Origin of the sequence: Vibrio crassostreae 9ZC13, from assembly GCF_000272045.2 — a bacterium.
In the GTDB taxonomy this organism is placed as follows: domain Bacteria; phylum Pseudomonadota; class Gammaproteobacteria; order Enterobacterales; family Vibrionaceae; genus Vibrio; species Vibrio crassostreae_C.
On sequence record NZ_AJYZ02000041.1, the window covers coordinates 265,038 to 380,380 of the forward strand.

Below are 115,343 nucleotides of genomic sequence, written 5' to 3' on the forward strand. Positions count from 1 at the left end.
AGTAGAACTGGTCTACCCATACACGTCCACGCCAGTAAATATCTGGGCCAAATGCTGGGCTAGAAAGCGCTGCTGTGCCCAGTGGAACGTAGGTGTTGAACTCTGAGGTATCTTTCATCACAGAGACCACGGCATCAGCGTGAGCTTGTGTTGCTGCACCGTTGAACAGTGGTGACCAACCCTCAGGGCCTTTACCACGCTCGACAATCGGTTTGCCTGCGCAGCCATTGGCTAAAGGCTTGTCTTCAATACGAATGTCATAGAAGAAGTTAGTGCCTTCGTCGAACATACAGGTGTTGATGTAGTTCGATAGGTGCTCTGCTTTTTCACGGAACTCTTTCGCTTCTGCGTCTTTACCTAGAATGTCAGCCATTTCTGCTAGGTACTTGTTATCGCTGTACATGTAGCTTGCTTGGTCAACGGACTCTTGCAGCAATGAATAGCCAAGCAAAGTGCCGTCTTCAGCGCGGTTTTGAGCGAACTCAACATCCCAATCGCTGCGCTTACCACCGTTTGCAACGTATGCGTCTAGCTGGTCTTTATCAATGAAGCCAAATGCGGCTGCATCGTCACGGCCTGATTCCCAAGATGCAGCCGTTTGTGCGGGGCTCTCGATGTAATCGTAGTTGCCTTCTGCTACCACTTTATCCAGTGCTGCTTGTCCTACGACTGTTTCGTGCTTATCGCCACGAACCACGGTGAAGTACATTTCACCTTCAGGTGTGTTGTGTGCTTTGTCACGAGCAGCGCCATACTCTGGAACGCCATTGCCGTTGTTGTCACGGTTGCGTAGCCACCAATCATGGTATGCCACTAGTTTTGGATACATCTCTTGTAGCCAAGCTTCGTCGCTGGTGGTTTTGTAGACTTCCATTACTGCCCATGCTGCTAGGCTTGGTTTGGTATTACGTTCATTCCAGTTACCGCCATCGCCGCCACGTTCTGGACTTAGGTTGTAAGCGAGTAGATCGGGCACGTAACCTTCATCCCAAGGACGAACGGCATCGTCAGCCTGAATTTGGTAAGCGAACATCGCGCGGATGTTATCTTTCGCTACATCTGGGTTGAAGTGAGCCATTGCGTAGGCTTGCTTCCATGTGTCCCAAGGCCAAGTTTGGTTGCCCGAGAACCAACGCGCCGTCACGGATGGTGTCACAGAGTCAAACTCCATCGCACCTGCAGCGCCACGCCAGTTACCGTTTAGGGTTTCCATCGCTTTAACCGCAACACGCTCTTGCTCTGGTGTCGCGTTCGGGTTGGTTAAACCCATCTCAAGATAGCCTTCCCAACGTTCTGCTGATGCGGCTAAGAAGTCGGTAGGGTTTGCCATGATCTTTTTGATTTCAGGCTGTTCCGCTTGCGCTTCTTCTGCCGTTAGAACATGCGAGTATGTGGTGTAGATAGTCGTCGATGCTTCAATGTTTGCCGTTGAAGTAAACGCTAAACCATCAACCGTGGTTTTCGTTGGAATCGACTTGTGAACTTGGTATTCAGACTCACCAGAAGTCAGTAGATCCCATGTCGAACGAACCTTACCGAAGGTCACCTTTAGGCCATCGTCGGTTGCGACGATTTGACGGTCATACTCAGGGTAAGTTTCAGCGATTGTTTTGTCGGTTTGTGCCACGCCTTCTTTGGCGTGCGTCTTTTCTAGCAGTTCACCATCCCACACTAATTCAACCGGTGAGTCGGTAGTGATTTTTGTTTCTAGCAGAGAGGTACGGTTTGAAGCAAAACGCATCGTCATTTCTACGGTCACATCGTCAGATTTTAGCGTCTGAACCAATGCGCCCGGTAGGCTATAAGCTTCCATAGTGAAAGCCACTTTTTTGCCGTCTTTGAACACGCTTAGGCGGTCGAAGTTATCAGCCATGAAGTTGATATATTCTTCGGTAAGCAGTGCTGTACCTGGGAATCCGCCCATGCCTTCTGCACTGTCTGGCAGCAGATGACCGTGCCATGCACCTAGGTCGAAGAATGGGTTAAAGCGTTGGTGGTCATCGAAGTCGTAGTCACGCATGTATTCAGGTGAGCCAGTACGGTCGATAACGTTCTTAAATTCGTTGGCTTGCAGTTGCTCTGTGTCAGAGCCTGAGCCAGAGATTGAGTTTGAAGCACAACCAGTAACGACAAGGGCTGCACCGATAGCGAGAGCTGCGAATGATTTATTCAGTTTCATGATCAATTCCTGTTATTACCAGTAGAAGTATTGCATTGCGAACACCTGAGCGTCGCCGATTTCAGTGTCGCTGCCTACGCCAAAGCGGCTATCGAAAGCAGTCGCAAACGCGCCGTTGCCGTATTCATACCAAACGCCAGCATTGATGTAAGAGGTGATTTCTTTGTCGCCATTGTCACCGTCAAAGTTTGCGTAGTTGTAGGCTGCAGATAGGTAAACGCCTTGTGCCGCTTCGTACCATGCACTGGTTTGAATACCAGACTCGCTACCGAAAGACTCTTGGTTGCCTTTATCTGTATCGTGCCAAACACGAGTGGCGAAGTTTTTGTACTCAGCACCCAATAGCAATAGTTCACCACCATCGTTGTTACGAACTTCACCACCACCCATTAGGGTTAAGTCGTCGGTCAGATCGTATTGAAGGTAACCATTGACCATGGCGTTCTTATCTTTCCATTGGTCTGCGAAGCTGTCGTATTTACCGAAGTGAACAAGAGCATCGTCTTCCGAGAAGTCAGACTCTGGCGCGAAAGAAACGCTGTAGCGAAGCTTGCCTTTTAGGTTTTGAATCTTCACACCAAGGTGCACGTCTCGCGTGTTTGAGATCGCGTAGCCGTATTCAACCGTAGGGTCACCCCACCATTGAACGTCATCTAATGAAGAGTCCATACGACCAATCATGAATTCTGTTTTGTTATCTGTGCGGTAGCCAGCGTAAAAGCGGTTGAAACCACCTTCAAAACCGCCCCAGCCGTGGCCCGTTGCCCAAGCATTGCCTTCGTCATCGGCTTGTACTGTCCAGCCCTCCATATAAGCAAGACCAAACCAATTACCGTGCTCGATAGCCAAGCCAGCTTCAATGTAAGTACCGTCTGCGTAGCGGCCTTTATCATCACCTTCGAGTGCCACGTGACCACCAAGGCCAAGCTCACCATAAAAGTTAAATAGGGTTTCAGTTTCTGTCTGAGGAGGCTGAGTATCACTGTGGTTTGCTGCGGACTCTTCCGCGTGGGCAGTGGTACTTAAGGCAGCAAGAATACAGCTTGTAATAAGAGTGTTTTTAGTAAAACTACTTTTCATTTTAATCACTTCTGTGTCGGGGTTATAAATGAAGGTTCGCAAGCAGTTCTGACTTCTAATATGGGGTGCTCTTCAAGGCGTATTGGTCAGGTTACTTACGATCGCAAAACCAATATTAATGATAATTTTGATGTTTAAAATTAATTAAGTTTAAAAGTGTGATCTATTTTTAGTAAATATTTACCTTGTTTTTATTTTGACTTTCAGTTGAATTTGCAGAGGTATGGCTAGGGTTGTAAGTATTCGGGAGGTGAATTGTTTGATGGGTGGTTAGATTGTTGGTTCGAATGTTTTGATTCTTGAATGGCTTTGATTTAATCGAGATGGTTAGTGGAAATGTACCGACAAATAAAAAGGCACTCACCAAATGTGAGTGCCTGAAGTTTAAGTCAGAGTGCCCGAAGTTTAAGTCAGAGTGCCCGAAGTTTAAATCAGAGTGCAGGGAAAACTAAGCGTTCGCCGGTTCAGGTTTTGCTTCTAGTTTTTTCTCTTCTGGAGATAAGCTTTTTTCATATTTGCCGTACTTCCACCACGCGTAGCCAAGGAAGATAACAATCCCGCCCACGTTGTAGAAGATGATGGTCATGATGTCAGCACCTGTTGGGAAGGTTGACGCAAAGAAGCCAACAGTGAAAATGCCGATCAGAATCGAGACCACGGTAACGCCTGTCATACGTGAGCCCATTCTGAAATCACGAGGTAAGTGATCCAACTTCAAACGTAAATTAAGGTACGCGATCATGATGAATAGCGGTGGCAACATCGATGCTGCAGCTGTCATGTTGATAATGGTACTCATCAGATCTTGAACCGTATCGGACGCCAGTGTCGGAATGAACATCAGTGGAATCACAATCAAGAACTGAATCCAAGCCGCACGCTCTGGAACGCCTTGCTTGTTAAGCGCGACGGTTTTCTCACCGAAGATACCTTTAGGGATTTCAGAGAAGAAAATCTTAACGGGTGTTGCTGTCCACATTAGTAGCGAGCCCAGCATCGCCGTGAATGAAACCACACCAACGAAACGGTTCATCAAGATTTCAGATAGGCCAAAGTGTCTTGCTAGCCCTTCAAATACCTGAACTGAACCACCAGTAAACTTCAACTCTTCACGAGCAACAAACACGTTAGCAAGTACAGACCCTACCGAGTAAAGTGCACCGATGAAGATACCCGCGATGATGATCACTTTAACGAAAGACTTGTGACCGCCTTTGATGTCGTTAACGTAAACCGCGACCGATTCTGCACCGCCTGCCGCCATGAAGATCCAAGTGATTACCCCAAGGAATGCCCAGTTGAAGCTTGGTGTCATGGCTTCAATGGTGATTGGGTCAGCTGGCTCGATACCGCCTACCAAAGCACCGCCAGATAGCAAGATGTAAGACATCGTTAGCAGCAGCATCAGTGATGATGTTAGTGAGGTGATAGGACCCAGTAACTTCGCACCGTTGTTAGAGATATGAGTCGCGACCGCAAACAAAATCGTACTCAGAATTGCGGTGGTCATTGGCGTGAATATGTACTCAAAACCTAAGAACGCATACGACGCGTAAGCGATGATTCTAGGCAGCAGAGAGGTGAAGAAGAACAGGTTAACAAACCAGTAGGTGTAAGCTGAAATAAACGCCCAGCGGCCGCCTAGAGAGCTTTTAACCCAAGAGTAAACACCCGCTTCAGAGTCTTTATTCAGTGACACAAACTCTGCAACGATCAAACAAAATGGCACAAAGTAAAAGATGGTTGCTAGAAAGAACATCGGAGCCGAGGAAAGGCCGATCTCGATGTTGTTATTAATGATGTTATTGAAGCTGTATACCGCCGCGAAGGTCATAGACAGTAGGGCAAATTTGCCTATCGTACTGCGTTTATTTTCGGACATGATGTTCTCCGGTGAATCACGTTGATGATCGTTATAACTTGGTCCTAGAGAGGGAAGCTCTAGGACGCACTTTTATTGTTATGTTGGTTTGGCAAACACCCGCTTTGTTTTGTCAGGGTTGGCTCATTGTTGTTTTTATAGATTTACGATCGGACTTCTTTGGGCTTTTTTCTTTGGTGTTTCAGTAAAGTTATTACCAAAACAAAGAGTTAAAGATTAAGAAGTTCATTGAAGAGATTGCTTGTTTAATGGGCGACGATTTATAAGGCTTGTAGGGGTTTTTGTCGCTTTCTTTATATGAATCAGTTTGTCTCTTCAGCAAGAAGATTAAAGATTAAGCGGCGGGAAGTTAATCGAAATTGATCAAATATGTGACCTTGAGTAAATAAATTTAGTTAATGTTTTACCTTGGTTTTTATTTGAGTTTTATTACCTATTAATTGGTGTTTTTCGTGAACTGAAACCTTGACGGAACGCCGTTTTTATTTCTCGGGCTTTCTTTTAATTGTCTGATTTAAAACAAAAAAAGCACCTTAGTAGGCGCTTTTATAGTTGGGGGATGCAGAGTGCTACGATTGCTTAGCCGTTTCTAGCTTTGCTTCTTTACCTGCTTGCTTCTTTTCAAAGCGAGAGATCCACCACCATGCAATACCAGAGAATACCGCTGTCATGAAGACGTTGATGAAGAAGGCTTGAACAAGGTCAACACCTGTCGGGAATGCCGATGCTGTCATGCTCACAATGAAGATACCAATCAGTACCGAAACCACTGCCATACCTTGAACTCGAGTACCCATGCGGAAATCACGTGGTGTGTCGTCATGCTTCAAACGGAATACAAAGTACGCCACCATGATGAAGATAGGCGGAAGCATTGCGGTACCAGCGGTTAGGTTGATTGCTGTGTTCATCATGTCTTGTACTGATTCAGAGCCGAAGCCGTTAACCACAAGCATCACGAATACAAACGCGAACTGCCACCAAGCTGCACGTACTGGCACGCCGTGTTCGTTAAGCTCTGTTGTTTTCTCGCCGTAAACACCTTTAGGAATTTCAGAGAAGTGAATTTTTACTGGAGCTGCTGTCCACATCATCATCGAACCGAACATGGCAACGAATAGGATAATACCGACGAAGCGACCCGTTAGAGATTGTGAGATGTCGAAGTAGTTTGCCATACCTGTGAAGATTTCAACCATGCCGCCAGCGTAGGTCAGTTCATCACGAGCAACGAATACGTTAACAAGTAGAGAGCCAACTGCGTACATTGCGCCGATTGCGATACCTGCACCAATGATAACCTTGATGAAAGACTTGTGACCGCCCTTAACATCGTTTAGGTAAGCGGCTGCGGTTTCTGCACCACCGGCTGCTTGGAAGATCCAACACATGATACCTAGCGTTGCCCAGTTGATGGTCGGTGTCATTGCTTCAAGCGTGATTGGTTCTACTGGCTCATGGTTGCCGCCCAGTGCCATTAGTGCACCGATAACGTAGATTGCAAACAGAGCGAATACACCGTAGGCCACGATCTCGGCAATCTTACCTAGCCAGCTCGCGCCTTTGGTTGAGATGTGAGTTGCTGCCGCAAATAGAGCAATCGAGATAGCCGATGTGACGACTGGCGAGAAGGCGTATTCATAGCCCAACATCGCGTAAGACGCATAGGCGATTACGTTTGGTAGCAGGGATACAAACCAGAAAAGGTTTACGAACCAGTATAGGAACGAACCTAGGTAGGCTGCTTTTGAGCCTAGTGGTTTTTTTAGCCAGTCATACATGCCTGACTCAGAATTTTTATTTGCTGATACGAATTCAGCAATGATGAACACGAACGGAATGAAGTAAATAAGGGTCGCGAGCAAAAAGATAGGGGCTGAACTCAATCCCAATTCGATGTTGTTGTTTACAATGTTGCGAACGTTAAATACCGCTGCAAATGTCATGGAGAGTAGGGCAAATTTGCCTAACTTACCGCGTACAGATTCAGACATAGTGTCCTCCGAGGAATCACGTAATTATAGTCGTTATTTCTCAATGCTTCCTTGTAGGGAGGAAGCATTGAGGCTTTGTTCAGCATGTTGGAGCCTTTAACGGCAAGGCTCGATACATACTGTGAATAGATAGCGTTATTGTTTATTTATTGAGGAAGTAACCGTCTTCAATGGTCACTTTCAGTACCACTTTTCGAACTCGGTTATCACCGTGGAAACGGTAAGCCTGATTGTTGTCAAAGATCGCCACTTGGCCTTCAGCTAGCTCACGAGTTTCACCGTTCCCCATTAGGTGTTCGCGGTCGGTTTCATCGCTATAAGCTTGGATCTGCTCTAGCTCTGATTTCGCTGCGAATTCAACCGTTTCACGGCCTTCTAGGTAGTAGTGCACGTCGAAGTAACGACGATTACCGGTGAAGTTTTCTGTGTTACGAGCCACACCGTCTTCAATCATGTAAGCCAGTGAATCACCAATTGAATACATCACGCCATCTTTGATGTTTCCGATGTTTTCAATCGCTTCTACACAGCGTTGCCATTTACGACCGTCGCGGTAAACGACTTTAAATTGCTCTAGGTTGTCTAAAACGATCATCGCTTATGCCTCGTTCTGTTGTGGTTGAGCTTTCGGTGGATTCGCCGTAAAAAACTCATCGCCAAAGTTGTGATTGATTAGGTGCTGCGCGTCGCAATCGCCTGCTTGGAATGGAATCAGAGTTAAGCCGTAGCGGAACTCGTCCATGTAAACTCGGTAAGAGTCGAGCACTTCGCTGCCCCAAGAATTTGAGCCTAAGCCCATCACTTGGTGGTCTAGGTTTAGCGTGATGTAACCGCTCTTCTCTAGCTCAATGGTGTGTTGTGCTTGGTGAAGGTTTTGGCTGGTGTAGAACCATGCGCTGAAGTTGATTTCTTGCTGTGGTTTTACTGCAATACCATTACCCGCGCGGCTTGAAAGCGCAGCCCAGCGAACGTGTTGGCGGTTGCCGTTGTTTTGTGGGAACGGGTAGTTCTCGAACATGTCAGCCACGGTTGATTGGTAAACATCAATCATGTTGGCTTGCTTGCTGTCTTGGTAGTTCTCTTCAGGACCGCGGCCGTAGTATTGAACTTGGTCGAAGTCACCGTTAATGCCCATGTCGAAACCAATCACTGGAATCACGTGAGGGTAATCACCGTAACGTTCGCCACTTAGCTCAACGTTCAGTTGACCTTCAGCACTGATTTGGTAGCGATACTCACAACGCATGCCGAAATCAAATACTGGTGGAGCAACGATGCTGGTGGTGGTGATCTCTACCTTGCCGTTAACTTGCTCAACGTTTAGCGTGCGGAAGTGCTCTTGCATGATCTGTAGGTGTGCAGGCTCCCAGTAACCATCGTGCTCTTGCTTATGGTTATCAATCATTGGCTTGAAGAAGTTCAGCTTAGGCTCAGACTTAATCAGTTCCTCGCCATTCACTAACCATGACGTCAGTTTGCCGTTCACTTTCGAGAAGTTCAGAGCAAAGTTGTGTCCTTTGATTAGGTAGGCTAAGCGAGATTCTTCAACATTCAGTGCTGTCGCATTATTGTTAGTGAAGGCGTCAAGTTGTGCAGTGTTCTCTTTCACTTGGAACTGATAAACCGCAATGTCGTGGTTCGCTTCGCTGTATGAAGTACGAGAATCCTTACGAACTGTAAAGTTCACAAACACTTCACGCTCATCAAGCTCTGGCAAATTAAGCGTCAGTTCACGGCTAGAGTTCTCAGCCAGCTCTTCAACCTTGATATGCTGTACCGCAATGGTTTTACCCTCAGCACGGATTTCCGCAGTGATGGTGTAGTCATCGATGTTTGAGAACCAAAGCTTGTTGTCTACTGTGAAGGTGCCCGTTTGTGCATCGAAATCGCGAAGCTTCACTGGGGCAATCACTTGTTTGTACTCTTTCAAGCCAGGGCCTGGTGTTTGGTCTGGGTAGATCAAGCCGTCCATGCAGAAGTTGTAGTTGTTCGGGTAGTCACCGTAGTCACCGCCGTACTTGTAGAACTCTGTGCCTGCTTCATCACGCGCCAGAATACCGTGATCACACCATTCCCAAACGTAGTGACCTTGAATGGCATCATGCTTGTAGAACACGTTTTGGTATTCGGTTAAACCGCCTGGGCCGTTACCCATTGCGTGTGCGTATTCACAGATGATGCGTGGTTTTTCGTGCGGGAATTCACCGAAGGCATTCATCAGTTGAGCACGTGAGTACATGGTCGAAATGATGTCGACCACTTCAGCATCGCGGTCTTCTTCATAGTGAACTAGACGGGTGTCATCAATCGCTTTTGCTGCATCGTACATAGAACGGATGTTGCAACCGTAGCCAGACTCGTTACCCAGTGACCACATGATGATAGAAGGGTGGTTCTTTTGAGCGTGAATATGACGTTCGATACGTTCAACAAACACCGCTTCCCATGCAGCATCGTTAGTGATGCGGCTTAGGTCGCCAACGTTGGCAAAACCGTGTGTTTCGACATCAGTTTCGCCCATCACGAATAGGCCGTAGATATCACACAGTTCGTAGAAGCGTGGGTCGTTCGGGTAGTGCGCTGTACGTACTGAGTTGATGTTGTGTTGCTTCATCAGTACTAAGTCTTTCTCGACGCGATCCATGCCAACAGCACGACCTTTCAGGTGGTCGTTGTCGTGACGGTTCACACCGTGCAGCATCACGTACTTGTTGTTGATGTAGAACAGACCATCACGAACTTTAATATCACGGAAACCAACGCGTTGTGGAATCACTTCCAGCACCTTGCCGTCAGCGTCTTTCAGCGTAAGCAACAGTTGGTATAGGTAAGGGTTTTCAGCGTTCCATTGAACAGGGTTAACCACATCAATAGAGAATTGAGTATTCGCATTGCCGCCAGTCAATGTATTAGGAATGGCTAAGCTATCTACAGAGCCTTGCGAGATAACTTGGCTGCCATCAAGCAATGCGTACTCAAGGGTTGCGTTTACCGCTGCTGCTAGGTTTTCTAGTTCCACTTTGCACGACAGAGTAGCGCTTTGGTAAGCGTCGTCGAAGTCAGTACGAACGGTAACGTCTTGAACGTGCGCCTGTTCTTTGCCCACTAGGTAAACGTCACGGAAGATACCGCCCGTCCACCACATGTCTTGGTCTTCAATGTAGGTTGAATCGGCCCACTGCATCACACGAATAGAAAGTAGGTTGTTGCCTGCTTTTACATGGTTAGAGATATCGAATTCAGCGGTGAGGCGGCTGCCTTTGCTGAAACCGACGTATTCGCCGTTTACGTAAACTTCGAAATAAGTTTCAACGCCATCAAATTTGATGATGGTTTGTTTCTCGTCCCAGCTTTCGCCAAGGAAGAAAGAGCGTTGGTATGCACCGGTTGGGTTGTCTGATGGTACGAAAGGCACATCAATTGGGAATGGGAAACCTTCATCTGTGTATTGAAGATCGCCGTGGCCTTCCATTTGCCACATGTTTGGAACCGTAATGTGGCCCCAGTCTTTCATTTCTTGAGAGTAGAACTCTTCAGGAACCAATAGTGGATTGGTGAAATAGCTGAAATTCCATTGGCCACTCAATAGTTGGAAGTGGCTGCTAAGTTCACGCTGAAACGTTTTTGCATTCTTTTCTGATGCGTATGAGAAGAAATATGCACGCGGTGCCATACGATTCTCATGTAAGTTCAGGAAGTTTTCCCAGTTGTTCACGTTGCCTCTCTCTCGGCCTAGATGCAATTTGCTGACCGACGTTCTTATGCGTAATTGGGTCGTAGTGAATACGAGTATTTTTGGACTGAGGTAATTATTAGTAAAACTTTTACTTAAATGAAATTAGTGAAAACGTTTTACTTTAACTTCATCACGTTTTTTATGGTCTTTTTACAGTGCTGTGTGATCCACTTAAAAGAATGCTATTGGCTGTTTTATGAAGCAGGCTAAAGAGGCATGTATGTGTATATAGGCGTATGTGATGGGTACAAAAAAGGCCACCTTAAGTAAAGGTAGCCTTGATTTATCTATTTGATATTTATAACTATTTTGTCGTGTCACGCAGCTTTAATTTGCTTGGTACATAGACACGTAGTGGGATAGTACGGCCGTCGCGTACTTTCTCAATCAACAGGTTAACGCCTTGAATTCCCATTAGTTCAGAGTGAATACGAACAGTCGATAAAGATGGGAAGGTAAATTTAGCTGTTGGGATGTCATTTACACTAATCAGCGCAATATCTTCAGGAATGTTTAATCCGTGCTCATGAACGGCTCGTAAAACACCAATTGCGATGGAATCTGACGCAATAAACATGGCTTTAGGGTAGTCGCCAGTCGCTAGCATCTGTTTTGCAAGCGTATAACCTGAAGAGCTAGAGAAGTCTCCACGATAGATGTCTTGCTCGCTGACAACATTCTTAAGGCTACCGTATTCAGCAAAGGCGACTTCGCGAATATCAGGAGTGTTGACGTTATCTTGTCCGCCAATAAAACCAATGCGTTGATAGCCTTGGTTGATAAAGAAGTTGGTGATCTCTTTGCTGATCAAAGCCAGGTCGATATCGACAGAGTCATAAGGTTCAGAGTGATCAGTGAAATCGACATAACAGATATTATCGCTTAGCTTTTTGGCTTGTTCGATAACCTCCGGTGTCATTCTTCCCACCAACAATACACCAGTGATAGGCGCTGAATTTACGTGTATTTTACTTTCATAACAGTTGGTTAGTTTAACTTCCATCTTGTCACATTGGGTTTCAATCCCGTGGCGAATCGATAGATAGTAAGGGTCATTCACTTCAGCTTCTTGCTTGTAGTTATACAGAGCAAGGAAGTGATGATTTTGTTTTTTACTGCTAACGGCTTTTCGTGAGCTGCTGGTTTTGTATTCCAACTTCTCTGCAATTTCAAAGATACGCCTTTTGGTCTCTTCCTTGACGCTTAATGTTGGATCTTCATTGAGAACCCTTGAAACTGTAGCCAATGAAACATGTGCTTCAGTCGCGATATCTTTTAACGTTGCCATACTCACTTCCTGTTATTGGAACATTGCGCTGCTTTGAAATTGGTATTTAGTAAAAAAGCAATGCACCTCTTTATTCTACAGACCTATTGTAATCAAACTGGACGTCATTGCATTAACTTTTAGTAAAATAAATGCTCAACTCCTCTATGATGTCTCAAATCTAACTATCTATAATTATCTTATTAGAATTCAATGAATTAGATGTGTTTGTTTATAGGTTCTCCCTATGTCACGTTCAGTAACAATGATATGAGTTAGTGTAAACGTTTACACTTCGTGGTTTTGATCACAGAATTATAGTCAAAATGGCTGCTACTATTTCTGGCATACGGTGCTACTGAGCTGAATGTCAGTTCGAGTTAGTCCAAGAATGACGACAAAGAGAGGTTGATTGTGAAAGTACTGGTTACGGGCGGCATGGGTTACATCGGAAGTCATACATGTATTCAAATGATACAGGCGGGTATGGAGCCAATCATTGTTGATAACCTTTGCAATAGCAAAGAGCTAGTACTGGAGCGAATCGAATCATTGACCGGTAAGCGACCAACTTTTTATCTTGGCGACATTCGTGATCAATCTTTTCTAGATAGTGTGTTTTCAGAAAACGATATCCAAGCCGTGATTCACTTTGCTGGCCTGAAAGCGGTTGGGGAGTCGGTGTCTAAGCCTTTGGAGTACTACGATAACAACGTTAATGGTTCACTAGTGTTAGCTCGAAGCATGAAGAAAGCGGGCGTGAAAAGCATCGTATTTAGTTCTTCGGCTACCGTTTACGGTGATCCAGAAGTAGTGCCGATTACTGAAACTTCACCAACTGGCGCGACAACTAACCCTTATGGTCGCAGCAAATATATGGTGGAAGAGTGCTTGAGCGATCTGTTCAACGCGGAGAACGACTGGAGCGTCACTTTACTGCGTTACTTCAATCCAGTTGGCGCACATCCATCGGGCACTATGGGTGAAGACCCACAAGGTATCCCAAATAATTTAATGCCGTTTATTGCTCAAGTAGCCGTCGGTCGCCGTGAAAAACTGGCTGTTTTTGGAAACGATTACCCAACAGTCGATGGCACAGGCGTTCGTGACTATATTCATGTAATGGATTTAGCCGACGGTCACGTCGCAGCACTAAAAGTGGTTGGCGAGAAAGCGGGCTTACACATTTACAACCTAGGTACGGGCAAAGGCTCAAGTGTACTCGAGATGGTTGAAGCCTTCGCACAAGCATCGGGCAAACCGGTTCCTTATGAACTTTGCCCACGCCGCGCAGGTGACATTGCCGAATGTTGGGCAAGCACTGAAAAAGCAGAGCGCGAGCTTGGCTGGAAGGCGACGCGTAGCGTGATGGAGATGACGGCGGATACATGGAAGTGGCAGTCGAACAATCCTAACGGTTATTCCCCTTCGTAATTGAAGCCGCAGCGTTGTTAGCTGCGCTCACCAATTCCAATCACATAGAAGATCTATGCTCATGGATATTGGAAAGCTTGCTGCCTAGCTGCAACTCCAATTTCATTGGGGAATGCAGAGATAAGAAAAGAGAGATTCCAGATATCTCGTACCTCGATTCTGGAATGACGGATGAGCATAAGGATATGAAGCGATAGCCGTTGTATCACTAGCACATGAGATTACACGTCATTCCCTACAGCGAGGCACGAGCGTGATAGGGAATCTCCTTGTAGAAGAATTATTCATCTTGGTGAATTGACCAAGACACAAAATTTGAGAGCAATCTAAACATGTCAAAAGTTGAATTTAACCCAGTAGACCACCCGCATCGTCGTTATAACCCATTAACGGGTCAGTGGATCTTAGTATCACCGCACCGAGCAAAACGTCCTTGGAGTGGCCAAGATGAAAAACCATCGACTGCGCAGCTTCCTGCGTATGAGAAAGAGTGTTTCTTGTGCCCAACCAATACGCGTATCTCGGGCGACGAAAACCCAGATTACGACGGCACTTATGTATTCAGTAATGACTTCGCAGCGTTGATGCCTGATTCACCTGACGCTCCAGAGTCTGATAACCCTCTATTCAAGACTCAAGGTGTTCGCGGGTTGAGCCGCGTGATCTGTTTTTCTCCGGACCACAGCAAAACGCTGCCAGAGTTACCAGTAAACAAGATTCGCGGTGTTATCGACACATGGAATGAACAGATTGAAGAGCTAGGTAAAGACTACCTATGGGTTCAAGCGTTTGAAAACAAAGGCGAGACCATGGGCTGTTCTCAGCCTCATCCGCACGGTCAGATATGGGCAAACAGCTTTTTGCCCAACGAGATTGAACGCAAAGAGAAATTGTTAAAAGAGTACTTCGAACAACAAGGTTCGAATCTTTTAGTGGATTACGTTGAAGCTGAAATGAAAGACGGCTCTCGCACTGTGGTTGAAACTGAACATTGGATTGCGGTGGTGCCTTACTGGGCGGCGTGGCCATTTGAAACCATGTTGCTACCAAAAACACACATTCGCCGTATGAGCGAACTGACTGACGAGCAGCGTGATGATTTAGCGCTTGCGATTAAGAAGCTGACCAGTCGTTACGACAACTTGTTCCAGTGTTCATTCCCTTACTCAATGGGCTGGCACTATGCACCGTTCTTCGAAGAAGGTACGGACATCGATCACTGGCAACTGCATGCGTTGTTCTACCCGCCGCTACTACGCAGCGCATCGGTTCGTAAGTTCATGGTGGGCTACGAAATGTTGGCTGAGTCTCAGCGTGATTTAACTGCAGAACAAGCCGCGCAACGTCTGCGTGATTTGAGTGACGTTCACTATAAAGAGCAGGAATAGCCTACTTCGTAGATAACGAGCGAGATTCCTGATATCTCGTCCCTCGATTCTGGAATGACGGCAGGTGAAAGGCTGATGTTGTCATTCCCTACCGTGAGAGACGAATGAGATAGGGAATCTAAAAGAATTAAAGTGGTGCCGTGAAGGGGCCATAACCAATTGAACAAAGAGTTTAACCAGAGAGTTTACTTATGTCTGACCTAATCCAAAACGTGAAAGCATCTTTTGAGCAAGTCCTTGGTTACCAAGCGACTCATATTATCCAAGCACCAGGTCGTGTGAACCTGATCGGCGAGCACACTGACTACAACGATGGTTTTGTTCTACCGTGTGCCATTAACTACCAAACGGTAGTCGCCGCGGCTAAGCGTGACGACAACATTGTTCGCGTAGTATCAGTGGACTACGGTAATGCAGTCGATGAGTTCGATTTAACTCAAGAGATCACATTCCAACAAGACAAGATGTGGGCGAACTACATTCGTGGTGTGGTGAAGTGCTTAAAAGGTCGCGGCTTTGAATTTACAGGTGCAGACATCTCTGTAACGGGCAACGTGCCTCAAGGTGCAGGTTTAAGTTCTTCTGCGGCGCTGGAAGTGGTGATTGGTCAAACATTCAAGGTGCTTTATAACCTAGAGATCAGCCAAGCTGAAGTGGCGCTAAATGGTCAGCAGGCCGAAAACGAATTTGTGGGCTGTAACTGCGGCATCATGGACCAAATGATCTCTGCAGAAGGTCGCGCAAACCACGCGATGCTTTTGGATTGTCGTAGCCTAGAGACTCAAGCGGTTTCAATGCCAGAAGATATGGCTGTGGTTATCATTAACTCAAACAAGAAACGCGGCTTAGTCGACAGCGAATACAACACACGTCGTGAACAGTGTGAAGAAGCGGCGCGCATCTTTGGTGTTCCGGCACTTCGTGATGTGACCATTGAGCAATTCAAAGCGAAAGAGTCTGAATTGGATGAAATGGTCGCGAAACGTGCTCGTCACGTGATTACTGAAAATGACCGTACTGTTGAAGCGGCTCAAGCTCTACGCACTCATGATATGAAGCGTATGGGCGAGTTGATGGCTGAATCGCATGCATCAATGCGTGATGATTTTGAAATCACGGTGAAAGAGATTGATGCGCTGGTTGATATGGTCAAAGAAGTGATCGGTGAACAAGGTGGCGTGCGTATGACTGGCGGTGGTTTCGGTGGTTGTATTGTGGCATTGGTTCCACCTGCATTGGTTGATGAAATCAAAACAACCGTTGAACAGAAATATCAAGCGGCGACGGGGCTAAAAGAATCTATTTATGTGTGCCAAGCGAAAGACGGAGCGGGCTTAGTTGAAGTAATCTAACGGCTTCGAGACTTAATATAGAGCTTACCAAGTAAAAAGATCATGGTAGGCCAAATGCTAAAGCCTTTACTTCAGGTAGAGGCTTTTTACTGGCACTAGAAGGAATTTAGAATGACACAAGAGCAAAACCTGCATCAATCCATGGCGCAGACTCCAGCCTATGATGGCCAACCCGCTCAGTTAGTGACGCTATCAAATACGCATGGCATTCAAGTGACATTCATGGATATTGGTGCAACATGGTTGAGCTGTATCCTGCCAGTAAAGGGAAACAAAAGAGAAGTGTTGTTGGGTGTTAACTCAATGGAGAACTTCGATAAACAAGCCAGCTATATGGGCACAACCGTTGGCCGTTATGCTAACCGCATTGCTAATGGTCGTTTCAAAATTGATGGTCAGAATTACAAGCTGGAAACCAACCAAGCGGGCAATACCTTACATGGTGGCCCGAACGGATTTGATAAACGCCGTTGGAATATTGCCGAGCAAACCGAAACGTCAGTGGTGTTCAGTCTAGAGTCTGCTGATGGCGACCAAGGATTCCCGGGGAATTTGAATGTGTCGGTACGTTATGACATCACCGAAGACAATCGAGTGTCCATTAATTACTCTGCAACCACAGACAAGCCGACTGTAGTCAACCTAACGAATCATGCGTACTTCAATCTACTTGGCGCTGAAGCTGGACACGATTGTTTGTCACACATTGTCAGTATCAATGCTAATCAGTTCTTACCGACCAATTCGGTGGGTATTCCGTTAGGTAACCTTAAATCAGTGAAATCGACCAGCTTTGACTTCAATCAGCCTATGATGATCTCAGAGCGTTTGTTGGGCGATGAACAGCAGAAAGCAGCAAAGGGTTACGACCACTCTTTCTTATTGGCTGATGGCTGCAAACGCACTCAATGCGCCGCGACCGTAACCTCACCGGATGCGCTCGTCACACTAAAAGTATTTTCAACCAAACCTGCGATGCAGCTATACACCGGAAACTGGCTTGGTGGCACACCAAACCGAAGTGGTGGCAGCTATGAAGACTACGCTGGTTTGGCGCTAGAAACTCAGTTCTTACCTGACTCTCCTAACCACCCAGAGTGGAAGCAGGACAGTTGTATTCTCAAGCCTGAACAAGAATATAACTACAGTACCTGTTACCAGTTTGAATTTTCGGGGGATTCTTCAAACTAGTACGCTCTAGCTCAAAGCGGTTACGTCAATATCTTTTGTTTGTGAATAGGACGATGTGAATTATCGCGTTGTTCTTGGGGGATGAGCAAAAGTGGCGCTCAACAAGAGTGCGGTTTATTAAGCGCGATTGTTGAGTATCTGAGTAAGGTAGGAAAGCCCTAACAGAAGCGATTCTGTTAGGGCTTTTTTTTGTTTATTGCTTGATGAGTCGACCAGAACCTAGACTTTCTCTACCGAATTACGGCGTACCAGAGTTGGAGAGAACATCATTGGTTCAGTTGAGGTGTTTTCACCTTTGGCTAAGTGCAACGCGAGTCGTGTCGCTTTCTCTGCCATCATCTGAATCGGGTAGCGAATAGTGGTGAGCTTTGGATGAACATAGCGGGCAATCAAACCATCATCGAAACCGATGATCGACATTTTGTCTGGCGCTTGAATACCGTTTTCATCAAGGACAGACAAAGCACCAGCTGCCATGTAATCGTTGTACGCCACAATGCCAGTGATTGGCAGTGACTTAGTCAGAAGGTTAGTCATGGCGTATTCGCCACCGTCACTGGTCGGCGCTGAGTATTCAATATAGCTGTCAGAGAGCGCTATTTTGTAATCTGAGAGTGCCGCTAAGTAACCTTGGATACGCTCATCGGCATCTTCAATGCTATGCGATGAGGCGATACAGGCAATGTTCTTATGGCCATGGCGGATCAGATATTCCGTCGCAAGATACGCACCTTTTTTGTTGTCTAAGAAAATACAGTGGTTGGCAATCTCAGCAATATAACGGTTGATCAGTACTAAGCCTTTGACCTCTTTTGCATAGGCAATCAGTTCTTCGTCGGTGAGGCCTTTAGAGTGGATCACCAGGGCGTCACAACGGCTGTTAATCAGCAATTCAATCGCTTGTCTCTCTTCTTCACGATCGTGCGAGCCATTACCGACAAGGATATGTTTTCCGTTCTCACGAGCGACATTGTCGACAGCCTTAACCAGCGTGCCAAAAAAGGGATCGGAGATGTCACCGACCAATACACCAACAGTGTTCGTGCTTTGGCTTACCAGCGCTCGAGCATTGGCATTCGGTCGATAGCCAAGTTCAGACATCGCTTTAGTTACAGACTCTACCGAGCTTGCACTCGCCTTGGGAGACTTGTTGATCACTCGAGATACGGTTGCAACAGAAACACCAGCTTCCTTTGCTACATCTTTAATTGTTGCCATTTTTAACCTCTATACATTGCTTCATCTATTTAACACCGACAATGATAGTAAGGCAACGAAACTCTCATTTTACTTCCAGTAATGAGATCTTTACCGCTTGTAATTATTAGGCTTAATGCTAGTGTAAACATTTACATTTTACTTAATTTTAGTAAATGATTTAATGGGTGAAAATAAACCAATATAGGAAGTGAGAAATGGATACTGTCTCTTATGGTGACTTTGCTAAGTTAGAAATGCGTGTGGGTAAGATCATTGAGGTTGTGCGTCATGAAAACGCCGACAAGCTTTACATAGTGCAAGTGGATGTTGGTGACAAGACACTGCAAACGGTGACCAGCCTAGTCCCTTACTACACAGAAGAAGAGTTGATGGGTAAGCAGGTTGTTGTTTTGTGCAATCTAGCGAAGGCGAAGATGAGAGGCCACACTTCTGAGTGCATGTTGCTTTGTGCAGAAACGGAAGATGAATCTGAAAGTGTATTGCTAACACCTGAACGTGCGATGCCAGCAGGTATTCGTGTCGTTTAAGCTCACTTTAGGTTGGTGAGTCAATGTGTTCACCAACCTAAATCAACTAGCTGCGTACAGTTAGTATCAAGCCATCAATCACACTGTGATGGTGATCGGAAACCCCAGCAAGGTTGCCGTATTTAGGCTGGTGGCGATCATTTTCTAATGGGTGATGCCAACCTTGTGTGTGTTTAACGAAGTGCGCCGCAAAGCTTTCAGACACCTCTAAACATCCTGCCAATACCGTATCGACATAGGTTTGGACGATAGGGCTGTTTTCGCAAGGTGCTTCAATCTCGTCTTTGATGTAAACCCAGATAGATTGATCCTGTTTGAACTCATCTTGGCTTTCTATCTGAGAGGCCTTTAACTCGATTCGGTGATAACCACGCTCACGGCGATCAAACTCAGCCAGTGCAATATCATCCACCTCAAGCAACACACCATTCACTTGTCCCTCGCCGAGATTGACGATCAAAGGTGATAACACATAGCTGTCATCGATCTTGCTCCAATGGCGAATTAAGCCATGAACAATCGCAGGGATCGCTTGCCCTGTCTGACCGGTAAGCTGGCGTGAAGATGAGTTGATTAAACTGCCATAACCAAAAATATACATCGCATTCCTTGTCTGAGTTGTTCCATTTAAGTCTAGTCTTACTATATGTGGCGAGATACCAAAAGTCAGTAAGTTTCTATTTATACATCTATATGTCCTTATGACTCTTTTGGTTGTGTTTTTTTGACTTATTTATTGGCTATTGAATCTCGTGAGTCGCTGTTTTTACTGGTTTTATCTAATTGGCGCGTTTCATGCAATGTGATCTGCATATTGCATCGGATTTGATGCACACAAAATTTGGTTTAGGTAATACCTTGGCCGCTTATCTGAGAATTAGGAGCGAGTTTGTTAAATATCACAGATAAAAGTGTAGAAGACGCGATTCCAGCCTACCTGCGTTTAGGCTTTCGACCTTTCTTCTTTTTAGGCAGTCTCTATGCCGTGATCGCGATTGTCGCTTGGGTCATCATGTTCCAAAACGGTCAGCCTGAAATGCTAAAAGTACCGGCGCTTTGGTGGCACGTACATGAAATGCTGTTTGGTTTCTCAATGGCGATAGTGGTTGGTTTTGTGTTAACGGCGGTACAAACGTGGACGGGTGTCAACGGCACCAAGCACTATCGATTGGCAGCCTTGGTTGGTTTATGGATCGCACCTCGTATTCTGTTTTGGACCCCCGCGCCGTTATGGCTGATTTCGTCGGTTGAGGCGCTGTTCTTAATCTTCGCCGCCTACGAAATTGGTTTCCGAGTCGTGAAGTCGAAAGGCTGGAAGAATCTGTTTTTTGTGCCGCTGTTTATATTGGCTATCGTGGCGAACTTTGCTAGTTACGCGACCATAAAGGGCATGCCTCCATTCCCATCATCTGCAGTTTGGCAGGCTATGTTGTGGTGGTTTACCTTGCTGTTATCAGTGATGGGTGGGCGAGTGATCCCATTCTTCACAGCACGTCGTTTTGATTTTGAAAAAGCTCAACCCTTGGTTTGGTTGGAATGGTTAGCCAATCTGCCTTTGGTTGGTTTATTTGTGTTGAGCTTCTTCCCATTGACCTTTGCTCAAGTAGGTAATGAGTTAATGGTGTTTGCTGGCGTGACTCAGTTAGTTCGCTTTATCCGTTGGAAGCCTTGGACAACCTTGTCTGAGCCTTTGGTGTGGTCGCTGCATGCGGCTTACCTATGTATCCCTCTCAGTTTGCTGTTACGTGGTCTGTTAGACAACCCGTTCGCGAGCCACAACATGCTGCACTTGTTTGCGATTGGTGGCTTGAGTGGGTTAATTCTGGCGATGATTACGCGCGTGACAATGGGACATACTGGTCGTGCTATCTATAAAGGGCCAAGTATGGCTTTGGCGTTCTCGGCTATTTTTATCGCGGCACTCGTTCGTAGTTTAGGTGTGACATTCTTCCCTGCGTATTTATTTGAGATGGTCAACATCAGCGCCGGTTTATGGACGTTAGCGTTCGGGCTGTTTATCTGGAAGTTCGGCATGATGCTGTTAACGCCAAGAGTGGATGGTCACCCGGGCTAAGCCAATTAATTATCAATTGATACAGAAAGGGAAGCTCAGAGCTTCCCTTTTTGATCTTGATAACTCATTAAGTATTCGCAGCAAGATATTGACGTACCTGTGTGATGAGATCTTCCTTGGCGTGAGGCGAGATGAAACTGGCTTCGATGGCATTAATACTGAATTGTGCTAATTCGTTTTTCGTTAGTGGATGAGCATTGGCGACGGCGAGGAAGTTATCATTCATATAGCCGCCGAAGTAAGCCGGATCATCGGAATTGATGGTGACGCACAGCCCTTTTCTCAGCAACTCGACGATGTTGTGCTCTTGCATGGTCTCAAACACCTTGAGCTTGGTATTCGATAGCGGGCAGACTGTTAGAGGTGTGCGTTTTGCTATTAGCTGTTCCATCAGATCCTCATCTTCTACACAGCGAACGCCATGATCAATTCGGGTAATGCCTAACAAGCTCACTGCGTCGCTAATATTTTGTGCTGGGCCTTCTTCTCCGGCGTGCGCGACAGTCAGAAAGCCTTGGTTGATCGCTTCTTGGAATACATGTTTAAACTTCTCTGGCGGATTGCCTTGTTCTGATGAATCTAACCCAACGGCAATGATCTTATCTTTATAGGGAAGGGCTTGTTTGAGCGTTTCAAAAGCGCTGTCTTCATCAAGGTGACGCAGAAAACACATGATCAGTTGACTGCTGATACCAAGCTCTTGCTCCGCTTGATTCAAAGCTCGAGTGATCCCGCTTACGATGACTTCAAAGGCAATGCCGCGTTCAGTGTGAGTTTGAGGGTCAAAAAAGATCTCAGTATGAACCACATTATCTTGCTGGCACTGGAGTAGATAAGCCCACGTCAGGTCGTAGAAATCCTGTTCATGAATCAGTACGTTAGCACCTTGATAATAGATATCGAGAAAGGATTGAAGATTGTGGAACTGGTACGCGTCTCGAACTTGGTCAGGGGTCTCAAAGGGAATCAAAACGTCATTACGCTTGGCGAGTTGGAACATCAGCTCTGGTTCTAGTGTGCCTTCTATATGTAAGTGCAGCTCAACTTTAGGTAAATTTTTGATGAAGCTATCCATAGCAACTCCTTAGCTATTTTAATTATGAGCGGAGTAGGTGAGACAGTAGAGTCTATAAACCTGAGCAAGCAGGTATCTCTTTCATTTATCTCTGTTTGAGCATAGTTCATTTCATTGTTGTCGATAAAATAGGACAGAAGGTTGATGGTGAACCGAGAGTTATGAACCTATTGAAATCAGTCGCAAACGATTTGCAGCATTGGAGTGTGATCCGCTGCAAATATTTGCAGCAATATGTGTTGATTTGTGCTCTAATACCGCGCTTACCAAGGGATGGTGTTAAAAGATACCCACTTAGATGGAGTTATCAAAGTTGACCGATCCCGTAATGATCTCCCTTAGGAAAAAATAGAACATGTCTAAGAACAAAAAATTTGATATCCGCCTTACAGAAAAACGCAACGGTTGGTGTGCAGAGATTACTCGTCAAGTAACATCTCGCAGTACTACAGTATCTAAGCGTGAGTCTGGTTTCGAAACTGAAGCTCTAGCACAAGAGTGGGCAGAGAAAGAACTAGCATCTTTCATCGCAAACCAAGCAGAACGTAACGAGCGTAAATCAGAGCAGCGTAAAGAGCGTGACGAACTACGTCACACTAAAGAGCTTAAAGCTGAGCAAGCTCGTGAAGCACGCGCTAAAGCTCGTGCAGAAGAGGAAGACGCTGAGTAATTCGGTGCACGATTAACTTATAGGTCCCTTAATTTTAAGATAAGGGACTTATAAAAAAAGCCCCAATATAGGTGACTATATTGGGGCTTTTTCGTTTGTGGAGTTCGTTTCTATTTTGCCTAAGAGCGACGGTTTTTATTTATCGCTTTTAACGTCGCTCTATCAAGCTTTAATCAGTTGTTCAGTGTGGTTAGCCAATCGTCTTCTGCTACTTCTTCAATGTAGCTTTCTACTGATTGGCCTACTTCTTCATCGTCTTGTTTGAAGTAAGCAATGTGGAATACTGCATCACCTTCGTTGACAAGAGGCAGCGTTTGCTGGCCAATCACAATACCACCTTTGGTTGTGATCACTTGGCCTTCTTCGTGGCCCAAAGGAGAGCTGATGTAAGCTAGAGTTTGCCCAGCCTCAACTTGCTCACCAAGTCTTACCATATTACGCAAGATGCCGTCTGATTCAGCGCGGATCCAGCTGGTGGATTTGCTCAATACTGGCTCTGGCAACTTCTTACGGTTAGGGCGCAACATGCCTATTTCTTTCATCACTTGATGAACGCCTAGATAGCCTGCACGAATCGCTAAAGGATCAAAACGCAGCGCTTCACCACCTTCATAAGTCAGTACCGGGATGCCCAGTTTTTCAGCTTCGCTACGCAGTGAACCATCACGCAAAGGTGAATCAATGATTACTGGCGTTGCGAACGCTTTCGCAATTCGTAATGTTTCTGGATTTGATAGGTTTGCACGAATCTGTGGCAGGTTAGTACGGTGAATAGCACCTGTATGTAGATCCAAAATGTAATCACAGTGCTTCGCTACGTTTTCGAAGAAGGTGTAAGCGATGCGTGATGTCAATGAGCCTTTCTCACTACCTGGGAAGCAACGGTTTAGGTCGCGACGGTCTGGTAAGTAACGAGATTTATGAATGAAGCCAAATACGTTTACGATCGGCACAACAATTAATGTACCTTTCAGTTTATTAGGTTCTATTGCGTTAGTTAACTGTCGTGCAATCTCAACACCGTTTAGCTCATCACCGTGAATAGCAGCGTTTACCATTAGTGTTGGGCCTGCTTGGCGACCGTGGATGATCTCAATCGGGATCGAAAGTGGAGAGTGCGTGTAAAGCTGAGCTGCCTGTAGTTCAATCTCTTTTCGTTGTCCTGGCTGAACAGTATAACCAAGTAATTCGAATGGTTGATTAGGTTTTAGTCTTGCCATTTAGGTTGTTCTCAACATGGTGATAATTCGTTAACACGGAATGTAGCAATCGTTGATTTTTAGTACGAATCAATCGCTTTACGGTGACGACAAAACTTTTTTATGGAGGGGTTTCTTAATTGGTTTCTGTTTTTGATTTAGCTAGTTAGAAGGGGGATAGAATTGTGAATTTCCTGACAATACATTGATTTAACGCTGATATTTATTGTTCGGTTGGTTGGTATTATTCACCGCCATTTTTTGGCGGCCAAATTCAAATATCGAGATCAAAATGAAAAAAACAATTTCAAAAGTTGTAGCACTAGCGGTGGTATCTGTTGCTTTATCTGGCTGTGTTGGTAGCAACGCAGTAACGGGTTACCTTATGAAGTTCAACATCAAGGCTGTTGATAACCGTTACGCTCGTGGTGGTTTGAACATGCTACTTGCACCTGCATACGGTCTAACAGTTGCTGCCGATTACCTAGTATTCAACTCACTAGAGTTCTGGACTGGTAGCAACCCACTAACAGGTGCTCCGCACATCTTTGATACTAAGACTGATACTTACCTAGACATCAACCACCAACTTGATCCGTCTCTAACGGAAGCGCCAGTGGGTCCTATCACGAGTGCAGATGTGATCGAAAAAGGTCAAATGCAGCAGATTGATGAAAACACTATCCAAATGGACATCACTTACCAATCTGGTGAGCGTGCGACGTTAATCGGTGTTCGTGAAGGCGAGATGGTAACGTACTTCATCGACGGCGAAGTAGTGGCACAAACTTCAATTGATGAGCTAGAAAGCTACGCGGCTTCACGCGCTTAATTATTTAGTCACAAGTAGCAGTGACAAAGATTAGATACAAAAACAGGTACTCATTGAGTACCTGTTTTATTTTGTTCTTAATAAACGGTGTTTACTGAAAAGTGCTATTTATTGAAGAGCCCATTTATTGGAAACACCATTTACTGAAAACACTAGCGAATCGATTTATGCTTTTTCTGGGATCGCAGCAAGTAATGCAACCATTTGGTTCCAGAACAGCTCAACTGTGTCGATCTTCACTTTCTCATCAGGAGAGTGTGGGAACTTGATCGTTGGGCCGAAAGAAACCATATCCATGTTCGGGTAAGGTTCTTTGAACAGACCACACTCAAGGCCAGCATGGATAACCATGATGTTTGGCTTGTGACCGTAGATACCTTCGTACATGTCGCGGAAGATATGCATGATCTCTGAATCTGCGTCTGGTTTCCAACCTGGGTAAGCACCAGAGAACGCGATGTTAGCGCCTGCTAGTTCAGCAACAGAGTGAAGCATACTTTCTACTTGGCTACGACCAGAGTCGATAAGAGAACGGATCAAGCAAAGTACTGTGATTGAGTTCTCTTCTGTTGTGATAACACCTACGTTTAGAGACGTTTCCACAACACCTTCAATCTCGTCACTCATACGAATCACGCCGTTTGGACATGCGTTAAGTGCCGCGATAAAGCGAGCTTGGTCTGCTGACGCAAGTGCACCCATTTCTACAGAAGCTTCTTCATTGAAAGTCACGATGCTGTCTTCTACTTTACCTAGCTCTGTTGAAAGCAGCTCAGTGTAGTAGTTGTATAGTGAAGCCAGTTTTTCTTGGTTTGCCGCAGGAACAGCAACCGTTACGAAACCTTCACGAGGGATCGCGTTACGAAGGCTACCACCTTTGAATTCGACGATGCGAAGGTCTAGCTCTTTTGCGTGACCCGCTAGGAAGCGAGCAAGCAGTTTGTTTGCGTTTGCACGACCTGTGTGGATGTCACAACCAGAGTGACCGCCTTTTAGGCCTTTTAGCGTTAGCTTACGTGTTACGAAGTCAGCTGGAATCGCATTACGAGCAATTTCAAATGTCATTGCGCCGTCGATACCGCCAGCACAACCCATGTACACTTCGCCTTCTTGCTCTGAATCGGTGTTAAGAAGGATATCGCCTTCTAACCAACCCGCTTCAAGACCGAAAGCACCAGTCATGCCTGCTTCTTCATCTACTGTTAGTAGAACTTCGATAGGGCCGTGCTGGATTTCGTTTGAAGCAAGAACCGCTAGGCAAGAAGCCATGCCCATGCCGTTATCAGCGCCAAGCGTTGTGCCTTTAGCTGTAACCCACTCACCATCAATGTATGGTTGAATTGGATCTTTAGCAAAGTCATGAACTGTGTCTTCGTTCTTTTGTGGAACCATATCGATGTGAGCTTGTAGCACTACACCTTTTTTGTTTTCCATACCCGCCGTTGCTGGCTTTTTGATGAATACGTTACCCGTTGGGTCACGACGTACATCTAGGCCTTGCTCTGTTGCCCAAGCAATAATGTATTGAGCAAGCTCTTCTTCATGCTTAGAAGGGTGTGGGATTGAGCAAATCTTATCGAAGAACTGCCAGATAGGGGCAGGGGATAATTTACTGATCTCAGAATGGAATTCAGACACGGATGACTCCTTTTTTATTTAATAACCATATATTTAGGTTTTGTATGGGGAAAAACCTAGAACAAAAATCTAAAATATGGGTCTGTTTTGATGGCAACAGCATACCACTTGAGCCTTTTGACGAGTAGCGGTTCTAAACCTCAAATAGCTCAAATTTTGAAAGCGATCTTGTCCATCTGATCACAGATAAGCTCCTTGATGCTTATAAATGGAGCAGGCAAACGTTTGTTTAATTCTATTTTGTAGTTTTATTACAAAATAAGTTTGTAAAATAACCGCAAATGGCCAAAAATGTGACGTATAGCAAAAAATACTTGTAATCTTTTTTCTTTAGGGTATATTAATAACCAACTTCTGAGATGAAGAGTAAATGCTCAAAGGATGAGTCCGTTTTATCGCCTCCAAGGAACCGAGAAATCAAATTCGTTTTTTATTGATTTATTAAGGTGATAGTTATGAAAGGTTTACCATCTGCAATGTTCTGGATTAACAGCTCTGTTTACACTAGCAACTTTGCATACCCTACAAGCTTTGGTTACTAATACCGTAAGCATGTAACTCGAACAGTTTTGTTCACCCCTATATATTGGAATTCTTTTACAGCCCTTTTGGTTGACAGATTCTACCGCCACTCAGTTTTGAGTGGCGTTTTTTTTTGCCTGCTACTTTTCCAAACCGCTTTCGCTTGTCACTTTCCTTGCTGTTCTGCGTGGTTGTTTTTTAAACGCCGAAATATCAATTTGCGCCTTATTACTGATCCTGTTGAAAAATACATAACTATTGTGAGTTTGAATTCAGAATTTACTGGCTAGATTATCAATGAAAATAACCGATGGTAGAAAAAACAACCAACTAGTTTTAGTGAGTCTATTGTTGTTAATTGTTTGTTTTTAATGGTTATTTATCGATGATATCTTCATTTTTAATCGCTTTGTTTCATACGGCATTCTGATAAATATCGATTAGAGCCTTAATTCTATCTGGAATTTGTTATTTGATAACTTTATAATCCACAGCCAATCGATTACGCAACCGTTTACTTTTTACCCTTATAGGATTCGATAATGTTCGAAAAGCTATTCAAACTCAGTGAAAATGGCACCAATGTGCGCACTGAAATCATCGCAGGTCTAACAACCTTCCTAACAATGGCTTACATCATTTTTGTAAACCCAATGATTCTAGCTGATGCTGGTATGGACCATGGCGCTGTATTTGTAGCAACCTGTTTAGCGGCTGCTATTGGCTGTTTCATCATGGGCTTTGTTGCTAACTACCCAATTGCTCAAGCTCCAGGCATGGGTTTGAACGCATTCTTTACCTACGCTGTTGTAATGGGTATGGGTTATACGTGGCAAGTTGCTCTGGCAGCGGTTTTCGTATCAGGCGTAATCTTCATCTTCTTAAGCATCTTTAAGATCCGTGAATGGATTATCAACTCGATCCCTATGTCTCTGCGTGTTGGTATCTCTGCAGGTATCGGTCTTTTCCTAGCGTTTATTGCGCTTAGCAATGCAGGCATCGTTGTTTCTAACCCAGCAACTAAAGTTTCACTGGGCGACATTACCGCGATTGCTCCTATCCTAGGCTCACTTGGTTTCTTCCTAACGATTGCTCTTGTTCACCGTGGCGTGAAAGGGGCAGTAATGATTGCGATTCTAGCTATCACAGCTCTTGGCATTGTTATTGGTGACGTTCAATACGGCGGCATCATGTCTACACCACCAAGCCTTGCTCCTACATTCATGCAGCTTGATTTCTCTGCTGTATTTGAAATCGGTATGATTTCAGTGGTATTCGCGTTCTTGTTCGTCGATTTGTTCGATACAGCGGGTACTCTGGTTGGTGTTGCAACGAAAGCAAACCTAATCAAAGAAGACGGCAAACTACCTCGCTTGAACAAAGCACTGCTTGCTGACTCTACAGCAACATCTATTGGTGCACTGCTAGGTACATCAAATACTACTTCTTATGTTGAGAGTGTTGCGGGTGTTGCTGAAGGCGGCCGTACCGGTCTAACGGCTGTTGTTGTTGGTATCTTATTCCTACTGGCTCTTTTCTTCTCGCCACTTGCAGGTATGATTCCGGCTTACGCAACATCAGGTGCACTTTTCTATGTAGCAATTCTGATGATGTCTGGCCTAGTTGGCATTGATTGGCGTGATCTTACGGAAGCAGCACCAGTCGTGGTAACATGTCTGCTTATGCCGCTGACGTACTCTATCGCTGAGGGTATCTCACTAGGTTTCATCGCTTACGCTGCAATTAAGCTGCTAAGTGGTAAAGGTCGCGACGTTTCACCTGCTGTGTGGGTAATGTCGGCTATCTTTATTCTTAAATACATTTTCGCTTAATCGTCTAGATTTCTGCTTAATCGCTGAAGAGGCTATGTTTGAAATAGCCTCTAATAACATGACAAAATTATTAGGTTTTATACTATGAGCAACAAATTCGTTATCACTTGGGACAACATGCAGACTTACTGCCGTCAACTTGCTGAAAAGCAAATGCCAGCAGAGCAGTGGAAAGGCATCTGGGCAGTAAGCCGTGGTGGTTTGGTTCCTGGTGCAATCTTGGCTCGTGAGCTAGGTATTCGTCACGTAGATACGATTTGTATTTCTAGCTACGACCACGATCACCAACGTGATATGACAGTAGTTAAAGCACCTGAAGGTGACGGCGAAGGCTTCCTAATCGTTGAAGACTTGGTTGATAGTGGTGACACTGCACGTAAGCTTCGCGAAATGTACCCTAAAGCGAAACTGATCGCTGTATGTGCAAAACCATCTGGCGCTGATTTGCTAGACGAGTACATTGTTGATATCGCTCAAGACACATGGATTGAGCAACCTTGGGATACTAGCCTAAGCTACGTAGAGCCAGTAAATCGCAAGTCAAAATAAGCGTAAACTTAGTTTTTTGAGAAATGACCCTTTATAGGGTCATTTTTTTTTATATTATTAGTGACAACCATTTCTTATTAAGTATCCCAATGTCTGAACCAGAAGAAACGAGCTCGAACCTTTCGGAAACTTTGTTTGTAAAGCACAAGCAAGCGAAAGAGACCTCAATGTTGACACAATACATGCCAAGCTCTGAAGCGCTATTGGATGAGAAACGTGAACAGCAAAACTCATCATGGTATCGAAACCTAAGACGTCTTCAGTGGGTATGGCAAGGCGTTAATCCAATAGAGCAGGAAGCGGTATTGGCTCGCATCGCGTCATCAGATAACTCTCGTACAACCGATGAGTGGCTTGATACGGTCATGGGTTACCGAAGTGGTAACTGGGCATACGAATGGACCAAGCTGGGTATGCAGCATCAAAATCGTTCTAATGAGAAGAATGGTGAAGAGATGGCTGAAGAGCTATTTTCCGCATCGTTGTGCTTCAGTATTGCGGGTTACCCACACCTCAAGAACGACAACTTGGCAGCTCAGGCTCAAGTGTTGGCCAACGCAGCGTATTCTGAAGCGATCAAGCACACTAAGTTGATCGTCAAGCAGATTGATATTCCATACCAAAACAAGAAGATCAAAGCGAACTTGCATCTAACCAAGACAGATAAACCACAACCGGTTGTGATTGTCAGCGCGGGTCTAGATAGCTTGCAAACCGATATGTGGCGCCTGTTTAGGGATTATTTAGCACCTAAGAACATTGCTATGTTAACGGTAGACATGCCATCAATAGGGCACAGTGCACATTGGCCGTTAACAGAAGACTCATCTTGTCTTCACCAAGCAGTGCTGAATGAATTGCCTAACATCCCATGGGTTGATCACCACAAAGTCGGCTTGTTTGGTTTCCGCTTCGGTGGCAATGCGATGGTGAGATTATCTTTCCTCGAGCAACATAAGATTAAAGCGTGTATTTCTTTAGGCGCGCCAATTCACGATATCTTTGTTCATGCAGACAAACTTAAGCAGATGCCTAAAATGCATCTAGATGTGTTGGCTTCGCGCCTTGGTAAAGGGGCGGTCGATATCAATAGCCTTTCTGGGCAGTTGATGGCGTGGTCACTCAAGGTACAAGGTTTGCTGTCAAACAGTAAAACCAGTGTTCCTATCTTGGCATTGGCTCTGGAAGGCGACCCGGTTTCACCGCCAATGGATAATCAACTGGTTGCTATTTACAGTGATTACGGAAAAGCGAAGAAAATCAAAGCTAAGTCAATTACACAAGGTTATGAGCAATCCCTCGAATTGGCGATAAAGTGGCTTGAGGATGAATTATTTAGATGACATTTCTCCAAAATTAGTTAAGCATGAAAAATGTACAAACTAAGTACCTGATACTCAGAGGTCATTTATAAAATCCAAATGCGTAGTTTCTACGTATAACAGTCTGAGTAACGTCATTCTTAACATTGAAAATGGAGATTCAATATGTCAGAAGTGACACAACAACCTACGCATTACCGCTTGTTGAATGTTTTAAAGGCGATCGGGCCTTACTTAAGGGAACCGCAATCAGAAGAAGGCCACTATATCTTTGATTGCTTGTCTGTATGTGTGAACGATAAAAAATCACCAGAAGAACGCGAGTTCTGGGGCTGGTGGCTGGAATTGGATAAGTCGGAAGAGGGATATTCGGCGAAGTACAATATCGGCAAGTACAACATCGATGGTAACTGGGATTCTTTGCCGTTACCTAAAAAGGCGGTCGCTGAGGTCTCTCGAACTCAAGAAGCCTTCCACAAGAAACTGGTTGATGAACTTCAAAGTAAGTTTGAAATCAGTATCCAATTAGACGAAGAGTCTGTCGAATTCGTCTAATTTTAAAGGTTACTCTTCTATATAAAGCAAAAAGGTGCGATTTCGCACCTTTTCTGCTTGTGAATTCCCCTTTTGATTGCTAAAACATCACCTCTTATTTGTTTTATCCATAAAAGACTTCATGACAACAAATCATCAAAGCGGGACAACAACACAGCGTAAAACTGTCGTTGTTAAACTGGGTACCAGTGTCTTAACTGGTGGAACATTGGCATTAGACCGCGCTCATATGGTTGAGCTGGTTCGTCAATGTGCTGAATTAAAAAAACAAGGCCACTCTGTGGTTATGGTTTCGTCTGGTGCAATTGCAGCAGGACGTGAGCACCTTGGTTACCCCGCACTTCCCAACTCAATGGCGAGCAAACAGTTGCTTGCGGCAGTTGGGCAAAGTCAGTTGATTCAAGTTTGGGAGTCTTTGTTTGCTATCTATGGCCTTAAGATTGGCCAGATGCTACTGACTCGTGCTGATCTCGATGATCGCGAGCGTTTTCTTAATGCACGTGACACGATCAACGCACTGGTTGAGCACGATATTATTCCGGTAGTAAACGAAAACGACGCAGTAGCAACCAACGAAATTAAAGTGGGCGACAATGATAACTTGTCGGCCTTAGTGGGTATTTTGTGCGGTGCTGATAAGCTTTTGCTACTAACAGACCAAAAAGGCCTGTTTACGGCTGACCCTCGTAAAGATCCAAATGCTGAGCTCATCAAAGAAGTGAAAACCATTGATGACACGCTGCGTAAGATCGCAGGTGGCAGCGGTACTACGTTGGGTACTGGCGGCATGGCGACAAAACTGCAGGCGGCTGACATTGCTCGTCGCGCAGGTATCGAAGTGATTATTGCTGCGGGCAGTGCTGAAAATGTGGTGTTTGATTCACTGAGTGATAACCCACAAGGCACACGTTTCTTGCCTTTAGCGGAAGCGCTTGAAAACCGTAAACGCTGGATTTTAGCGGGCCCTGCTTCAGCAGGTGACATCGTGGTTGACGACGGCGCAGTAAACGCAGTCAACACCAAAGGCAGCAGCTTGTTGGCGAAAGGGGTTGTTCGAGTTAAAGGCGAATTCTCTCGTGGTGAAGTTACCCAAGTCACAGACAGCAAAGGCAAAGTAATTGCGCGTGGTATCGCCAGTTATTCAAGCCAAGACCTAGCAAAAATTGCAGGCAAGCACAGTAAAGATATTGGCGACATCCTTGGATACGATTATGGGTCAGAAGTCATTCACCGTGACGACCTAGTTGTAATCCAAGAGTAGCTCGTGATGATAAGGTGAATCACCTTTTTGCATCCAAAGACAGACAGAATTTAGGGAGAGTTAAACGTGGATTTAACTAACATGGGTATCGCAGCAAAAGACGCTGCTTTCCACCTAGCGACCGCATCTACGGCGCAAAAGAATAAAGCATTGGCGATTATCGCTGATGAGCTAGAAGCAAACGCAACAACGATTTTAGAAGCGAACGCGAAAGACATCGAACTGGGTCGTGAAGCGGGTTTAACTGACGCACTGCTCGATCGTCTACTTCTTAACGAAGAGCGCTTAACCGGTATCGCTAACGATGTTCGTAACGTGATTAGCCTGAATGACCCAGTTGGCAGCGAAATTGACAGCAAAGTACTAGAAAACGGTATGTCACTGTCTCGCCGCCGCGTGCCACTTGGTGTGGTGGGTGTTATCTATGAAGCGCGTCCGAACGTAACCATCGATATTGCAGCTCTGTGTCTGAAGACAGGTAACGCAAGCATTCTACGTGGTGGTAAAGAGACGTTTTTCTCGAACATGGAACTGGTTAAGGTTATCCAGTCTGCATTAGAGAAAGCGGAGCTTCCAGCCGCTTCTGTTCAGTACATCGAGAAGCCTGATCGTGAACTCGTTTCTCAACTGCTTAAACTGGACGACTACGTGGATATGATCATTCCTCGTGGCGGCGCTGGTCTGCACAAGATGTGTAAAGAGAACAGCACCATCCCAGTAATCATCGGCGGCTTTGGTATCAGTCATATCTTCGTTGATGAAAGCGCTGATCTTGAGAAATCTGTCGATGTGGTCGAAAACTCAAAAGTTCAACGTCCATCGGCGTGTAACTCGTTAGATACACTGCTAGTGCATGAAGCGGTTGCTGAAGCTTTCCTAACTAAGCTGAAACAGCGTTTAGCCGGCAAGGTAACCTTAGTTGCTGATACCAGTGCAAAATCGCTGCTAGCGGGTTTTGAAGACCAACGTGATGCGGTTGAAGGCGACTTTGACACTGAATGGCTAAGCTACACGCTAGGCGTGAAAGTGGTAGCGGATGTGGCAGAAGCGATTGACCACATGCGTGTACACAACGCGAGTCATTCAGATGCGATCATGACCAATAGCTTAGAGAGCTCAGAGCGTTTCATTAACTCTGTTGGTTCTGCAGCGGTTTATGTGAATGCATCAACACGTTTCACTGATGGAGCACAGTTTGGTTTAGGTGCTGAAGTTGCCGTGTCTACTCAGAAATTGCATGCTCGCGGCCCAATGGGCTTAGAAGAGCTGACAAGCTACAAATGGGTAGGTAAAGCGAACTATTTAGTCCGCGGTTAACGCTGGTCGTTAATTTTACTCCTCAGCTCATTTTTGAAATGGCGGTCGAGTAGCAATAATCAATGAATCACCACACAAAAGGGCCTTAATTGGCCCTTTTTCTTTCCTAACGTTTGGCAATTCCGTTACACTGATATTCAATTATTTGGAGGTGATATGCATTGTCCTTTTTGTTCAGAGAACGACACTAAAGTAATCGATTCAAGACTGGTAGCCGATGGCCATCAGGTTCGTCGTCGCCGTCAATGCCTTGCATGTAGTGAACGTTTTACTACGTTCGAATCGGCAGAACTTGTGATGCCTAAGGTCATAAAGTCGAATGGAAACCGCGAACCATTTAATGAAGACAAAATGGTGGGTGGTGTACAGCGCGCCCTAGAAAAACGCCCAGTGAGTGCTGATGCGATTGAACTTGCGATCAGTACGATTAAGTCACAACTCCGTGCAACTGGTGAGCGTGAAGTACCAAGCGAGATGATTGGTAATCTTGTGATGGGCCAATTGAAAGAATTGGATAAAGTGGCGTACATTCGTTTTGCCTCTGTTTACCGCAGCTTTGAAGACATCCGAGAGTTTGGCGAAGAAATCGCTAAATTAGAGGATTAACTCCTCAATCATGTCAAACTTTACTCCCCTAGATTTTCAAATGATGTCGCGTGCTATTCAGTTAGCAAAACGCGGCATATACACTACTGCGCCAAACCCTAATGTGGGTTGTGTCATTGTACAAACCGACGGTCAGATCGTTGGTGAAGGTTTTCATGCCAAAGCTGGCGAACCTCATGCTGAAGTACATGCCATGCGAATGGCAGGCGACAAAGCAAAAGGTGCGACGGCTTATGTCACGCTAGAGCCTTGTTCTCATTACGGTCGAACGCCGCCTTGTGCTGAAGGTTTGATTAAGGCTCAAGTAGCCAAAGTGATTTGTGCCATGCAGGACCCAAACCCAAAAGTCGCAGGTCGTGGTATCAAAATGCTACGCGACGCAGGCATTGAGGTTGAAATCGGTTTATTAGAGCAAGATGCTCTCGACTTGAACCCTGCATTTATCAAGCGTATGCAAACGGGCATGCCATTCGTTCAGTTAAAGATGGCCGCTAGCCTTGATGGGCAAACGGCATTGGAAAATGGCCAAAGCCAGTGGATCACATCGCCAGAAGCACGTCGTGATGTTCAGAACTACCGAGCAAAATCAGGCGCTGTGTTGTCAACTAGCCAGACGGTGATTGAAGACAACGCGTCGTTGAATGTTCGTTGGGCAGAGTTGCCAAGCAGTATCAAAGGTCATTACGCTGAAGACGAGCTGCGTCAGCCGATTCGCGTGATTCTTGATCGTCAAAACCAACTGCGTCCTGAACTCAAGTTATTCCAGACTCCAACATCGGTGTTGAGAGTTGCCGAAGCGACTGCTGATATTGAAGTCGCAACCACAGATGCAGGTCAGCTCGATTTGCACGATCTGATGCGTCAATTACCTGCCAATCATATCGACCATATTTGGGTCGAAGCGGGCGCAACATTGGCAAAAAGCTTGATTGAAGAGCAGCTGGTGGATGAGCTAATCCTTTATTTAGCACCTAAACTTATGGGCAGTGACGGACGAGGTTTGATGGGTGCATTAGGGCTCACTTCAATGTCTGACGTTATTGACCTAGAAATTAAAGATGTTCGACAGGTTGGTGTGGATATTCGCATCGTTGCGAAACCCGTATTTCGAAACAGATAGTAACGAAACCACAGTGGAAATAGTTACTCCAACTACATACGTGTCGTTGACAACAAAAAGAGTTTTAAAATGTTTACAGGAATTGTAGAAGCCGTAGGTACATTGAGTGCAATCACTCCCCGCGGAGAAGACATCACCGTAACGGTTAATGTTGGTAAGCTTGATATGGCTGACGTTAAGTTAGGCGACAGTATCGCGACCAATGGTGTTTGTTTGACGGTTGTTGAGTATAACGACCACAGCTACAGTGCAGACCTTTCGCTTGAGACCCTGAAAAAAACGGGTTTTGTCGATTACCAAGCGGGCGATAAAGTTAACCTTGAGAAAGCAATGTTACCAACCACGCGTTTCGGTGGACATATAGTGTCTGGTCACGTTGATGGCGTGGGTGAGATTGTTGAACGTAACCAAGTTGGCCGTGCGATTGAATTCTGGGTAGAAATGCCAGCAGAAATCTCAAAATACGTGGCTCAAAAAGGCTCAGTAACAGTTGATGGCATTAGCCTGACTGTGAACGATTTACGTAAGAACGCATTCAAGCTGACTATCGTTCCTCATACTTCTTCAGAAACCACCATCGACCAATTCAATGTCGGTCGTAAAGTGAATCTAGAAGTTGATGTATTAGCACGTTACATGGAGCGTTTACTGCAAGGTCAGCAACAAGAATCTGAGCCTGAATCTCGATTAACGATGGAATTCTTACAGCAGAATGGTTTTGCCTAACCGTTGATACAAAGTGCGTTAAGCGAGACTTTGTAAAGCGAAGCAATATCATCAGGTTTAAATAGTGTCGGTTCTAGGAAGCAGAACCATTTCAAAGGATATAGAACAATGCCAATTAGTACTCCTCAAGAAATTATTGAAGACATTCGCCTAGGAAAAATGGTTATCCTGATGGATGATGAAGATCGCGAAAATGAAGGCGATCTGATCATGGCAGCAGAACATGTGACGCCTGAAGCGATTAACTTCATGGCGATGTACGGCCGTGGCTTAATTTGTCTAACGTTGACCAAAGAGCGTTCAAACCGTATGGGTCTAGCGCCTATGGTTCAAGATAATAATGCTCAATACACAACCAACTTTACGGTTTCGATTGAAGCTGCTGAGGGTGTAACTACGGGGATTTCTGCATCAGATCGCGCCGTTACCGTTAAAGCGGCTGTGGCAAAAGATGCGAAAGCCGCTGACCTTGTTCAACCCGGGCATATCTTCCCACTGACAGCTCAAGAAGGTGGTGTATTAACTCGCGCTGGCCATACTGAAGCGGGTTGTGATCTAGCTCGCCTAGCGGGTTGTGAGCCAGCTTCGGTTATTGTTGAGATCCTAAATGACGATGGCACCATGGCACGTCGTCCTGACCTTGAAGTGTTTGCTGAAAAGCATGGTATCAAGTTGGGTACGATTGCTGACTTGATTGAATACCGTAACAACACGGAAACGACGATTGAACGTGTAGCACAATGCCATTTGCCAACAGAGTTTGGTGACTTTGAGCTTGTGACTTACCGTGACACGATTGATAACCAGATCCACTACGCAATGCAAAAGGGCGACTTGTCTGTAGGCGCTCCACTAGTACGAGTTCACCTGCATGACACGTTTACCGATCTACTTCATTCAGACCGTGGAACGGAACGTAGCTGGTCGCTAGATAAAGCGATGAAGCGTATTGGCGACGAAGGCGGTGTGTTGGTTATTCTTGGCAACGAAGAGTCGTCTGATTCTTTGATTCACAAAGTGAAGACATTCGAAGCGCAAGACAAGAACGAGCAGCCAACTATGGCGAAGAAGCAGGGTACCTCGCGTCGTGTTGGTGTCGGTTCTCAGATTCTTCAAGATCTAGGTGTGCACGATATGCGTCTGCTTTCTTCAAGCACTAAGCGTTACCACGCATTGGGTGGTTTTGGCCTTAACGTTGTTGAGTACGTTTGCGAATAAACCATGCGTTAGCAAGCAGACGTTTCTCCGTTTGTAGCAACATAATTTACCGATGACTTCAGTGGCTCTTTTGGTGATAAATCTTGCCAAAAGAGCAAAGTAGCCAAGTCCGACTCAAAACGTGTTCAACACACAAACTTGGTTACTCGCTGTTCCTATATGCTTGAGATCAGCGCTGCATTATCATCTTTACATTGCCGGTGTCTGTTCTTCTAAATTACCATTAGATATTGCTCACAGTTTTGTGCTAGAATCCGGCGATTCTCACTTGATGAAAATAGTTAAAGGAAGGCTTATGAAAGTGATCGAGGGTGGCTTCCCAGCGCCAAATGCAAAAATTGCTATCGTTATTGCTCGTTTCAACAGTTTTATTAACGAAAGTTTACTTTCTGGTGCAATCGATACTTTAAAGCGTCATGGACAAGTAAGCGAAGACAACATCACTGTTGTTCGTTGCCCTGGTGCAGTAGAACTTCCACTTGTAGCGCAGCGCGTTGCAAAAACAGGTAAGTTCGATGCGATTGTATCTCTTGGTACAGTAATTCGTGGCGGTACACCTCACTTTGACTATGTTTGTAGTGAATGTAATAAAGGTTTGGCACAAGTGTCTCTGGAATATTCTCTTCCAGTAGCGTTTGGTGTTCTTACTGTTGATACGATCGATCAAGCTATTGAACGCGCAGGAACCAAGGCTGGTAATAAGGGTGCAGAAGCAGCACTTAGCGCACTTGAGATGATCAACGTTCTTTCTGAAATCGATTCCTAATGGGGGCCAGTGTGAAACCAGCCGCACGTCGTAACGCACGTCAATTTGCTCTACAAGCAATTTATTCTTGGCAAATTACTAAAGAAAATATTGCTACCGTTGAAGAACAGTTCTTATCTGGTGGTAAGTATGATGAAGAAGAGCATCATGCTGCAGAGCCTGCTCTTGCTATGCCAGAAACAGACGTTGCATACTTCCGCGACCTACTAACTGGTGTTGCTCTTAGCCACATGGAACTTGATAGCAAGCTTCGTCCATTCGTATCTCGCCCTATGCAAGATCTGGATCTGATGGAACTAGCGCTTCTACGTTTAGCTATGTACGAGATGACTCGTCGCGAAGATGTACCATACAAAGTGGTTATCAACGAAGCTATCGAGCTTGCAAAAGTATTTGCAGCAGAAGACAGCCATAAGTTTGTTAACGGTGTGCTTGATAAAGCTGCACCGCACGTTCGTAAGAAATAAGACGTTCGTATATTGAATCTAAAGGTCAGCTTTTATGCTGGCCTTTTTTGTAACTAAATTTCTGTAATATCCATGATTACGGCGATTTTTATGAGACTAAAGATAGGGCATGTGATGTCTGGCGAATTTAACCTGATTGAAAAATATTTTGTAAATCGACAACCACAACGTAAAGACGTTCTTCTAGCTGCTGGCGATGATTGTGCTTTGGTCAAAGCGCCGGGCAATGTTGAGATAGCGATCAGCACGGACACCTTAGTGGCTGGTACCCATTTCTTAGCTGAGGCGAATCCGGCTTGGGTGGCACACAAAGCGTTGGCTTCCAATATCAGTGACCTTGCTGCAATGGGCGCGACGCCTGCTTGGGTGTCTTTTGCTTTAACCATGCCTGAAATCGATGAAGAATGGCTTGCTCCCTTCTGTGACTCCTTTTTTAAACTCGCAGACTACTTTGGTATTCAGTTAATTGGTGGCGACACAACCAAAGGTCCACTAAGCCTGACACTGACGGTACAGGGCTTTGTTCCTGAAGGACGAGCGCTGCGCAGAGATGGCGCGAAAGTTGGCGACTGGATTTACGTAACAGGTAATCTAGGTGACAGCAAAGCTGGCTTAGAAGTGTTACTTAACCCTGAGCAGAACAGAGTGAAGCCCTATGCTGCAGAGCTTGAAGAGAGACATTATGTGAGCGCCCCACGAGTGTTAGCGGGTCAGGCTCTAGTGAACCTTGCTTCATCTGCGATTGATATCTCTGATGGCGTTATTGCTGATTTAAAACATATCCTTAAGCGTTCTCAAGTTGGCGCGAGTATTGATGTAAGCACGTTGCCTATCTCTCCAGAGTTACGTCAGTTCGCTCCTGATATCACTTCAGCTCAGCAGTATGCGCTAACGAGTGGTGAAGAGTACGAACTGTGCTTTACTGTACCGGAAGAGAATAAAGGGTCGTTGGAAAGTGCTTTGTCACATACAGGTACAAAAGTCACCTGCATTGGCCAGATAAGACCTGTAGAATATTTTGAATTACACAATAATGGTGAACCACTAAGCTGGAACTTAACTGGTTACGATCACTTTAAGGTTAATTGATGACAAACCCACTTTCTCTTATTTCTCTCAAAAACCCTTGGCATTTCTTAGCAACGGGTTTTGGCAGTGGCTTATCGCCTATTATTCCCGGCACAATGGGCACGCTCGCGTCTATTCCGTTGTACCTGTTGTTGGTTCAGTTACCGTTTCCTGCTTACGTAGCTGTGGTGGTGGTAAGCTGCATTATTGGTATTAAGATCTGCCAAGTAACGTCTGACGATATGGGCGTGCATGACCACGGTTCTATTGTTTGGGATGAATTTGCGGGCTTTTGGATCACCATGAGCTTAGTGCCTATGTTGAATATCCCTGCTGATGACTGGAAATGGCTGCTGACTGGTTTTGTGCTTTTCCGCTTCTTTGACATGGTAAAACCGTGGCCGATTGGTTGGCTAGATGCGCGAATTCACGGCGGCTTGGGTATCATGATTGACGATATTGTAGCGGGTATTATGGCGGCTATTTCGTTGTATGCCGTGGCACATTTCGCAGGTTGGTTAGTGTGAGTTAACTGAAGGGCTAAGGTTTAGTTGGCGATACACCAAACTAATTAGCAGATACTAAAAAGGTTGACCCTAGGGCCAACCTTTTTTGTTTTCGGAGCTTACGAGCTTACGTATTAAAGCTACTTGGCAAGATAGTCAGTGATAGACTTCTCAATCCCTTTCGCATCTAAGCCAAGCTCTTCATGCAGCTCACCTTGAGTACCTTGAGCAATAAACTTGTCTGGTAGGCCAAGGTTCAATACTGGCATCAGTAGTTTTTCTTGCATCAAGAATTCAATCACACCTGCGCCCGCACCACCTGCAATCGCGTTTTCTTCGATAGTCACTAGTACATCGTGGTCAGCAGCAAGTTGTTTGATCAGAGCTTCGTCGAGGGGCTTAACAAAGCGCATATCTGCCACTGTAGCATCGATAGCATCAGCCGTTTGAAGTGCACTCTCAAGGAAAGTACCGAAGCTTAGGATAGCGACCTTCGAGCCATCTTTTGCTTTTTCGCTTTCGCGAACGATACGACCTTTACCAATCTCAAGAGCGGTAAACTCACTTTGAATCTCAGTACCCATGCCATTACCGCGAGGGTAACGAACGGCACTTGGACCCGTGTGCTGGTGACCGGTGTAAAGCATTTGGCGACATTCGTTCTCGTCGCTTGGTGCCATGATCACCATGTTTGGAATACAGCGCATGAAACTTAAGTCGAACGCACCTTGGTGTGTTTGACCATCGGCACCGACGAGACCTGCACGGTCAATAGCGAACATAACCGGTAGATCCATGATTGCCACATCGTGGATCAGTTGATCGTAGCCACGTTGTAGGAAAGTCGAGTAGATAGCGACAATTGGCTTATCACCGGCAATCGCCATACCGGTTGCTAGCGTCACAGCGTGTTGCTCAGCAATTGCTACATCAAAGTACTGTTCTGGATACTCTTTCGAGAAACGCACCATACCAGAACCTTCACGCATTGCAGGCGTGATCGCCATTAGCTTAGGATCTTGAGCGGCCATATCACACAGGAAGTCGCCAAAAATCTTAGAGAAAGTTGGTTTAGAGCTGGTGCTCTTAGGCAGACTTGAATGTGCAGGATCGAATTTAGGTACGCCATGGTAGCCAATTGGATCTTTCTCAGCTGGCTCGTAGCCTTTACCTTTCTTCGTCATGATATGCAGGAACTGAGGGCCTTTAAGGTCTCTCATGTTCTTCAGCGTTTTAATCAGCTCGTTTACATCGTGACCGTCTACAGGACCAATGTAATTAAAGCCTAACTCTTCAAACATGGTGCCAGGGACAACCATGCCTTTTAAATGTTCTTCTGTACGACGAACCAGCTCTTTAATCGGCGGAACGCCTGATAGCACTTTCTTGCCACCCTCACGAATTGACGTGTAAAGACTGCCAGAAAGAACTTGAGCTAGGTGGTTGTTTAGCGCACCTACGTTTTCAGAGATCGACATCTCGTTATCGTTCAGGATAACCAGCATGTCATTGTGAATATCGCCCGCGTGGTTCATGGCTTCAAATGCCATACCCGCAGTAATCGCGCCATCACCAATCACACTCACGACTTTACGGTTCTTGCCTTCTTTCTTCGAACTGATAGCCATACCAAGTGCAGCACTGATCGATGTTGAAGAGTGACCAACAGAAAGGGTGTCGTATTCGCTCTCTTGACGCCATGGGAATGGGTGCAGTCCATCTTTTTGACGGATAGTCGACAAGCGGTCGCGACGACCTGTAAGAATTTTGTGCGGGTATGCTTGGTGACCAACATCCCAAACCAACTGGTCAAAAGGCGTGTTGTACACATAGTGCAGAGCAACTGTCAGCTCTACTGTACCTAAGCCTGACGCTAAGTGACCACTTGACTGGCTCACTGAGTTAAGAAGATAGGTACGTAATTCATCACAAAGCTGTGTCAGCGTCTCTTTTGGAAGTAGACGCAAATCCTCTGGCTTATCAGCCAAAGCAAGAGTTGGGTACTTTGATATATCAAGAGTCATAGGTAATGCGCGCTTATTGTCTTAGTTCTTGCGCTCGATGACGTATCGGGCGAACTCTTCGAGTAACTGGGTATTGTATGGGATTGCAGCCAAAGCTTGAAGCGCTTCCTGTAGCAGAGTTTGCGCTTTTTCTTGAGCGCCCTCTAAACCTAGCAAAGAAGGGTAGGTGCTTTTGTTCAATTCTTGGTCAGAACCCTGTGGCTTACCCAAAGTTTCAGTATCGCCAGTGATATCTAAAATATCATCTTGAACCTGGAATGCTAATCCAATGGCGTCGGCGTACTTGTCTAATTGAGGCATCACTTCAAACGCTTTTTCACCAGCAGCGAGAGCACCTAAACGAATCGCACATTTCATTAGCGCGCCCGTTTTATTGCGGTGAACTTCTTCTAACTCTTCTAGCGTGACAGAGCGGTTTTCAGCTTCAATATCAAGTGCTTGTCCAATGCACATACCTTGTGCACCAGAGGCTTCGGCTAGGCGTTGAATCATTCGAACGCGATTGCTTTCACCGTCAGCACTTAATGTACCTTCCGCAAGTATAGTAAACGCGAGAGTTTGTAGTGCATCGCCAGTTAAAATTGCCGTTGCTTCATCGTATTTGATGTGACAAGTCTGATGGCCACGACGCAGTTCATCGTCGTCCATTGCTGGAAGGTCGTCGTGAATCAGAGAATAGGCATGAATACATTCGATTGCAGATGCTGGAGTGTCGAGTTCTTCAGCGGTGCAGCCGAGCATTTCCCCTGTAATGTAGACAAGAAATGGACGTGCGCGTTTACCGCCTAAAAGTAACCCATAACGCATCGCGTTGATCAGGTTCTGATCTTGGTGTGGTAGGCGATCAAGCCAAAGGTTCAGTTGCTCGTTATTACGTGCTTGATAAGACAATAAAGTCTCAATCATAGGGGATCTCATACAATTCGTTATTCTGGTTGTGGGTTAAAGTCACTAAGTTCTGCGTTTTCATCATTTTGCAGTAGGATGCTAACACGCTGTTCAGCATCGTTTAGTTTGCTTTGACCGGCACGAGCGAGGGAGATGCCTCGTTCGAACTTTTTCAGCGCATCATCTAAAGCTAGATCACCATTTTCTAGTTGATCAACCAAGCCATCAAGCTCTTCGATTGCTGCTTCAAAGCTCATATTTTCAGGTTTCTTAGTAGCCATAATAAATCTGCGTTTGGAAAGATGAACGAACGTTACCCTAGGCCGCTGAGATGGTCAAATGTAACCAAGAAATTTTGCTAGAAAGTTCGTTTTTAAGGGGCTTGAACGTACTTTGCTTGAATAACCTTAGCTTTATCGAGTTTATGCGCTACGTATAAGAGCAAAGTAAGCCAATAGTTGGGATTCAAAAACGAAAAGTGTGATACTTAGGCCAAGAATTTACTAAAAGATCTTATAGTCTTGCCGATACAAAGAATATCGTCGACATAGAGCTACAAAAAAGCATGAGGAGTGCTCAGTGGATTTAGCAACCCTAATAGGTTTGATTGGTGGATTTGCCTTTGTAATTATGGCAATGATCCTAGGTGGAAGCCTCGGGATGTTCTATGACACGACATCCATTTTGATCGTAGTTGGGGGCTCAACCTTTGTTGTTCTAATGAAGTTCACCATGGGACAGTTCTTTGGTGCGACTAAAATCGCAGGCAAAGCTTTTATGTTTAAAGCGGATGAGCCTGAAGATCTTATTGCGAAAGTTGTAGAGATGGCTGATGCGGCTCGTAAAGGTGGTTTTTTAGCACTGGAAGAGATGGAAATTAACAACAGTTTCATGCAAAAGGGCATCGATCTTTTGGTGGATGGCCATGATGGAGATGTAGTTCGTGCTGCACTGCAAAAAGACATCGCATTAACCACAGAGCGTCATGAGCAGGGCGCGAAGGTGTTCTCTGCATTTGGTGATGTAGCACCCGCGATGGGTATGATTGGTACCTTGGTTGGCTTGGTTGCCATGCTTTCTAACATGGATGATCCAAAAGCGATCGGCCCTGCGATGGCGGTGGCACTTTTAACCACCCTATATGGTGCGATTCTTTCGAACATGGTGTTCTTCCCAATTGCCGACAAGCTTGCGCTGCGTCGTGACCAAGAGACACTCAACCGTCGTTTGGTTATGGATGGCGTACTCGCGATTCAAGATGGTCAGAACCCACGAGTAATCGATGGTTACCTGAAGAGCTACCTAAACGAAGGTAAGCGTACGATTGATGGTGAACCTGCGTAAGAGGAGTTGAAGATGGATGAAGAAAATCCATGTAAATGTCCTCCTCCGGGATTGCCTCAATGGATGGGGACATTTGCTGACTTGATGTCACTGCTGATGTGTTTCTTCGTACTGCTGCTCTCATTCTCTGAGATGGACGTACTGAAGTTCAAACAGATCGCTGGCTCGATGAAATTTGCGTTTGGTGTACAAAACCGCTTGGAAGTGAAAGACATTCCTAAAGGCACCAGCATCATTGCACAAGAGTTTCGACCTGGTCGTCCAGAGCCGACACCGATTGATGTGATCATGCAGCAGACGATTGATATCACTCAGCAGACGCTTGAGTTTCATGAAGGTGAATCTGAGCGTGCTGGCGGTACCATGCGTGATCAAGGCAAGATGACCGGAGGCAAGTCGCCAGAGGTTTCGACTCACGACAATCAAAACTCTGAGTCAGACCAACAGCAACAACAAGCTGAAGCTCAATCGCAAGAGATGGAATCCTTGATGGAAAGCATCAAGAAGGCGTTGGAGCGAGAGATAGACCAAGGCGCGATTGAAGTTGAAAACCTTGGCCAGCAGATTGTGATTCGAATTCGTGAGAAGGGTGCATTCCCATCGGGTTCTGCTTTCCTACAGCCTAAGTTCCGACCTTTGGTGAGACAGGTTGCTGAGTTGGTGAAAGATGTTCCGGGTATCGTTCGAATCTCAGGGCACACCGATAATCAACGTCTTGATTCCGAGCTTTATCGCTCTAATTGGGACTTGTCATCACAGCGAGCAGTGTCTGTTGCTCAAGAGATGGAAAAGGTGCGTGGTTTCTCTCATCAACGCTTGAGAGTACGCGGCATGGCGGATACCGAGCCAGTCGAGCCGAACGATACTGAATGGCAACGTAGCCTCAACCGCCGCGTTGAAATCAGCATCATGCAGGGCGAGCCGCTTTACAGTGACGAAGTGCCTGTTATTAATGAATAGCCGATACGTGTACACACGGTAGCATGCAGATAGCATCGAAAGCCCAACCTTATAATGAGGTTGGGCTTTTTGTTTGCTGGTCTTCAATGGTTCTCTCTGCGGCATTTATGTCGTTTCGAAACCTGCTACTGTTAATAACAAGCGGTTTAATGATGGTGTTACAGCAAGCACTCTTTTCCTTGCTTCACTTTCTCATGTATAATTCGCGCCCTTAGATTTAGATATGATCTATTCTTGCTTCAAGTGCTGTGTAAATTCTCTAATTTACTTGGCGATGAGCGTTTTCAAAATTTTGAACATTAATGTTGTGAAAGTACTATGAAATTTATTGTTAAGCCCCATCCGGAAATTTTTGTAAAAAGTGAATCGGTGCGTAAGCGCTTCACAAGGATTCTAGAGTGCAACATTCGTAACGTTATTCAACGTCGCTGTGAAAGTGTTGCGGTATTCAACCGTCGCGATCATATTGAAGTGACGTCTGAGAGTGACCAGTACTACGCAGAAGTGTTAGAGGCTCTGACTCACACTCCAGGTATTCACCACTCTCTTGAAGTTCAACAGTCTGAATTCAAAGACTTGCACGATATTTACGAGCAAGTACTAGAACGCAGCCGTGCTGACATTGAAGGCAAGACTTTCTCTGTACGTGCTAAGCGTCGTGGTAAGCATGACTTTACCTCTATTGAACTTGAGCGCTACGTAGGCGGCGGTCTAAACCAAGCAGTTGAGTCAGCGAAAGTTCGACTTAAGAACCCTGATGTAACCGTTAAGGTTGAAGTGGCTAACGACAAGCTAAACCAAGTTCTAGCTCGTCACAAAGGCCTCGGTGGCTTCCCTCTTGGTACTCAAGAAGATCTACTGAGCTTGATCTCTGGCGGCTTTGATTCTGGTGTTTCAAGCTACCTGCACATCAAACGCGGCTCTAAGGTTCACTACTGTTTCTTCAACCTTGGTGGCCCAGCGCACGAGATTGGTGTTAAACAAGTGGCTCACTACCTATGGAATAAATACGGCTCATCTGCAAAGGTGAAGTTCATTTCTGTAGACTTTGAACCTGTGGTTGCTGAAATCCTTGAGAACGTAGAAGACGGCCAAATGGGCGTTGTTCTTAAGCGTATGTTCATGCGTGCTGGTGGTATGGTTGCAGACAAGTTCAAGATCGAAGCGTTGGTTACTGGTGAAGCACTAGGTCAGGTATCAAGCCAAACGCTAACTAACCTGCGTCACATCGACAACGTGACAGATACTTTGATTCTTCGTCCGCTTATCAACTGGGATAAAGAAGACATCATCGACCTTTCTCGTATCATCGGTACTGAAGACTTCGCTAAGGTAATGCCTGAGTACTGTGGTGTTATTTCTAAGAAGCCAACAGTGAAAGCGAAGAAAGGCAAACTGGAAGCAGAAGAAGCTAAGTTTAACTTTGAAGTGCTGGATCAAGTGATCGAGAACGCTCGTGTTATGGATATCCGTGACATCGAGAAAGAGAGCCAAGAGCAAGCGCCTGAAGTTGAACAAGTTCAAGCTGTTGCTGAGCACGCTATCGTTCTTGATATCCGTAGCCCAGAAGAAGAAGACGAAAGCCCATTAGAGGTCGAGGGTGTTGAAATTAAACACATCCCATTCTTCAAGCTTTCGACTCAGTTTGGCGACCTAGACCAAGCGAAAGAGTACTTGCTGTACTGTGACCGTGGTGTAATGAGCCGTCTACAGGCACTTTACCTACAAGAGCAGGGCTTCCATAACGTTAAGGTTTACCGCCCATAGTGGTGTGTTGACCAAGCGTTAATCATTTTGCAAAGCCGTTTACTGAAAAGTAAGCGGCTTTTTTATTTTCTATTGTGAATGATTTACAGTAGTCAGACAGAGGCGTGAGTTTGGGCGTGCTATCGTCATGCTCAGCTTTGAAATTTTTGATTGATAGAAAGAGTGTGTTCTAAACGGGTTTATAAGTACCGAAGAAGTGTGAGTATCTTGAAGTATTCTGTTACTTTTTAGTGCAACTCAATGGTGCTATTTGTATGTGTTCAGTTGATTATTTGAGTGGGTGTCTGATTCTGTGATTGGCGATGAAAAATAATAAAGATTAATTAGCACAGCTATTGATAAACTTGTTGTTACATTTCTTTGCACATAAAAAAACACCGCCCATAAGGCGGTGTAAACAAATTTGACAGACAGGTCAAAATAAATACAGGAAGTACATGCCTCGTTTCAGTATAAACTGCAACAAAACATTTGGTAGAACTCTACCCAACTCGAAAAGAACGAGTTTGCAAACACAACATCGCAGGAGCTAAGCCAATTGATTCTAGAGAGAATCAAGCCGTTCAGGCTAGCTGCTGCGGGATGAAATATAGAATTTCTCTGGCTGCTAGGCAATGGACAAATTATAATGTTTCAGATAAAAAAAACTAATGCTTATTTAGAGAGTAACTATGTCTCGTCGATTACCCCCATTAAACTCGCTAAGAGTGTTTGAAGCTGCAGCTCGACACTTGAGTTTTACGCGTGCTGCAGAAGAGTTGTTTGTTACTCAAGCGGCAGTCAGTCATCAGATCAAAGCGCTTGAAGAATTCTTATCTTTGAAGCTGTTTCGCCGAAGAAACCGCTCTTTGCTGCTAACTGAAGAAGGTCAAAGCTACTTCTTAGATATCAAAGATATTTTCACATCACTAGCAGAAGCGACAGACAAAGTGCTGGAGCGAAGTGAGAAGGGCGCATTGACCATCAGTTTACCGCCGAGTTTTGCTATTCAATGGTTGGTACCAAGGCTCGCTGACTTTAATCAGCAAGAGCCTGATATTGATGTAAGAATCAAAGCCGTTGATATGGATGAAGGCTCGCTAACCGATGATGTAGACGTCGCTATCTATTATGGCCGAGGGAATTGGTCGGGGCTCAGAGCCGATAAACTTTACCAAGAATACTTAATTCCTCTTTGCTCACCTTCCGTGCTGCTAGGAGCTAAACCTTTAGAATCTCTCAGTGATTTGGCATGTCATACGCTACTGCATGATACATCTCGAAAGGATTGGAAACAGTTTGCTAAGCAAAATGGTATTGATGGGGTAAACGTTAATCATGGCCCTATCTTCAGTCACTCAACCATGGTATTGCAGGCGGCCGCTCACGGGCAAGGTATTGCTTTGGGTAATAATGTGTTGGCGCAACCTGAAATCGAAGCAGGTCGTTTGATTGCACCTTTTGATGAAGTGTTGGTAAGTAAGAACGCCTTCTATGTAGTGTGTCATGAGAAACAAGCTGACATGGGGCGTATTGCGACTTTCCGTGATTGGATGTTGGCGAAAGCGCAAAGTGAACAAGAGGACTTACTTGATGAATAACCTCATCATTGATGGTGAAGACAACCCAATAACCTTTATCTTTGCACATGGTGCTGGCGCAGGTATGGATCATGAGTTCATGCAGTCGGTAGCAAAAGGGTTGGCGTTTAAAGGGATACGAGTGATTCGTTTTAATTTCCCTTACATGATCAAACGTGCTGAAGATGGTAAGCGTCGTCCACCTGATCGAGCCCCTAAACTGCTCGAAGCTTACCAAGATATTATCGGACAGGTAGATGCCGATAAGCTTGTGATTGGCGGTAAGTCGATGGGAGGACGTATGGCGAGCCATTTGTCTGAAGTTGATAAGGTGGCAGCAATGGCCTGTTTAGGCTTTCCTTTCCACCCTCCAGGTAAGCCAGAGAAGTACAAAGGTGAGCACTTAGCTGAGTTACAAAAGCCATGTCTTATTTTGCAGGGTGAGCGCGATACCTTTGGTAAGCGTGAAGAGTTTACCGATTTCGACCTGTCGGATTCTATTCGTGTTGAATTTATCCCAGACGGTGATCACAGCTTTAAGCCTCGTAAGAGCTCTGGTTACACAGAGCAGCAGAATATTGCCTTAACCGTTGAGAAGCTGTCAGCGTTTATCAAAGAGGTACTTAATGAGAAGTAAGTATTTACTCACGTTTGCAGGTATCTCTGGTGCGATTGCTGTCATGCTTGGTGCCTTCGCGGCTCACGGGTTGAAAGCTATCTTGCCAGAATATCTGCTAGGCGTGTTTGAGACGGGTGTTCAGTATCAGTTTATCCATACTTTGGCGATATTGGCGTGTGGCGCTCTGTTGCAGATGAAACTTGGCGCTAAATCACAAAAATATTTTTTCATTGCGGCAATTTGCTTTATCATCGGCATCCTTTGTTTTAGTGGCAGCCTTTATGGCTTGGCACTGACAGGAATAAAATGGTTTGGCCCTATCACTCCGTTTGGTGGTCTACTATTTATCATTGGTTGGGGAGTCTTCTCCTTCGCTGCTTTGAATATAAAAGAGGTAACTCAGTGAAACACGTACTACTTTATTGTCGCTCTGGTTTTGAAAAAGAATGTGCTGGCGAAATTCAAGACAAGGCAACACAACTGGAAGTGTTTGGTTTTCCTCGCTTAAAGAACAATACAGGCTTTGTATTGTTTGAATGTTATCAAGCAGGCGAAGCCGATAAATTGGTTAAAGAGATCGACTTCCAATCACTGATCTTTGCTCGTCAAATGTTGGCAGTGGCTGTTGAAATTAAAGACCTGCCAACCGATGACCGTATTTCTCCAATTCTTGAGGCGCTTTCTGAGAAAGAAGGTTTCCCTCGTTGTGGTGATATCCGTATTGAAACGCCAGATACTAACGAAGCAAAAGAGCTTTTGAAGTTCTGCCGTAAATTTACCGTGCCGATGCGTCAAGCGATGCGTGGTAAAGGCCTGATGACAGCGAAAGATAACGCTAAGAAGCCTGTGCTTCATTTATGCTTTATCGCTCCGGGTCACTGTTTTGTCGGTTACTCCTACCCAACGAACAACTCACAGTTCTTTATGGGTATCCCTCGTCTGAAATTCCCATCAGATGCGCCAAGCCGTTCTACATTGAAGCTAGAAGAAGCATTCCACGTATTCATCCCTCGTGATGAGTGGGACGAGCGTCTGGCTCCAGGCATGTGGGGTGTTGATTTAGGAGCGTGCCCAGGTGGTTGGACTTACCAATTGGTTAAGCGCTCGATGTTCGTTCACTGTGTTGATAACGGCATGATGGCAGATAGCCTAATGGAAACGGGTCAAATTAAGCACCACATGGTGGATGGCTTTAAGTTTGAACCAGACCGTAAGAACGTCACTTGGATTATCTGTGACATGGTTGAGAAGCCAGCTCGTGTTGCACACCTTATGGGTGAGTGGATCATTAAAGGCTGGGCGAAAGAAGCACTGTTCAACCTTAAGCTGCCTATGAAAGGCCGTTACGATGAAGTACTGCAAGATATCGAGAACCTAAAAGTGTTCCTTATTGAGAACAAAGTGAAGTTCAAGATGCAGGCTAAGCACCTTTACCACGATCGCGAAGAGATCACGGTTCATATTCAGGCGCTTTCAAACATCTCACCGCACTAATACGCGGTTAATGAACATAAAAAAACGCTCCTTGTTAGGAGCGTTTTTTTGTATCAATATTATCGAGTCACAGCGACTTAAGAGCTTGCTTCGTAACGAATATCTTGCAGGTTGAACCCTAAATCAATATCGGTTTTGAGTGCCGATACTTGCTTACATACACGAGCGGATTCGATGTGTTCGTCGAACTTCTTACGATATTTTTTCGGCAGATCTTCTGCTTGATAGGCCGCTTCGATATCTGGGTAAGTGGTCAATATCTCTTTGGCTGCTTTTGGCCCGATACCTGGGATGCCCGGTACTTGGCTTGAGCTTACGCCCGTTAATCCCCAGTAATCCGCCAGTTGTTCAGGTTTAACGCCAAACTCAGCTTCGATAAAGGGTTTATCTAACCAGCGGTGCTGGAAGTAATCTCGGATCTGAAGCGTTGGTGACAACAGTTGGCAGTAGCCCTTATCCGTCGAGACGATGGTGACGGTTTCTCCGTGGTCAGCCACTTTCTTTGCCAGTGTTGCGACGAGATCATCCGCTTCATCGCCATCAGACAGCAGTGAATCAATGCCTAACTCCCACCAAGCTTGTTGAATAGCATCAAGGCCTTTCATCAATGGTTCTGGCATCGGTTTACGATTCTGCTTATAAGCAGGAAGCACATCTGCGCGCCAGCCACGGTCTTGTAAATGGTGATCAAATACCGCGATGATGTGGGTGGGCTTTGATTCATTCAGAATCTTATTGAGAGTGCGAATTGTGGTGGTAATGGTTCTTGCTATATCGGTTGGATCCGGCTGAACAGAGTGCACGCGTCGGATGAGGTTTAAGGCATCGATAATAACAAGATGGATAGACATAAGTTTCCACTAAATAGGCAATAAAAAAGGGGCTGCTAGCCCCTTATAGTAACGTATCACTTGGTGAGTTGAAACGTTGGTAACGTAAACGCCTTAATCACGTGAGGCGATTTTATAGCAAGGCACGTAGTCGGTCCCTCCCGGTAACTTCATTCGATGTTGCTCAACAAAGTCATTCAGCAGTTGGTCCATCTTGGTCATTAGCTCTTTGTCGCCATCAATGAGGAATGGCCCATGCTTCTCAATCTCCAGAATACCTTCGGCTTTGACGTTACCTGCCACAATACCTGAGAACGCTTTACGTAAATTCGCAGCAAGGCTCTCTGTTTTCTGATCCATGTGCAGATCGAGTGCCGCCATAGATTCGTGAGTAGGGTCGAAGGGGAGTTGGAACTCAGGCTCAATATGCAGTGACCAGTTGTAGCTGTAAGCATCGCCTGTTTCTTTACGGTGAGAGCGTACATCTGGCATTGCTTGCTTCATAATTTTCGCAGCACGTGCTGGATCATCAATGACAATTTCATAGTGCTTTTGCGCTTCTTCACCCAATGTTTCACCAATGAACTTATCAATTGAACGGAAGTAAGCCTCGCTCTCTTTAGAGCCAGTTAGAACGATAGGCATTGGTTGGTCTGCGTTGTTTGGGTGCATCATGATACCTAGGATGTACAGCAGTTCTTCGGCGGTTCCTGGGCCTCCAGGGAAGATTATGATGCCATGTGCCATACGAACAAACGCTTCAAGACGTTTCTCGATATCGGGCATGATCACCAGTTCGTTCACTATCGGGTTTGGCGGCTCAGCCGCAATGATTGATGGTTCAGTTAACCCTAAATAACGATGTTCAGTATAGCGCTGCTTAGCGTGACCAATAGCCGCACCTTTCATTGGCCCCTCCATCGCACCTGGTCCACAACCCGTACAGATGTTGAGTTCACGTAGGCCAAGTTCATTACCGACTTCGCGAGTATATTGGTATTCAGTGGCATTAATTGAGTGACCACCCCAGCACACGATCAGGTTCGGCTCAATGCCGGGTGTGAGTGCTCCTGCGTTTCTCAAAATACCAAACACAAGATTGGTGATGTGAGTTGCGTTGGTGAGGTTAAGCCTTTGGTTATCGGCCAAGTGCATGTTGACGTAGACAATGTCACGCAGCACTGAGAATAGATGTTCTTGAATACCCTTGATGATTTCACCGTCGACAAAGGCATGCTCTGGTGGGTTGCTTAGTTCGAGCTTGATACCACGCTCACGACGCACCACTTCAACATCAAATGACTGATACTTGTCGAGCAATTCTTTGGAGTTGTCGGTATGGCTACCCGAGTTCAGTACCGCTAACGTACAGTTACGATACAGTTGGTACAGATCACTAGATGCGGTTTTTTTAAGACGCTCAACTTCAAGTTGAGAGAGTAAATCCATGCTACCGGCAGGGCTGATATGAGTGATCATAGTGCCTCCTTGTTGAGAAGAGCAGAGGCGACTTTTGAAGTGACCCTCTGGCTCGAGAGTGAGAAGCAAACGTTGAAAGTGTTTGGTTAAAGGTGAGAAGAGTTAACCAGACGAAACGGTTACGACAGCGTTGCTTTATGGATTGTATGGAATTGCTTAAGGGCTAATATCGAGTTGCTTAAGATCTTATAAACAGCATGACTTGTCAAGAATGCTTGTTAAGCGAATGTTAATCATAAGCTTAGCAAACATTGAGGGAATTGGTATGTGATAAGTATTTGAAAAAAAGAAATAAATTAAATCAGGCCTAGTTTAATTCCAAACCAATTGGTTAGTACCACGTTGTTTGGCTTTGTTTAGCGTTTTATTGAGTCGCTCTAGTACTTCTTCAGGTGTATCTGACTCTTTGAATTGAGTACTTGCTGCACACAAAGTAATCGTGATTTGTTGATCACGGAACTTAAAGGGTAAACGGCTGACTTGAGTCTGGATGTTTTGAATTACCTGGTGGCAATATTCATCCGTTTGCTCTGGTAATAACAAGATAAATTCCTCACCAGAAAAACGAGCCACACTATCGGTAGCGCCGGTCTCTTTGGTGATGGTTCTTGCGATAATTTTGAGTGCTTTGTCACCCGCTGTATAACCAAAACTATCATTGATGGCTTTGAAATTGTCGATGTCCAGAAGTACTACGCGCAGTGAGTGTTGTGCGCGGATCCAGCGGCGATACTCAAGCTCTAAGCGATCAGTAAAGGCAGTGCGATTGTAAACCTTGGTTAGAGGATCAAGCAGCATACGCTGAGCCTGATCTTCCAAGCGCTTACGGTAATCTTGCGTCACTTCATAGAGTGAATCTAACTGAGTCTTTCCGTAATTCATTCTCTCTATCAGAGCTTGTTCTTTTTGCTCTGCATGATTCAATCTTTCAGAAAGAGAGGCGATTTCACTAAGCAGAGGATTAATCGTCTGCTTTAAGTTATCAATGTCCGTTGCTTTATCTACAGAACTCTGGCTCTTGATGACAAGCTCATTTAGCTCAGAGTTCAGGCCTTGGCGATGCTTAAAGTAGCTTTGGCTTTGGTCTGCATTTTGATCTGCGGTTTTGATGCTAGACGCGAGTGAAGAATTAAGCTGGTCAATAAACTGTTCAGACTTTTTACGCTCTAGATTGGTGCCCTCTATGACTAGTTTGAGAATTTGAAGCGTCAGCTCAAGGAGGTTTTGTGTAGAAACACCAAGCAGCAGTTTGGCTCGAATATCGGTAAGTAGCTCACCCGATTCACCCTCAAAATCGAGTTCGGTGATCAGATGTTGTAATTCGTTTGATAAGTCGGCAAGGAGTTCTTGTTCAGGCGATTGCGCAGCGTCGGCAAAATGAGTACGAGAGTTGTTCGCCATGATCTTTATGGCACGCTCGTAAATACCGAGGAGTTTCATGGCGTGGTCGACTTTCTGACTGCCATTGCATTCGGAGAAGCTAAGTAAGTTTCGTAGGTCGCGTTTGAGCTGTGCTGGAAGGCCAGTTATGCGCTGCAGCGTTTCCCCACTGTGCTTAATGCTATCGTCCAGATACCCGTTCTGTTTATCCATAGCCAACGTTTTCTGCTTAAGCATCCTTTCTAATACTGCCAGTTTTGGGATCATTGAGCTAATGTCTTTTTGCTTTTCTAGCTCTTCCCTAAGGGCAATGAGGTTTTCATCTAAATGGCTGTTACTACCAACACATGCATCACTTAAAGACGTGACGATACGCTTTAGAACTTTCTGTTCTCTAATAAACTTGAACGAGGTGTCTCTTTGCGTCAAACGGACCTGCTCCAACTGAGATTTCAGCTGGTGGAGTTGCGCCTGAATGTCTTTTTCAAGAATGCCCATAGATGTATTTATTAGCGCCGCGTAGACCGATCTCGATCATTTTGATGAAATTCCGTTGCATCGATAATAACAAAACTAAAAATAAGGTCACGGCTTGCCGCTCTTAACCGCTCGCAAATCAGTCATCTTTTAGCATTTTTTTGATGTTGTCCTCATTCTGGTATGACGATTGTATCTTTATTAACCCTTGATTAATCGCATGTTTACACGCTTCTCGTATGTTACCAGTTGCAAGGCTTGCCGCTGGTGCGTTATCGATAGCTTTGAGGTATACCCATTGGCTAGTGCGTTCTTTCAAGCTGATTTCACGCGCTAGGTTGGTCGACATCAACAATACATCTAATAGCTCTTGGTCATTAATAGCGGTGTAAGCTCGTGGTAAAAACGGGTAGTCAGCGATGCCCATTCGAATCGTTCGGTTGATATTACGTTCTGGCTCGAAGTCATTTACCCACGATTGAATCTTTAGGAACATCGCTTCTGGTGATGAATCACGATCTGAATTTGGCTCTATATAAAGCAAGTTCGCATCTGAGAAATGATAGACGCGAGCTGGGCCTTCCAGTTTTGATTTTAAGAAATCACCGAAAGCATCTTCGAGCTCTAAGCCCGCTTTATAACCATTTTGCGTATACATGTTGCGCAGGAAAGGTAAGTCAATCATAACGAAGCGTAAGCGGTCGTTTAATGGTTCATAAATCAACTCCCCAAGCTGCCATTGCTCGAAGGTTTGGCTGGTTTGCTCTAACGAATTTGAGAGCTTAGCATTGAGCATTCTTAGGTTCGGAAGCTTTGAACGTGAGTGCGTAAAAAGATCAGTACGCAGCGAATCCACTTCTTTAGCTAAGGTTTGGATGAGGTAGCCTCTGCGTAGTACAAAGAAGAATAGGACGATGCTGAACAGAAATAGGGCGAAGGATATCTTTTGGAATTTACGATGCTCTAACTTATACCTTTCTAATTCTTGCGCTTGACCAGCGTAGTGCAAAGTTTGTTCAGCAAACTCTTTCTGCTGACGGAATGCATCCTCACCTACACGATTTAGTTTTTGCTGCTCTAAAGAAACTAAACTATTGTACTGCTTGAGATTCGCTAATGCTTGTTGAGGACGACCTGCTTGTTCATAGCCTAAGGACAGTAAGTAATACGAACGCTGTGACAGGTGCATATTTTCTATCTGACGTGAAATTTCAAGTGCACGTGTCGCATGCTTGATTACGTCATCGCTCTCTTGTAGATGATAAGCTAACCCTGCCGACAGCAGCGCAGCGCGGCCTTCCAGTTTTGGAATATCTGTGTACTCCAACAGCTCAAGAGCGCGTGTTAGGTATTGTTCTGCAAGAGGGTAGTTATAAAGGCGTAAGTAGGTAGCTGATAAACTCAGACGAATATCAATGACTTGTTGGATATCTCGGTCGGTGCTTTCATGGTCCAAAACGTTGAAGAAATGCACTAACGCAAGGTTATATTTTCCTTGAAAGAAGTATACATCACCCATTTTTTTAAGCACTTGTGCCAAAACAGGTGAGTTTTCAAAGCTATCATAGAAATCAGCAGCTTGAGATAAGTGCTCGAGAGCTTTATCTAACACTTGGCGTTCAAAGAAAAGCTGAGCAAGCAGGCGGTTTACTTTTGCTAAGCGTGAGCTCAGATTACCTTCTACGGATTTCCAGTAGCCATACAACAACTCAGATAGTGCGTGGTTGTACTCTTTATGGGTTAGATAAAATTCACCGACCGCGATGTGGTAGTCGATAGTCACTTTTTCTGAGTAACGCTGATCGAGGTAGGTTTTCGCTTCTTGGTAGAACTTCTCGGCTTCATCGACCTTATTGTCATAAGAGGCAATATCAGCTTTCAGCATGATCAAACGATAGGTAATACCTTCTGTTAAACGCAAGGTTTTATTCACCGATTCTAGGTTTGCTTCGATACTCGCCAGCTCTGTTTTTGCTTTGGCTGATTTCCTGTCACTCAGCCAAAGTAAGCGTACTTTTAGGATCTCAAGATCCAGTTTTAGGTACTCAAGCTTATAGGTTTTCGCAAGCTCAAATGCTTTGTCGATATGTTGAATCGCAATATGAATATTACCAAGGTTGTATTCTGCTTTCGCTAATATCTTGTAGGCATCAATACTGCTGTTTGGGGTTCTGATCGAAGAGTCTGTCTCTTCGCGAGAAATAGCCGATGGGCTTTTCTCGCTTTGGTCTGAAAGGATACGTAGCGTTAGGTAGCTGTTGGCCATTTGTTTTGCTTGGCTCGGCTCGATCTCAACCAAATTATTGGCTTCATTGAGTAGCGCCGACGAATAAACCGACGCATTGACCGATGTGCTTAAGCTTAAAATAAATAGACTAACAACGTATAACCAACGCATTTCAATGTCCCTTTAAAGATTTGGTAGGTTCAAATAAGTGTGGGTGGTTCTCGCCTGATTATTGGCGAGCCATACGCTTATTGTGGCTTGGTCTATCTTGCTCTGTTGAACGGTATGGGTTGATATCCAGACCACCACGACGTGTGTAACGTGCGAACACAGTTAGCTTCGAAGGTGCACAGTATTTCATGATGTCAGTGAAGATACGCTCAACACATTGTTCGTGGAATTCATTGTGCTCACGGAAAGAAACTAAATAGCGTAGCAGAGCTTCACGGTCAATTTGCTTACCAGAATATGCGATCTCAACGCTGCCCCAATCCGGTTGATTGGTGATCAAACAGTTCGACTTCAATAGGTGGCTGTGCAGTGTTTCTTCAACGTCTTGTTCGCCAGCAGCGCCTTCAAGCAGCGACGCTTCAAAGTCGTAGCTAGTGATTTGGATGTCTTGGTTGTCGATACAGTCACCTTCCATCGTCACGATAGGTTGGTTAGTGTAGTCGGTTACTGAGTTTACATTCACAATCACCGTTTCGCCTGCACATGCCGACAAATCTTGGGTCAGGCGCTCGGTTACTTGATCCCAGTTTTCAAATTGAGTCTGGTTGTAGCTGTTCAGGTACAGCTTGAAAGATTTTGATTCAATTAAATTTGGGCTGGTTGCTGGGATGAAAACTTCACCGACAGCCACTTGTGGTAGACCATTGGTGTTTAGCCACGAAAGCTCGTACATCGTCCAAATATCATGACCAACAAAAGGCAGCTCGCCGTTTAGCGCAAGATCATCGCGATTAAGGCTACGAGGCACTGGTTGCAATAAACTTGCATCGTATTGGTTAGAGTACTCAGTTTTTTGGCCAAGGGTTAAACCCGCTAGCTCTTTTGCGTCAGAATATTTGCTCATACTTTCGTTTCAAATTCGATTAGAATGGGGTCGATTTTACTGAATCCCCCTTACCCTGTCATTAAGTCATCGCTTAATCGGCGCGGAAAGGGCTCGGATTCTATTTATTATTTTGTGTTTAGGAGATTTTCATGACTCAACGTGCTCAAGACGCACTACTTTCTTTTAGTCAGCGATACGTTGACGCGTGGAAGCAGAAACACCAAAGCTTACCTCGTAATGAGGAGTTGGTGGACATCGTATCGCCATGCGTAGAAGAAAAGAGTGGCGATGCCGTGTTGTGGAAGCACTATCCACGTGAGCAATTCGCGGATTTCACCAACGTTGAAACCGGTATTGAGTTGACTCTGCATGAAGACATCAAAACTTTCTACGGCGCACAATTCAGCGCAGATATGAACGCAACTTTCGATGGTAACGAATTGACTCTGTTACAGATTTGGAGTGATGAAGACTTCGAATGCCTACAAGAAAACATTTTGGGTCACCTAGTAACTCAGCGTCGCTTGAAGCTAAAACCAACGGTTTTCATTGCCGCGACCGATGCTGAGCTGGATGTTATCTCTATCTGTAACCTAACGGGTAACGTGATTTTGGAGCGCTTAGGTACCAAAAATCGTGATGTGCTCGCCGAGACATTGGCAGAATTTTTAGAAAAGCTACAACCAGCGGTATAAATAGATGTACGTACTAGAACTTCAATTTGAGTGTTTTGATAACACAACGGTAAGCGCTGTCGACAAGGCGGTTAATGGCTTAATGGATGCACTTCGTTATAACGGACAAGTGTTAGGTCGTGAGTTCCCAATCGTGATGGGCGATGGGGAATTCTATGTTCGCGTTGTGTGCCCGGAGCAAGATAGCTTGCACCCGCGGAATCACTCAGACTTTGTGAAAGTGTGTTTTGATCGCTTGTCTAACGCGAGCCTACTAGCGCCTAAAATGCGTTTGCTAGGTCGAGATCTGAACTCAGAAGAAGTGGCAGAAGATGAAACACCAAGCTGGCAGGTGTTATACACGACATTCGTGCACACCTGTTCACCGCTGCGTAGTGGCGATAGCTTGCTACCAATCCCTTTGTATCGCAATCCACCTACCTTCAATGGCGACCATAAAGCCGTGTTGAAATGGCAGACCGAATGGCAAGCCTGTGATGAAGTACAAATGGGTGGTGGTTGTCGCGCGGAACATGCAACGCTAACCGAGATCAGTGACACGAAGAGTGTGCTGTTTAAACGCGGTTGGGGTCTAAGAGGGCGCATTGAGTATCTGACTAAGGTTCCAACCTACTACTACTTATACCGTGTCGGTGGGATCAGCCTGAAAGATGAAAAAGAGCGCAAATGCCCGCAATGTGGTGGTGAATGGCTGCTAGATGCGCCTATCCACGATATTTTCTATTTCAAGTGTGATGACTGCCGATTGGTGTCAAACATCTCTTGGGATCACCTGAAGTAATCGACTTTGTTTCGCTTAAATCTGAGATGCTTTACTTTCTAGCAAATCTTTATCATTAAAAAAGGGGCTGACGTTATGTCAGCCCCTTCGGGTATCTATACAGTGCTGTCGTTTAGTTGATTACCAACCTTTAACGACGCCACCTTGGAAGATGTCAGAAGCTGCGTTGTACACTTCTTCAGTTTGGTAAGCTTTAACGAAGTTTTGTACGTTTTCAGCGTTTAGGTTGTCTTCACGAGAAACGATTAGGTTTACGTAAGGAGAATCTTTGTCTTCAACGAATACGCCATCTTTTTGTGGAGTCAGGTTGATAGAGCTCGCGTAAGTTGTGTTGATGATAGATAGAGCAACATCATCAAGAGAACGTGGCAGTTGAGCTGCGTCTAGTTCAACAATCGTTAGGTTCTTAGGGTTACCCACGATGTCGCGAACTGTAGCTAGAAGACCTGCGCCTTCACGAAGTTCAAGAAGACCTTGTTGCTCAAGAAGAAGTAGAGAGCGACCTAGGTTTGTAGGGTCGTTTGGTACAGCAATACGAGCACCGTCTTGGATTTCGTCTACCGATTTCACTTCTTTAGAGTAACCCGCAATTGGGTAAACAAACGTGTTACCAGCGATAGTTAGCTTGTAGCCACGGTCAGCCACTTGCTGATCTAGGTACGGTGCGTGTTGGAATGCGTTGATGTCGATAGAACCATCATCTAGAGCTGCGTTTGGTGTTACGTAATCCGTGAAAGTAACCAGTTCAACGTCTAGGCCGTATTTCTCTTTCGCTACTTTAGCTGCCACTTCAGCAACTTGCGCTTCTGCACCTGCCATTACGCCAACTTTTACTTTAGAAGTATCCACTTCTTTATCACCACAACCTGCTAGAACTAGCGCTGAAGCTGCTGCTGCGATAGTTAGTAAACCTTTAAGGTTAAATTTCATAATAATCTCCTTTTAATAAATCTATTTAATTAGGTTCAGACGACTCTAATCTTTATGTGTGAGTCTTTATCTGTGGTCAACGCGGCGAACTAATGAATCACCGATTGATTGAATAATTTGTACCAGCACAATCAACATCACTACTGTCACAGCCATGATGGTCACATCGTAGCGGTGGAATCCGTAACGAATCGCGACATCACCTAGGCCACCACCGCCTACAGTACCGGCCATTGCTGAGTAGCTCACCAGAGTCACTAGCGTAATCGTTACTGAGTTGATGATAGTCGGTAGTGCTTCTGGAAGCAGAACCTTATTGATGATTTGTGTTGGTGTTGCGCCCATTGATTGGGCCGCTTCCACTAGACCTGTTGGTACTTCAAGTAGTGCACTTTCGATAAGTCGAGCCACGAATGGGATAGCGCCAATCGTCAGTGGAACAATCGCTGCTGTTGTACCGATGAAGGTACCAATCAGCATCTTAGTCAGTGGAATAATCGCAACCATCAAAACTAAGAAAGGTACTGAACGACCCACGTTCACAATCGCACCTAGAATCTTGTTTACTTTGGTGTTCTCTAACAGGCCACCTTTTTTAGTCGTATGCAGAATCACGCCTAGTGGAATACCGACCGCGAAGCCAACAATGCCTGCAACAGCAACCATGTAAAGCGTTTCGCCTGTTGCGCCTAATAGAAGGTTACCGTTAAGGCTGATCCAGTCAGCAATCTCGTTGAAACTAAAGGACATAACCAAGCACCTCTACTTTTACATTGTTGTCGCGTAGGAATTGGATAGCAGCATTATCATCTGCTTCATTACCGAACAGTTCAGCGACCATCATGCCGAACTTCACGCCACCGGCGTAATCAAGGTCAGAACTTAAGATGCTGACATCGATATTGAATTTACGTGCGATTTGCGTCATTAGCGGAGCATCAACCGTTGCACCAGTAAACTCAAGACGCACCAGCGGGTAGCTGCTGTTTACGCGAGTCTCTTGCAAACGTGCTTGGTAATCTTCAGGGATCGTCAGATCCAACGTTGAGCGAATAAACTGATGCGCTAGCTCTGTCTTCGGATGAGCAAAGATGTCACCGACTGTACCTTTCTCTACCAATTCACCGCCGCCAATGATCGCAACCTCGTGACAAATGCTTTTAACCACATCCATCTCGTGTGTAATAAGCAGGATAGTGATGTTCAGCTTGCGGTTGATTTCACGCAGCAGCTCAAGGATAGATTGAGTTGTTGCTGGATCCAATGCGCTGGTGGCTTCATCACATAGCAGTACTTTCGGGTCAGAGGCCAGTGCGCGAGCAATCGCCACACGCTGCTTTTGACCACCACTTAGGTTTGCCGGGTAGGTGTCACGCTTATCAGCAAGGCCAACCAGTTCAAGTAACTCGCTGACTTTCGCTTCAATAATCGCTTTATCTTTACCAGCAAGTTCTAGAGGCAGTGCTACATTGTTAAATACAGTACGAGAAGACAGCAGGTTGAAGTGTTGGAATATCATGCCGATGTTACGGCGCGCTTCGCTAAGTTCTGATTTGCTGAGTTTTGTTAGGTCGATACCGTCAACAATCACTTCACCAGAGGTCGGAGCTTCCAACATATTTACACAACGGATCAGGGTACTTTTGCCTGCACCAGAAGAGCCGATGACTCCAAAGATTTGACCTTGAGGAATGTGGAGGTTGATATCAATTAAGGCATTGATTTCTTTAGTGCCTTGATAAAAAACCTTGTTGACTTGATTCACTTTAATCATAGAGAAACCCGTGCAGGTAGAACAGAATAATATGTCGATAGCTCGCTCGATTTACAGACGATGCTATGGTGTTCTATGATCTAAGTCAATAGATATTTTTACGTCTAGACGGCTAAACGTCGATTGTATGGCTAAGCTAGAAACAAATCGTTAACGAACGCAAAACTAAATAGATAGTGATGAAGCAAATAAAGCGTGTAATAATTAATGATTAATAGAGAGTTGATAGAGAACAAAATTTTGTCTAAACCTGCTGTTTTTTTAGATCGTGATGGAGTGATTAACGTTGATCACGGCTACGTACATGATGAGCATGACTTTGAATACATCGATGGTGTGTTTGAAGCGGCGAAAGCGTTTAAAGATATGGGTTATTTATTGGTGCTAGTGACCAACCAATCTGGTATTGCTCGCGGCATGTTTAGTGAAGACCGTTTTCTTTCTTTAACGCAGTGGATGGATTGGAACTTTGTTGATAATGGTGTCGAGCTCGATGGCATTTATTACTGTCCTCACCACGCTGAGCACGGTATTGGTGACTACAAGCAAGATTGTGAATGTCGTAAGCCAAAGCCAGGCATGTTCATTTCTGCTCGTGACTTTCTGAAGATTGATATGGCTAACTCGGTCATGATCGGCGATAAAGCGGAAGACATGATGGCTGCAGAAGCAGCAGGTGTTGGTACTAAAGTCTTGGTAAGAACGGGTAAACCCATCACTGAAAAAGGTGAAGCGTTGGCTAGCGTGGTACTTGATAGCATTAAAGACGTACCCGCTTTCTTAAAAGGCTAAACGTTTTATTTATCACTAAGGTATGGACCTATCATTAGGCACTTACATTAGGTTTGTTCGAACCTGTGAATAGGCTAAGTGTCGTTGACTATATAAAGATGAGGAACGAAGTATGAAAGCTATGTTGGTAGCATCTCTATGTACAGTAGCATTGGTTGGGTGCTCTAAATCAGCAGCCCCTGAGACTGATAGCGCAACATCGAATGATCAATTCGCGACTTATCAATGTGAGTCTGACGTCTCGTTTGATGTGTCTTACCTTGATAATGAAAAAGCGGTACTACGCTTGCCTGATAATGAATACCGCCTGACTCAAGTTCCAGCGGGCTCAGGAACCAAATACATCTTAGATGATGGCACTTCAGAGATGATTAACAGCATCACTTTGCGCACGAAAGGTGACAATGCGCGTCTAGAACTTGGTCGCGTAGTCTATCGAAATTGCCAAAAGTAAGTCATAGTAAGAACTGCTAGTATTTACAAACAGTTAAGTGAGGGAATCTACCCTCACTTTTTCTTCTCTTCCCTTTAACGTTAGACTTTTTATGAGCAAAAAACTCACTATTCTTGATATTGCAAAGCTGTCCGGTGTTGGTAAGTCAACCGTATCACGCGTTCTGACCAATGATCCAAAAGTGAAACCTGAAACCCGTGAAAGGGTAGAAAGAGTAATTCAAGAATCTGGGTACACGCCTTCAAAGTCTGCGCAATCGATGCGCGGTGGCAGCCAAAAAGTCATCGGCGTGATTATCTCTCGTTTGGACTCTCCCTCTGAAAACAAAGCCGTTAGCACGATGCTGGCCGAGTTGTATCGAGCGGATTACGATGTCGTGATCATGGAAAGCCAACTTGATAGAGATAAAGCCAATGAGCACCTGCAAGTTCTAAAGCGTCGTAACGTTGATGGCATTATTGTATTTGGTTTTACTGACTGCGATATTCCGGCAATCGAAGCTTGGGAACACAAAGCGGTGGTGATTGCTCTGGATACCGAGAACGTGACGTCGATTAACTATGATAACCAACAGGTGATCAATAGTGCGTTGGTGCATTTATCGGATCAAGGGATCTCTGACGTTGGCTTTATCGGGGTTGATCCTAGTGATAAATCAACCGGTGAACTGCGTCTTAAGGCTTATCTCGATTGGTGTGAAAACACAGGTTCAGTGGCAAACTATCGTACTGGTCAACTTCATCACGAAAGTGCTTATCAGCTGGTGGATGAGGTGTTAACTCCCGCGACTCAAGCGATCGTTTGTGCCAGTGATACGCTGGCTCTTGGTGTAATCAAGCGTCTGCAAGAACTACAACGTGAAGATGTGGTCGTCACTGGCGTTGGTGGTAATGATCTTCTCTCTTTCTTATTCCCACGAGTATTTAGCATTGATCCTGGTTACCAATCTGCAGGTAAGTTGGCTGCTAATCTATTGATCTCTCAGCTTTTAGGCAATTCAGAGATCTCTCATCATACGCAATCTCCTATTCTATAATCCACTCAATTAAGCGAAATTGAACGGCTTAGATTAAAATTAGAGTGTGATCTCTTTCAATTAATGGGATTGTTCCCATTTTAATTTATCATTCATACGGGCATTATAATAACCGTAATTGGGAATGTTCCCATAAATCTAAGTCTGAGTGATTATAGCTTGCATGGTTTAGATGAGTAATTGAATGAAACCAGGGTGGGGTAGTATGAGTAAGATAGCGAAGCAAGACGTTGCGCGTCTTATCGAGTTAGTCGGTGGTAAAGAAAACATTGCGAGTGTCAGCCACTGTCTGACTCGACTGCGTTTTGTATTGAACGATACAGAGCAGGCCAACAAAGCTGAACTCGAAAAACTGAAGCTAGTAAAAGGCTGTTTTACTAATGCAGGCCAATTCCAAGTTGTGATTGGCACTGAAGTTGATGAAGTGTACGCACTTCTGATTGAACAGACAGGTAAAGAGGCATCATCAAAAGATGAGGCGAAGCTGGCTGCTCGTCAAAACATGAACTTCCTTGAGCGTGGTATCTCCCATTTAGCCGAAATTTTCGTACCACTGCTGCCTGCCATCATTACAGGTGGTTTGATTCTTGGTTTCCGTAATGTGATTGGCGACATTCGCATGTTCGACGGCAAAACCCTCGTTGAAATCAGTCAATTCTGGGCAACCGTTCACTCTTTCTTATGGTTGATCGGCGAAGCTATTTTCTTCTTCCTACCGGTTGGCGTGTGTTGGGCTACGGTTAAGAAGCTTGGCGGAACCCCTATTTTGGGTATCACGCTCGGTGTGACCTTAGTTTCACCACAACTCATGAACGCATACATGATAGGTAAATCGGTACCTGAGGTATGGGATTTTGGGCTGTTCGTGATTGAGAAGGTCGGTTATCAGGCTCAGGTGATCCCAGCGATGTTAGCGGGTGTGGCTTTGGCGTTCATTGAAACCAATCTTAAGCGTATCGTCCCTGCTTACTTGTACCTAGTGGTTGTGCCATTTGTATCGATTATTTTGTCTGTGATTCTAGCGCACGCTTTCATTGGCCCATTCGGTCGTATGTTAGGCGATGGTGTGGCATTCGCGGCTAAAGCTGCAATGACAGGTGATTTTGCGATTCTTGGTTCAGTGGTTTTTGGTTTCCTATACGCACCTTTGGTTATCACGGGTATTCACCACACCACCAACGCGGTGGATCTGCAACTGATGCAAGACTTAGGCGGGACACCAATTTGGCCTTTGATTGCACTATCAAACATTGCACAAGCATCGGCAGTAGTCGGCATCATTATCTTGAGTAAGCGTGAAGGTGAACGAGATATCTCGGTTCCTGCGGCAATCTCAGCCTACTTAGGTGTAACAGAGCCTGCGATGTACGGTATTAACCTTAAATACAAATTCCCAATGCTGAGCGCAATGATTGGTAGTGCTGTTGCAGCCGCAATCTGTGGTAGCGCGGGTGTGATGGCGAATGGTATCGGTGTCGGCGGCTTGCCGGGCATCCTATCGATTCAACCTCAATATTGGTCGATTTACCTAGTCGCGATGCTGGTGGCGATAGTACTGCCTATCACGCTAACCCTGTTTTTCTACAAGCGAGCCCAATCCAAGGGTGAGTTAGAAACCGCGAACGCGTAATGCATTGAATAAGCGATGACTCCAAAATGAGTTATCGCTTTTTCTCTTAGTTATAGCTTTTTCTTTTAGTTATAACGGCTATTCGACCATGATTCACATGGTGATTTTTATTTTATATTTTCTGGTAAGTGAGTGTTAGAGATGGCGATGACTGAACATGATGAAAGCTGGTGGAAAACCGCAACCATCTATCAAATCTACCCAAAGAGCTTCTGCGACAGTGGCAGTAAAGGTACTGGCGACATCAAAGGGATCATTTCGAAACTGGATTACCTCAAACATTTGAGTGTCGATGCGATTTGGCTAACCCCGGTTTACGCATCTCCTATGATCGATAATGGTTACGATATCTCAGACTACTACGCGATTAATCCTCAATTCGGCACCATGGAAGACTTCGACTTATTGCTGTCTGAAGCGCACCAACGTGGTATCCGTATCGTGATGGATATCGTGGTAAACCACACCTCGACAGAGCATGCATGGTTTCAATCTGCTTTGGGCGACAAAAACAGCTCTTACCGCGATTACTATATTTGGAAAGATCCCGTAGATGGTCAAGCACCAACTAACTGGCAGTCTAAGTTCGGTGGTAATGCGTGGGAACTAGATGAGGCGACTGGGCAATACTTCCTACACTTATTCGCCAAAGAACAGGCTGACCTCAACTGGGAGAACCCGGTTGTACGTGAAGAAGTGAAAGACGTTATCAGCTTTTGGGCAGAAAAGGGCGTTGATGGTTTCCGCTTGGATGTGATCAACCTGATTTCGAAGCAGCAAGACTTTCCTAATGATGATATCGGTGATGGCCGTCGTTTCTATACCGATGGTCCACGTGTACACGAATACCTGAAAGAGATCAGCGAAGCCGTATTTCAGAAGTACGGCAGCGTGACCGTAGGCGAGATGTCTTCAACCACGTTGGAACACTGCCAGCAATACTCAAACGTTGATAACAGTGAGCTATCGATGGTGTTTAACTTCCACCACCTTAAGGTCGATTACACCAATGGTGAGAAGTGGACTAATGCGCCGTTTGATTTCTTACAGCTCAAGTCGATCTTCAATCATTGGCAAACAGGCTTGAACGGAAAAGGGTGGGGCGCATTGTTCTGGTGTAACCACGACCAACCGCGAGTGGTGAGCCGCTTAGGTGATGATCAGCAATATCGTGTTGAGTCGGCCAAGATGTTGGCTGCTTCTGTGCACATGATGCAAGGCACGCCTTATATCTATCAAGGTGAAGAGATTGGTATGACCAACCCTGGCTATACTGACATCAGCCAGTATCGTGATGTTGAGAGTACCAATATGTACGACATCATGGTGAACCGTGATGGTGTGGCTCATGAAGATATGATGGCGATTTTGGCGCAGAAGTCTCGTGATAACTCTCGTACACCAATGCAATGGAACAGTGAGCCTTACGCAGGGTTCTCACAAGCTCAGCCATGGCTTGATGTAGCGAATAATTACCCTGGGATTAACGCTGAGCAAGCACTGGAAGACAAAGACTCTGTTTTTTATTTCTATAAGAGCTTGATTGAGTTACGCAAACAAGTACCAGTGATTACGGATGGCAGCTATCAAGATCTATTGCCTGAGCACCCGTCGGTATTTGCGTACTCTCGTGAGAGTGAAGGACAAACTCTGCTGTGCATTAACAACTATTATGGTGAAGAGGCTGAATGCGTTTTACCTGAACGTTTTGAGATGGCAAAGGCTAAGAGCTTGTTGTCTAATTATCAAGTGAGCGAGAGTTTAGTGGCGTCTCATCATCAAGTTTTGCAACCTTACGAGGCTCGTATTCTTTTGATTGAAGGGTAACCTTGTTTCATTTCAATGAGCCTAATTTTGATTCCCCTTAAAAGATTAGGCTTCTACAAAGGCTTTGGAGTGCTTCCCAAAGCCTTTTTTGTTTTAGTGATGGCTGGAATATCGTGCCTCGAGTCTACTTGCTAGAAGTTTGAGCATCGAGTGCCAGCAACGACAGAGCAGGTAATGAACTTTAAGACGCGTAATTCACCGAGTAGCGAGTTGGTTTGTGGTTCATTGCCAATACGATGTTCAATACTGCGGTGCCTAATACAGATACGGCAATCACCCAAGGTGACACGAAGAAGAACGATGCAAACAGAATACACGCATCAATACCCATTTGTGTTTTGCCTACCGAGATACCGTAGCGGTCTTGGATAAACAAGCACAGTACGTTGAAGCCACCCAGACTTGAGCGGTGACGGAATAGGATTAGCATACCTAAGCCCATTAGTAAGCCGCCGGCAACAGCACAATAGATCTCGTTATGAACTTCTAGCGAGATAACTAAGTATAAATGATCGGCAAACACAGACACTAAAGCACCAGAAATCGCACTGCTAATAGCAAAGCTACGGCCGAATCGTTTCCATGCTAATAAATAGAATGGACAATTGGCAACAAAGTACAAAATACCAAAGGTTACAGGCAAGAATTGACTCAAAAGCAGAGCCAAGCCAGTAGTGCCCCCGGTAAGCAGGTTCGCTGACTGTAAAAAGAAGACGCCTAACGCCACTAAAAACGTGCCAGTGAGAATCGCTACCCAATCTTCTTTACGTGAGTGTTTTTCCATCGTTTTTATAATTACCTAACCAATAAAGGCGTGCATAGTAGAGAAAAACCTTAGCTTTCGGTAGCTTGAGGGGCAAAATTAAGGTAAACCTATGTAATCTGCGTTTTACAGGGTGTAAAGCGTAAAATTGACAGTAAGCGCCATCTTTGGTTGGATAAGCCAAATAACCATGATGAATCTTATTTGTGATTATGAAAAAACTGCATGATAAAATTGCAATTAGCTCTTTATGACCTAGATCAAATTATGTAGAATGCGTCACATCAAAACGGTGACGGAAACGTTTGCTTTCGGTCGTTGTGTGGTTTTTTTGAAACTTTCAGTACAATCTGAGTCAGGAGATACAGATGCTTAAGCGTGACATGAACATTGCTGATTACGATGCGGATCTATTCGCAGCTATCCAAGAAGAAACTCTTCGTCAGGAAGAGCACATCGAACTTATCGCTTCAGAAAACTACACAAGCCCACGTGTAATGGAAGCTCAAGGTTCTCAACTTACAAACAAATACGCTGAAGGCTACCCAGGTAAGCGTTACTACGGTGGTTGTGAGTACGTAGACAAAGTTGAAACTCTAGCAATTGAACGTGCATGTGAACTATTTGGTGCAGAGTACGCAAACGTACAGCCTCACTCAGGTTCTCAAGCAAACAACGCTGTATACATGGCACTACTAAATGCAGGCGATACGGTTCTAGGTATGAGCCTTGCGCACGGTGGCCACCTAACTCACGGTTCTCCAGTAAACTTCTCTGGTAAGCTTTACAACATCATTCCTTACGGTATCGATGAAGCGGGTCAAATCGATTACGAAGAGATGGAAGCGCTAGCTATCGAGCACAAGCCTAAGATGATCATCGGTGGTTTCTCAGCTTACTCTCAAGTTTGTGATTGGAAGCGCATGCGTGAAATCGCTGACAAAGTAGGTGCTTACTTCTTCGTAGATATGGCTCACGTTGCTGGTCTAATCGCTGCAGGCGTTTACCCGAACCCAGTTCCACACGCTCACGTTGTAACAACAACAACGCACAAAACGCTTGCTGGTCCTCGTGGCGGTCTTATCCTTTCTAACGAAGGCGAAGATCTTTACAAGAAACTAAACTCAGCAGTATTCCCAGGCGGCCAAGGTGGTCCTCTAATGCACGTTATCGCTGGTAAAGCAGTAGCGTTCAAAGAAGCTCTAGAGCCAGAATTCAAAGAATACCAAGCTCGCGTAGTTGCTAACGCAAAAGCAATGGTTGCTGAATTCCTAGCACGCGGTTACAACATCGTTTCAGGTTCTACAGAGAACCACCTGTTCCTAGTTGACCTAATCGACAAGGACATCACAGGTAAAGAGGCTGATGCAGCACTAGGTGCAGCGAACATCACTGTGAACAAGAACTCAGTACCAAATGATCCACGTAGCCCGTTTGTTACTTCAGGTATCCGTATCGGTTCTCCTTCTATCACTCGTCGCGGTTTCTCAGAAGCAGACGCGAAAGAGCTAGCAGGTTGGATCTGTGACATCCTAGATAATATGGGCGATGAGTCTGTTATCGAAGCGACTAAAGCAAAAGTACTAAATATCTGTAAGCGTCTACCGGTTTACGCTTAATTTTTCTTCGTAGTAATTTGAACTTCGTTGTCGAGCATGCTCACTTACATCCGTAAGCTCCGCGTGCTCTCCTAGAATTTCAAACGACTACTTTGAAAAATACTTTTAAAGGGGCTCATTGAGTCTCTTTTGTTTTAGGGAAAGGTGCTGAAAACTCAGCGCCTGTTCCTTGAACTTAAGCTATTTGATTGAAAGTACGATTTGAAGGGCTCCTTGTTAGGGGCCTTTTTGGTATCTGTCGGTATGGAGTTGGGTTATCTGAGAATGCAGAAAGGCGGTACTAAAAAGGGCTGATGTTTGCACATCAACCCTTTGTGGTTTTCTTATGTTGGTTCTACTTTCTGATACTAAGCAGGGTGCCAGACTTACACTTGAATGAGTAATAATGGCGGCTCTCGTTGAATTTTCCTAAGCCTTCGCCGTCACAGTAGTCGATATTGATGTCACGCATCACTTCTAGTGTGTCTTCGCTTTTCAGAGCGAATTTAGAGCCATCAGAGCAGACAATACGCACTCTTTCATCATGGCTTACTGAGTAAATATCGACTTCGGTGTTACACAGCTCAAAAGAGGCTTCACGAAAGTTGTCTTGCTGTGTATTTGAAGCGCAACCTGCAGTCAGTGTTGCTGCGAAAACTGCCAAAAGTCCGAGTCTTTTCATTGTTAATCCTTCGCTATCATCAGATTGATTGATGAGTTTTATATGCTATTTCAGGTAGCCTATACAACAACACGCTTTGGTTCAAGGAGCGCTCGTTGACTCTAAGATATAAAAGTATAGATGTAGACAGATAATTTATAATTGGCTAACTGCATGTTTATCCAATACGTATCACCAATAAAAAAGACCAACACTGAGGTTGGCCTTTCAAAATCAAGCTTGTTTTAAATGACTATCGAAACTGTTTGGCTTCTGGAAGGAATTCAAAACCAGCAGACGCAAGTTTAGCGATCAATGCTGCTTTGTCGATCTCGTAGAAGTTGACCACTCGATCTATATCACCGCCGAAGTCGTCACGTAGCTTCATGTTGACGATGCTCATCAACATTACAGGATCCATTTTTTCAAAATTAGCGAGGTTCATATTAGTCCTCGAAATCTGAGATCAGCAGGTTTGCAGCGGCAAAGGCTGCACGCTCACGCGCTTCTTTAGGAAGAGATTCGTCTGCAGCAAGGTCATTCAATGTTTTTACCGCGCAGGTGATCGCTTTCGGGATATAGCCTTGGTCGCCACTGCCAATTTGAGAATACAGTTCACGCACCAAATCACAACAATCGTATACTTTCATTTTTATACCTAACCAAATGATAACTGATCTCAATATACACATAGAGATAAGCAAAAACAAAGTGGATCTGATCAAGTTCAGAGTTAGTTTGTCCTTGCTCAATATCTCACTTGGTTAGCTCGCTGCTTAGGCCGTTCTTTACGGCTTCGTTTGGTACTTGCCGATTAGCCAGAGACTTGTTGTTCAAGTTGATAGGTGACTTCATCAGCAAGATTGAGCTGTTTCGCGAGCTCTTTCAGGTACGCCTTTTCCATGAAATTCTGTTCGTCGGCCACAATCAAAGAGGCTAAGTAGATCTCACTCGCCTGTTGAGGTGACGTTGCCAGTTGAGCGATTTCGCTTGGGTCGAGTGGCTTATGCAGTTCTTCAGAGACCAATTTAGTCAGTTGATAATCAGCGCCCATATTCTCGACGGCTTGCTCTATCTTAGCCATCTCTTCTTCATCAACATGGCCATCAGCTTTAGACGCGGCAATCATCGATCGTAGAATCAGCACGCTGTGGTTTGCATCATTTTCATCAAACTGAGCCTGTTCGGCGTTAGGTGTCTGGCCTTGTTTGGACTGGTAGTCGTTGTAGACTTTATAAGCCAAAGCGCCCAGTGCTGCTGCGCCGCCAATCCCAGCCGCTTTCTTACCCATTTTCTTAGTCTTCTTAGAGCCCATTAACGCACCTAACAGTCCTCCGCCAACTGCGCCTGCACCGAAGGCTCCGAGTGTACTTTTACTGCTACTCTTGCTATTGCTGCCTTGAGAAAGGCCACTTAAACTTGAAGACCCTTGTGAAAGTTGCTGAGTACCTTGTTTTACGAGATCTGATTTAAGTGCTTGGTTCAGTAAGCTTTTGATATCCATCGATACCTCCAATGGTGAGCATGTCCAAAAAGTTGATGACACCAATATACGGATTTAAAGATGAACAGGGGATTAACTTACGTTATTTACTCTACTGATAAATAGAAGGGAGTTTGAAGCGAAATGACAGGCACAAAAAAGGCCACCTAACGGCAGCCTTTCAATGTTTATCTAGTCAGTAATCGGATTACTAAGCTAGTTGAGCCTTAAGGTGCTCGATAACCGTGTCCATTGCGATAGCTTCTTTATCACCAGTACGACGGTTTTTGTATTCGAAGTTACCTTCGTCCATGCTGCGATCGCCGATAACGATAGTGTGAGGGATACCCACAAGCTCGATATCTTTAAACATAACACCAGGGCGCTCTTTACGGTCATCGAATAAAACTTCGATACCCATAGCTGTTAATTCAGCGTATAGCTTCTCAGCTGCTTCTTTAACGCGCTCAGATTTGTGCATGTTCATTGGTACGATAGCAACTTGGAACGGCGCTAGTGCGTCTGGCCAAGTGATACCGAATTTATCGTGGTTTTGCTCGATAGCAGATGCAACAACACGTGAAACACCGATACCGTAACAACCCATTTCTAGGATTACGCTCTTACCATCAGGACCAAGCACGTTACAGTTCATTGCTTTAGAGTAAGTATTACCTAGTTGGAAGATGTGACCAACTTCGATACCACGCTTAAGCTGAATAGTACCTTGACCACATGGGCTAAGGTCGCCTTCAACAACGTTACGTAGATCTTCAACTTGAGCAAGCTCAACGTCACGACCCCAGTTGATGCCGAAGTAGTGCTTACCATCTACGTTTGCACCAGCGCCAAAGTCGCTCATTACAGCAACAGAGCGGTCAACGATGAATGGTAGCTCTAGGCCAACAGGTCCAAGTGAACCAGGACCTGCACCAACAAGTGCGCGGATTTCTTCTTCAGAAGCCATCTCTAGCGGAGAAGCAACCTGTGGAAGGTTCTCTGCTTTCACTTCGTTCAGTTCGTGGTCACCACGGATGATTAGCGCGATGATATCAGCGTCTACTTCATCAGAAGCTTTAACGAATAGAGTCTTAACTGTCTTCTCGATTGCTAGACCGTGTTGCTCTACCAATTCTGCGATAGTTTTCGCATTTGGTGTATCAACCAGTTCCATCTCTTGAGTTGGTGCTGCTGCATCTTCAGTAGGAGCAAGTGCTTCTGCTTTTTCGATGTTTGCTGCGTAATCTGACTCAGTTGAGAATGCGATTAGGTCTTCGCCGCTTTCAGCAAGAACGTGGAACTCTTGAGAGCCGCTGCCGCCGATTGCGCCAGAGTCTGCCAATACTGGACGGTATTCAAGGCCCATACGGTCGAATGCTTTACAGTAAGCATCGTGCATCGCTTGGTAAGACTTTTCTAAGCCTTCTTTGTCGATATCAAAGCTGTACGCATCCATCATAGAGAATTCACGTGCACGCATTACGCCAAAACGAGGGCGGCGCTCATCACGGAATTTAGTCTGGATTTGGTACAGATTTAGAGGTAGCTGTTTGTAAGAGCTGATCTCGTTACGTACTAGACTCGTTACCACTTCTTCAGCTGTTGGGCTAAGAACAAATGGACGAGAGTGACGGTCTGTGAAACGAAGTAGCTCAGGCCCCATCTTTTCAGAACGGCCAGTCTCTTCCCAAAGCTCAAACGGTTGAACTACGGGCATCAAGATTTCAACGGCACCTGCATTATCGATCTCTTGGCGAACGATATTTTCGACTTTACGCAGTACACGTAGACCAGTAGGTAGCCAAGTATATAAACCTGAAGCTAGCTTACGGATCATACCTGCACGTAGCATCAGCTGGTGGCTGATAACTTCTGCGTCGTTTGGAGTCTCTTTCAGAGTAGAAAGAAGGTAGTTACTGGTACGCATTCTATGGTATCCGTTTCATCATTGATAAAAGAAAACTTGCTGTCGTTCGTAACCACAGCAAATCTGATATAGCCGCATATAATATCAGCCTATTTGGGATCTCAAAAGCGTTCAATGTCAGTTACATTGATGAAAAGCGTTTCAACCACGAATTTCACGTTAAGATTGAACAAATTTACCGCATATTCCTTGTTGTCAGGCTTACCTTTCTTATAGGCAGGGCGAGGATCTTGGCCTAATACTTCTTTGATCACCTGAATGATATGGCGCGCTTGTGGATGGCTTGCGAGCTTACTTTGCGCTTGCTGCGAAAAGTTAACGTCGAGCACTTCTGGTTCATCGGCGGCAAACCCTCCCAATGCATCCGGAATCGAATCTGAATAGGGGATATAAGGCTTGATGTCGATGATCGGTGTACCGTCTACTAAGTCGACGCTGCCGAGATCCAACCAAGTCTGTCCTTTCTCTTGAGACACACCTTTTAGTTCAACCGCAGACATGCCAATTCCATTTGGTCTGAATGTGGCACGTGACGCGAATACACCAATACGTTCATTCCCGCCAAGGCGAGGTGGCCTCACAGTTGGTTTCCAGCCTGCTTCAAGGTTCTTGTCGAACAGAAATAGTAACCAAACATGGCTAAATTGCTCTATATCACGAACAGACTCAAGGCAGTTTGCTGCATCAACCAACCTGACTCTTGAGGTGGATGTGGGTACCAACCTGGGCTGCCTTGGCACAGCGAACTTCTCTTTATAAGGAGACTCAATAAAGCCAACAGGTTCAATGGTGTACATAGTTGGGTGTTCTCTGATTAGGATTAAGACGGAAAAATATCATAAAATCTCTTGTTTTTCTTTTGATAATAATTATCATTTGCAATGTTATAACGTATCAAAATTAGTTATTTAAGGGAAATACAATGAAACCGAATATCCATCCAGATTACCGTCCCGTGGTTTTTCATGACACCAGTGTCGATGAGTACTTCTTAATCGGCTCAACGCTAAAAACAGACCGTACTATCGAATGGGAAGACGGCAATACTTATCCTTACTTCACGATTGAGGTGTCGTCAAAGTCGCATCCTTTCTATACGGGTAAACAACGAGTGCTACATAAAGAGGGACGCGTTGCGAACTTTACTCGTCGCTTTGGTCAATTGGGTAAGGGAGCGAAATAGAATGAAAGTTATAAAATCACTTAAAAGTGCGAAAAGCCGTCATCCAGATTGCCAAATAGTAAAGCGCAGAGGCCGTCACTATGTCATCTGTAAATCCAACCCGAGATTCAAAGCGGTTCAAAAATAGTCAGTCAAATTGATGTGACACGAGTGTAAAAACGAGGGGAAAGTCAAACTTCATTCATTTGTCTGTTTTTCTTTTCCTTCGAGAGGAACCTTGCAGAATATTGCGTGTTAAATTAGCGTATGCTGTGTTTTATTTTCAAATGAATCAATGAGTTATATCGCCAGTTATTTTTGCAGTGAATGTGTTCTTGTGAATTATAAATCTAGTTTTTGTATTTAATGTAGATTTATTTGCTAATTAATTGTTCTTATATAGTTAAAAGTAGTCATTTGTTACACATTTTGTAACATTTTGAATTTCTAATTGATAATTTTGTCGCGTACTCTGCGCTGGCAATTTGAACATTTTTGTCACAATTGCACAGGAATCACTACAAGGAGGGAACTGATGAGTTCATCAGCTTCAATAAAAAACAACTCGCCAAAGAAACCAATTTTTACCCGCTTTCTCGATGGCGTTGAATATTTGGGGAACCTTTTACCCCACCCAATCACTCTTTTCGCAATCTTCTGTGTCGCAATCCTAGTATCTTCAGGAATTGCTGGTTACTTCGAAGTATCTGTAATGGATCCTCGCCCAGAAGGTGCTAGCGGTCGTGCTGCTGATGGCATGATCCACGTTGTAAGCTTACTTAATGCTGAAGGCTTACAACTCATCGTAACGAATCTAGTTTCGAACTTTGTTGGCTTTGCGCCACTTGGTACTGTGCTTGTTGCAATGCTAGGTGTTGCGATTGCTGAACACTCAGGTCTATTATCTGCGGCAATGCGCGGCATGGTAATGGGCGCATCTCAGCGCATGGTTACTGTAACCGTGGTATTTGCCGGTATTATCTCTAACACGGCATCTGAGCTGGGTTACGTAGTTCTTATCCCTCTTGCAGCAATGCTTTTCCACTCATTGGGTCGTCACCCATTAGCAGGTCTAGCGGCAGCATTTGCTGGTGTATCTGGTGGTTATTCTGCAAACCTACTTATCGGTACGGTTGATCCGCTGCTTTCTGGTATTACAGAAACAGCGGCACAAATGCTTGATCCTTCTTACTCTGTTGGCCCTGAATCAAACTGGTACTTCATGTTTGTTTCGACCTTCTTTATCTCGATTGCCGGTGCATTGGTAACAGAGAAGATTGTTGAACCTAAGTTAGGTAAATACAACGATGAAGACGCGTCTGAAGATCTTTCAAATGACTCAATGGGTAAGCTTACTGCAATTGAGAAGAAAGGCCTTAAGCTAGCGGGTGTTGCTGTATTAATCGTGAGTGCACTTTTAGCTTGGACTGTGGTTCCTGCTGACGGTGTTTTGCGTTCAGAGGCAGGTACGATTTCAGGTTCTCCATTCCTGAAAAGTATCGTCGCGTTTATCTTTGTATTCTTTGCTATTCCTGGCTTTGTTTACGGCAAAGTTACGGGCTCAATGAAGAATGACCGTGATGTGATTAATGCAATGGCAACGTCTATGTCTTCAATGGGCATGTACATTGTTCTTGTATTCTTTGCTGCGCAGTTTGTTGCTTTCTTTAAGTGGACGAACTTTGGTCAAGTAGTCGCTGTAGGTGGCGCAACATTCCTTCAGGATATTGGCCTAACGGGTCCAATGTTGTTCTTCGCATTCATCCTAATGTGTGGCTTCATTAACCTGATGATCGGTTCAGCTTCTGCACAGTGGGCAGTAACAGCGCCAATCTTCGTTCCAATGCTAATGCTAGTAGGCTACGCACCTGAAACGATTCAAGCGGCTTACCGTATCGGTGATTCAACAACCAACATCATTACACCAATGATGAGCTACTTCGGTCTTATCCTTGCCGTAGCTACTCGTTACATGAAGAACCTTGGTATTGGTACACTGATCGCAACCATGTTGCCTTACTCAATGGTATTCATGTTCGGTTGGAGCATCTTGTTCTACCTATGGGTATTCGTATTTGGTCTACCAGTAGGTCCAGGCGCTGCAACGTACTACACGCCTTAGTTGTAGAGTAGGGGAAACCTTCTTCTAATTGATATTAAAAAAACCTGCATTGTTTGCAGGTTTTTTGATTTTTTATGGAGAGATAGAACTAGGTTAAGCTCGGATGAGCCAGCTAGCGTTTGGCTAGAATTCTATCTAAGTGGTTGGCAAACTCACGACGGTCGGTTTGAGAAAGGGCACTTGGTCCACCCGTTTGGATGCCACTTGAGCGCATGGTATCCATAAAGTCACGAATGTTCAGACGCGCTTTAATGGTCTCTTTGGTGTAAAGCTCACCACGAGAGCTGAGTGCTTGCCCACCTTTAGTGATCACTTCGTCAGCCAGAGGGATATCGGATGTAATCACAAGATCGCCGGGTTCAGTGCGCTTTACGATTTCATCATCAGCAATATCAAACCCGCTTGGCACTTGAATTGAGTGAATGTTATTGCGTTTAGGAACGGGAACCAGATGGTTTGCCACAAAGGTACATTCAACCCCTGTGCGCTCAGCTGCGCGTACGATTGTTTCTCGGATAACCTTTGGACAAGCGTCCGCATCAACCCATATCTTCATAGTGTTCTATTTCTCTGTTAGCTTATTTATCGGTCAACTTATTGCTCAGTTGCCTTATTGATCAGTTAGTTTAGCTTCAAGCATGGCAACGCGAGCAGTGAGTTCAAGGATTTGCTTTTCCAGTTGGCTAACACGATCAAGTGCTGGCTCTTCTTGTGTCGCGACTTCAACTTTAGGAACACGATTTGCGCTTTTCCAGTTCTTGATGGTCGTGATTAAAGCGGGCATCGGAACGGATGTGCTCATACGAGCCTTAACTAAAGCAACTGTCGGCTCTTTCCCTTGCGCTTGCAGTCCTTCAAGCACTGATTTCAACTCTTCAGAAACATCTTTTGTCAGCATGTTGATCTCCATTTTTAGTCTTTAGTCATTTTACTCGCTCTGGTGAATGATAGCGAATCATAAAACCGCCCATGGCTTGTGAGAGATCTCTTACAAAGGTTGTGAGATAACACGAATACATCGCTAGAGAGATTGATGTGCACATGGTTAAGGTGTTGAATTTTAATTGTTTTATATAATTAACAACTTTCTTGAATTCAAAATGTGATGCAAATCTATTGTCCGAAATCCTAAATCGCGTAAATTAAACCTTGTCGGAAGGATTCTGACACGGAACAGGAAAGCACCAAGGATTTGGTTATCTTCAGGATGAAGATTTGGTTACTTAGGATTGAGTGATCAAGCATGGAGCGTAAGGACATTGTAGGGATACAGTCAGTTAACAGGAAGTTAGCTGCAACGGAATGACAATGGACACCTTTAGGATTAAAGGGTTGGATTAGCATCAGGACGATGTAAAGGACACCGCTCACGGAACAAGTGATGTGCGCTAACTAGGATTGTTAGCTTTCAGGATGATTGGACACCGCTAGGACGGCGAAGTAAAGGAAAGAGCTGAAGGATTACAGCCACTATTATGGATGATGCATGGAGCATTAATTAGTAGCCGGACTGCTGCGAGTAAGACCCTAGCCCTGACACTTCGGTGTCGGGGCTTTTCTTTTCCTAAGGCTTTTTCTCTATCTAGGGGCTCTCTTTAATTCAGGAGCTTTTATCTAAGCACGCGACATCTGCTTTTCTGCTAATGGTCAACACAAGGAGTGTTTTATGACGATAGCAACCTCAAGAACGCTGTTGGTACCTTATACCGAGCAGTTAGAACATGACTTTATCAAGTTGAATTGCTGCCCCATCAATCGTGCTGAAATGAACGGGCCGCATTCTATTGCCTCTGCAAAACACCTATTTCAAGAAATACTGAACGACAACGTTGGTTTTTGCCGAGCCATTATCCACAACCAAACCCGCGAATACCTCGGGCATTTGTTTGTTTCGTCTGAAGAAGGGAAGCATGAACTGGGATTTATTCTGGACAAGGAGTTTTGGAATCAAGGCCTTGCTAGTGAAGTGCTAAAACCTTTCTTTAGTTTGGTTTGTTTTGAAGAACACCTAACGAATGTTGTCGCGACCGTTAATGTTGGTCATAACCCATCAATTAAGTTACTTGAAAAGTTAGGCTTTGCATTTAAAGAGACCAAACAAGATCAGTTTGGCCCTTATCATGAATATAGTTATACCGCGTATTGCGACGTTACATTCTATGAGGCTGTAGCTCAAACCGCATAGAACGGAAGCCCACCATGGTCAGTTTCCCTTGGTACAGGTCATCACCTAACGCTGAAAACTCAAATTGATACACGGTGTGCCAGCGCCAAATGGTGGTGAGCTCATGGCGCATCTTAAGTTTATGACCACTAAAGGCAACACTTAATAGCTGTAAGTCGAGCTCTTTACATTTTCTCGCAATGGCAGCTTTCGCAAGCTCGGATTGCCTGCGCTGTTGCCAAAACAGAAAGCAAAAGAAGCACAGCATCAAAATAGCCAATAAGTTATCTATCATTTAATCCATACTTCCTTTTATCTCTCTATTCCGTTCGTGATTTGAGCTTTTTGTTATGAGCTACTGAGCTGTTCTGTCTGGTATCTATTGCGACTTAGCCGCTTGTTGTAATTCTACAAGTGCATTGGCGAGTTCTGGTGATGGGTTCGAGTTCAATAATGGTAAAAATACCATTCTCAGTGTCGGAATCATCACTAAATCTGCAAATAACTGATTGAACAAGTTTTGGTTGCCCGTTTGTGCGAGACGCAGCAAGAACTGCTCAGCAATCGCAGGATCTTGCAGTGCGTGCCAGCTGCGACCAGCCAAACCAATCAATACTTCTTGGTGGCTTAAGCGCGGGCTAGCCAGAACTTGGTTAATTACGGCGTTGGTTGTGCTTTGCTCTGCGCCAGAAAGGGCACGTACCAGTGCTGACAGTAAGAACAGATCTGGCTCTTGACTGTTAATCTCATTCTCTGCCATTTCTTGTAAGCGTTGAGCGAGCTTGTCATTGATTTGCGTATGCTCAAGCGCCCCGAGAGTCGCGTATAGAGGTTCTGAAGGCAGCTTATTCAATGCTTTGCGAATCGCGACACCATTTTGTTGGCTGCCTAAACGAGCACACATATCAGTGATGCCTTGTAGGCCAACGGTTTTCCAGTTGTCCCAGCCTAGATCGCCTGTGAAGTAGTGTTGAGCGTGTTCGTAGTATTGGCTCGTTGCAAGGTCTAAACCTGCTCTTACTTGGCTATGGAACACGGCCATTTTGTCTTCTGAAGGCTTGAAGGTATATGGGTTGTTTGACAGCTTTTGTTGTTGCTCTTCGCTGATCTCACCGTTCAAACGTGTGCCCATCGCTTCGATAACAAACTTAAGGAAATTGCCGACATCACCTTGATGTAATAGGCCTCTTTCGTCCAGTTTGAATTTTAGGAACCAGATCCAAGGTTGCTTGTGTTCGTTCCAGTAACTAATCGCTAAGTGAGCTTGTTTCTGAAGTGGAAATGGGTACGGCTGTTTCCCTTGCTCAACATCAGAGAATAAGGTGTTGTTGATCTTCTGAATACGGCGACCTAGGTCGTAGATATCGTACTGGCAACCGCTATTCTTTAGTAACTGAGTGAGCGTGTGAATCGTTTCCATAGTAATAAAGCTCCTAACTTTCTTTCCTAAATAGATGGTACTCTATGCCCCAATTTCAAGGTCACTAGATAAATAACTTGGTGAAAAATGACAGCAGCCACAAAGTTACCTCTTTTACTTCAACAACTAGAAGAACAAATGCGCCAATGTTCGCTATGGAGCACGCTTCCGCCTTCGGATGAAGCTCTGGCGAGCGTTGAACCTTTCGGGATTGATTCGTTACAACCGGAAGAGTGGTTGCAGTGGATCTTTATCGTTAAGATCAACGCAATGATGGATGCCCAAATGAGCCTACCGAAAGGCTTTGCTATCCATCCTTATTTTGGTGAAGTGTGGAAAAATGAGGCAGACAAAGTCGAACTGCTAGTGACAATTCAGAGCATTGATGAGGTATGTGCGTAATGTTAGAGATCATTTATCAAGATGAGTACTTTGTCGCGGTGAATAAGCCCGCTGGCATGCTAGTGCATCGTTCATGGTTGGATAAACACGAAACGCAATTTGTTATGCAGACATTGCGCGATCAAATTGGTCAGCATGTATTTCCATTACACCGCTTAGACAGACCGACATCGGGTGTGTTGGTGTTTGCGTTGTCGAGTGAGGTTGCTTCACAGGTGATGCCAATGTTCGCTAATCATGAGATGCAAAAAACCTATCATGCGATTGTCCGTGGTTGGATAGAAGAGGGCGATACGCTCGATTATGCACTTAAGGTTGAGCTGGATAAGATCGCAGATAAGTTCGCGAAAGAAGACAAAGAAGCGCAAGAGGCAGTGACAGTCTATGAACCGCTAGCAAAAGTAGAAGTGCCATATTCAACAGGACGCTTTCCTACGAGCCGCTACTGCTTGGTTGAGATGATGCCAAAGACAGGTCGCAAACATCAGCTGCGTCGTCACATGGCTCATCTAAGACATCCGATTGTCGGTGATACTTCACATGGTGATGGTAAGCACAATCGACTGTTCCGTGATGATTTAGATTCGCATCGTTTGTTGTTGCACGCTTCTGAGCTTCGCTTTATCCATCCTTTCACAAAAGAAGAGTTGGTGATGAAGGCCAACCTTGATGAAACTTGGCTAAGGTTGTTTGAAACCTTTGAGTGGGATACTAACTTAATCGATGCTCAAACTTGCTTGTCTAAGTAAGTCTCGCGTGTTTAGGCAATCTCCAGTCTAAGTGAATAGAGAAAATAGAATAAAAAACAAAGGGCTGATAGTGATATCAGCCCTTTTTGTATCTGTATAACCTTAACGGCATAACTAATGTTGGTTAGTTAACAGTAATAGTTAGTCGCGGGATCATTTTAGCTTTTCTAGATCAGCTTCGATCTCAGCGATCTTGCTTGATACCACTTTCTCTAGATGGCGTAAGTCGGTAAGGATCTTCTGCTTCACATCCACCTCAGCCGTTGGCGTCGGTTTGGTGATTTTGTTGAGTTCATCAATCACAAGAGTGAGGTTGCGGTTAATCTCTGTCACTTCTTTGTATTGATTATTGCCACCGCTAACAAGCACACTTTTTACTTGTCGTGGGTACTTAAATTTAACGCTTTTCGCGAACAGTTCCCCTTTCTGCTTACGAAAGTAAATCTTCAGGATATCTTTGTGCGCTTCTTGGCGAAGGGAGTAACGTTCAATCTGTTTAGGTTCGTGGATACCTAAGCCAGTGAGGTTTGGATACATAAGCGACCTCTAGTTTATGAATGTAATACTTTTATGTAATTGACTTGATCAATGTAGCAGCCTAACGACGAGCTAGATAGTTGATATATGGGAATTGATTGTAAGTTGTGGGCAAGATCGCTCTCTATCTTTACCCACACTTATCTGATGATTAGATTCTGTTTTTAGGGCGCAAGTTCCGAAACATGCTCCGTCAATCTTTCTCTTAGCGCTTGTTCCTGCTCTTCAGATAGCCTTCCTCCCGCTTCACTAGTCAGAATAAACAGATCCTCTGCTCGCTCACCTATGGTGGTGATTTTGGCACCGTGCAAGTTGATGTCTAGCTCCGCAAAGGTTGCACCGACTTGAGCCAATAACCCCGGCGTATCAAGAGCTCTTAACTCCATCAAGGTACGTTTCTTGCTCTTGGTTGGTAGGAACTCAACTAAGGTTTTGACCTTAAAGTGTTGCAAGTTACGTGGCGTGCGACGCGTCTTAATCTTAGTCGGGCGGCCATCAGTCAATACATGAGTCAGATGTTTAGCAACGGCTTTGTGTCTTGCTTCATCAATCGCTTCGCCGTGCTGGTCTAGTACGATAAAGGTATCCAAAACATGACCATCTTTGCTAACCATGACCTGCGCGTCATGAACGTTAAAGTTACGTCTGTCGAGTTCGGCAACCACGGTCGCAAACAGTGCTGCTTGGTCTTTACAATAAACGAACACTTCTGTGCCACCGCGCGTCGCTTTCTTACTGATCAGCACTAACGGTTGGCTTCGGTCTTCTAGGCGAAGTAAGTGCTCACAGTGCCAAGCGATTTGTTTATGTGTGTGACGCAAGAAATAATCGGCCTTAAAGCGTTGCCACAACACTTCAATCTCACGAGCGGTGAAGCCTTCTTTACGCAGCAGTGCTGATGCCATTTGTTGGTTGTGACGAATACGGTCTCTGACATCGACAGGGTTTTCCAAGCCGCGGCGCAGTGCTCGCTGCGTTGAGTGGAACAGCTCAGCTAACAGGGTTCGTTTCCAACTGTTCCATAGCTCAGGGTTAGTCGCACAGATATCGGCAACGGTTAAACAAACCAGTAGCTCGAGTGATTCTTCATCACGCACTTTTTTGGCGAATTCGGTGATCACATCTGGGTCGTAGATATCACGACGTTGAGCCGTTACTGACATCAATAGGTGATTTTGTACCAACCACGCGACTTGTTTGGCTTCAGGCTTCGATAGCCCGTGTTCAATACAGAAAGAGTAAGCCTCAACCGCACCTATCTCAGAGTGGTCTCCGCCGCGGCCTTTGCCGATGTCATGGAAGATAGCGGCAAGGATCAGCAACTCTTTCTTCTGTACTCGAGGATAGACTTCACAGCAGATAGGGTGCTTATCGTGGTTTTCGATTTGACCAAAGCGGTTGATGTGCTTGAGCAGGCGGATACTGTGCTCATCCACGGTGTAAACATGGAATAGGTCAAACTGCATCTGACCAACGATCTGGCTCCACTGCGGTAAGTACGCAGAGAGCACGCCCAATTTGTGCATTAAGCTAAAGGCTTTGTGCAGGGCATTAGGGTGGCGAACTAGATCCATGAACTTGTCACGAGCTTCAGGAATGGTATGCAGGAATCGGTTCAATCGACGGCGTGCCGTACGCAGTTGTCGCAATGTTGGTGGACTTACCCCTTCGATAGTCGAGTCATTGGCGATATGGATGAACATATCGAGAATGGTTTCTGGTCTTGCTTGGAATAGGGCAGGCTTGCGCGCTTCGATCAACGAACCTCGACGTTGGAAATCACTATCGAGAATTTCAGCGTCTTGGGTTTGACCGCCATTGATGATCGCTTGATCGAACAGCTTAAGCAGCATCTTATTCAGTTCAGCAACACGACGAAGGGTTCGGTAGAACTCTTTCATCATCATCTCAACACCACGGTTTCCTTCACCCGTATAACCCAGATGTTCAGCGACTTGAGCTTGATGCGCGAACGTTAAACGGTTGTCGTAACGGCGCAGTTCAATATGCAATGCAAAGCGAACACGCCATAAAAAATCTTGGCACTCAACGAGCTCACGATATTCAGCATCGGTCAGAAAGCCGTATTTGCTCATCTCTAACAAAGAGGTCGCGCCGAAGTGGCGACGCGCAACCCAGCTCAGGGTATGGATGTCTCTGAGCCCTCCCGGAGTCGATTTGATGTCCGGTTCTAAATTATAGGTGGTGTCGTGGTAGCGAGCATGACGCTCTCTCTGTTCTTGAATCTTGGCTTTGTAAAACGTCTCACTTGGCCAAAATGAATCGGAATGAATCTTCAGTTTTAGTTCTTGGAAAGTGTCTTCACTACCACATAACAATCGCGACTCTTGTAGGTTGGTCGCGACGGTTAAATCATCGGTGCCGATATCGAGACACTCAGTAATAGTTCGCACAGCATGGCCAACTTCGAGCTTTAAATCCCAAAGTAGAGTAATGAATTGACTGACCTTTTCACCAAGAGCTGGTGGTAGTGTTTTTTGCGAGACAATGAGAATATCAATGTCAGACAAAGGATGCAGTTCGCCACGACCATAACCACCCACTGCGACAAGTGAAATATGAGGCAGTTTGTTGAATCCGAAATTTTCCCACAAACGATTGAGAAGTAAATCCATGTATTCGGAGCGCAGTAGAACCAAATCGGTGACGGGATGGTGGTTCAGAAATTCATTTTTTTGATACTGCGTGAAGATCTCGAGCTGATTTTTTAATTCGCAGATTTCAATTTGTTCGTCATTGAACGTAAGAGGGCATTGATAAGGCATAGTCTGCTATCCGTGCAAGCAAATGAGAATAGTAAACAATTTAACAGAAGCTGATGGAAAATCGAAATTGAGTGGATAAAAAATATCCTCGACAATGCGAGGATATTTTTAAAAGGCTGATGCGCTCAGTTCGGTGAACTAAGCGTTCTTCATGATACGTGGGATTGTATCATCGCTGCGCAGTGTTAGTACTTCACAACCAGTATCAGTTACAACCAGAGTGTGCTCCCATTGAGCCGAGTTCTTGCTGTCTGCTGTGTATACTGTCCAGCTATCTTCGTCATCAAGACGACAGCCAAACTTACCCGCGTTGATCATTGGCTCGATAGTGAAGCACATGCCTGCTTTTAGCACGGTGCGATCGCTGTTCTTGTAGTGAACTACTTGTGGATCTTCGTGGAATTCAGAACCAATGCCGTGACCACAGTAATCTTTAACAATAGAGAACTTAGCGCGTGGGTTGTTCTTGTTGTTTGTTTTGATGTACTTCTCGATAGCAGTACCGATTTGACCAAGTTGAACACCTGGCTTAACTTGGCGCATGCCTTCGTAAAGTGCTTCTTGAGCAACCATGCACAGACGCTTGTTTGCAGGTGAAACCTCACCCACTAGGAACATCTTAGAGGTGTCACCGTGGTAGCCTTGAGGGCGAGTACTAAGATCGGCATTTGCGTCATCAGGGATGATAACTGTGATATCAACGTTCAGAATGTCGCCATCTTTGAGTACCGCAGGTTTGAATTGACCTGTGCTACCCGTTTCGTCTTGTGACGCGGGAATGCCGTGACACACAATATGATTGATAGACGTACAGATAGACTTAGGGAAACCGTGGTAATCGAGTGGCGCAGAGTATGCACCTCTTTCTAGAGCGTACTCATGACAAAGCGTATTGAGCTCTTCCGTCGTGGTACCCACTTGGATGTGAGGTTCGATCATCTCAATAATGTCAGCGGCCAGCTTGCCGGCGACGCGCATTTTTTCAATTTCTTCAGCAGTTTTAATTTTTACAGCCATTGCATATCTCTTAATTTGGTAGCACCTAAGTGTGCATATTGGGGCTATTCTATCAGTGCAGCAATTTAGCGCAACATTACCATGTCCGTACAATACTGGAGGATACTGTTAACGTGATTAAATAATGTTCGGTTAACAGATGCAGAACCTGCTTGATATAGACACTATTTATAGGTGAAATTCGCCGATAGGGTTCAGTATAGCAGTCGCCATTTTTAGAATTTTTTCTAGCCATAGATAGACAAAATATGGTATAAAGCGCGCCGGACATCAGGACTGTTTTCTCCAATTGGCGAAACAAGCTTTATGTCCACTAACTTATTTCTTTAAATCACACACATTCCGACACATGTTCCGGGGTGCCTCAACAACACAGATAACGGCTGAAAAGTGGTTAGTTGTTAGGGGTCGGATTCATGGGGGATGTGGAGGCCTAACCCCATAGAGGATTTTAAAATGGCAACTGTATCAATGCGCGATATGCTTAAAGCTGGTGTTCACTTCGGTCACCAAACTCGTTACTGGAACCCAAAAATGAAGCCATTCATCTTTGGTGCTCGTAACAAAGTACATATCATCAACCTAGAAAAAACTGTACCAATGTTCAACGAAGCTCTAGCAGAAATCGCTAAAGTTGGTGAGAAGAAAGGTAAAGTTCTTTTCGTTGGTACTAAGCGCGCTGCATCTGAAGCTGTTAAAGAAGCTGCTGTAAACAGCAACCAGTTCTACGTTAACAACCGCTGGTTAGGCGGTATGCTAACGAACTACAAAACTGTTCGTCAGTCTATCAAGCGTCTGAAAGAACTTGAAGCGCAAGCTCAAGACGGTACTTTCGACAAGCTAACTAAGAAAGAAGCTCTAATGCGTACTCGTGAAATGGAGAAGCTAGAGAAGTCTCTTGGTGGTATCAAGAACATGGGCGGCCTACCAGACGCTCTATTCGTAATCGATGCTGATCACGAACACATCGCAGTTAAAGAAGCAAACAACCTAGGTATCCCAGTTTACGCTGTAGTTGATACTAACTCTAACCCAGACGGCGTTGACTTCGTTATCCCAGGTAACGACGATGCAATCCGTGCAGTACAGCTTTACCTAAACGCTGCTGCAGACGCGGTTAAAGAAGGTCGTAACAAAGACGTTGCTGCTGTAGCTGCTGAAAAAGATGGTTTTGTAGAAGCTGAATAATAGCGGCTCTGAATCACGCTTGGCTTAGCTAATATAGATTTTGAAATCTTTATTAAATGTAAGCTAAGTTATAGTTAGATCGGGGGCCTCATTTTGGCCCCTGATTTTTACCTTATTTTCGAATCAACCGAGGAATAGAGAATGGCAACTGTAACTGCTGCTCTAGTTAAAGAACTTCGCGAGCGCACTGGCGCTGGCATGATGGAATGTAAGAAAGCGCTTGTAGAAGCAAACGCTGACATCGAACTAGCAATTGAAAACATGCGTAAATCTGGCGCAGCGAAAGCAGCTAAGAAAGCTGGTAACGTTGCTGCTGAAGGCGCAATCATCATCAAAGAAGAGAACGGTGTAGCTGTTCTTCTTGAAGTTAACTGCCAAACTGACTTCGTAGCAAAAGATGCTAGCTTCACTGCGTTTGCAGAAGAAGTTGCAGCTGCAGCAGTAGCTTCTAAAGCTTCTGTAGAAGAGCTACAAGCACAGTTCGAAGAAACTCGCGTTGCTCTAGTTGCTAAAATCGGCGAAAACATCAACATCCGTCGCGTAGCTTACGTTGAAGGTGCTGCACTAGCTTCTTACCGTCACGGTGAGAAAATCGGTGTTGTTGTAGCTGGTGAAGGCGAAGCTGAAACTCTTAAGCACGTTGCTATGCACGTTGCTGCTTCTCGTCCTGAGTTTGTTAACCCAGAAGACGTACCAGCAGACGTAGTTGCTAAAGAGAAAGAAGTTCAAGTTGAAATCGCTATGAACGAAGGCAAGCCTCAAGAGATCGCTGAGAAAATGGTTATCGGCCGTATGAAGAAATTCACGGGCGAAATCTCTCTAACTGGTCAAGCTTTCATCATGGAACCTAAGAAAACTGTTGGCGAAATCCTTAAAGAAAAAGGCGCTGCAGTATCTAACTTCGTACGTCTAGAAGTTGGTGAAGGTATCGAGAAAGCTGCTGAAATGAGCTTCGCTGACGAAGTTGCAGCGGTACAAAAAGGTTAATCCTTAGCGTATTGTTTGAAAAAAGACCGTGGCAAATGCTGCGGTCTTTTTATGAATAGTGAACTATTTTTGAAGGCAACGTTAGTGGTTATGAATGCAAACTGACTTACTCAGTTTTTATCCATGACTGTTAATCATCAACTCTTTGGAAGGTAAACTCCATGACTACGAACCCTAAACCAGTGTATCAACGTATTCTGTTAAAACTTAGCGGTGAAGCGCTACAAGGCGAAGAAGGTTTTGGTATTGACCCAACGATCCTTGATCGTATGGCTCAAGAAGTAAAAGAATTGGTTGAACTAGGCGTTCAAGTTGGTGTTGTTATCGGTGGCGGTAACTTGTTCCGTGGTGCTGGTCTTGCTGAAGCTGGCATGAACCGCGTTGTTGGTGACCACATGGGTATGCTTGCAACAGTAATGAACGGCCTTGCTATGCGTGACGCGCTGCACCGTGCTTACGTAAACGCACGTGTAATGTCTGCAATTCCTCTAAAAGGCGTGTGTGACGATTACAACTGGGCAGACGCAATCAGCCAACTACGTCAAGGTCGCGTTGTGATCTTCTCTGCTGGTACTGGTAACCCATTCTTCACTACTGACTCTGCTGCATGTCTACGTGGTATCGAAATCGAAGCTGACGTAGTTCTAAAAGCGACAAAAGTAGATGGTGTATTTACTGCTGACCCAGTAGCAAACCCAGACGCAGAGTTGTATGATACGTTGTCTTACAACACGGTTCTTGATAAAGAACTTAAAGTAATGGACTTGGCTGCATTTACGCTAGCACGTGATCACAAAATGCCAATCCGTGTATTTAACATGAATAAACCAGGCGCACTACGTCGCGTGGTTATGGGTGAAACTGAAGGTACATTAATCAGCGACGCTGACTAATTTTTCGGGCTTACTGAGGTGTTGTACCTTGGTAAGCTTATCCTTATCACTCCAAATAAAAAGCTTTCTTGAAGAAAGAACATAATCAAGGTGAAATTGTGATTAACGAAATCAAAAAAGACGCTCAAGAGCGCATGGTAAAAAGTGTTGATGCACTAAAAAACAGCCTGCAAAAGATTCGTACAGGCCGTGCGCACCCGAGCCTACTTTCTGGTCTTACTGTTGAGTACTACGGTGCTCCAACGCCTTTGACTCAAGTAGCTAACGTTATCGCTGAAGATGCACGTACACTAGCTATTACAGTGTTTGATAAAACACTGACTCCTCTAGTTGAAAAAGCAATCCTGACATCTGACCTAGGCCTAAACCCTATGTCTGCTGGTACGGTTATCCGTGTTCCACTTCCACCGCTAACGGAAGAGCGTCGTAAAGACCTAGTTAAAATCGTTCGTGGCGAAGCTGAAGGTGGCCGTGTTGCTATCCGTAACATCCGTCGTGACGCGAATGGCGATCTAAAAGCACTTCTTAAAGATAAAGAAATCTCTGAAGATGAAGATCGTAAAGCACAAGACGAAATTCAAAAGCTAACTGACGCTGCGGTTAAGAACGTAGACGAAGTTCTAGCTGTTAAAGAAAAAGAGTTGATGGAAGTTTAATTTTCCATATTCTTTTCTTTCCGGAAAAACGCTGTACTCACGGTGCAGCGTTTTTTTATGCTACTCTGTTCGACTATTAGAATTTGATTCACTCTTTTATGCATAATTCTCAAGCGTTCACAGACTCTCTTCCTAAACACATTGCTATCATTATGGATGGTAATGGTCGCTGGGCAAAAGCTCAGGGCAAGCCTCGCGTCTTTGGCCATAAAAACGGTGTTCAAGCCGTTCGTAAAACTATCTCTTCTGCAGCCAGACTTGGCATTAAAGCCGTTACTCTTTTTGCATTTAGTAGCGAAAACTGGCGTCGTCCTGAAGAAGAAGTCGGTATCTTGATGGAACTGTTTATTTCAGTGCTGTCGAGTGAAGTTAAAAAGCTTCATAAAAATAATCTACAACTTCGTGTTATTGGTGATAAAAGTCGTTTCAATGATCGACTACAAAAGAAGATAGAAGAAGCGGAAGCTTTGACTAGCACCAATACGGGTATGGTTATTAATATTGCAGCTAACTACGGCGGTAAGTGGGATATTCAGCAAGCAATGACCTCTATTGCTCAACAGGTAAAGTCTGGTGATATTAATGTAGATGACATTGATGAAGCTATGATTACACAGCACCTGACAATGGCAGATATTCCTGAAGTCGATCTACTTATCCGTACCAGTGGCGAATGCCGCATTAGTAATTTTATGCTTTGGCAGTTGGCTTACGCCGAAATGTATTTCACTGAACAATTCTGGCCAGACTTTAATGAAGACAGCTTAGTAGAAGCTGTGACTTGGTTTGTTAACCGTGAGCGTCGTTTTGGATGCACCGGTGAGCAAATTAAAGCTCTGATGGACAGTTAATAAGGATTTTTTGGTTTGAAACAACGAATTATTACGGCGTTGATTTTAGCTCCCCTAGTTATTCTAGGTATTTTCGAGTTATCACTTCCTACATTTATTCTTTCACTAGCGGTAATCTCGCTATTGGGTTTTTGGGAGTGGACTCAGTTTGTTGAAAGCAAATCACGTTATGTAGCGTTGATTCCAACGGTTGTGGTAAGTGCTGCAAGTTTTGCTTTTATCCCTTTTGATGCATTTAGCCTTAATAACTTGTCTACTGCTCACTACGCCATTCTAACGATTGGCTCGATTTGGTGGGTAATCGCGAGTGGCATGGCGGTGACTTATCCTAAGTCTATGCCTGCATGGAAAGACTCTTCTCTTCTTCGTCACGCCTTTGGTGTGCTGACTCTGCTGCCATTCTTCTGGAGTGTGGTTATCCTGCGTGCTAACGGTATCGATGCTGATCCTTACCACGGTGCTAAACTGGTGATGTTTGTTTGCTTGCTTGTTTGGGCTGCAGATAGCGGCGCATACTTTTCAGGAAAGAGTTTTGGTAAGCGTAAAATGGCACCAGCGGTAAGCCCTAATAAGACGATTGAAGGTCTTATCGGTGGCATTATTACTGCGGTGATCGTGGCTTGGATCTTTGCTGACTTGTTTGACATCCAATTCACAAGCCCACTTCACATGATTGTTATTACCCTTGTAACCGTTGTTATTTCTGTTCTAGGTGACCTTGTTGAAAGCATGTTTAAGCGTGTTTCTGGGGTGAAAGACAGCAGTAATCTGATTCCTGGTCATGGTGGTATACTAGATAGAATAGATAGCTTAACGGCTGCATTCCCTGTCTTTGCTCTGCTTTATTTAGCATTCTAATAAAAAAGGGCAGTGATTCTGCCCTTTATTACATTTCTACGGTCATATGTGATGCGAAATCTAACTATCCTTGGCGCTACCGGCTCAATTGGTGCAAGTACACTAAAAGTCGTTGAGCAAAACCCAGATCTCTATTCAGTGGTTGCACTGGCTGCAGGCTCGAATGTTGAAAAGATGCTGGCGTTAGTTGAAAAGTGGCAACCAAGCTATGTTGCTATGGCTTGCTCTGATGCAGCGTCTCAACTGACTGAAGTGTTGTCCGTGAGTTACCCTAACGTAAAAGTACTTTCAGGCACTGAAGGCATGTGTCAGGTTGCTTCTCTAGAGGAAGTGGACACGGTAATGGCCGCGATTGTTGGTGCCGCTGGTTTACTTCCTACTATGTCTGCGGTTAAAGCGGGCAAGCGTATCTTGCTTGCAAACAAAGAAGCTTTGGTGATGTCTGGGCAGTTGTTTATCGACGCCGTGGAAAAATACGGTGCAGAGCTGCTTCCTGTCGATAGCGAGCATAATGCTATTTTCCAATGCCTTCCGCAGAACGTACAAACTAACCTAGGCCGCTGTAACCTTGAAGAAAACGGCATTAACCATATTCTTCTGACTGGTTCTGGTGGTCCTTTCCGTTATACCGATGTGGCTGAACTCGAATCAGTGACTCCTGAACGCGCAATTGCACACCCTAACTGGTCTATGGGGCCTAAGATCTCTGTCGATTCTGCGACTATGATGAATAAAGGGCTAGAGTACATTGAAGCGAAATGGCTATTTAATGCTTCTCAGGAGCAGTTAAAGGTCATCATTCACCCGCAGTCTGTGATTCACTCGATGGTTCAGTACAAGGATGGCTCTGTGCTTGCTCAAATGGGCGAACCAGATATGGCAACGCCAATCGCTTTGACGATGTCTTACCCTAATCGTACCGAGGCGGGTGTTAAGCCTTTAGACTTTACTAAAGTGGGTGAGCTTACCTTCTTAGAACCAGATTTCAGTCGTTACCCGTGTTTGAGGTTAGCGATTGAAGCGTGCTACTTAGGTCAGCATGCGACAACAGCCATTAATGCAGCAAACGAGATCGCGGTCGATGCTTTCTTGAACAATCAGGTGAAGTTTACCGATATTGCTGTCATTAACGAACACGTTATGAGCAAAGTATGTGAACAACATAACTCTGAGGGTTTAGATAGCTTGGAAAGCCTTCTCGAGCTCGATAATATGTCTCGTCAAATAGCCATTCAATTTATTAAAGAGCAGCTAGCATGAGTGGAACTCTGTGGAACTTCGCATCTTTTATCGTAGCGCTTGGCATTCTGGTTGCTGTTCATGAGTTTGGACACTTCTGGGTCGCTCGTCGTTGTGGTGTGAAAGTTGAAAAATTCTCGATTGGTTTTGGTAAATCAATCTGGAGTAAAGTGGGCCGTGATGGTACTGAATACAGCTTGTCAGTGATTCCACTGGGCGGCTACGTTAAGATGCTCGATGGTCGTGTTGACGATCTTTCTGAAGATCAACAGCAATACGCTTTCGACAAGAAGCCGCTTTGGAAACGAACGGCGATTGTGGGTGCAGGCCCTGCATTCAACTTTATCTTTGCGGTGTTCGCGTATTGGTTAGTATTTTTGATTGGCGTACCCGCGGTTAAGCCCGTGATTGGTGAAGTCACTCCACAATCTATTGCTGCACAAGCCGGAATTGAAACTGGAATGGAACTTAAATCTATTTCAGGAATCAAAACCGCAGATTGGGAATCAGTCAATATGGGGTTGATATCGCACATTGGTGATCAATCCATGACAGTGACGGTTGCTTCTCAAGACGACATCGGCTTTGAGCAACAAATGACATTGGATATTTCAGACTGGTCGTTCAACCCAGAAACTGAATCTGCAATGACAACGCTGGGCTTTAGACCGTATTCTCCAGAGATATCGACAGTGCTCGCTCAAATCATTGATGATGGCGCTGCATACGATGCAGGTCTTGAAGCTGGCGATAAAATTGTTGAGATTAATGGGCAGCCTATTGAACAGTGGCAGTCGGTTGTTGAGTTAATTCGTGCTAATCCAATGACATCATTGGACTTGGTCGTATTGCGAAATGGTGCCGAGCAGTCATTGGTTATGACACCAAAAAGTCGAGAGCTTTCTGATGGTTCGACAATCGGCTATGCAGGTATTGCTCCGGAAGTCGCAGAATGGCCAGAAGATTATCGCTTTGAGTTACAATTTGGTGTAATTGAGTCTGTAGGAAAAGCATTTGATAAAACAGGTCAAATCATTGGATTGACACTGACAATGCTTAAGAAGCTCATCGTTGGTGATGTTGGCTTAAACAACTTGAGTGGCCCTATTTCAATCGCTAAAGGTGCAGGTACAACCGCCGATTATGGTCTGGTTTACTTCTTGGGCTTTTTGGCTCTGATTAGTGTTAACTTAGGGATTATTAATTTGGTTCCGCTGCCTATGCTTGATGGCGGACATTTGCTGTTTTTCGCTATTGAGGCCGTTACTCGTAAACCGGTACCTGAGAAAGTTCAGGAAATGGGATACAGAGTGGGAGGGGCAATCCTCTTCTCATTGATGGCTCTGGCAATATTTAACGATTTTACTCGTCTGTGAATGGTTTCTCACAGGCATTGGTAGTAGCAAGGAATAATTAGAATAAGTATGGCGATTAAGCAAATTCTGTTCGCAAGTCTATTGGCCACTAGTGTGGCTGCGAACGGAGCACAAAACTTTGTAGTTCAAGATATCAAGATCGAAGGTTTACAGCGTGTTGCACTTGGTGCAGCTCTACTGAAAATGCCAGTACGTATTGGCGATGAAGTGGATGAAAGCGATGTGTCTGAGATCATTCGTGCATTGTATGCTTCGGGCAACTTTGAGGACGTTAAAGTCCTTCGTGATGAAGGTGTATTGATTGTTCAAGTTCAAGAACGACCGACCATCGCAAGCATCTCATTCTCTGGTAATAAAGCGATTAAAGAAGAACAGCTTCAGCAGAACCTAGATGCGTCTGGTGTTCGTGAAGGTGAAGCCCTTGACCGTACTACGCTGAGTAACATTGAAAAAGGCCTTGAAGATTTTTACTACAGTGTTGGTAAGTACAACGCGACAGTAAAAGCGGTTGTGACACCTCTGCCACGTAACCGTTCTGACCTTAAGTTTGTGTTTACTGAGGGCGTATCCGCTAAGATTCAGCAAATCAACTTTATCGGTAATGAAGTCTTCTCTGACTCTGAACTGCTTAGTCGTTTCAATCTGAATGTTGATGTTGCATGGTGGAATTTCCTTGCGGATGAAAAATACCAAAAGCAAGTATTAGCCGGTGATATCGAAGCGCTGAAATCTTACTACCTTGACCGTGGTTACCTTAAGTTTAAGGTTGACTCTACGCAGGTGGCGATCTCTCCAGACAAAAAAGGTGTTTACATCACGCTTGGCCTCGATGAAGGCGAAGCCTACACCGTTAAAGATGTCTCTTTCCGTGGTGAATTAATCGGTCGTGAGGCTGACTTCGAAGCGTTAGTGCCATTCGAAGACGGCGATACGTACAACGGTTCTTCGGTAACGTCTTTGGAAGAGAACGTAAAACGAATTCTTGGTGAATCTGGCTACGCGTACCCACAAGTTCGCACGATTCCTGAATTTGACGATGAGACCAAAGAAGTGTCGTTGGTTATCAATGTAGAAGCGGGCAGCCGTATCTATGTTCGTGATATTCGATTCACGGGTAACAACTCAACGAAAGACGAAGTACTGCGTCGTGAAATGCGTCAAATGGAAGGCAGCTGGCTTAACTCTAAGTCCATTGATACCGGTAAGAGCCGTCTTAACCGTTTAGGTTTCTTTGAAACGGTTGATGTACAAACAGTGCGTGTTCCTGGCAGTGAAGACCAAGTTGATTTGGTTTACAACGTTAAGGAAGCGAACTCAGGCAGTATCAACTTTGGTGTCGGCTACGGTACTGAATCTGGTGTGAGTTTCCAAGTTGGCCTGCAACAAGACAACTTTGCGGGCTCTGGTAACCGTGTTGGCGTAAGTGCCATGATGAACGATTACCAAAAAAACGTGAGCTTAGACTACCGTGACCCATACTGGAACCTGGATGGTGTGAGCTTAGGCGGTAAGATCTTCTACAACGAATTTGAAGCCTCTGAAGCGGGCATCGTCGACTATACCAACCAAAGTTATGGTACGAGCTTAACCTGGGGTTTCCCTATGGATGAGCTGAACCGCATTGAGTTCGGTGTTGGCTATACGCACAACAAGATCGGTAACGTACCGACTTATATCCAGGTTGAACAGTTTGCGAGAAGTATCGACCAATACGGTGATGAGCACATCTTAACTGATGACTTCGATATCAATATCTCTTGGACGCGTAACAACTTGAACCGTGGTTTCTTCCCAACAGAGGGTAACCACCAACGTGCTTTCGCTAAAATGACGGTACCAGGCTCTGATGCTCAGTACTTCAAAATGCAGTACGATGTAAAACATTACATCCCGCTGACCAAAAAGCATGAGTTCACACTATTGATGCGTGGCCGATTAGGCTATGGTAATGGTTATGGTCAAACAGATGGTAACGATAACTTGTTCCCATTCTACGAGAACTACTACGCAGGTGGTTTTACAACCCTACGTGGCTTTGGTTCTAACTCAGCTGGCCCGAAAGCCGTTTACGGAAGCAGCACAGGTAACAACCCAACCTATGATACCGCTACTGATGATTCAGTGGGTGGTAACGCGGTTGCCTTAGCAAGCTTAGAGTTAATTGTACCAACGCCGTTTGCTTCTGATGAAGCGCGCAGCCAGATTCGAACCAGTGTTTTCTTCGACATGGCAAGTGTATGGGACACAGAGTTCGTAGACCGCGGCGCACCAAATAGTGGCAGCCAGTACTACTACGATTACTCTGACCCAACAAATTACCGTTCATCTTATGGTGCCGCTCTTCAATGGATGTCACCAATGGGCCCACTGGTTTTCTCTCTAGCGAAACCAATTAAAGTTTACGAAGGTGATGATGAAGAGTTCTTCACATTTACCATTGGTAGAACTTTCTAATATTTAAAGGACAATATTTTGAAAAATATGATTAAAGCAGCAGGTTTAGGCCTTGTAGTTCTTAGCTCTTCTTTCTTTGCAACAGCTGCTGAAGCTGCGCAAAAAGTGGGTTATGTAAACACTGCACAAGTATTCCAGGCTCTACCTCAGCGTGAAGTTGTTCTTCAAAAAATGCAGGAAGAGTTCAAAGATAAAGCGGCTGAGCTACAGAGCATTCAAGCTGAAGCGAAAACCAAGATTGAAAAGCTTAAGCGTGATGGCGAGCTACTAGGTCCTGAAGAAGTTGAGAAGCTTCGTATCGAAGTTGGCCAACTAGACAGCAAGTACAAAATCAAAGCTCAAGCATTAGAAAAAGCAAGTCAACGTCGTGAAGCACAAGAGAAGCAGAAGCTGTTCAAAGTGATTCAAGATGCTGTAACTAAAGTTGCAGAGAAAGAAGGCTACGACATGATCGTTGATATTCAAGCTCTACAATACGGTAAGCCTGAATACAACATCTCTGAGCAAGTAATTAAATCACTGAAATAAGTTTTATGAAGAACCTGACTTTAGCCGAATTGGCAACGATTACCGGGGGAGAGCTACACGGAGATGGTACAATTACCGTTTCAGCAGTCGCTCCGATGGATAAAGCGCAAGAAGGTAACATTACGTTCCTTTCTAACGTGAAGTACAGCAAGCACCTAGGTGACTGTAAAGCGTCCGCTATTATGGTTAAAGAGAGTGAGCGTCAACTGTGCAAGACTAACGTGATTGTGGTTAATGACCCTTATGTTGCTTTTGCTAAAGTTGCTCAAGCGCTTGATACTACTCCTGCTCCCGCAGCGGCTATTGCTGATTCTGCTTCAATCTCTAGCGAAGCAACCATTGGACAAAATGTGTCTATTGGCGCGAACGCTGTGATTGAGTCTGGTGTAGTACTTAGTGATGATGTGATCATCGGTGCTGGTTGCTTTATTGGTAAAAATGCAAAAATTGGCGCAGGCACTAAGCTGTGGGCTAACGTAAGTGTTTACCATGAAGTTGTGATTGGTGAAGGATGTCTGATCCAATCAAGTACTGTTATTGGCTCTGATGGCTTTGGCTATGCGAACGAGAAAGGTGAGTGGGTTAAGATCCCGCAAGTGGGTTCTGTTCGCATTGGTAACCGCGTAGAAATCGGCGCGTGTACTACCATTGACCGTGGTGCATTAGATGACACAATCATTGAAGATAACGTTATCTTAGATAACCAACTTCAAATTGCTCACAATGTTCACATCGGATATGGTTCTGCTCTTGCGGGTGGTACTATCATCGCAGGCAGCACGACGATAGGTAAGTACTGTATTATTGGTGGCGGCAGTGTGATTAATGGTCACATTGAAATCGTTGATGGCGTTACAATCACCGGTATGGGGATGGTAATGCGCAGCATCACTGAGAAAGGCATGTACTCTTCAGGTATTCCTTTACAGCCAAATAAAGATTGGCGTAAAACAGCAACGCGTGTTCATCGAATTGATGAAATGAACAAGCGTTTGAAAACCGTTGAAAAACTTATCGAGAAGAGCGCGGAATCATAATTCCAGCATTTCTAATAAAAGGCTCGCGTACAGCGAGTCTTTTTCGTTTATAATCCTTCTAATTAAATAAAGAATATATATAGGAATACGACTTTGACTACTGAACAGACAACGATGAACATTACTGAAATTCAGGAACTATTACCTCATCGCTACCCATTCTTAATGGTTGATCGTGTGACTAGCTTTGAAAAAGAAAAAACACTGACTGCGATTAAGAATGTCTCTGTTAACGAACCTCAGTTCACAGGCCACTTCCCACAACTTCCTGTATTCCCAGGCGTGTTGATCTTAGAAGCAATGGCACAAGCAACAGGCCTTCTAGCATTTAAATCTTTTGGTGCGCCTTCTGGCAACGAGCTTTACTACTTTGCAAGTGTTGATAAAGCAAAATTCCGTAAGCCAGTAGTACCTGGTGACCAACTGGTTATCGAAGTTGAATTCTTAAAAGAACGTCGTGGCATCGCATCGTTTAATGGTGTTGCTAAGGTTGACGGCGTAGTTGTATGTTCAGCTGAACTTAAATGTGCTCGTAGAGAGTTTTAATATGATTCATGAAACAGCGAAAATTCACCCGGCAGCAGTAATCGAAGGTGATGTAACTATCGGTGCTAACGTGACGGTTGGGCCTTTCACTTACATTGCTGGTAACGTGACAATTGGTGAAGACACTGAAGTGATGTCGCATGTGGTGATCAAAGGTCACACAACCATTGGTAAAGAAAACCGCATCTTCCCACACGCAGTTATCGGTGAAGAGAACCAAGATAAGAAATACGGTGGCGAAGAGACAACAGTTGTGATCGGTGATCGCAACGTGATTCGTGAGGCGGTTCAAATCCACCGTGGTACAACTCAAGACAAAGCAACCACAGTGATCGGTGATGACAACTTACTTTGTGTTAATGCTCACGTAGCACACGATGTTATTGTTGGTAACCATACTCACATTGGTAACAACGCTATTCTTGGCGGTCACGTAACAGTGGGTGACTACGCTGGTGTAATGGCGCTATCTGCGATTCACCCGTTCTGTTCAATAGGTGCTTACGCCTACATTGGCGGTTGTTCTGCTGTTGTACAAGATGTACTGCCGTACGTGCTTGCACAGGGTAACCATGCGGCTCCATTTGGTCTTAACCTAGTGGGCCTGAAGCGTAACGGATTTGAGAAACCAGAAATTCGTGCACTACAGAAAGCGTACAAAGAGTTATACCGTTCAGGTAAAACACTTGAAGAAGCGAAAGCGGCTTTAGTTGAAATGGCGAAAGAGTTTACTTCGGTTACTCCTATGCTAGAAATGCTAGAGAACTCTGAGCGCGGTATTATTCGTTAATACTTGATATGATTGTTTACCAATCAGCGCAAGTACGACAATAATGACTTAATCAGATTGGTATAACAAAAAGATCGCTACTCATTGGGCGGTCTTTTTTGTTTTAGGCAAGAAGGGAATTGGAAAACTATGGCACAGCAAGAAGCAGCAACCAATAGCTCGGACTTTGTTTCGAATGAACCTCTACGCGTAGGTATCGTCGTCGGAGAACTCTCGGGTGACACGCTTGGCGAGGGTTTTATTAAAGCGGTCAAATCACAATATCCGAATGCTGAATTCGTGGGTATTGGTGGACCAAAAATGAAAGCGCTTGGTTGTGAGTCTCTTTTCGAAATGGAAGAGCTTGCCGTGATGGGGCTTGTAGAAGTGCTTGGTCGTTTACCTCGTTTGTTAAAAGTGAAAGCGGAACTGGTTAAGTATTTCACTCAAAACCCGCCAGATGTCTTCGTTGGTATCGATGCGCCAGATTTCAACCTAAGACTTGAATTGGATCTTAAGAACGCGGGTATTAAGACCGTTCATTATGTCAGCCCTTCAGTATGGGCATGGCGTCCAAAGCGTATCTTTAAAATCGACAAAGCAACCGACTTGGTTTTGGCCTTCCTGCCATTTGAGAAAGCGTTTTATGATAAATACAAAGTTGCCTGTGAATTTGTTGGTCACACGTTAGCTGATGCTATTCCTTTAGAACCAAGCAAACAAGATGCACGTGAGCTGTTAGGCTTAGATCAAGACAAGCAATGGTTAGCTGTATTGCCGGGTAGTCGTGGTGGTGAGATGGGTTTGATTGCTCAACCATTTATCGAAACTTGCCAACGTATCAAGCAGAAGTATCCGGATATCAATTTTGTTGTTGCGCTCGTTAACGAACAGCGTAAAAAGCAGTTTACTGAAATCTGGCAATCGACCGCACCTGAGCTTGAATTCACGTTAGTCGAAGATACGGCAACCAACGTGATTACCGCTGCTGATTCTGTTCTGTTAGCTTCGGGTACTGTTGCTCTCGAATGCATGTTGCTGAAACGCCCAATGGTCGTTGGCTACAAAGTAAATAAACTGACGGGTTATATTGTTAAGAAATTGGCGATCACTGAGTTTGTGTCACTGCCGAATATTTTGGCTGGTGAAGAGATCGTGAAAGAGCATATTCTTGAAGAGTGCCACCCAGACTTTTTGTTCCCGTCTGTCGATAAAATGCTATCAGCCGATAACAGTGCCTTGATCGAACGCTTTACCGAGATGCATCACTGGATCCGTAAAGACGCAGACAAACAAGCCGCTAACGCAGTATTGAAATTGATTGACCGACCTTTTGTTGAAGCATAAAGCGCTTACTTACAGAATATTAAGAGATTAGTTATGGCAGTAAAAGAGAAAAAAGAGCTTCCTCCATTTGAATACCCGCAAGGCTACCAGCTGTTTGCTGGCGTGGATGAAGTAGGACGTGGCCCTTTGGTTGGCGACGTGGTGACTGCTGCGGTTATCCTCGATCCAAACAACCCAATTGAAGGCTTGAACGACTCAAAGAAATTATCTGAGAAAAAGCGTCTTGCGCTGCTTCCAGAAATCAAAGAGAAAGCTTTAGCGTGGTCTGTCGGTCGTTGCTCTCCACAAGAAATTGATGAGTTGAATATTCTGCAAGCGACGATGGTAGCTATGCAGCGAGCTATCGCAGGTTTGAGCGTTCAACCTGATATGGCGTTGATAGATGGAAACCGTGTCCCAGAACTGCCGATGGATGGTCTTGCGATTGTGAAGGGTGACTTGCGAGTGGCTGAAATCAGTGCGGCGTCTATTATCGCAAAAGTCGTTCGTGACCAAGAGATGGAAGATCTTGATAAACTTCATCCAGAGTTTGGTTTTGCTAAGCATAAAGGTTACCCGACCAAAGCGCATTTCGAAGCGATTGAAAAACATGGTGTAACCGAGCATTACCGAAAGAGCTTTAAGCCAGTAAAACGTATTCTTGGCATAGACTAGAGCTTTACGTTAACTAGAGCTTAGCATCGAATAAAGTTGCTAACTTGTATTAGAAAAAAATAGAATACACACAGTTGTAATCCTAGGCTCAAACCTAGAACTCAGGAAAAATAATGTCAGATCCAAAATTTGTTCACCTACGCGTACACAGTGACTTTTCGATGGTGGATGGCCTATCCAAGGTGCCACCATTAGTTAAAAAAGTCGCTGAAATGGGTATGCCTGCTCTAGCATTGACCGACTTTACCAACCTGTGTGGTTTGGTGAAGTTTTACGGTACTGCCCATGGGTGTGGGGTTAAACCTATTATTGGTGCTGACTTCTTGATGCAGTCTCCGGAATTCGGTGACGAGTTGACCAAGCTCACCGTTATCGCAACGGACAATAAAGGTTATAACAACCTAACGTTACTCATCTCAAAAGCCTACCTTCGTGGTCATGTTCAGCATCAGCCTGTTATTGATAAAGAGTGGCTAATTGAGAATGCAGAAGGCCTGATCATTCTATCGGGTGCGAAGGAAGGTGAGATCGGTAAAGCGTTACTGAAAGGTAACCGTGAACTGGTTGCAAGCAATGTCAAGTTTTACAAAACATACTTCCCTGATCGTTTTTACCTTGAGCTGATTCGTACCGGACGTCCGGATGAAGAGTCTTACCTGCACTTTGCGTTGGAACTGGCTGAGCAGGAAGACTTGCCTGTTGTTGCAACCAACGAAGTAGTATTCCTAACTGAAGACCTGTTTGATGCCCATGAAATCCGCGTGGCAATTCATGATGGTTTCACTATGGTCGATCCTCGTCGTCCTAAAAATTACAGCGCGCAACAGTATCTTCGTAGCGAAGAAGAGATGTGCGAGTTGTTCTCCGATATCCCTGAAGCACTTGAGAACAGTGTTGAGATTGCTAAGCGTTGTAATGTAACGGTTCGTCTGGGCGAGTACTTCCTGCCTAACTTCCCAACGGAAGGTTTGGCGATTGAAGACTTCTTGATCAAGAAATCTGAAGAAGGCCTTGAGCGACGTCTAGCGTTTCTATTCCCAGATGAAAAAGTGCGTGCTGAGCGCAGACCGGAATACGATGAGCGACTCAAGATTGAGCTCGAAGTTGTTAACAACATGGGTTTCCCAGGTTACTTCTTGATCGTAATGGAGTTCATCCAGTGGTCAAAAGACAACGATGTGCCAGTAGGTCCTGGCCGTGGTTCTGGTGCCGGCTCTCTAGTCGCTTACGCCTTGGATATCACCGATCTCGATCCACTTGAATACGATCTACTTTTCGAACGTTTCTTGAACCCAGAACGTGTATCCATGCCCGATTTCGATATCGACTTCTGTATGGATAAGCGTGACCAAGTTATTGATCACGTGGCTGAAATGTACGGTCGTGATGCCGTTTCTCAGATCATCACCTTTGGTACCATGGCGGCAAAAGCGGTAATCCGCGATGTAGGCCGTGTATTGGGCCACCCGTTTGGTTTCGTCGATCGAATTTCAAAGCTTGTACCGCCAGACCCGGGTATGACGCTAGAGAAAGCATTCCTTGCTGAACCTGCATTGCCAGAGCTTTACGATGGCGATGAAGAAGTTCGTGAGCTGATTGATAAGTGTCGCATCCTTGAAGGTTGTACGCGAAATGCCGGTAAGCACGCAGGTGGTGTTGTTATCTCACCCACCACGATCACCGATTTTGCGCCAATCTATGCCGACGCAGAAGGTAACTTCCCAGTAACGCAGTTCGATAAGAATGACGTTGAAACGGCTGGCTTGGTTAAGTTCGACTTCTTGGGGCTGCGTACCCTGACCATCATCGACTGGGCGTTAGGCCTAGTGAATCCACGTTTGAAGAAAGAGGGGAAAGAACCGGTTCGTATCGAGTCGATTCCTCTTGATGACCAAGCGTCATTTAACCTATTACAAAATTCTGAAACCACCGCGGTATTCCAGCTGGAATCGCGTGGTATGAAAGACCTTATCAAACGTCTACAGCCCGACTGTTTTGAAGATATTATCGCATTGGTAGCCCTGTTCCGTCCGGGTCCTCTGCAATCAGGCATGGTAGATAACTTTATCGACCGTAAACACGGCCGTGAAGCGGTTTCTTACCCTGATGAAACGTGGCAACACGAATCGCTGAAAGAGACGCTAGAACCTACGTACGGCATCATCCTGTATCAAGAGCAGGTAATGCAAATCGCACAGATCCTTGCTGGTTATACGCTTGGTGGAGCGGATATGTTGCGTCGTGCGATGGGTAAGAAAAAGCCAGAAGAGATGGCAAAGCAGCGTGGTACCTTTAAAGAGGGTGCTGAAGCCAATGGTGTTGATGGCGAGCTGGCCATGAAGATCTTTGACTTGGTAGAGAAATTTGCGGGCTACGGCTTTAACAAATCTCACTCCGCAGCATATGCACTGGTTTCTTATCAAACGCTATGGCTGAAAACGCACTACCCAGCGGAATTTATGGCTGCGGTAATGACGGCAGATATGGATAACACCGAGAAGGTTATTGGCCTTGTTGATGAATGTTTCCGTATGAAGCTCAAGCTTTTACCACCAGATATCAACTCGGGTCTGTACCGCTTTAACGTGGATGAAGATGGCGCGATTGTTTATGGCATCGGTGCGATCAAAGGGGTCGGTGAAGGCCCTATTGAAGCGATCATTGAAGCGCGAAATAAAGGTGGTTACTTTAAAGACTTATTCGACTTCTGTGCACGTCTTGATCTGAAGAAGGTTAATAAACGTGTTATCGAAAAGTTGATTCTATCCGGAGCCTTAGATAGATTAGGTCCTCACCGAGCGGCGATGATGGCATCTTTGAAAGATGCGGTGAAGGCAGCGAGTCAACATCACCATGCCGAGTCTTTTGGTCAATCTGATATGTTTGGCGTGTTGACCGACGCTCCGGAAGAGGTTGAACACAAGTATACCCAAGTGCCTAAATGGCCTGAGAAGGTTTGGCTTGAAGGTGAACGTGAAACGCTTGGTTTGTATTTAACGGGTCACCCGGTTAACGCTTACATCAAAGAGTTAGCGAAATACACCAGCTGTCGTTTGAAAGATGCCACGCCAACGCGTCGTGACCAATCACTAACAATTGCCGGTTTGGTGATTGCTGCGAGAGTAATGACGACGAAGCGCGGTACGCGAATCGGTTTGATGACACTTGATGACCGATCGGGCCGAATGGAAGTGATGTTGTTCTCGGATGCGCTCGATCGCTACGCAGAATTGCTCGAAAAAGACAAAATTGTGGTCGTTTCCGGACAGGTCAGCTTTGATGATTTCAATGGCGGGCTTAAAATGTCCGCGCGCGAGGTCATGGACTTAGGAAGCGCCCGTGAGAAATATGCTCGTGGGGTGTCGATATCTATCGACCAATCCCAAATTAACGGTCAATTTTTTGAACGCTTTAGTCAAATCTTAGAACCTTATAGAGCCGGAACGGTCCCAGTCAATGTATACTACCAGCGTGCCGACGCTAGAGCGCGGTTAACATTGGGCACAGAATGGCGTGTGACGCCAAGTGATACATTACTAGACGAATTAAAACAGCTGCTTGGAAATAGCCAAGTAGAACTCGAATTTAACTAAAATTTAGCTTCGCGAATGCGGAGCTGAATCAACAAGGATTCATAGATGAGCCTGAACTTTCTAGAATTTGAAAAGCCTATCGCTGAACTTGAAGCAAAAATCGAAGCGCTACGTGACGTTTCGCGTCACGGTGGTGACACAGCGGTAGATCTAGACAAAGAAATCGAACAACTAGAGAAAAAAAGCTTAGAGCTTAAACAGAAAATCTTTAGTGACTTAGGTGCATGGCAGGTAGCTCAACTTGCTCGTCACCCTCAACGTCCTTACACCAAAGATTACCTGGAGCATGCATTCACAGAGTTTGAAGAGATGGCGGGCGATCGCGCTTACGCTGACGACAAAGCTATTGTGGGTGGTATGGCTCGTCTAAATGGCCGTCCTGTTATGGTTATTGGTCACCAGAAAGGTCGTGAGACTAAAGAGAAAGTGATCCGTAACTTTGGTATGCCAAAGCCAGAAGGTTACCGTAAGGCGCTACGGCTAATGGAAACTGCTGAGCGTTTCAACATGCCTATTATTACTTTCATCGACACAGCGGGCGCATACCCAGGTGTTGGTGCTGAAGAGCGTGGTCAATCTGAAGCTATCGCTAAAAACCTAAAAGTGATGGCTGGCCTTTCAGTTCCTGTTATCTGTAACGTTGTGGGTGAAGGCGGTTCTGGTGGTGCACTAGCGATTGGTGTTGGTGACTACGTGAACATGCTTCAGTACTCTACGTACTCAGTAATCTCTCCAGAAGGTTGTGCTTCAATCTTATGGCGCGATTCAGATAAAGCACCACAAGCAGCTGAAGCGATGGGCCTGATTGCTCCTCGTCTTAAAGAGCTTGAGCTTATCGACGAAATCATTCCTGAGCCTCTAGGTGGCGCGCACCGCGACCCTGCACAAACCGCTCAAAACATGAAAGACATGTTAGTTAAACAGCTAGAAGAGCTAGAGCAGTTTGATAACGAAACGCTGCTTGAGCGTCGTTACCAGCGTCTAATGAGCTACGGCTACTGCTGATAACTTGCCTTAGCGATAAGGCTAGCTATACGAACAAATGATGAAAGGGTTGGACTCAGTGCCAACCCTTTTTTATTATTAAAACATTATCCCTTAACACACGATCTCTTGGTTTATTAGCCTCATGACACACTTAATTGATACCTTCACATCTGTACTTGATCAAAGCGCGCTTAAGCCTTGTCGGTTGATCGTCGCTTTCAGTGGTGGTGTCGATTCACGAGTGTTGTTAGAGTTGGCTGCCCAATTCGCTAAGTCCCATCACATCGATTGCTGTGCGGTACATGTTCACCACGGCTTAAGCAACAATGCTGATTATTGGGCAGAGCAGTGCAAAACATGGTGTGATGCTTTGTCGGTATCCTTGTTCATTGAACGAGTCTCGCTAGATATTAGCCGTGGAGAAAGCGTTGAAAAGCTGGCTCGAGACGCGCGATACCAAGCCCTTAAAAAGCATATTAGACAAGGTGATGTGTTAGTGACAGGCCAGCACATCGATGACCAAGTCGAGACCTTCTTGTTAGCTCTTAAGCGTGGCAGTGGTCCGAAAGGGCTCTCTTCAATGGCGAAAGTGATGCCATTTTCAGGTGCTCATATCGTTCGCCCACTGCTGTCGGTGACGAGAACGGATATTGAAGTGGCGGCGCGCGATATGGCTTTAACTTGGGTAGAAGATGAGAGTAATCAAGACGTTCGCTTTGACCGTAATTTTATTCGTCATCAAGTCACTCCGACACTGACCGAGCGTTGGCCTAGTTTTCGAGAATCGGTCAGTCGTAGTGCTCAGCTATGTGCAGAGCAAGAGTTACTGTTGGATGAGTTGTTAGAATCTCACTTACAACAAGCTTTGACTGAGAAGCACAGCTTAAGTATTGAGGTATTATCTCAGTACTCTGATTTACTGCGTGCACGCTTATTAAGAATGTGGCTGAGCCGCTGTAATCAACCGATGCCGAGCCAAAAGCAGCTCAAACTTATATGGGATGAGGTGGCATGTGCTCAGGCAGACGCCAACCCTAAGCTGGTGTTGAATGAGGTTGAGGTTAGACGTTTTAATCATCAGCTCCATGTCGTAAAAGAGACCAAAGACTTGTCGAACTGGCAAAGTGATATCTCGATGGAAGAGAGCTTAGTTTTGCCTGACGGTTTAGGGGAACTACACTTAACTTCAGCGGCGAGTGATGGTGTATCTAACCACTGTGATGCGCAACATTTTAGTCTCAACACAACGAGAGGAACACTGCGAGTGATATTTAACCCTGAGGGATTGTCAGCACACCCTGTTGGGCGCGGTCATAGCAGGAAGCTTAAGAAGTTGTTTCAAGAGTACCAAGTACCCAGTTGGTTAAGACGCAGAACGCCGATATTAATGGATGGCGATCGAGTGATCGCTGTTTTAGGCTTATTCGTAGATAAAAACTACGAAGGTCAAGATTGTGAAGCGCTTTGGAGCAAGTAGAAAAAGTTTATGTCACAATTCACCGTCACTTTAATAAAAATAATTAATGGAATATGCAATGAAGAAAATTACACTAGGATTAGTTCTTGGATTTGGACTATTGAGTGGTAACGCTCTGGCGGCTGATGTTGCTGCGGGTCAAGCTAAAGCAGCAATCTGTGCGGCATGTCATGGTGCAGACGGTATCGCAGTGATCCCTGGCTATCCAAACCTTAAAGGTCAAAACGAGCAATACATCGCTTCATCAATTAAGGCCTATAAGAATGGCCAGCGCACCGGCGGTTTGGCCGCTGTAATGCAGGCTCAAGCTTCAATGCTGAGTGATGAAGACATCGCGAATCTAGCCGCTTACTACGCAAGCCTTAAGTAAAACCTTCTCAAAGCGCTGATTAAACAAGATGATAAATTTCGAGCCAGAGCTTTAAAGCTCTGGCTTTTTTCATTGAATGTTTACTATAGCTAACCGATAATGAGCCATTCGCACAGTTTAAGGGATGAACATGAAAAAGATTGAAGCCATTATCAAGCCATTCAAACTTGATGATGTACGTGAAGCACTTGCAGAAGTGGGTATTACGGGTATGACAGTATCTGAAGTTAAAGGCTTTGGACGTCAAAAAGGTCATACTGAGCTATACCGCGGCGCAGAGTACATGGTCGACTTTTTACCTAAAGTGAAACTAGAAATCGTTGTGACCGACGAAGTGGCTGACCAATGTGTTGATACCATCATTGAGACGGCTCAAACAGGTAAAATTGGTGACGGTAAGATCTTCATTACTGAAGTTGAACGTGTGGTACGTATTCGTACTGGCGAAGAAGACGAAGACGCCGTATAAAAAAACTATTACCCTAAAAGGAGCGTTTATCGCTCCTTTTTCATCTCTGGTAGGGTGCTGTATGTTTAAGAAAACCATCATTGTTATCACGTTATTGATAACGCTTGCTGTCGTTAGTTTTCATTTTATCTTCGTGATCCCGAATAAACCCAACCTGATCATTTCCTCTCAAAGTACCAGTAACGACATCTACAGTTGCTACCAAAACTCTGCACCGAAAGCGATTGATGTGTCTGATGGCTTAGACATTACGGTGTGGAATATCTACAAGCAAAACCGAAATAATTGGCAGAGTGAGTTAAATAAGCTGTCGGCAGGTAGCGATTTAGTCTTGCTGCAAGAAGCTAGTATGACAGAAGGACTTCGCCAATGGGTAATGAGCGGACAGTGGGGAAGCACACGTGTTAATGCGTTTGAGGCCTTTGAGCAAAGTGCTGGGGTACTCAACCTAGCAACCCATTTACCGATTGAAGCGTGTGCTTATACTCATGAAGAACCTTGGCTTCAACTGCCTAAATCGGCGCTTTGGTCGCGTTACCAACTAAACAATGGCGAAGAGCTGGCTGTGATTAATATCCACGCTGTGAACTTTACCTTTGGTACGGAAGATTACGAGGCTCAGCTCAAGAGCTTAACTGACAATCTGCAAAAGTATCGTGGGCCGGTTATTTTTGCTGGGGACTTTAATAGCTGGAGTGAAGCTCGCTTTGCTGTATTGAAAGATGCGTTGGAGAAGGTTGGTTTGACGGAAGTTGCCTTTGAGCCAGATAACAGAACTCAGTTCATTACAGGACTGGTGCTCGACCATGTGTTCTATCGAGGGCTAGAGGTAGAAAAAGCAAAAGCGCCCATTACGGACGCTTCTGATCATAACCCTATGCGAGTGACCTTTAAGGCTAAATAGTGATTAGCTATTAGTCATTGGAACTTAACCATTCGCACGGTGGTTACCTTGGGAAATCTAACGGAACAATAGGCTAGAGAGTCTTCGCTAGCCTTATCTCTTCTACTTAAAAGATTAAAATGTAGAGCGCCCAGATTAGGTAGTAGCCAACCCATGGTAAGCCTGAAATCACAAGCGCTTGCCCGCGTTCAAACTCAGTCCACGTTAATACCGCAGCATAACCTAGCACGATGTACCATGGCAGAAGCAGTGGTAATGAGCTAGCAAACTGTGACCAATCATTAGTTAGCGGTAACTTGATCAAGCCATTTAAGCTGTTCAAGTCGGCAGCGTAGTTCATCACATGTCCATGCTTGAGTATTAGGCTTGCGTAGCTTGCTACATCACCTAAAACAGCTGGGAATATAACAACCGATGCCGCTGCAAACCATCGCCAAAAGCTGTGCTGATGTTGGCTTGGCTTGGTTGCTAGGTTAAACCAGAATGCCAATAGAACGATGGTTAATGTTCGGCCAAATACGTCGCTGATGATTTCACTTGCGAGTAAGGTATTGCTGTCAAGTAACGCCAATTGGTCAGGGTTCGTTTGAGCCAGTTGCTGCGAGAGCTCTGCACTTAACCATGCAAAATCTACATTCGAAAAATAAGCACCCCAAAACAAAAATGGGCTGAGCATTAATACGACGTAGGGTTGCCATCCCCAAGCACTTCGTTGATAAAGCGCTAAGAAACAAGCTGTTGGCGAACGGAATATATCCAACAGCATGACGAGTGGGTTACTTGACGGGTTCATACACTTACCTTAGTTACATCAACATACAGCTTCAGTTTTTGTCCTGGCTGTAGGTATTTTTTGTTCTGCAAAGTGTTCCATTTTACAACATCTGTACTTTTTACTTTGAACTTTGATGCAATACCGCTGACTGTGTCACCTGATCTTACGTTATAAAAGATCGTACGGATGATGGCGCCGTCTGAGCCGTTCTTCCAAATGACCAGTTCTTGACCAACTCTAAGCGTGTCGCGTGGTCCCATGCCATTCCACTTAGCCAGTGATTGATGAGAGACCTTATTTGCGCGTGCAATCGTCCATAGGCTGTCACCACTTCTTACAGTATGGCTGAGCTTATATTGACCACGACTCTTCGACTGTGTGCTTGCTAGGCGGTTTGAGGCGCTTAGGGCGTATGTCTTGTCGTCTTTGGTGGATGTTGGGATAAGTAAGTGCTGGCCAATACGAATATTGTTGTTGCTCAAACCGTTTGCAGAGCGGATCACTTTGCTGGTGGTGTTATATTTGCTTGCCAGTACGCTAATGCTGTCACCAGATTGAACCTTGTAACGCACCAACTTCATGCCTTTGCCTTTATTGGCAGCGACTTCTTTGTTGAATTTCTCAACTGAATCTAAAGGAAGTAATAGTTGTTGGTGTTTCTCTGGTGCCGTTGCCCATTGGTTGTAAGCCGGGTTGTAACCTTGAAGTTCTTTGACAGGAATGCCTGCGTAGTTCGCAGCAATGGCTAAATCAAGCTGTTCTTCAGGGTTAACCAGAGTCAGCACTGGCTTATTCGGGATCGCCGGAATATCGATGCCATACTTTTCTTGGTTGGCAATGACATCTGCTAGAGCAAGCAGTTTAGGTACATAGCTGCTGGTCTCTTTTGGTAAGTCCAAAGAGAAAAAGTCGATTGGCTTGCCAAGCTTCTTGTTCTTGCGGATTGCGCTGTTTACTCGACCACCACCACTGTTATAGGCAGCAATCGCATGATTCCAGTCGCCATCGAAACGTCGGTTAAGATCTGAGAGGAAGTCCAATGCGGCGTCGGTAGAGGCGGCAACATCGCGGCGGCCGTCATACCAAAAGTTCTGTTCAAGCCCGTAGTCTTTGCCAGTGCCTGAAATGAATTGCCATAGACCAGCAGCACTGCCATGAGAGTAGGCAAACGCATCGAAAGAGCTTTCTACAACGGGTAGTAGTGCCAATTCTAGTGGTAAGCCTTTTTCTTCAATCTTAGTCGTGATCAGATACAAGAAAGGTTCAGCACGCTTTGATACTGTTTTTAGATGACTCGGGTGCTTGAGATACCAAGTTCGGTAGTAGTCGACCTTCTTTTGGTCTGGCACTTCCATTTCAAGTTGCATCGCAATGCGTTTCCAAACATCTTCTTGTGTTTGTGGAGTAACGACAGGTGCTTCAACTTTTTGATCTTCTTTGGCTGTTGCTTCTGATGAAACGTTCGCTTGAGAAACTTCTTTAGTAGGAGATGTGTTGGTTTGCTCGGAAGCTTGGTCTGGATTCTCTGACTGAGTTAATTGGCAACCAGAAAGTAGTAATACCAAAGCCCAGCTGTACTTAACTCGCATGTTACAGCCTTTTTAATTAACGGCCGATGATAATACTTGCCACCCCCTATGAGTGACAAGTCTGTATTTGTTAAAATTCGTTCTTCCACGCACGTAAAGCGGTGAATACCGATAAAGGATCGGTCTGCTCGGTGCGATTAGACACTGATTTCACTACACTTGGCTCGGTATAGCGCAGGAAGGGGTTCACAAACTTCTCTTGTCTCAAATTTGTGGGGATGGTCGACTTATTTTGAGCGCGAAGTCGGTTCACTTGGTCGCGATATTGCTGCAAATGTTGGTTATCAGGCTCTACGGCTAATGCGAAAGCGATATTGGCTGCAGTGTACTCATGTGCACAATAAACTTCGGTTTCTTGAGGCAGAGCCGTGATCTTATTCAGTGCATCGAACATCTGTTGTGGTGTGCCTTCCATGATTCGGCCACAGCCCGCAGAGAACAACACATCACCACAAAACAGTTTGGCATCGCCCACATAACCAATATGACCCGCAGTATGGCCACTGAGCCCTAGGACGAGGAATACTTCGCCAAACAGTTCTAATTGATCACCATCATCGACCGGATGAGTTAAGGTAGGGATAGGTTCATTCCTTGGACCGACAACATCCACGCCGGGAAATTGTCTAACGAGTTCTGGAACACCACCAATGTGATCGTGGTGGTGGTGTGTAATCAAGATTGCATCTAAAGTTAGCTCATGGTGTGCCAAGTACTCTAATACTGGAGCCGCATCACCAGGGTCGACGACAGCACAACGGCGATCGCTATTTTGAATCAGCCAGATGTAATTGTCGTTAAATGCAGGTATGCTTTTGATATGTAACATTATTGGTTCTCCAGTCACTATTAGTGCGACAGAATAAGTGAGACAGATTATTGATGAAGCCAGCACGTAGCAGAAAGAAGTTTGAACGTCCTTACACTTGGGCGCAATTGCACAATGGGGACTGGTTGAGAGAATCTATTCAAACTCGACTCGATGAGTGGTGCCCAAAGCTATTTGGTTACCATATGCTCAAGCTCGGTGGCCTCAGTAGTGAGATTTCTAGCTGCACATGCAACATTCAACATCAAGTAAACCTAGATATCCAGAACCCATTACATAATGTGATAGCGGATGGCTATAATTTACCCTTTTTGGAGAAAAGCTTTGATGTTGTAGTACTGAGTCATCACCTAGATTATAGCAATGACCCGCATCGCTTATTGAGAGAAGTCGACCGAGTGATGATGGACGATGGCTATATCATTATCACGGGCTTCAACCCAATCAGTGTCACTGGGCTTGCCAGTTTGATGCCTTGGCGAAAGAACAGCTTGCCTTGGAGTGGGCGTATGTACACGCCAAGTCGAATTAAAGACTGGTTAGGTGTACTTAACTATGAAGTAATTCATTGTGACACCTACGCGCTGTTTCCGATGAGTAAGTATCAAGCGATGTGGACGTGGTTGGAGAACAGCTTAGGTGGTTGTGCATCCTTCGCCGGAAGCCAATACTTTATTGTTGCTCGCAAGCGTACTTACCCGCTAAAACCCATCAAACCACATTGGCACCTTAAGCGACGTTTCTCGCCTGTTGGGGCAAGTTTTAGAACCAATACGCGCCGTACAATGGATTCAGCCAAAGCGTCATATCCGCTAAAAACAGAAAAAGCCGATTAGTTGTCGGCTTTTCATCTATCAATTCGATTGAGAAATTGTCAATTAGTTTAAGAAATTATAAATCGCTTTCTGAAATGTGCGTCTAATTAAAAAGACGATTAGCTTGGTTGATAGCCCGTATCTTCTAGAGTCGGATTCTCCGCTGCATTTCGCGCTAAATCATCACACATTTCGTTTTCTCTGTGTCCGGCGTGTCCTTTTACCCAGCGCCAATCAACGTTATGGCGAGCGGTTTCTTTATCGAGCCTTTGCCACAGATCGGCATTTTTAACCGGTTTCTTGTCGGCTGTTTTCCAGTCACGCTTTTTCCAGTTATGAATCCACTGTGTGATGCCTTGACGCACGTATTGGCTATCTGTGGTCAGAATCACAGAGCAAGGTTCTTTGAGGGTTTGCAGAGCCACGACAGCGGCGAGCATTTCCATACGGTTATTGGTTGTTAGCGTGAAACCTTCTGCTAGCGTCTTCTCGACTTTTTTGTAGCGAAGTACGATGCCATAGCCGCCGGGACCAGGGTTGCCTAAACAAGAACCATCAGTGAAAATTTCAACTTGTTTCGTCATGATTTGATACTATTACCTCAAGCACATTATCGGCATAGTCTGACACAGTTATCCTTATGAATACCAGTAGCACTCCAGAACAAAGCACGAACGAAAAAAACAGTTCGAACGAAAATAAGCGCATTGTTGTACTCGATACCGAAACCACCGGTATGAATACAGAAGGTGGCCCTCACTAT

At 45.0% G+C, this 115,343-nt stretch carries 107 protein-coding genes (1 of these 107 only partly in view); 66 read left to right on the forward strand and 41 right to left on the reverse strand.

From position 1 onward, the window contains the following. From ygjK to ebgR, 7 genes are all read right to left on the reverse strand, one after another. Window positions 1-2,179, reverse strand: a 2,179-nt coding sequence (ygjK, locus tag A136_RS15640; RefSeq protein WP_017063317.1) for an alpha-glucosidase, incomplete at its 3' end; no start/stop codon positions are given. A 15-nt stretch (window positions 2,180-2,194) separates the two neighbouring features. Continuing rightward, window positions 2,195-3,259 (reverse strand): protein YgjJ, encoded by a 1,065-nt coding sequence (gene ygjJ / locus A136_RS15645; RefSeq protein ID WP_017063318.1) that lies wholly within the window; start codon window positions 3,257-3,259, stop codon window positions 2,195-2,197. 448 nt (window positions 3,260-3,707) lie between these two features. After that, window positions 3,708-5,141: an amino acid permease gene (locus A136_RS15650; protein WP_017063319.1), complete on the reverse strand. Its 1,434-nt coding sequence runs from the start codon at window positions 5,139-5,141 to the stop codon at window positions 3,708-3,710. Between the two features lie 569 nt (window positions 5,142-5,710). Further along, entirely contained in the window at window positions 5,711-7,135 is a 1,425-nt protein-coding gene (locus A136_RS15655) for an amino acid permease (RefSeq protein ID WP_017063320.1), read from the reverse strand. 142 nt (window positions 7,136-7,277) lie between these two features. Continuing rightward, window positions 7,278-7,730 carry a beta-galactosidase subunit beta gene (locus tag A136_RS15660; protein WP_017063321.1) on the reverse strand — a complete coding sequence of 151 codons (453 nt, stop codon included), beginning with the start codon at window positions 7,728-7,730 and terminating at the stop codon, window positions 7,278-7,280. Window positions 7,731-7,733: 3 nt separating this feature from the next. Further along, entirely contained in the window at window positions 7,734-10,850 is a 3,117-nt protein-coding gene (gene ebgA, locus A136_RS15665) for a beta-galactosidase subunit alpha (protein ID WP_017063322.1), read from the reverse strand. A 325-nt stretch (window positions 10,851-11,175) separates the two neighbouring features. Next, window positions 11,176-12,159, reverse strand: coding sequence for a transcriptional regulator EbgR (ebgR, locus tag A136_RS15670; RefSeq protein WP_017063323.1), 984 nt, complete (start codon window positions 12,157-12,159; stop codon window positions 11,176-11,178). Between the two features lie 393 nt (window positions 12,160-12,552). On the opposite strand from ebgR, the gene galE reads away from it, so the two are divergent. From galE to galM, 4 genes are all read left to right on the forward strand, one after another. Next, on the forward strand, window positions 12,553-13,572 hold the full coding sequence (gene galE, locus A136_RS15675) for a UDP-glucose 4-epimerase GalE (RefSeq protein ID WP_017063324.1): 1,020 nt from the start codon (window positions 12,553-12,555) through the stop codon (window positions 13,570-13,572). A 332-nt stretch (window positions 13,573-13,904) separates the two neighbouring features. Next, window positions 13,905-14,960: a UDP-glucose--hexose-1-phosphate uridylyltransferase gene (locus tag A136_RS15680; protein WP_017060800.1), complete on the forward strand. Its 1,056-nt coding sequence runs from the start codon at window positions 13,905-13,907 to the stop codon at window positions 14,958-14,960. 191 nt (window positions 14,961-15,151) lie between these two features. Further along, window positions 15,152-16,312 carry a galactokinase gene (galK, locus tag A136_RS15685; protein WP_017060799.1) on the forward strand — a complete coding sequence of 387 codons (1,161 nt, stop codon included), beginning with the start codon at window positions 15,152-15,154 and terminating at the stop codon, window positions 16,310-16,312. A 111-nt stretch (window positions 16,313-16,423) separates the two neighbouring features. Next, entirely contained in the window at window positions 16,424-17,503 is a 1,080-nt protein-coding gene (gene galM / locus A136_RS15690) for a galactose-1-epimerase (protein ID WP_017063325.1), read from the forward strand. Between the two features lie 219 nt (window positions 17,504-17,722). On the opposite strand, the gene A136_RS15695 is transcribed toward galM, so the two are convergent. Next, window positions 17,723-18,721, reverse strand: a complete 999-nt coding sequence (locus A136_RS15695; RefSeq protein ID WP_017063326.1) for a substrate-binding domain-containing protein — start codon at window positions 18,719-18,721, stop codon at window positions 17,723-17,725. Window positions 18,722-18,918: 197 nt separating this feature from the next. Between A136_RS15695 and A136_RS15700 the strand changes: the two genes are divergently transcribed. Then, a complete protein-coding gene (locus A136_RS15700; RefSeq protein ID WP_017060796.1) occupies window positions 18,919-19,251 on the forward strand; it encodes a tRNA-binding protein in 333 nt (110 codons plus the stop codon). A 46-nt stretch (window positions 19,252-19,297) separates the two neighbouring features. Here A136_RS15700 and A136_RS15705 read toward each other — a convergent pair whose 3' ends face one another. After that, window positions 19,298-19,852 carry a gamma-glutamylcyclotransferase family protein gene (locus A136_RS15705; RefSeq protein ID WP_017063327.1) on the reverse strand — a complete coding sequence of 185 codons (555 nt, stop codon included), beginning with the start codon at window positions 19,850-19,852 and terminating at the stop codon, window positions 19,298-19,300. Window positions 19,853-20,140: 288 nt separating this feature from the next. Here A136_RS15705 and A136_RS15710 point away from each other — a divergent pair, with 288 nt between their 5' ends. Then, window positions 20,141-21,325 (forward strand): NnrS family protein, encoded by a 1,185-nt coding sequence (locus tag A136_RS15710; RefSeq protein ID WP_017063328.1) that lies wholly within the window; start codon window positions 20,141-20,143, stop codon window positions 21,323-21,325. A gap of 67 nt (window positions 21,326-21,392) precedes the next feature. On the opposite strand, the gene A136_RS15715 is transcribed toward A136_RS15710, so the two are convergent. Next, entirely contained in the window at window positions 21,393-22,400 is a 1,008-nt protein-coding gene (locus tag A136_RS15715) for an adenosine deaminase (RefSeq protein ID WP_017063329.1), read from the reverse strand. Window positions 22,401-22,755: 355 nt separating this feature from the next. Between A136_RS15715 and A136_RS15720 the strand changes: the two genes are divergently transcribed. Further along, window positions 22,756-23,070, forward strand: a complete 315-nt coding sequence (locus A136_RS15720) for a DUF3622 domain-containing protein (RefSeq protein WP_010436335.1) — start codon at window positions 22,756-22,758, stop codon at window positions 23,068-23,070. Window positions 23,071-23,243: 173 nt separating this feature from the next. Here the strand turns inward: A136_RS15720 and A136_RS15725 are convergent, their stop codons facing one another. After that, window positions 23,244-24,290, reverse strand: a complete 1,047-nt coding sequence (locus tag A136_RS15725) for a succinylglutamate desuccinylase/aspartoacylase family protein (RefSeq protein ID WP_010436338.1) — start codon at window positions 24,288-24,290, stop codon at window positions 23,244-23,246. Between the two features lie 271 nt (window positions 24,291-24,561). Between A136_RS15725 and A136_RS15730 the strand changes: the two genes are divergently transcribed. Further along, window positions 24,562-25,101 (forward strand): DUF3332 family protein, encoded by a 540-nt coding sequence (locus A136_RS15730; RefSeq protein ID WP_017063330.1) that lies wholly within the window; start codon window positions 24,562-24,564, stop codon window positions 25,099-25,101. Window positions 25,102-25,266: 165 nt separating this feature from the next. Here A136_RS15730 and A136_RS15735 read toward each other — a convergent pair whose 3' ends face one another. Further along, window positions 25,267-26,739, reverse strand: coding sequence for an aminoacyl-histidine dipeptidase (locus tag A136_RS15735; protein ID WP_017063331.1), 1,473 nt, complete (start codon window positions 26,737-26,739; stop codon window positions 25,267-25,269). A 1,064-nt stretch (window positions 26,740-27,803) separates the two neighbouring features. On the opposite strand from A136_RS15735, the gene A136_RS15740 reads away from it, so the two are divergent. From A136_RS15740 to pgpA, 14 genes are all read left to right on the forward strand, one after another. After that, entirely contained in the window at window positions 27,804-29,093 is a 1,290-nt protein-coding gene (locus A136_RS15740) for an NCS2 family permease (protein WP_017060789.1), read from the forward strand. Window positions 29,094-29,177: 84 nt separating this feature from the next. Beyond that, window positions 29,178-29,642, forward strand: a complete 465-nt coding sequence (gene tet(34) / locus A136_RS15745) for an oxytetracycline resistance phosphoribosyltransferase domain-containing protein Tet(34) (protein ID WP_009847475.1) — start codon at window positions 29,178-29,180, stop codon at window positions 29,640-29,642. Window positions 29,643-29,731: 89 nt separating this feature from the next. Continuing rightward, the gene (frsA, locus tag A136_RS15750; RefSeq protein WP_017060788.1) at window positions 29,732-30,985 is read left to right on the forward strand and encodes an esterase FrsA; all 1,254 of its coding nucleotides are present in this window, start codon (window positions 29,732-29,734) and stop codon (window positions 30,983-30,985) included. Between the two features lie 144 nt (window positions 30,986-31,129). Next, window positions 31,130-31,519, forward strand: coding sequence for a sigma factor-binding protein Crl (gene crl, locus A136_RS15755; RefSeq protein ID WP_017060787.1), 390 nt, complete (start codon window positions 31,130-31,132; stop codon window positions 31,517-31,519). 76 nt (window positions 31,520-31,595) lie between these two features. Continuing rightward, window positions 31,596-32,780: a glutamate 5-kinase gene (proB, locus tag A136_RS15760; protein WP_012604650.1), complete on the forward strand. Its 1,185-nt coding sequence runs from the start codon at window positions 31,596-31,598 to the stop codon at window positions 32,778-32,780. Window positions 32,781-32,846: 66 nt separating this feature from the next. After that, window positions 32,847-34,097 carry a glutamate-5-semialdehyde dehydrogenase gene (locus A136_RS15765; protein ID WP_017060786.1) on the forward strand — a complete coding sequence of 417 codons (1,251 nt, stop codon included), beginning with the start codon at window positions 32,847-32,849 and terminating at the stop codon, window positions 34,095-34,097. Between the two features lie 156 nt (window positions 34,098-34,253). Next, entirely contained in the window at window positions 34,254-34,703 is a 450-nt protein-coding gene (nrdR, locus tag A136_RS15770; protein ID WP_004734394.1) for a transcriptional regulator NrdR, read from the forward strand. 40 nt (window positions 34,704-34,743) lie between these two features. Continuing rightward, the gene (gene ribD, locus A136_RS15775) at window positions 34,744-35,823 is read left to right on the forward strand and encodes a bifunctional diaminohydroxyphosphoribosylaminopyrimidine deaminase/5-amino-6-(5-phosphoribosylamino)uracil reductase RibD (RefSeq protein WP_017063332.1); all 1,080 of its coding nucleotides are present in this window, start codon (window positions 34,744-34,746) and stop codon (window positions 35,821-35,823) included. A 69-nt stretch (window positions 35,824-35,892) separates the two neighbouring features. Beyond that, window positions 35,893-36,549 carry a riboflavin synthase gene (locus A136_RS15780; RefSeq protein ID WP_010436361.1) on the forward strand — a complete coding sequence of 219 codons (657 nt, stop codon included), beginning with the start codon at window positions 35,893-35,895 and terminating at the stop codon, window positions 36,547-36,549. 108 nt (window positions 36,550-36,657) lie between these two features. Then, window positions 36,658-37,767: a bifunctional 3,4-dihydroxy-2-butanone-4-phosphate synthase/GTP cyclohydrolase II gene (ribBA, locus tag A136_RS15785; protein ID WP_017063333.1), complete on the forward strand. Its 1,110-nt coding sequence runs from the start codon at window positions 36,658-36,660 to the stop codon at window positions 37,765-37,767. Between the two features lie 295 nt (window positions 37,768-38,062). Then, window positions 38,063-38,533, forward strand: a complete 471-nt coding sequence (gene ribH / locus A136_RS15790) for a 6,7-dimethyl-8-ribityllumazine synthase (protein ID WP_004741508.1) — start codon at window positions 38,063-38,065, stop codon at window positions 38,531-38,533. After that, window positions 38,533-39,000, forward strand: a complete 468-nt coding sequence (gene nusB, locus A136_RS15795; RefSeq protein ID WP_004734399.1) for a transcription antitermination factor NusB — start codon at window positions 38,533-38,535, stop codon at window positions 38,998-39,000. The genes ribH and nusB overlap by 1 nt, the downstream gene beginning before the upstream one ends. A 114-nt stretch (window positions 39,001-39,114) precedes the next feature. Next, window positions 39,115-40,089: a thiamine-phosphate kinase gene (gene thiL / locus A136_RS15800; RefSeq protein ID WP_017063334.1), complete on the forward strand. Its 975-nt coding sequence runs from the start codon at window positions 39,115-39,117 to the stop codon at window positions 40,087-40,089. Continuing rightward, on the forward strand, window positions 40,089-40,595 hold the full coding sequence (gene pgpA, locus A136_RS15805) for a phosphatidylglycerophosphatase A (RefSeq protein WP_017060782.1): 507 nt from the start codon (window positions 40,089-40,091) through the stop codon (window positions 40,593-40,595). The genes thiL and pgpA overlap by 1 nt, the downstream gene beginning before the upstream one ends. 119 nt (window positions 40,596-40,714) lie before the next feature. On the opposite strand, the gene dxs is transcribed toward pgpA, so the two are convergent. The 3 genes from dxs to xseB are packed head-to-tail and all read right to left on the reverse strand — an operon-like array spanning window position 40,715 to window position 43,767. After that, on the reverse strand, window positions 40,715-42,598 hold the full coding sequence (gene dxs, locus A136_RS15810) for a 1-deoxy-D-xylulose-5-phosphate synthase (RefSeq protein ID WP_017063335.1): 1,884 nt from the start codon (window positions 42,596-42,598) through the stop codon (window positions 40,715-40,717). Between the two features lie 21 nt (window positions 42,599-42,619). Next, on the reverse strand, window positions 42,620-43,504 hold the full coding sequence (gene ispA / locus A136_RS15815; protein ID WP_017063336.1) for a (2E,6E)-farnesyl diphosphate synthase: 885 nt from the start codon (window positions 43,502-43,504) through the stop codon (window positions 42,620-42,622). Window positions 43,505-43,524: 20 nt separating this feature from the next. Further along, complete coding sequence (gene xseB / locus A136_RS15820) at window positions 43,525-43,767, reverse strand: exodeoxyribonuclease VII small subunit (protein ID WP_004734405.1); 243 nt, start codon at window positions 43,765-43,767, stop codon at window positions 43,525-43,527. A 298-nt stretch (window positions 43,768-44,065) separates the two neighbouring features. Here xseB and pomA point away from each other — a divergent pair, with 298 nt between their 5' ends. The 7 genes from pomA (at window position 44,066) to rlmM (ending at window position 51,229) form a co-directional block, all read left to right on the forward strand. Beyond that, window positions 44,066-44,830: a flagellar motor protein PomA gene (gene pomA / locus A136_RS15825; protein ID WP_017060778.1), complete on the forward strand. Its 765-nt coding sequence runs from the start codon at window positions 44,066-44,068 to the stop codon at window positions 44,828-44,830. Between the two features lie 12 nt (window positions 44,831-44,842). After that, window positions 44,843-45,790: a flagellar motor protein MotB gene (locus A136_RS15830; RefSeq protein ID WP_017063337.1), complete on the forward strand. Its 948-nt coding sequence runs from the start codon at window positions 44,843-44,845 to the stop codon at window positions 45,788-45,790. A gap of 318 nt (window positions 45,791-46,108) precedes the next feature. Next, a complete protein-coding gene (gene thiI, locus A136_RS15835) occupies window positions 46,109-47,557 on the forward strand; it encodes a tRNA uracil 4-sulfurtransferase ThiI (protein WP_017063338.1) in 1,449 nt (482 codons plus the stop codon). Between the two features lie 671 nt (window positions 47,558-48,228). Next, a complete protein-coding gene (locus tag A136_RS15840; RefSeq protein WP_017063339.1) occupies window positions 48,229-49,137 on the forward strand; it encodes a transcriptional regulator GcvA in 909 nt (302 codons plus the stop codon). After that, complete coding sequence (locus tag A136_RS15845; RefSeq protein ID WP_017063340.1) at window positions 49,130-49,753, forward strand: alpha/beta fold hydrolase; 624 nt, start codon at window positions 49,130-49,132, stop codon at window positions 49,751-49,753. The genes A136_RS15840 and A136_RS15845 overlap by 8 nt, the downstream gene beginning before the upstream one ends. Next, complete coding sequence (locus A136_RS15850; protein WP_004734382.1) at window positions 49,743-50,141, forward strand: DUF423 domain-containing protein; 399 nt, start codon at window positions 49,743-49,745, stop codon at window positions 50,139-50,141. Before A136_RS15845 ends, A136_RS15850 begins: the two co-directional genes overlap by 11 nt. Further along, window positions 50,138-51,229, forward strand: a complete 1,092-nt coding sequence (rlmM, locus tag A136_RS15855; protein WP_017063341.1) for a 23S rRNA (cytidine(2498)-2'-O)-methyltransferase RlmM — start codon at window positions 50,138-50,140, stop codon at window positions 51,227-51,229. The genes A136_RS15850 and rlmM overlap by 4 nt, the downstream gene beginning before the upstream one ends. A gap of 77 nt (window positions 51,230-51,306) precedes the next feature. Here the strand turns inward: rlmM and xni are convergent, their stop codons facing one another. The 5 genes from xni to queF form a co-directional block, all read right to left on the reverse strand. After that, window positions 51,307-52,080, reverse strand: a complete 774-nt coding sequence (gene xni / locus A136_RS15860) for a flap endonuclease Xni (RefSeq protein WP_017063342.1) — start codon at window positions 52,078-52,080, stop codon at window positions 51,307-51,309. Window positions 52,081-52,173: 93 nt separating this feature from the next. Continuing rightward, window positions 52,174-53,538 carry a nucleotide 5'-monophosphate nucleosidase PpnN gene (gene ppnN / locus A136_RS15865; RefSeq protein WP_017063343.1) on the reverse strand — a complete coding sequence of 455 codons (1,365 nt, stop codon included), beginning with the start codon at window positions 53,536-53,538 and terminating at the stop codon, window positions 52,174-52,176. A gap of 312 nt (window positions 53,539-53,850) precedes the next feature. After that, window positions 53,851-55,416 (reverse strand): sensor domain-containing diguanylate cyclase, encoded by a 1,566-nt coding sequence (locus A136_RS15870; RefSeq protein ID WP_017063344.1) that lies wholly within the window; start codon window positions 55,414-55,416, stop codon window positions 53,851-53,853. A 118-nt stretch (window positions 55,417-55,534) separates the two neighbouring features. Beyond that, on the reverse strand, window positions 55,535-57,793 hold the full coding sequence (locus A136_RS15875; protein WP_017063345.1) for a tetratricopeptide repeat protein: 2,259 nt from the start codon (window positions 57,791-57,793) through the stop codon (window positions 55,535-55,537). 58 nt (window positions 57,794-57,851) lie between these two features. Then, on the reverse strand, window positions 57,852-58,697 hold the full coding sequence (queF, locus tag A136_RS15880) for an NADPH-dependent 7-cyano-7-deazaguanine reductase QueF (RefSeq protein ID WP_017060768.1): 846 nt from the start codon (window positions 58,695-58,697) through the stop codon (window positions 57,852-57,854). A gap of 131 nt (window positions 58,698-58,828) precedes the next feature. Here queF and syd point away from each other — a divergent pair, with 131 nt between their 5' ends. Together syd and A136_RS15890 are read left to right on the forward strand one after the other, a co-directional pair. Beyond that, window positions 58,829-59,374 (forward strand): SecY-interacting protein, encoded by a 546-nt coding sequence (gene syd, locus A136_RS15885; RefSeq protein WP_017063346.1) that lies wholly within the window; start codon window positions 58,829-58,831, stop codon window positions 59,372-59,374. A gap of 4 nt (window positions 59,375-59,378) precedes the next feature. Then, on the forward strand, window positions 59,379-60,155 hold the full coding sequence (locus tag A136_RS15890; protein ID WP_017060766.1) for a Zn-ribbon-containing protein: 777 nt from the start codon (window positions 59,379-59,381) through the stop codon (window positions 60,153-60,155). Between the two features lie 120 nt (window positions 60,156-60,275). Here the strand turns inward: A136_RS15890 and A136_RS15895 are convergent, their stop codons facing one another. The 3 genes from A136_RS15895 to metN form a co-directional block, all read right to left on the reverse strand. Next, on the reverse strand, window positions 60,276-61,085 hold the full coding sequence (locus A136_RS15895) for a MetQ/NlpA family lipoprotein (protein ID WP_017060765.1): 810 nt from the start codon (window positions 61,083-61,085) through the stop codon (window positions 60,276-60,278). 66 nt (window positions 61,086-61,151) lie between these two features. Further along, window positions 61,152-61,835 carry a methionine ABC transporter permease gene (locus tag A136_RS15900; protein ID WP_017060764.1) on the reverse strand — a complete coding sequence of 228 codons (684 nt, stop codon included), beginning with the start codon at window positions 61,833-61,835 and terminating at the stop codon, window positions 61,152-61,154. Next, window positions 61,825-62,859: a methionine ABC transporter ATP-binding protein MetN gene (gene metN, locus A136_RS15905; protein WP_017060763.1), complete on the reverse strand. Its 1,035-nt coding sequence runs from the start codon at window positions 62,857-62,859 to the stop codon at window positions 61,825-61,827. Before metN ends, A136_RS15900 begins: the two co-directional genes overlap by 11 nt. Before the next feature lie 207 nt (window positions 62,860-63,066). Here metN and gmhB point away from each other — a divergent pair, with 207 nt between their 5' ends. The 5 genes from gmhB (at window position 63,067) to treC (ending at window position 68,598) form a co-directional block, all read left to right on the forward strand. Further along, window positions 63,067-63,651 (forward strand): D-glycero-beta-D-manno-heptose 1,7-bisphosphate 7-phosphatase, encoded by a 585-nt coding sequence (gene gmhB / locus A136_RS15910; protein WP_017060762.1) that lies wholly within the window; start codon window positions 63,067-63,069, stop codon window positions 63,649-63,651. Window positions 63,652-63,763: 112 nt separating this feature from the next. After that, the gene (locus A136_RS15915; RefSeq protein WP_017060761.1) at window positions 63,764-64,105 is read left to right on the forward strand and encodes an MliC family protein; all 342 of its coding nucleotides are present in this window, start codon (window positions 63,764-63,766) and stop codon (window positions 64,103-64,105) included. A gap of 91 nt (window positions 64,106-64,196) precedes the next feature. After that, complete coding sequence (treR, locus tag A136_RS15920; protein WP_017060760.1) at window positions 64,197-65,141, forward strand: trehalose operon repressor TreR; 945 nt, start codon at window positions 64,197-64,199, stop codon at window positions 65,139-65,141. Window positions 65,142-65,346: 205 nt separating this feature from the next. After that, window positions 65,347-66,771, forward strand: coding sequence for a PTS trehalose transporter subunit IIBC (gene treB / locus A136_RS15925; protein ID WP_017063347.1), 1,425 nt, complete (start codon window positions 65,347-65,349; stop codon window positions 66,769-66,771). 141 nt (window positions 66,772-66,912) lie between these two features. After that, window positions 66,913-68,598, forward strand: coding sequence for an alpha,alpha-phosphotrehalase (gene treC, locus A136_RS15930; protein WP_017063348.1), 1,686 nt, complete (start codon window positions 66,913-66,915; stop codon window positions 68,596-68,598). 181 nt (window positions 68,599-68,779) lie between these two features. Here treC and A136_RS15935 read toward each other — a convergent pair whose 3' ends face one another. Continuing rightward, window positions 68,780-69,382: a YitT family protein gene (locus A136_RS15935; RefSeq protein ID WP_017060757.1), complete on the reverse strand. Its 603-nt coding sequence runs from the start codon at window positions 69,380-69,382 to the stop codon at window positions 68,780-68,782. A gap of 347 nt (window positions 69,383-69,729) precedes the next feature. Between A136_RS15935 and glyA the strand changes: the two genes are divergently transcribed. Continuing rightward, on the forward strand, window positions 69,730-70,980 hold the full coding sequence (glyA, locus tag A136_RS15940) for a serine hydroxymethyltransferase (protein ID WP_017063349.1): 1,251 nt from the start codon (window positions 69,730-69,732) through the stop codon (window positions 70,978-70,980). Between the two features lie 334 nt (window positions 70,981-71,314). Here the strand turns inward: glyA and A136_RS15945 are convergent, their stop codons facing one another. The 6 genes from A136_RS15945 to tsaA form a co-directional block, all read right to left on the reverse strand. Continuing rightward, on the reverse strand, window positions 71,315-71,641 hold the full coding sequence (locus A136_RS15945; protein WP_017063350.1) for a hypothetical protein: 327 nt from the start codon (window positions 71,639-71,641) through the stop codon (window positions 71,315-71,317). Window positions 71,642-71,873: 232 nt separating this feature from the next. Continuing rightward, a complete protein-coding gene (locus A136_RS15950) occupies window positions 71,874-72,065 on the reverse strand; it encodes a DUF4250 domain-containing protein (RefSeq protein ID WP_029235125.1) in 192 nt (63 codons plus the stop codon). A gap of 1 nt (window position 72,066) precedes the next feature. Continuing rightward, a complete protein-coding gene (locus tag A136_RS15955) occupies window positions 72,067-72,270 on the reverse strand; it encodes a YaeP family protein (protein ID WP_008222923.1) in 204 nt (67 codons plus the stop codon). 164 nt (window positions 72,271-72,434) lie between these two features. Further along, a complete protein-coding gene (locus A136_RS15960; protein WP_017063352.1) occupies window positions 72,435-73,124 on the reverse strand; it encodes a tellurite resistance TerB family protein in 690 nt (229 codons plus the stop codon). A gap of 190 nt (window positions 73,125-73,314) precedes the next feature. Then, a complete protein-coding gene (locus tag A136_RS15965; protein ID WP_017063353.1) occupies window positions 73,315-75,030 on the reverse strand; it encodes a proline--tRNA ligase in 1,716 nt (571 codons plus the stop codon). Window positions 75,031-75,131: 101 nt separating this feature from the next. After that, window positions 75,132-75,827, reverse strand: a complete 696-nt coding sequence (gene tsaA, locus A136_RS15970) for a tRNA (N6-threonylcarbamoyladenosine(37)-N6)-methyltransferase TrmO (protein ID WP_017063354.1) — start codon at window positions 75,825-75,827, stop codon at window positions 75,132-75,134. A 125-nt stretch (window positions 75,828-75,952) separates the two neighbouring features. Between tsaA and A136_RS15975 the strand changes: the two genes are divergently transcribed. The 3 genes from A136_RS15975 (at window position 75,953) to A136_RS15980 (ending at window position 78,314) form a co-directional block, all read left to right on the forward strand. Next, window positions 75,953-76,213, forward strand: a complete 261-nt coding sequence (locus A136_RS15975) for a type B 50S ribosomal protein L31 (RefSeq protein ID WP_009847432.1) — start codon at window positions 75,953-75,955, stop codon at window positions 76,211-76,213. Window position 76,214: 1 nt separating this feature from the next. Then, window positions 76,215-76,340 carry a type B 50S ribosomal protein L36 gene (gene ykgO / locus A136_RS22360; RefSeq protein ID WP_081008126.1) on the forward strand — a complete coding sequence of 42 codons (126 nt, stop codon included), beginning with the start codon at window positions 76,215-76,217 and terminating at the stop codon, window positions 76,338-76,340. Window positions 76,341-76,727: 387 nt separating this feature from the next. After that, window positions 76,728-78,314, forward strand: a complete 1,587-nt coding sequence (locus A136_RS15980) for an AbgT family transporter (RefSeq protein WP_004734363.1) — start codon at window positions 76,728-76,730, stop codon at window positions 78,312-78,314. A gap of 112 nt (window positions 78,315-78,426) precedes the next feature. Here A136_RS15980 and A136_RS15985 read toward each other — a convergent pair whose 3' ends face one another. Both A136_RS15985 and A136_RS15990 read right to left on the reverse strand, forming a co-directional pair. Then, on the reverse strand, window positions 78,427-78,870 hold the full coding sequence (locus tag A136_RS15985; RefSeq protein ID WP_017063355.1) for a YaiI/YqxD family protein: 444 nt from the start codon (window positions 78,868-78,870) through the stop codon (window positions 78,427-78,429). Window positions 78,871-78,924: 54 nt separating this feature from the next. Beyond that, window positions 78,925-79,212: a hypothetical protein gene (locus A136_RS15990; protein WP_029235126.1), complete on the reverse strand. Its 288-nt coding sequence runs from the start codon at window positions 79,210-79,212 to the stop codon at window positions 78,925-78,927. Between the two features lie 768 nt (window positions 79,213-79,980). On the opposite strand from A136_RS15990, the gene A136_RS15995 reads away from it, so the two are divergent. After that, on the forward strand, window positions 79,981-80,499 hold the full coding sequence (locus A136_RS15995; RefSeq protein WP_017060749.1) for a GNAT family N-acetyltransferase: 519 nt from the start codon (window positions 79,981-79,983) through the stop codon (window positions 80,497-80,499). Here the strand turns inward: A136_RS15995 and A136_RS16000 are convergent. Further along, window positions 80,465-80,773 (reverse strand): DUF3301 domain-containing protein, encoded by a 309-nt coding sequence (locus A136_RS16000; RefSeq protein WP_017060748.1) that lies wholly within the window; start codon window positions 80,771-80,773, stop codon window positions 80,465-80,467. The genes A136_RS15995 and A136_RS16000 overlap by 35 nt on opposite strands. An 84-nt stretch (window positions 80,774-80,857) precedes the next feature. After that, window positions 80,858-81,898: a DUF3549 family protein gene (locus tag A136_RS16005; protein ID WP_017063357.1), complete on the reverse strand. Its 1,041-nt coding sequence runs from the start codon at window positions 81,896-81,898 to the stop codon at window positions 80,858-80,860. Between the two features lie 87 nt (window positions 81,899-81,985). Here A136_RS16005 and A136_RS16010 point away from each other — a divergent pair, with 87 nt between their 5' ends. Together A136_RS16010 and truC are read left to right on the forward strand one after the other, a co-directional pair. Continuing rightward, window positions 81,986-82,300: a YqcC family protein gene (locus A136_RS16010; protein ID WP_017063358.1), complete on the forward strand. Its 315-nt coding sequence runs from the start codon at window positions 81,986-81,988 to the stop codon at window positions 82,298-82,300. Further along, the gene (gene truC, locus A136_RS16015) at window positions 82,300-83,049 is read left to right on the forward strand and encodes a tRNA pseudouridine(65) synthase TruC (RefSeq protein ID WP_017060745.1); all 750 of its coding nucleotides are present in this window, start codon (window positions 82,300-82,302) and stop codon (window positions 83,047-83,049) included. Before A136_RS16010 ends, truC begins: the two co-directional genes overlap by 1 nt. A 153-nt stretch (window positions 83,050-83,202) precedes the next feature. On the opposite strand, the gene A136_RS16020 is transcribed toward truC, so the two are convergent. From A136_RS16020 to map, 3 genes are all read right to left on the reverse strand, one after another. Beyond that, a complete protein-coding gene (locus tag A136_RS16020) occupies window positions 83,203-83,586 on the reverse strand; it encodes a DUF3461 family protein (protein ID WP_004734354.1) in 384 nt (127 codons plus the stop codon). 164 nt (window positions 83,587-83,750) lie between these two features. After that, window positions 83,751-86,372 (reverse strand): bifunctional uridylyltransferase/uridylyl-removing protein GlnD, encoded by a 2,622-nt coding sequence (glnD, locus tag A136_RS16025; RefSeq protein WP_017063359.1) that lies wholly within the window; start codon window positions 86,370-86,372, stop codon window positions 83,751-83,753. A 138-nt stretch (window positions 86,373-86,510) separates the two neighbouring features. Next, on the reverse strand, window positions 86,511-87,389 hold the full coding sequence (map, locus tag A136_RS16030) for a type I methionyl aminopeptidase (RefSeq protein ID WP_017060743.1): 879 nt from the start codon (window positions 87,387-87,389) through the stop codon (window positions 86,511-86,513). 456 nt (window positions 87,390-87,845) lie between these two features. Between map and rpsB the strand changes: the two genes are divergently transcribed. The 21 genes from rpsB to A136_RS16140 all read left to right on the forward strand — a co-directional run bounded on the left by rpsB (window position 87,846) and on the right by A136_RS16140 (window position 110,572). After that, window positions 87,846-88,577, forward strand: a complete 732-nt coding sequence (gene rpsB / locus A136_RS16035; protein ID WP_032546326.1) for a 30S ribosomal protein S2 — start codon at window positions 87,846-87,848, stop codon at window positions 88,575-88,577. 141 nt (window positions 88,578-88,718) lie between these two features. After that, complete coding sequence (tsf, locus tag A136_RS16040; protein ID WP_017063361.1) at window positions 88,719-89,564, forward strand: translation elongation factor Ts; 846 nt, start codon at window positions 88,719-88,721, stop codon at window positions 89,562-89,564. 161 nt (window positions 89,565-89,725) lie between these two features. Then, the gene (pyrH, locus tag A136_RS16045) at window positions 89,726-90,457 is read left to right on the forward strand and encodes a UMP kinase (protein WP_017063362.1); all 732 of its coding nucleotides are present in this window, start codon (window positions 89,726-89,728) and stop codon (window positions 90,455-90,457) included. A 98-nt stretch (window positions 90,458-90,555) separates the two neighbouring features. Continuing rightward, the gene (gene frr, locus A136_RS16050) at window positions 90,556-91,113 is read left to right on the forward strand and encodes a ribosome recycling factor (protein ID WP_017060741.1); all 558 of its coding nucleotides are present in this window, start codon (window positions 90,556-90,558) and stop codon (window positions 91,111-91,113) included. Window positions 91,114-91,211: 98 nt separating this feature from the next. Then, entirely contained in the window at window positions 91,212-91,964 is a 753-nt protein-coding gene (locus A136_RS16060) for an isoprenyl transferase (protein WP_017063364.1), read from the forward strand. Between the two features lie 15 nt (window positions 91,965-91,979). Further along, entirely contained in the window at window positions 91,980-92,822 is an 843-nt protein-coding gene (locus tag A136_RS16065) for a phosphatidate cytidylyltransferase (RefSeq protein ID WP_017063365.1), read from the forward strand. Window positions 92,823-92,873: 51 nt separating this feature from the next. After that, window positions 92,874-94,082, forward strand: coding sequence for a 1-deoxy-D-xylulose-5-phosphate reductoisomerase (gene ispC / locus A136_RS16070; protein ID WP_017060737.1), 1,209 nt, complete (start codon window positions 92,874-92,876; stop codon window positions 94,080-94,082). Further along, complete coding sequence (rseP, locus tag A136_RS16075; protein ID WP_017063366.1) at window positions 94,079-95,437, forward strand: sigma E protease regulator RseP; 1,359 nt, start codon at window positions 94,079-94,081, stop codon at window positions 95,435-95,437. The genes ispC and rseP overlap by 4 nt, the downstream gene beginning before the upstream one ends. A 48-nt stretch (window positions 95,438-95,485) precedes the next feature. After that, window positions 95,486-97,891: an outer membrane protein assembly factor BamA gene (gene bamA / locus A136_RS16080; protein ID WP_017060735.1), complete on the forward strand. Its 2,406-nt coding sequence runs from the start codon at window positions 95,486-95,488 to the stop codon at window positions 97,889-97,891. A 27-nt stretch (window positions 97,892-97,918) separates the two neighbouring features. Continuing rightward, entirely contained in the window at window positions 97,919-98,419 is a 501-nt protein-coding gene (locus A136_RS16085; protein WP_017063367.1) for an OmpH family outer membrane protein, read from the forward strand. 5 nt (window positions 98,420-98,424) lie between these two features. After that, window positions 98,425-99,456 (forward strand): UDP-3-O-(3-hydroxymyristoyl)glucosamine N-acyltransferase, encoded by a 1,032-nt coding sequence (gene lpxD / locus A136_RS16090; protein WP_017063368.1) that lies wholly within the window; start codon window positions 98,425-98,427, stop codon window positions 99,454-99,456. A 93-nt stretch (window positions 99,457-99,549) separates the two neighbouring features. Then, window positions 99,550-100,002 carry a 3-hydroxyacyl-ACP dehydratase FabZ gene (gene fabZ / locus A136_RS16095; RefSeq protein WP_009847408.1) on the forward strand — a complete coding sequence of 151 codons (453 nt, stop codon included), beginning with the start codon at window positions 99,550-99,552 and terminating at the stop codon, window positions 100,000-100,002. Window position 100,003: 1 nt separating this feature from the next. Further along, window positions 100,004-100,792 (forward strand): acyl-ACP--UDP-N-acetylglucosamine O-acyltransferase, encoded by a 789-nt coding sequence (gene lpxA, locus A136_RS16100; protein ID WP_017063369.1) that lies wholly within the window; start codon window positions 100,004-100,006, stop codon window positions 100,790-100,792. 129 nt (window positions 100,793-100,921) lie between these two features. Continuing rightward, a complete protein-coding gene (lpxB, locus tag A136_RS16105) occupies window positions 100,922-102,118 on the forward strand; it encodes a lipid-A-disaccharide synthase (RefSeq protein ID WP_017063370.1) in 1,197 nt (398 codons plus the stop codon). A 33-nt stretch (window positions 102,119-102,151) separates the two neighbouring features. Further along, a complete protein-coding gene (gene rnhB, locus A136_RS16110) occupies window positions 102,152-102,772 on the forward strand; it encodes a ribonuclease HII (protein WP_017063371.1) in 621 nt (206 codons plus the stop codon). A 113-nt stretch (window positions 102,773-102,885) separates the two neighbouring features. Then, complete coding sequence (gene dnaE / locus A136_RS16115; RefSeq protein WP_017063372.1) at window positions 102,886-106,365, forward strand: DNA polymerase III subunit alpha; 3,480 nt, start codon at window positions 102,886-102,888, stop codon at window positions 106,363-106,365. A 45-nt stretch (window positions 106,366-106,410) separates the two neighbouring features. Next, window positions 106,411-107,370, forward strand: coding sequence for an acetyl-CoA carboxylase carboxyl transferase subunit alpha (gene accA / locus A136_RS16120; protein WP_017060731.1), 960 nt, complete (start codon window positions 106,411-106,413; stop codon window positions 107,368-107,370). A 124-nt stretch (window positions 107,371-107,494) separates the two neighbouring features. Beyond that, a complete protein-coding gene (gene tilS, locus A136_RS16125) occupies window positions 107,495-108,829 on the forward strand; it encodes a tRNA lysidine(34) synthetase TilS (protein WP_017060730.1) in 1,335 nt (444 codons plus the stop codon). Between the two features lie 46 nt (window positions 108,830-108,875). Then, the gene (locus A136_RS16130) at window positions 108,876-109,199 is read left to right on the forward strand and encodes a c-type cytochrome (protein WP_170791809.1); all 324 of its coding nucleotides are present in this window, start codon (window positions 108,876-108,878) and stop codon (window positions 109,197-109,199) included. 130 nt (window positions 109,200-109,329) lie between these two features. Beyond that, a complete protein-coding gene (gene glnB / locus A136_RS16135) occupies window positions 109,330-109,668 on the forward strand; it encodes a nitrogen regulatory protein P-II (RefSeq protein ID WP_017063373.1) in 339 nt (112 codons plus the stop codon). A 61-nt stretch (window positions 109,669-109,729) separates the two neighbouring features. Further along, the gene (locus A136_RS16140; RefSeq protein ID WP_017060728.1) at window positions 109,730-110,572 is read left to right on the forward strand and encodes an endonuclease/exonuclease/phosphatase family protein; all 843 of its coding nucleotides are present in this window, start codon (window positions 109,730-109,732) and stop codon (window positions 110,570-110,572) included. Window positions 110,573-110,678: 106 nt separating this feature from the next. Here the strand turns inward: A136_RS16140 and A136_RS16145 are convergent, their stop codons facing one another. The 3 genes from A136_RS16145 to gloB form a co-directional block, all read right to left on the reverse strand. After that, entirely contained in the window at window positions 110,679-111,365 is a 687-nt protein-coding gene (locus tag A136_RS16145; protein WP_017060727.1) for a YIP1 family protein, read from the reverse strand. Beyond that, the gene (locus A136_RS16150) at window positions 111,362-112,936 is read right to left on the reverse strand and encodes a LysM peptidoglycan-binding domain-containing protein (protein WP_017063374.1); all 1,575 of its coding nucleotides are present in this window, start codon (window positions 112,934-112,936) and stop codon (window positions 111,362-111,364) included. Before A136_RS16150 ends, A136_RS16145 begins: the two co-directional genes overlap by 4 nt. Before the next feature lie 70 nt (window positions 112,937-113,006). Then, on the reverse strand, window positions 113,007-113,765 hold the full coding sequence (gene gloB, locus A136_RS16155) for a hydroxyacylglutathione hydrolase (protein WP_017060725.1): 759 nt from the start codon (window positions 113,763-113,765) through the stop codon (window positions 113,007-113,009). Between the two features lie 53 nt (window positions 113,766-113,818). On the opposite strand from gloB, the gene A136_RS16160 reads away from it, so the two are divergent. After that, complete coding sequence (locus tag A136_RS16160) at window positions 113,819-114,601, forward strand: class I SAM-dependent methyltransferase (RefSeq protein ID WP_017063375.1); 783 nt, start codon at window positions 113,819-113,821, stop codon at window positions 114,599-114,601. A 98-nt stretch (window positions 114,602-114,699) separates the two neighbouring features. On the opposite strand, the gene rnhA is transcribed toward A136_RS16160, so the two are convergent. Beyond that, window positions 114,700-115,164 (reverse strand): ribonuclease HI, encoded by a 465-nt coding sequence (gene rnhA / locus A136_RS16165; RefSeq protein ID WP_017063376.1) that lies wholly within the window; start codon window positions 115,162-115,164, stop codon window positions 114,700-114,702. Between the two features lie 56 nt (window positions 115,165-115,220). Here rnhA and dnaQ point away from each other — a divergent pair, with 56 nt between their 5' ends. Further along, window positions 115,221-115,343: the beginning of a DNA polymerase III subunit epsilon gene (dnaQ, locus tag A136_RS16170; protein WP_017060722.1), read on the forward strand. It continues 645 nt past the right edge of the window; 123 of the gene's 768 nt are visible here — the first part of the coding sequence; its start codon is at window positions 115,221-115,223; the stop codon falls past the right edge of the window.

Excerpts from the sequence above, each read along its gene's own strand:
- ygjJ (WP_017063318.1), bottom strand. The coding sequence starts at position 3,259 with ATGAAAAGTAGTTTTACTAAAAACACTCTTATTACAAGCTGTATTCTT.
- A136_RS15650 (WP_017063319.1), bottom strand. The coding sequence starts at position 5,141 with ATGTCCGAAAATAAACGCAGTACGATAGGCAAATTTGCCCTACTGTCT.
- A136_RS15655 (WP_017063320.1), bottom strand. The coding sequence starts at position 7,135 with ATGTCTGAATCTGTACGCGGTAAGTTAGGCAAATTTGCCCTACTCTCC.
- A136_RS15660 (WP_017063321.1), bottom strand. The coding sequence starts at position 7,730 with ATGATCGTTTTAGACAACCTAGAGCAATTTAAAGTCGTTTACCGCGAC.
- ebgR (WP_017063323.1), bottom strand. The coding sequence starts at position 12,159 with ATGGCAACGTTAAAAGATATCGCGACTGAAGCACATGTTTCATTGGCT.
- A136_RS15680 (WP_017060800.1), top strand. The coding sequence starts at position 13,905 with ATGTCAAAAGTTGAATTTAACCCAGTAGACCACCCGCATCGTCGTTAT.
- galK (WP_017060799.1), top strand. The coding sequence starts at position 15,152 with ATGTCTGACCTAATCCAAAACGTGAAAGCATCTTTTGAGCAAGTCCTT.
- galM (WP_017063325.1), top strand. The coding sequence starts at position 16,424 with ATGACACAAGAGCAAAACCTGCATCAATCCATGGCGCAGACTCCAGCC.
- A136_RS15695 (WP_017063326.1), bottom strand. The coding sequence starts at position 18,721 with ATGGCAACAATTAAAGATGTAGCAAAGGAAGCTGGTGTTTCTGTTGCA.
- A136_RS15700 (WP_017060796.1), top strand. The coding sequence starts at position 18,919 with ATGGATACTGTCTCTTATGGTGACTTTGCTAAGTTAGAAATGCGTGTG.
- A136_RS15705 (WP_017063327.1), bottom strand. The coding sequence starts at position 19,852 with ATGTATATTTTTGGTTATGGCAGTTTAATCAACTCATCTTCACGCCAG.
- A136_RS15715 (WP_017063329.1), bottom strand. The coding sequence starts at position 22,400 with ATGGATAGCTTCATCAAAAATTTACCTAAAGTTGAGCTGCACTTACAT.
- A136_RS15720 (WP_010436335.1), top strand. The coding sequence starts at position 22,756 with ATGTCTAAGAACAAAAAATTTGATATCCGCCTTACAGAAAAACGCAAC.
- A136_RS15725 (WP_010436338.1), bottom strand. The coding sequence starts at position 24,290 with ATGGCAAGACTAAAACCTAATCAACCATTCGAATTACTTGGTTATACT.
- A136_RS15730 (WP_017063330.1), top strand. The coding sequence starts at position 24,562 with ATGAAAAAAACAATTTCAAAAGTTGTAGCACTAGCGGTGGTATCTGTT.
- A136_RS15740 (WP_017060789.1), top strand. The coding sequence starts at position 27,804 with ATGTTCGAAAAGCTATTCAAACTCAGTGAAAATGGCACCAATGTGCGC.
- frsA (WP_017060788.1), top strand. The coding sequence starts at position 29,732 with ATGTCTGAACCAGAAGAAACGAGCTCGAACCTTTCGGAAACTTTGTTT.
- crl (WP_017060787.1), top strand. The coding sequence starts at position 31,130 with ATGTCAGAAGTGACACAACAACCTACGCATTACCGCTTGTTGAATGTT.
- nrdR (WP_004734394.1), top strand. The coding sequence starts at position 34,254 with ATGCATTGTCCTTTTTGTTCAGAGAACGACACTAAAGTAATCGATTCA.
- ribD (WP_017063332.1), top strand. The coding sequence starts at position 34,744 with ATGATGTCGCGTGCTATTCAGTTAGCAAAACGCGGCATATACACTACT.
- A136_RS15780 (WP_010436361.1), top strand. The coding sequence starts at position 35,893 with ATGTTTACAGGAATTGTAGAAGCCGTAGGTACATTGAGTGCAATCACT.
- ribBA (WP_017063333.1), top strand. The coding sequence starts at position 36,658 with ATGCCAATTAGTACTCCTCAAGAAATTATTGAAGACATTCGCCTAGGA.
- ribH (WP_004741508.1), top strand. The coding sequence starts at position 38,063 with ATGAAAGTGATCGAGGGTGGCTTCCCAGCGCCAAATGCAAAAATTGCT.
- nusB (WP_004734399.1), top strand. The coding sequence starts at position 38,533 with ATGGGGGCCAGTGTGAAACCAGCCGCACGTCGTAACGCACGTCAATTT.
- thiL (WP_017063334.1), top strand. The coding sequence starts at position 39,115 with ATGTCTGGCGAATTTAACCTGATTGAAAAATATTTTGTAAATCGACAA.
- pgpA (WP_017060782.1), top strand. The coding sequence starts at position 40,089 with ATGACAAACCCACTTTCTCTTATTTCTCTCAAAAACCCTTGGCATTTC.
- dxs (WP_017063335.1), bottom strand. The coding sequence starts at position 42,598 with ATGACTCTTGATATATCAAAGTACCCAACTCTTGCTTTGGCTGATAAG.
- ispA (WP_017063336.1), bottom strand. The coding sequence starts at position 43,504 with ATGATTGAGACTTTATTGTCTTATCAAGCACGTAATAACGAGCAACTG.
- xseB (WP_004734405.1), bottom strand. The coding sequence starts at position 43,767 with ATGGCTACTAAGAAACCTGAAAATATGAGCTTTGAAGCAGCAATCGAA.
- A136_RS15830 (WP_017063337.1), top strand. The coding sequence starts at position 44,843 with ATGGATGAAGAAAATCCATGTAAATGTCCTCCTCCGGGATTGCCTCAA.
- thiI (WP_017063338.1), top strand. The coding sequence starts at position 46,109 with ATGAAATTTATTGTTAAGCCCCATCCGGAAATTTTTGTAAAAAGTGAA.
- A136_RS15840 (WP_017063339.1), top strand. The coding sequence starts at position 48,229 with ATGTCTCGTCGATTACCCCCATTAAACTCGCTAAGAGTGTTTGAAGCT.
- A136_RS15845 (WP_017063340.1), top strand. The coding sequence starts at position 49,130 with ATGAATAACCTCATCATTGATGGTGAAGACAACCCAATAACCTTTATC.
- A136_RS15850 (WP_004734382.1), top strand. The coding sequence starts at position 49,743 with ATGAGAAGTAAGTATTTACTCACGTTTGCAGGTATCTCTGGTGCGATT.
- xni (WP_017063342.1), bottom strand. The coding sequence starts at position 52,080 with ATGTCTATCCATCTTGTTATTATCGATGCCTTAAACCTCATCCGACGC.
- ppnN (WP_017063343.1), bottom strand. The coding sequence starts at position 53,538 with ATGATCACTCATATCAGCCCTGCCGGTAGCATGGATTTACTCTCTCAA.
- A136_RS15870 (WP_017063344.1), bottom strand. The coding sequence starts at position 55,416 with ATGGGCATTCTTGAAAAAGACATTCAGGCGCAACTCCACCAGCTGAAA.
- A136_RS15875 (WP_017063345.1), bottom strand. The coding sequence starts at position 57,793 with ATGCGTTGGTTATACGTTGTTAGTCTATTTATTTTAAGCTTAAGCACA.
- queF (WP_017060768.1), bottom strand. The coding sequence starts at position 58,697 with ATGAGCAAATATTCTGACGCAAAAGAGCTAGCGGGTTTAACCCTTGGC.
- syd (WP_017063346.1), top strand. The coding sequence starts at position 58,829 with ATGACTCAACGTGCTCAAGACGCACTACTTTCTTTTAGTCAGCGATAC.
- A136_RS15890 (WP_017060766.1), top strand. The coding sequence starts at position 59,379 with ATGTACGTACTAGAACTTCAATTTGAGTGTTTTGATAACACAACGGTA.
- A136_RS15895 (WP_017060765.1), bottom strand. The coding sequence starts at position 61,085 with ATGAAATTTAACCTTAAAGGTTTACTAACTATCGCAGCAGCAGCTTCA.
- A136_RS15900 (WP_017060764.1), bottom strand. The coding sequence starts at position 61,835 with ATGTCCTTTAGTTTCAACGAGATTGCTGACTGGATCAGCCTTAACGGT.
- metN (WP_017060763.1), bottom strand. The coding sequence starts at position 62,859 with ATGATTAAAGTGAATCAAGTCAACAAGGTTTTTTATCAAGGCACTAAA.
- gmhB (WP_017060762.1), top strand. The coding sequence starts at position 63,067 with ATGATTAATAGAGAGTTGATAGAGAACAAAATTTTGTCTAAACCTGCT.
- A136_RS15915 (WP_017060761.1), top strand. The coding sequence starts at position 63,764 with ATGAAAGCTATGTTGGTAGCATCTCTATGTACAGTAGCATTGGTTGGG.
- treR (WP_017060760.1), top strand. The coding sequence starts at position 64,197 with ATGAGCAAAAAACTCACTATTCTTGATATTGCAAAGCTGTCCGGTGTT.
- treB (WP_017063347.1), top strand. The coding sequence starts at position 65,347 with ATGAGTAAGATAGCGAAGCAAGACGTTGCGCGTCTTATCGAGTTAGTC.
- treC (WP_017063348.1), top strand. The coding sequence starts at position 66,913 with ATGGCGATGACTGAACATGATGAAAGCTGGTGGAAAACCGCAACCATC.
- A136_RS15935 (WP_017060757.1), bottom strand. The coding sequence starts at position 69,382 with ATGGAAAAACACTCACGTAAAGAAGATTGGGTAGCGATTCTCACTGGC.
- glyA (WP_017063349.1), top strand. The coding sequence starts at position 69,730 with ATGCTTAAGCGTGACATGAACATTGCTGATTACGATGCGGATCTATTC.
- A136_RS15945 (WP_017063350.1), bottom strand. The coding sequence starts at position 71,641 with ATGAAAAGACTCGGACTTTTGGCAGTTTTCGCAGCAACACTGACTGCA.
- A136_RS15950 (WP_029235125.1), bottom strand. The coding sequence starts at position 72,065 with ATGAACCTCGCTAATTTTGAAAAAATGGATCCTGTAATGTTGATGAGC.
- A136_RS15955 (WP_008222923.1), bottom strand. The coding sequence starts at position 72,270 with ATGAAAGTATACGATTGTTGTGATTTGGTGCGTGAACTGTATTCTCAA.
- A136_RS15960 (WP_017063352.1), bottom strand. The coding sequence starts at position 73,124 with ATGGATATCAAAAGCTTACTGAACCAAGCACTTAAATCAGATCTCGTA.
- A136_RS15965 (WP_017063353.1), bottom strand. The coding sequence starts at position 75,030 with ATGCGTACCAGTAACTACCTTCTTTCTACTCTGAAAGAGACTCCAAAC.
- tsaA (WP_017063354.1), bottom strand. The coding sequence starts at position 75,827 with ATGTACACCATTGAACCTGTTGGCTTTATTGAGTCTCCTTATAAAGAG.
- A136_RS15975 (WP_009847432.1), top strand. The coding sequence starts at position 75,953 with ATGAAACCGAATATCCATCCAGATTACCGTCCCGTGGTTTTTCATGAC.
- ykgO (WP_081008126.1), top strand. The coding sequence starts at position 76,215 with ATGAAAGTTATAAAATCACTTAAAAGTGCGAAAAGCCGTCATCCAGAT.
- A136_RS15980 (WP_004734363.1), top strand. The coding sequence starts at position 76,728 with ATGAGTTCATCAGCTTCAATAAAAAACAACTCGCCAAAGAAACCAATT.
- A136_RS15985 (WP_017063355.1), bottom strand. The coding sequence starts at position 78,870 with ATGAAGATATGGGTTGATGCGGACGCTTGTCCAAAGGTTATCCGAGAA.
- A136_RS15990 (WP_029235126.1), bottom strand. The coding sequence starts at position 79,212 with ATGCTGACAAAAGATGTTTCTGAAGAGTTGAAATCAGTGCTTGAAGGA.
- A136_RS15995 (WP_017060749.1), top strand. The coding sequence starts at position 79,981 with ATGACGATAGCAACCTCAAGAACGCTGTTGGTACCTTATACCGAGCAG.
- A136_RS16000 (WP_017060748.1), bottom strand. The coding sequence starts at position 80,773 with ATGATAGATAACTTATTGGCTATTTTGATGCTGTGCTTCTTTTGCTTT.
- A136_RS16005 (WP_017063357.1), bottom strand. The coding sequence starts at position 81,898 with ATGGAAACGATTCACACGCTCACTCAGTTACTAAAGAATAGCGGTTGC.
- A136_RS16010 (WP_017063358.1), top strand. The coding sequence starts at position 81,986 with ATGACAGCAGCCACAAAGTTACCTCTTTTACTTCAACAACTAGAAGAA.
- truC (WP_017060745.1), top strand. The coding sequence starts at position 82,300 with ATGTTAGAGATCATTTATCAAGATGAGTACTTTGTCGCGGTGAATAAG.
- A136_RS16020 (WP_004734354.1), bottom strand. The coding sequence starts at position 83,586 with ATGTATCCAAACCTCACTGGCTTAGGTATCCACGAACCTAAACAGATT.
- glnD (WP_017063359.1), bottom strand. The coding sequence starts at position 86,372 with ATGCCTTATCAATGCCCTCTTACGTTCAATGACGAACAAATTGAAATC.
- map (WP_017060743.1), bottom strand. The coding sequence starts at position 87,389 with ATGGCTGTAAAAATTAAAACTGCTGAAGAAATTGAAAAAATGCGCGTC.
- rpsB (WP_032546326.1), top strand. The coding sequence starts at position 87,846 with ATGGCAACTGTATCAATGCGCGATATGCTTAAAGCTGGTGTTCACTTC.
- tsf (WP_017063361.1), top strand. The coding sequence starts at position 88,719 with ATGGCAACTGTAACTGCTGCTCTAGTTAAAGAACTTCGCGAGCGCACT.
- pyrH (WP_017063362.1), top strand. The coding sequence starts at position 89,726 with ATGACTACGAACCCTAAACCAGTGTATCAACGTATTCTGTTAAAACTT.
- A136_RS16060 (WP_017063364.1), top strand. The coding sequence starts at position 91,212 with ATGCATAATTCTCAAGCGTTCACAGACTCTCTTCCTAAACACATTGCT.
- ispC (WP_017060737.1), top strand. The coding sequence starts at position 92,874 with ATGCGAAATCTAACTATCCTTGGCGCTACCGGCTCAATTGGTGCAAGT.
- rseP (WP_017063366.1), top strand. The coding sequence starts at position 94,079 with ATGAGTGGAACTCTGTGGAACTTCGCATCTTTTATCGTAGCGCTTGGC.
- bamA (WP_017060735.1), top strand. The coding sequence starts at position 95,486 with ATGGCGATTAAGCAAATTCTGTTCGCAAGTCTATTGGCCACTAGTGTG.
- A136_RS16085 (WP_017063367.1), top strand. The coding sequence starts at position 97,919 with ATGATTAAAGCAGCAGGTTTAGGCCTTGTAGTTCTTAGCTCTTCTTTC.
- lpxD (WP_017063368.1), top strand. The coding sequence starts at position 98,425 with ATGAAGAACCTGACTTTAGCCGAATTGGCAACGATTACCGGGGGAGAG.
- lpxA (WP_017063369.1), top strand. The coding sequence starts at position 100,004 with ATGATTCATGAAACAGCGAAAATTCACCCGGCAGCAGTAATCGAAGGT.
- lpxB (WP_017063370.1), top strand. The coding sequence starts at position 100,922 with ATGGCACAGCAAGAAGCAGCAACCAATAGCTCGGACTTTGTTTCGAAT.
- rnhB (WP_017063371.1), top strand. The coding sequence starts at position 102,152 with ATGGCAGTAAAAGAGAAAAAAGAGCTTCCTCCATTTGAATACCCGCAA.
- dnaE (WP_017063372.1), top strand. The coding sequence starts at position 102,886 with ATGTCAGATCCAAAATTTGTTCACCTACGCGTACACAGTGACTTTTCG.
- accA (WP_017060731.1), top strand. The coding sequence starts at position 106,411 with ATGAGCCTGAACTTTCTAGAATTTGAAAAGCCTATCGCTGAACTTGAA.
- tilS (WP_017060730.1), top strand. The coding sequence starts at position 107,495 with ATGACACACTTAATTGATACCTTCACATCTGTACTTGATCAAAGCGCG.
- A136_RS16130 (WP_170791809.1), top strand. The coding sequence starts at position 108,876 with ATGGAATATGCAATGAAGAAAATTACACTAGGATTAGTTCTTGGATTT.
- glnB (WP_017063373.1), top strand. The coding sequence starts at position 109,330 with ATGAAAAAGATTGAAGCCATTATCAAGCCATTCAAACTTGATGATGTA.
- A136_RS16140 (WP_017060728.1), top strand. The coding sequence starts at position 109,730 with ATGTTTAAGAAAACCATCATTGTTATCACGTTATTGATAACGCTTGCT.
- A136_RS16145 (WP_017060727.1), bottom strand. The coding sequence starts at position 111,365 with ATGAACCCGTCAAGTAACCCACTCGTCATGCTGTTGGATATATTCCGT.
- A136_RS16150 (WP_017063374.1), bottom strand. The coding sequence starts at position 112,936 with ATGCGAGTTAAGTACAGCTGGGCTTTGGTATTACTACTTTCTGGTTGC.
- gloB (WP_017060725.1), bottom strand. The coding sequence starts at position 113,765 with ATGTTACATATCAAAAGCATACCTGCATTTAACGACAATTACATCTGG.
- A136_RS16160 (WP_017063375.1), top strand. The coding sequence starts at position 113,819 with ATGAAGCCAGCACGTAGCAGAAAGAAGTTTGAACGTCCTTACACTTGG.
- rnhA (WP_017063376.1), bottom strand. The coding sequence starts at position 115,164 with ATGACGAAACAAGTTGAAATTTTCACTGATGGTTCTTGTTTAGGCAAC.